The organism is Streptomyces sp. NPDC050448 (assembly GCF_040655295.1).
Taxonomy (GTDB): Bacteria; Actinomycetota; Actinomycetes; order Streptomycetales; family Streptomycetaceae; genus Streptomyces.
Genome location: NZ_JBFAJR010000014.1, coordinates 55993 through 171335, shown reverse-complemented (window position 1 = coordinate 171335; position 115343 = coordinate 55993). Strand labels below are relative to the sequence as shown.

At 72.0% G+C, this 115343-nt stretch carries 95 protein-coding genes and 7 pseudogenes (2 of these 102 only partly in view); 50 read left to right on the top strand and 52 right to left on the bottom strand.

Translation table 11 applies throughout. The annotated features are described in order from the left end of the window. The 4 genes from AB0I68_RS19190 to AB0I68_RS19175 all read right to left on the bottom strand — a co-directional run. Positions 1-214, bottom strand: partial view of a serine/threonine-protein kinase gene (locus AB0I68_RS19190; protein ID WP_363178504.1) — the 5' end (the start) only. Its footprint begins 1373 nt before the window's first position; only the first 214 of its 1587 coding nucleotides appear in the window; its start codon is at positions 212-214; its stop codon lies off the left edge, out of view. Positions 215-334: 120 nt separating this feature from the next. Then, positions 335-1591, bottom strand: a complete 1257-nt coding sequence (locus AB0I68_RS19185) for a Tm-1-like ATP-binding domain-containing protein (protein WP_363178503.1) — start codon at positions 1589-1591, stop codon at positions 335-337. Positions 1592-1639: 48 nt separating this feature from the next. Further along, positions 1640-2128 carry an NUDIX domain-containing protein gene (locus AB0I68_RS19180; RefSeq protein ID WP_363178502.1) on the bottom strand — a complete coding sequence of 163 codons (489 nt, stop codon included), beginning with the start codon at positions 2126-2128 and terminating at the stop codon, positions 1640-1642. A gap of 78 nt (positions 2129-2206) precedes the next feature. Then, on the bottom strand, positions 2207-3151 hold the full coding sequence (locus AB0I68_RS19175) for a cation diffusion facilitator family transporter (RefSeq protein ID WP_363178501.1): 945 nt from the start codon (positions 3149-3151) through the stop codon (positions 2207-2209). Between the two features lie 3 nt (positions 3152-3154). On the opposite strand from AB0I68_RS19175, the gene AB0I68_RS19170 reads away from it, so the two are divergent. The 3 genes from AB0I68_RS19170 to AB0I68_RS19160 all read left to right on the top strand — a co-directional run bounded on the left by AB0I68_RS19170 (position 3155) and on the right by AB0I68_RS19160 (position 6464). Beyond that, positions 3155-3304: a hypothetical protein gene (locus tag AB0I68_RS19170; RefSeq protein ID WP_363178500.1), complete on the top strand. Its 150-nt coding sequence runs from the start codon at positions 3155-3157 to the stop codon at positions 3302-3304. A 118-nt stretch (positions 3305-3422) separates the two neighbouring features. Beyond that, entirely contained in the window at positions 3423-5783 is a 2361-nt protein-coding gene (locus tag AB0I68_RS19165; protein WP_363178498.1) for an FHA domain-containing protein, read from the top strand. A 6-nt stretch (positions 5784-5789) separates the two neighbouring features. Next, positions 5790-6464, top strand: coding sequence for a hypothetical protein (locus AB0I68_RS19160; RefSeq protein ID WP_363178497.1), 675 nt, complete (start codon positions 5790-5792; stop codon positions 6462-6464). A 174-nt stretch (positions 6465-6638) separates the two neighbouring features. Here the strand turns inward: AB0I68_RS19160 and AB0I68_RS19155 are convergent, their stop codons facing one another. Then, complete coding sequence (locus AB0I68_RS19155) at positions 6639-6908, bottom strand: hypothetical protein (protein ID WP_363178496.1); 270 nt, start codon at positions 6906-6908, stop codon at positions 6639-6641. Beyond that, positions 6905-8212 carry a streptophobe family protein gene (locus AB0I68_RS19150; protein WP_363178495.1) on the bottom strand — a complete coding sequence of 436 codons (1308 nt, stop codon included), beginning with the start codon at positions 8210-8212 and terminating at the stop codon, positions 6905-6907. The genes AB0I68_RS19155 and AB0I68_RS19150 overlap by 4 nt, the downstream gene beginning before the upstream one ends. Positions 8213-8408: 196 nt before the next feature. Between AB0I68_RS19150 and AB0I68_RS19145 the strand changes: the two are divergent. Both AB0I68_RS19145 and AB0I68_RS19140 read left to right on the top strand, forming a co-directional pair. Continuing rightward, a pseudogene (locus tag AB0I68_RS19145) lies at positions 8409-9431 on the top strand (DUF6777 domain-containing protein); the annotation flags it as partial. A gap of 555 nt (positions 9432-9986) precedes the next feature. After that, positions 9987-12053: a SpoIIE family protein phosphatase gene (locus tag AB0I68_RS19140; RefSeq protein WP_363178494.1), complete on the top strand. Its 2067-nt coding sequence runs from the start codon at positions 9987-9989 to the stop codon at positions 12051-12053. Between the two features lie 15 nt (positions 12054-12068). On the opposite strand, the gene AB0I68_RS19135 is transcribed toward AB0I68_RS19140, so the two are convergent. Beyond that, entirely contained in the window at positions 12069-13052 is a 984-nt protein-coding gene (locus tag AB0I68_RS19135; protein ID WP_363178493.1) for a DUF4328 domain-containing protein, read from the bottom strand. Between the two features lie 220 nt (positions 13053-13272). Here AB0I68_RS19135 and AB0I68_RS19130 point away from each other — a divergent pair, with 220 nt between their 5' ends. After that, positions 13273-16068, top strand: a complete 2796-nt coding sequence (locus AB0I68_RS19130) for a phosphodiester glycosidase family protein (RefSeq protein WP_363178492.1) — start codon at positions 13273-13275, stop codon at positions 16066-16068. Here AB0I68_RS19130 and AB0I68_RS19125 read toward each other — a convergent pair. The 3 genes from AB0I68_RS19125 to AB0I68_RS19115 form a co-directional block, all read right to left on the bottom strand. Next, a complete protein-coding gene (locus tag AB0I68_RS19125) occupies positions 16065-18062 on the bottom strand; it encodes an ABC transporter permease (RefSeq protein ID WP_363178491.1) in 1998 nt (665 codons plus the stop codon). The two genes, AB0I68_RS19130 and AB0I68_RS19125, sit on opposite strands and share 4 nt — an antisense overlap. 142 nt (positions 18063-18204) lie before the next feature. Then, the gene (gene modA, locus AB0I68_RS19120; protein WP_363178490.1) at positions 18205-19026 is read right to left on the bottom strand and encodes a molybdate ABC transporter substrate-binding protein; all 822 of its coding nucleotides are present in this window, start codon (positions 19024-19026) and stop codon (positions 18205-18207) included. A gap of 112 nt (positions 19027-19138) precedes the next feature. Continuing rightward, the gene (locus AB0I68_RS19115; protein WP_363178489.1) at positions 19139-19534 is read right to left on the bottom strand and encodes a helix-turn-helix transcriptional regulator; all 396 of its coding nucleotides are present in this window, start codon (positions 19532-19534) and stop codon (positions 19139-19141) included. 134 nt (positions 19535-19668) lie between these two features. Between AB0I68_RS19115 and AB0I68_RS19110 the strand changes: the two genes are divergently transcribed. Further along, positions 19669-20064: an RNA-binding S4 domain-containing protein gene (locus tag AB0I68_RS19110; protein WP_363178488.1), complete on the top strand. Its 396-nt coding sequence runs from the start codon at positions 19669-19671 to the stop codon at positions 20062-20064. Between the two features lie 163 nt (positions 20065-20227). Here the strand turns inward: AB0I68_RS19110 and AB0I68_RS19105 are convergent, their stop codons facing one another. The 6 genes from AB0I68_RS19105 to AB0I68_RS19080 form a co-directional block, all read right to left on the bottom strand. Beyond that, a complete protein-coding gene (locus AB0I68_RS19105) occupies positions 20228-20632 on the bottom strand; it encodes a PTS fructose transporter subunit IIA (protein WP_363178487.1) in 405 nt (134 codons plus the stop codon). Beyond that, on the bottom strand, positions 20629-21267 hold the full coding sequence (gene dhaL / locus AB0I68_RS19100) for a dihydroxyacetone kinase subunit DhaL (protein WP_363178486.1): 639 nt from the start codon (positions 21265-21267) through the stop codon (positions 20629-20631). Before dhaL ends, AB0I68_RS19105 begins: the two co-directional genes overlap by 4 nt. Before the next feature lie 72 nt (positions 21268-21339). Beyond that, positions 21340-22344, bottom strand: a complete 1005-nt coding sequence (dhaK, locus tag AB0I68_RS19095; RefSeq protein ID WP_363178485.1) for a dihydroxyacetone kinase subunit DhaK — start codon at positions 22342-22344, stop codon at positions 21340-21342. Between the two features lie 101 nt (positions 22345-22445). Beyond that, positions 22446-24263, bottom strand: a complete 1818-nt coding sequence (locus tag AB0I68_RS19090; protein WP_363178484.1) for a glycoside hydrolase family 15 protein — start codon at positions 24261-24263, stop codon at positions 22446-22448. A 47-nt stretch (positions 24264-24310) separates the two neighbouring features. Next, positions 24311-25891 carry a GMC family oxidoreductase gene (locus AB0I68_RS19085; protein ID WP_363178483.1) on the bottom strand — a complete coding sequence of 527 codons (1581 nt, stop codon included), beginning with the start codon at positions 25889-25891 and terminating at the stop codon, positions 24311-24313. A 130-nt stretch (positions 25892-26021) separates the two neighbouring features. Continuing rightward, complete coding sequence (locus tag AB0I68_RS19080; protein ID WP_363178482.1) at positions 26022-26954, bottom strand: cyclase family protein; 933 nt, start codon at positions 26952-26954, stop codon at positions 26022-26024. Positions 26955-27109: 155 nt separating this feature from the next. Between AB0I68_RS19080 and AB0I68_RS19075 the strand changes: the two genes are divergently transcribed. Continuing rightward, complete coding sequence (locus AB0I68_RS19075; RefSeq protein WP_363178481.1) at positions 27110-28063, top strand: DUF389 domain-containing protein; 954 nt, start codon at positions 27110-27112, stop codon at positions 28061-28063. 14 nt (positions 28064-28077) lie between these two features. After that, the gene (locus tag AB0I68_RS19070; protein WP_363178521.1) at positions 28078-29823 is read left to right on the top strand and encodes a cation:proton antiporter; all 1746 of its coding nucleotides are present in this window, start codon (positions 28078-28080) and stop codon (positions 29821-29823) included. A gap of 3 nt (positions 29824-29826) precedes the next feature. Here AB0I68_RS19070 and AB0I68_RS19065 read toward each other — a convergent pair whose 3' ends face one another. The 4 genes from AB0I68_RS19065 to AB0I68_RS19050 form a co-directional block, all read right to left on the bottom strand. After that, a complete protein-coding gene (locus AB0I68_RS19065) occupies positions 29827-30267 on the bottom strand; it encodes a gluconokinase, GntK/IdnK-type (protein ID WP_363178480.1) in 441 nt (146 codons plus the stop codon). Between the two features lie 154 nt (positions 30268-30421). Then, on the bottom strand, positions 30422-31480 hold the full coding sequence (locus AB0I68_RS19060) for a cytochrome d ubiquinol oxidase subunit II (RefSeq protein ID WP_363178479.1): 1059 nt from the start codon (positions 31478-31480) through the stop codon (positions 30422-30424). Then, the gene (locus AB0I68_RS19055; RefSeq protein WP_363178478.1) at positions 31477-32949 is read right to left on the bottom strand and encodes a cytochrome ubiquinol oxidase subunit I; all 1473 of its coding nucleotides are present in this window, start codon (positions 32947-32949) and stop codon (positions 31477-31479) included. The genes AB0I68_RS19060 and AB0I68_RS19055 overlap by 4 nt, the downstream gene beginning before the upstream one ends. Before the next feature lie 45 nt (positions 32950-32994). Next, entirely contained in the window at positions 32995-33834 is an 840-nt protein-coding gene (locus AB0I68_RS19050; protein ID WP_363178477.1) for an SDR family oxidoreductase, read from the bottom strand. A gap of 237 nt (positions 33835-34071) precedes the next feature. Between AB0I68_RS19050 and AB0I68_RS19045 the strand changes: the two genes are divergently transcribed. Then, the gene (locus tag AB0I68_RS19045) at positions 34072-34989 is read left to right on the top strand and encodes an aldose 1-epimerase family protein (protein ID WP_363178476.1); all 918 of its coding nucleotides are present in this window, start codon (positions 34072-34074) and stop codon (positions 34987-34989) included. Between the two features lie 47 nt (positions 34990-35036). Here the strand turns inward: AB0I68_RS19045 and AB0I68_RS19040 are convergent, their stop codons facing one another. Next, a complete protein-coding gene (locus tag AB0I68_RS19040) occupies positions 35037-37001 on the bottom strand; it encodes an amino acid transporter (RefSeq protein ID WP_363178475.1) in 1965 nt (654 codons plus the stop codon). 309 nt (positions 37002-37310) lie between these two features. Here AB0I68_RS19040 and AB0I68_RS19035 point away from each other — a divergent pair, with 309 nt between their 5' ends. Further along, positions 37311-37946, top strand: coding sequence for an alpha-ketoglutarate-dependent dioxygenase AlkB (locus tag AB0I68_RS19035; RefSeq protein ID WP_363178474.1), 636 nt, complete (start codon positions 37311-37313; stop codon positions 37944-37946). A gap of 49 nt (positions 37947-37995) precedes the next feature. On the opposite strand, the gene AB0I68_RS19030 is transcribed toward AB0I68_RS19035, so the two are convergent. From AB0I68_RS19030 to AB0I68_RS19015, 4 genes are read right to left on the bottom strand one after another with little or no spacing between them, the layout of a single operon-like run. Continuing rightward, positions 37996-39273, bottom strand: a complete 1278-nt coding sequence (locus AB0I68_RS19030; RefSeq protein WP_363178473.1) for an SUKH-4 family immunity protein — start codon at positions 39271-39273, stop codon at positions 37996-37998. A 37-nt stretch (positions 39274-39310) separates the two neighbouring features. Beyond that, positions 39311-39862: a GNAT family N-acetyltransferase gene (locus tag AB0I68_RS19025; protein WP_363178471.1), complete on the bottom strand. Its 552-nt coding sequence runs from the start codon at positions 39860-39862 to the stop codon at positions 39311-39313. Positions 39863-39915: 53 nt separating this feature from the next. Continuing rightward, a complete protein-coding gene (locus AB0I68_RS19020) occupies positions 39916-40221 on the bottom strand; it encodes a DUF1232 domain-containing protein (RefSeq protein ID WP_363178469.1) in 306 nt (101 codons plus the stop codon). 27 nt (positions 40222-40248) lie between these two features. Further along, positions 40249-40713 (bottom strand): MarR family transcriptional regulator, encoded by a 465-nt coding sequence (locus AB0I68_RS19015; protein ID WP_363178468.1) that lies wholly within the window; start codon positions 40711-40713, stop codon positions 40249-40251. Between the two features lie 108 nt (positions 40714-40821). On the opposite strand from AB0I68_RS19015, the gene AB0I68_RS19010 reads away from it, so the two are divergent. Further along, the gene (locus AB0I68_RS19010; protein ID WP_363178466.1) at positions 40822-41376 is read left to right on the top strand and encodes a DoxX family membrane protein; all 555 of its coding nucleotides are present in this window, start codon (positions 40822-40824) and stop codon (positions 41374-41376) included. Positions 41377-41445: 69 nt separating this feature from the next. After that, complete coding sequence (locus AB0I68_RS19005) at positions 41446-43245, top strand: glycoside hydrolase family 15 protein (protein WP_363178465.1); 1800 nt, start codon at positions 41446-41448, stop codon at positions 43243-43245. A 92-nt stretch (positions 43246-43337) separates the two neighbouring features. On the opposite strand, the gene AB0I68_RS19000 is transcribed toward AB0I68_RS19005, so the two are convergent. Next, positions 43338-44132 (bottom strand): helix-turn-helix domain-containing protein, encoded by a 795-nt coding sequence (locus AB0I68_RS19000; protein ID WP_363178464.1) that lies wholly within the window; start codon positions 44130-44132, stop codon positions 43338-43340. Positions 44133-44252: 120 nt separating this feature from the next. Here AB0I68_RS19000 and AB0I68_RS18995 point away from each other — a divergent pair, with 120 nt between their 5' ends. Continuing rightward, a complete protein-coding gene (locus AB0I68_RS18995; RefSeq protein WP_363178463.1) occupies positions 44253-45293 on the top strand; it encodes an NAD(P)-dependent alcohol dehydrogenase in 1041 nt (346 codons plus the stop codon). Between the two features lie 37 nt (positions 45294-45330). Here the strand turns inward: AB0I68_RS18995 and AB0I68_RS18990 are convergent, their stop codons facing one another. Continuing rightward, on the bottom strand, positions 45331-46737 hold the full coding sequence (locus AB0I68_RS18990) for an APC family permease (RefSeq protein WP_363178462.1): 1407 nt from the start codon (positions 46735-46737) through the stop codon (positions 45331-45333). A gap of 348 nt (positions 46738-47085) precedes the next feature. After that, positions 47086-49275, bottom strand: coding sequence for a SpoIIE family protein phosphatase (locus AB0I68_RS18985; RefSeq protein WP_363178520.1), 2190 nt, complete (start codon positions 49273-49275; stop codon positions 47086-47088). Between AB0I68_RS18985 and AB0I68_RS18980 the strand changes: the two genes are divergently transcribed. Beyond that, positions 49249-49425, top strand: a complete 177-nt coding sequence (locus tag AB0I68_RS18980) for a hypothetical protein (protein ID WP_363178524.1) — start codon at positions 49249-49251, stop codon at positions 49423-49425. The two genes, AB0I68_RS18985 and AB0I68_RS18980, sit on opposite strands and share 27 nt — an antisense overlap. 106 nt (positions 49426-49531) lie before the next feature. Beyond that, entirely contained in the window at positions 49532-50518 is a 987-nt protein-coding gene (locus AB0I68_RS18975; RefSeq protein ID WP_363178461.1) for a class I SAM-dependent methyltransferase, read from the top strand. Positions 50519-50593: 75 nt separating this feature from the next. Here the strand turns inward: AB0I68_RS18975 and AB0I68_RS18970 are convergent, their stop codons facing one another. After that, on the bottom strand, positions 50594-51502 hold the full coding sequence (locus tag AB0I68_RS18970; RefSeq protein ID WP_363178460.1) for an alpha/beta hydrolase: 909 nt from the start codon (positions 51500-51502) through the stop codon (positions 50594-50596). A 215-nt stretch (positions 51503-51717) separates the two neighbouring features. On the opposite strand from AB0I68_RS18970, the gene tdh reads away from it, so the two are divergent. The 3 genes from tdh (at position 51718) to AB0I68_RS18955 (ending at position 55184) form a co-directional block, all read left to right on the top strand. Continuing rightward, on the top strand, positions 51718-52746 hold the full coding sequence (gene tdh, locus AB0I68_RS18965) for an L-threonine 3-dehydrogenase (RefSeq protein ID WP_363178459.1): 1029 nt from the start codon (positions 51718-51720) through the stop codon (positions 52744-52746). 221 nt (positions 52747-52967) lie between these two features. Next, positions 52968-54176, top strand: a complete 1209-nt coding sequence (locus AB0I68_RS18960) for a glycine C-acetyltransferase (RefSeq protein ID WP_363178458.1) — start codon at positions 52968-52970, stop codon at positions 54174-54176. Between the two features lie 93 nt (positions 54177-54269). Beyond that, positions 54270-55184 carry a LysR substrate-binding domain-containing protein gene (locus tag AB0I68_RS18955; RefSeq protein WP_363178457.1) on the top strand — a complete coding sequence of 305 codons (915 nt, stop codon included), beginning with the start codon at positions 54270-54272 and terminating at the stop codon, positions 55182-55184. A 934-nt stretch (positions 55185-56118) separates the two neighbouring features. Here the strand turns inward: AB0I68_RS18955 and AB0I68_RS18950 are convergent. Continuing rightward, entirely contained in the window at positions 56119-56898 is a 780-nt protein-coding gene (locus AB0I68_RS18950; protein ID WP_363178456.1) for a DeoR/GlpR family DNA-binding transcription regulator, read from the bottom strand. 190 nt (positions 56899-57088) lie between these two features. Between AB0I68_RS18950 and AB0I68_RS18945 the strand changes: the two genes are divergently transcribed. The 3 genes from AB0I68_RS18945 (at position 57089) to AB0I68_RS18935 (ending at position 59327) form a co-directional block, all read left to right on the top strand. Next, positions 57089-57991 carry an SIS domain-containing protein gene (locus AB0I68_RS18945; protein WP_363178455.1) on the top strand — a complete coding sequence of 301 codons (903 nt, stop codon included), beginning with the start codon at positions 57089-57091 and terminating at the stop codon, positions 57989-57991. Further along, a complete protein-coding gene (locus AB0I68_RS18940; protein ID WP_363178454.1) occupies positions 57988-58824 on the top strand; it encodes a class II fructose-bisphosphate aldolase in 837 nt (278 codons plus the stop codon). The genes AB0I68_RS18945 and AB0I68_RS18940 overlap by 4 nt, the downstream gene beginning before the upstream one ends. 152 nt (positions 58825-58976) lie before the next feature. After that, a complete protein-coding gene (locus AB0I68_RS18935; protein WP_363178453.1) occupies positions 58977-59327 on the top strand; it encodes a hypothetical protein in 351 nt (116 codons plus the stop codon). A gap of 15 nt (positions 59328-59342) precedes the next feature. Here the strand turns inward: AB0I68_RS18935 and AB0I68_RS18930 are convergent, their stop codons facing one another. Continuing rightward, entirely contained in the window at positions 59343-59732 is a 390-nt protein-coding gene (locus AB0I68_RS18930) for a hypothetical protein (protein WP_363178452.1), read from the bottom strand. A 216-nt stretch (positions 59733-59948) separates the two neighbouring features. Here AB0I68_RS18930 and AB0I68_RS18925 point away from each other — a divergent pair, with 216 nt between their 5' ends. The 6 genes from AB0I68_RS18925 (at position 59949) to AB0I68_RS18900 (ending at position 67995) form a co-directional block, all read left to right on the top strand. Beyond that, positions 59949-61139, top strand: coding sequence for an acyl-CoA dehydrogenase family protein (locus AB0I68_RS18925; RefSeq protein ID WP_363178451.1), 1191 nt, complete (start codon positions 59949-59951; stop codon positions 61137-61139). Positions 61140-62025: 886 nt separating this feature from the next. After that, positions 62026-62703 carry a pyridoxamine 5'-phosphate oxidase family protein gene (locus AB0I68_RS18920; RefSeq protein ID WP_363178450.1) on the top strand — a complete coding sequence of 226 codons (678 nt, stop codon included), beginning with the start codon at positions 62026-62028 and terminating at the stop codon, positions 62701-62703. Next, positions 62700-63452 (top strand): HAD-IA family hydrolase, encoded by a 753-nt coding sequence (locus AB0I68_RS18915; RefSeq protein ID WP_363178449.1) that lies wholly within the window; start codon positions 62700-62702, stop codon positions 63450-63452. Before AB0I68_RS18920 ends, AB0I68_RS18915 begins: the two co-directional genes overlap by 4 nt. Positions 63453-63457: 5 nt before the next feature. Beyond that, positions 63458-65857, top strand: coding sequence for a glycosyl hydrolase family 65 protein (locus tag AB0I68_RS18910; protein WP_363178518.1), 2400 nt, complete (start codon positions 63458-63460; stop codon positions 65855-65857). A 275-nt stretch (positions 65858-66132) separates the two neighbouring features. Next, a complete protein-coding gene (locus AB0I68_RS18905; protein ID WP_363178448.1) occupies positions 66133-66720 on the top strand; it encodes a hypothetical protein in 588 nt (195 codons plus the stop codon). A gap of 240 nt (positions 66721-66960) precedes the next feature. Continuing rightward, positions 66961-67995: an endonuclease/exonuclease/phosphatase family protein gene (locus tag AB0I68_RS18900; RefSeq protein WP_363178447.1), complete on the top strand. Its 1035-nt coding sequence runs from the start codon at positions 66961-66963 to the stop codon at positions 67993-67995. A 174-nt stretch (positions 67996-68169) separates the two neighbouring features. Here AB0I68_RS18900 and AB0I68_RS18895 read toward each other — a convergent pair whose 3' ends face one another. The 4 genes and pseudogenes from AB0I68_RS18895 to AB0I68_RS18880 all read right to left on the bottom strand — a co-directional run bounded on the left by AB0I68_RS18895 (position 68170) and on the right by AB0I68_RS18880 (position 71162). After that, a complete protein-coding gene (locus AB0I68_RS18895; protein ID WP_363178446.1) occupies positions 68170-69159 on the bottom strand; it encodes a nitroreductase in 990 nt (329 codons plus the stop codon). Positions 69160-69295: 136 nt separating this feature from the next. Continuing rightward, positions 69296-69448, bottom strand: a pseudogene (locus AB0I68_RS18890) (universal stress protein); the annotation flags it as partial. A 168-nt stretch (positions 69449-69616) separates the two neighbouring features. After that, a complete protein-coding gene (locus tag AB0I68_RS18885) occupies positions 69617-70504 on the bottom strand; it encodes a universal stress protein (RefSeq protein WP_363178445.1) in 888 nt (295 codons plus the stop codon). Between the two features lie 34 nt (positions 70505-70538). After that, entirely contained in the window at positions 70539-71162 is a 624-nt protein-coding gene (locus AB0I68_RS18880; RefSeq protein WP_363178444.1) for a CBS domain-containing protein, read from the bottom strand. 263 nt (positions 71163-71425) lie between these two features. Here AB0I68_RS18880 and AB0I68_RS18875 point away from each other — a divergent pair, with 263 nt between their 5' ends. The 3 genes from AB0I68_RS18875 to AB0I68_RS18865 all read left to right on the top strand — a co-directional run bounded on the left by AB0I68_RS18875 (position 71426) and on the right by AB0I68_RS18865 (position 75077). Continuing rightward, positions 71426-72328 carry a universal stress protein gene (locus AB0I68_RS18875; protein ID WP_363178443.1) on the top strand — a complete coding sequence of 301 codons (903 nt, stop codon included), beginning with the start codon at positions 71426-71428 and terminating at the stop codon, positions 72326-72328. Then, entirely contained in the window at positions 72325-73185 is an 861-nt protein-coding gene (locus AB0I68_RS18870; protein WP_363178442.1) for a universal stress protein, read from the top strand. Before AB0I68_RS18875 ends, AB0I68_RS18870 begins: the two co-directional genes overlap by 4 nt. Positions 73186-73343: 158 nt before the next feature. After that, a complete protein-coding gene (locus AB0I68_RS18865) occupies positions 73344-75077 on the top strand; it encodes a GAF domain-containing protein (RefSeq protein ID WP_363178441.1) in 1734 nt (577 codons plus the stop codon). A 40-nt stretch (positions 75078-75117) separates the two neighbouring features. Here AB0I68_RS18865 and AB0I68_RS18860 read toward each other — a convergent pair whose 3' ends face one another. The 4 genes from AB0I68_RS18860 to AB0I68_RS18845 all read right to left on the bottom strand — a co-directional run bounded on the left by AB0I68_RS18860 (position 75118) and on the right by AB0I68_RS18845 (position 79700). Continuing rightward, positions 75118-75810, bottom strand: coding sequence for a response regulator transcription factor (locus AB0I68_RS18860; protein WP_363178440.1), 693 nt, complete (start codon positions 75808-75810; stop codon positions 75118-75120). Between the two features lie 120 nt (positions 75811-75930). Continuing rightward, positions 75931-76161 carry a BON domain-containing protein gene (locus AB0I68_RS18855; protein WP_363178439.1) on the bottom strand — a complete coding sequence of 77 codons (231 nt, stop codon included), beginning with the start codon at positions 76159-76161 and terminating at the stop codon, positions 75931-75933. Positions 76162-76280: 119 nt separating this feature from the next. Continuing rightward, on the bottom strand, positions 76281-78635 hold the full coding sequence (locus AB0I68_RS18850) for a phosphoketolase family protein (protein ID WP_363178438.1): 2355 nt from the start codon (positions 78633-78635) through the stop codon (positions 76281-76283). 327 nt (positions 78636-78962) lie between these two features. Next, positions 78963-79700, bottom strand: a complete 738-nt coding sequence (locus tag AB0I68_RS18845) for a response regulator transcription factor (RefSeq protein WP_363178437.1) — start codon at positions 79698-79700, stop codon at positions 78963-78965. Between the two features lie 278 nt (positions 79701-79978). On the opposite strand from AB0I68_RS18845, the gene AB0I68_RS18840 reads away from it, so the two are divergent. Continuing rightward, positions 79979-80305: an STAS domain-containing protein gene (locus AB0I68_RS18840; protein ID WP_363178436.1), complete on the top strand. Its 327-nt coding sequence runs from the start codon at positions 79979-79981 to the stop codon at positions 80303-80305. 122 nt (positions 80306-80427) lie between these two features. Then, a complete protein-coding gene (locus tag AB0I68_RS18835; protein ID WP_363178435.1) occupies positions 80428-80907 on the top strand; it encodes a pyridoxamine 5'-phosphate oxidase family protein in 480 nt (159 codons plus the stop codon). On the opposite strand, the gene AB0I68_RS18830 is transcribed toward AB0I68_RS18835, so the two are convergent. Next, positions 80818-82599 carry a GAF domain-containing protein gene (locus AB0I68_RS18830; protein ID WP_363178434.1) on the bottom strand — a complete coding sequence of 594 codons (1782 nt, stop codon included), beginning with the start codon at positions 82597-82599 and terminating at the stop codon, positions 80818-80820. The genes AB0I68_RS18835 and AB0I68_RS18830 overlap by 90 nt on opposite strands. A 446-nt stretch (positions 82600-83045) precedes the next feature. Beyond that, positions 83046-83213: a hypothetical protein gene (locus AB0I68_RS18825; RefSeq protein WP_363178433.1), complete on the bottom strand. Its 168-nt coding sequence runs from the start codon at positions 83211-83213 to the stop codon at positions 83046-83048. A gap of 20 nt (positions 83214-83233) precedes the next feature. Here AB0I68_RS18825 and AB0I68_RS18820 point away from each other — a divergent pair. The 4 genes and pseudogenes from AB0I68_RS18820 to AB0I68_RS18805 all read left to right on the top strand — a co-directional run. Next, positions 83234-83659 (top strand): annotated as a pseudogene (locus tag AB0I68_RS18820) (agmatine deiminase family protein); the annotation flags it as partial. 193 nt (positions 83660-83852) lie between these two features. Then, positions 83853-84764 carry an oxygenase MpaB family protein gene (locus AB0I68_RS18815; protein ID WP_363178432.1) on the top strand — a complete coding sequence of 304 codons (912 nt, stop codon included), beginning with the start codon at positions 83853-83855 and terminating at the stop codon, positions 84762-84764. A 33-nt stretch (positions 84765-84797) separates the two neighbouring features. Next, on the top strand, positions 84798-86873 hold the full coding sequence (locus tag AB0I68_RS18810; RefSeq protein ID WP_363178431.1) for a serine/threonine-protein kinase: 2076 nt from the start codon (positions 84798-84800) through the stop codon (positions 86871-86873). Continuing rightward, the gene (locus tag AB0I68_RS18805; protein WP_363178430.1) at positions 86870-88468 is read left to right on the top strand and encodes an NAD(P)/FAD-dependent oxidoreductase; all 1599 of its coding nucleotides are present in this window, start codon (positions 86870-86872) and stop codon (positions 88466-88468) included. The genes AB0I68_RS18810 and AB0I68_RS18805 overlap by 4 nt, the downstream gene beginning before the upstream one ends. A gap of 7 nt (positions 88469-88475) precedes the next feature. Here the strand turns inward: AB0I68_RS18805 and AB0I68_RS18800 are convergent, their stop codons facing one another. The 3 genes from AB0I68_RS18800 to AB0I68_RS18790 all read right to left on the bottom strand — a co-directional run bounded on the left by AB0I68_RS18800 (position 88476) and on the right by AB0I68_RS18790 (position 91522). Next, entirely contained in the window at positions 88476-88934 is a 459-nt protein-coding gene (locus AB0I68_RS18800) for a nitroreductase family deazaflavin-dependent oxidoreductase (protein WP_363178429.1), read from the bottom strand. A gap of 107 nt (positions 88935-89041) precedes the next feature. Next, on the bottom strand, positions 89042-89167 hold the full coding sequence (locus tag AB0I68_RS18795; RefSeq protein ID WP_363178428.1) for a hypothetical protein: 126 nt from the start codon (positions 89165-89167) through the stop codon (positions 89042-89044). A gap of 534 nt (positions 89168-89701) precedes the next feature. Continuing rightward, on the bottom strand, positions 89702-91522 hold the full coding sequence (locus tag AB0I68_RS18790) for a serine hydrolase (protein WP_363178517.1): 1821 nt from the start codon (positions 91520-91522) through the stop codon (positions 89702-89704). Between the two features lie 671 nt (positions 91523-92193). Here AB0I68_RS18790 and AB0I68_RS18785 point away from each other — a divergent pair. The 4 genes from AB0I68_RS18785 (at position 92194) to AB0I68_RS18770 (ending at position 97256) form a co-directional block, all read left to right on the top strand. Next, positions 92194-93309, top strand: coding sequence for a nitronate monooxygenase family protein (locus AB0I68_RS18785; protein WP_363178427.1), 1116 nt, complete (start codon positions 92194-92196; stop codon positions 93307-93309). Positions 93310-93314: 5 nt separating this feature from the next. Beyond that, positions 93315-94868: an acyl-CoA synthetase gene (locus AB0I68_RS18780; protein ID WP_363178426.1), complete on the top strand. Its 1554-nt coding sequence runs from the start codon at positions 93315-93317 to the stop codon at positions 94866-94868. 173 nt (positions 94869-95041) lie between these two features. Then, positions 95042-95989, top strand: coding sequence for a hypothetical protein (locus AB0I68_RS18775; protein ID WP_363178425.1), 948 nt, complete (start codon positions 95042-95044; stop codon positions 95987-95989). A gap of 142 nt (positions 95990-96131) precedes the next feature. Next, positions 96132-97256, top strand: coding sequence for an ionic transporter y4hA (locus tag AB0I68_RS18770; protein WP_363178424.1), 1125 nt, complete (start codon positions 96132-96134; stop codon positions 97254-97256). Between the two features lie 55 nt (positions 97257-97311). Here AB0I68_RS18770 and AB0I68_RS18765 read toward each other — a convergent pair. After that, positions 97312-97542 (bottom strand): annotated as a pseudogene (locus AB0I68_RS18765) (penicillin acylase family protein); the annotation flags it as partial. A gap of 964 nt (positions 97543-98506) precedes the next feature. On the opposite strand from AB0I68_RS18765, the gene AB0I68_RS18760 reads away from it, so the two are divergent. Together AB0I68_RS18760 and AB0I68_RS18755 are read left to right on the top strand one after the other, a co-directional pair. Continuing rightward, positions 98507-101176 carry a glycosyl hydrolase gene (locus AB0I68_RS18760; RefSeq protein WP_363178423.1) on the top strand — a complete coding sequence of 890 codons (2670 nt, stop codon included), beginning with the start codon at positions 98507-98509 and terminating at the stop codon, positions 101174-101176. 477 nt (positions 101177-101653) lie between these two features. Continuing rightward, entirely contained in the window at positions 101654-102004 is a 351-nt protein-coding gene (locus AB0I68_RS18755; RefSeq protein ID WP_363178422.1) for a hypothetical protein, read from the top strand. 628 nt (positions 102005-102632) lie between these two features. Here the strand turns inward: AB0I68_RS18755 and AB0I68_RS18750 are convergent. Continuing rightward, the gene (locus tag AB0I68_RS18750; protein ID WP_363178421.1) at positions 102633-103319 is read right to left on the bottom strand and encodes a response regulator transcription factor; all 687 of its coding nucleotides are present in this window, start codon (positions 103317-103319) and stop codon (positions 102633-102635) included. Then, positions 103316-104515, bottom strand: coding sequence for a histidine kinase (locus AB0I68_RS18745; RefSeq protein WP_363178420.1), 1200 nt, complete (start codon positions 104513-104515; stop codon positions 103316-103318). The genes AB0I68_RS18750 and AB0I68_RS18745 overlap by 4 nt, the downstream gene beginning before the upstream one ends. 142 nt (positions 104516-104657) lie before the next feature. Here AB0I68_RS18745 and AB0I68_RS18740 point away from each other — a divergent pair, with 142 nt between their 5' ends. Next, positions 104658-105869, top strand: a complete 1212-nt coding sequence (locus AB0I68_RS18740; RefSeq protein ID WP_363178419.1) for an alpha/beta hydrolase — start codon at positions 104658-104660, stop codon at positions 105867-105869. 368 nt (positions 105870-106237) lie between these two features. Next, positions 106238-106453 (top strand): annotated as a pseudogene (locus AB0I68_RS18735) (IS256 family transposase); the annotation flags it as partial. Positions 106454-106839: 386 nt separating this feature from the next. Here the strand turns inward: AB0I68_RS18735 and AB0I68_RS18730 are convergent. The 3 genes and pseudogenes from AB0I68_RS18730 to AB0I68_RS18720 form a co-directional block, all read right to left on the bottom strand. Then, entirely contained in the window at positions 106840-107295 is a 456-nt protein-coding gene (locus AB0I68_RS18730) for a hypothetical protein (RefSeq protein WP_363178418.1), read from the bottom strand. Next, positions 107292-107570, bottom strand: a complete 279-nt coding sequence (locus tag AB0I68_RS18725) for a hypothetical protein (RefSeq protein ID WP_363178417.1) — start codon at positions 107568-107570, stop codon at positions 107292-107294. The genes AB0I68_RS18730 and AB0I68_RS18725 overlap by 4 nt, the downstream gene beginning before the upstream one ends. 138 nt (positions 107571-107708) lie before the next feature. Next, positions 107709-109206 (bottom strand): annotated as a pseudogene (locus tag AB0I68_RS18720) (ISL3 family transposase). Between the two features lie 329 nt (positions 109207-109535). On the opposite strand from AB0I68_RS18720, the gene AB0I68_RS18715 reads away from it, so the two are divergent. The 4 genes from AB0I68_RS18715 (at position 109536) to AB0I68_RS18700 (ending at position 113484) form a co-directional block, all read left to right on the top strand. Continuing rightward, positions 109536-110018 (top strand): hypothetical protein, encoded by a 483-nt coding sequence (locus AB0I68_RS18715; protein WP_363178415.1) that lies wholly within the window; start codon positions 109536-109538, stop codon positions 110016-110018. Continuing rightward, positions 110015-111469, top strand: coding sequence for a hypothetical protein (locus AB0I68_RS18710; RefSeq protein ID WP_363178414.1), 1455 nt, complete (start codon positions 110015-110017; stop codon positions 111467-111469). Before AB0I68_RS18715 ends, AB0I68_RS18710 begins: the two co-directional genes overlap by 4 nt. Positions 111470-111490: 21 nt before the next feature. Continuing rightward, positions 111491-112660: a type VII secretion-associated serine protease mycosin gene (mycP, locus tag AB0I68_RS18705; RefSeq protein WP_363178413.1), complete on the top strand. Its 1170-nt coding sequence runs from the start codon at positions 111491-111493 to the stop codon at positions 112658-112660. A gap of 422 nt (positions 112661-113082) precedes the next feature. Further along, the gene (locus tag AB0I68_RS18700; RefSeq protein WP_363178523.1) at positions 113083-113484 is read left to right on the top strand and encodes a hypothetical protein; all 402 of its coding nucleotides are present in this window, start codon (positions 113083-113085) and stop codon (positions 113482-113484) included. A 435-nt stretch (positions 113485-113919) separates the two neighbouring features. On the opposite strand, the pseudogene AB0I68_RS18695 reads toward AB0I68_RS18700, so the two are convergent. Together AB0I68_RS18695 and AB0I68_RS18690 are read right to left on the bottom strand one after the other, a co-directional pair. Continuing rightward, positions 113920-114561: pseudogene (locus AB0I68_RS18695) on the bottom strand (DUF6615 family protein); the annotation flags it as partial. A gap of 148 nt (positions 114562-114709) precedes the next feature. After that, entirely contained in the window at positions 114710-114934 is a 225-nt protein-coding gene (locus AB0I68_RS18690; protein ID WP_363178412.1) for a hypothetical protein, read from the bottom strand. Positions 114935-115083: 149 nt separating this feature from the next. Between AB0I68_RS18690 and AB0I68_RS18685 the strand changes: the two genes are divergently transcribed. After that, positions 115084-115343: the 5' end (the start) of a YcaO-like family protein gene (locus AB0I68_RS18685; RefSeq protein WP_363178516.1), read on the top strand. Its footprint extends 280 nt past the window's final position; the window shows 260 of its 540 coding nt (coding positions 1-260); it begins with the start codon at positions 115084-115086; the stop codon falls past the right edge of the window.

Sequence of the window (115343 nt, the reverse complement as noted above, 5' to 3'; positions counted from 1 at the left end):
GCACCACGTACGGCGTGTCCAGTCCGCCGAGCAGCCGGGCCTCGGCCCGGAACTCCCCGACGAACGCCGGGTCCTCGCGCAGCCGGTCGCTGAGGTACTTCACCGCGACCGGCGTGCCCGTTGCCTCGTGCACGGCGAGGACCACGCGGCCGCTGCCGCCCGAGCCGAGCTCCCGGACGTGTGCATAGCCGGGCACCGTCCACACGTTCTTCATCGTCTGCCCCCGTCGGCGGCGTCACCGAGACCCAGGCCCGGTCGTTCCGAGCGGCCACACCGAGGGACACGGTTTCCGCCACGGCTGGTTCCCAACCCTGCGGGGCGTCTCACACGATGCTCACGCCGCGGCCCGAGCCGCGCCGATCATGGCGTGCAGCCGGTCGGCCGTCGCCCTCCCGAAGCCCGGGTCGTTGATGTGGGTGTCGTAGTCGTAGAGCCGCGCGGAACTGCCCCGCAGCCCCTCGCGCAGCGCCGAGAACAGGGCCCGGTCCGCGCCGGGATCGTGGTAGGTGCCGCCCGGTGCACCGAGCGTGGACAGGCCGCGGAGCGGGATGCAGACGGCCGTGGGGCCGGTCGCCGCGCGGAGTTTGGCGGCGATCCGGCGGCCGAGCTCCGTGCACTCGGCGGGGGTCGTACGGATCACCGTGATGGACGGGTTGTGGACGTGGACCCGCCGGTAGCGGGCCCGTTCGGGCAGGGTCTCCAGCGGGCCGAACTTCACCATGTCCAGCGCTCCCAGGCTCACCACCTGCGGAATCCCGGCCCGCCCGGCCGCGCTGAGCCGGTCGGGGCCGGCGGTGAGGATGCCGCCGCACAGGTCGTCCGCGAGCTCGCTGAGCGTCAGGTCGAGCACGCCCGCGAAGATGCCCTGGCCGGCCAGGGTCTCCAGGGTGCGGCCGCCGGTGCCGCTGACGTGGAAGACGAGGACCTCGTAGCCGAGTTCGGTCAGCCGTTCGCGGGCGGCGTCCACGCCGGCGGTGGTGACGCCCGCCATGCTCGCCGCGATCAACGGGCGGGAGCCGGCGCCGAGCCGGGCCGGGCGGTGCAGCTCCATCGAGGCCCGTTCGAAGGCCTTGGCCATCCCTGCGGCCGCTTCGACCGCGTTCGCCATGACCGGCGCGGAGATGCTGTTGATCCCCGCGATGTCCACCACGCTGTACATCATCGCGATGTCCGAGGATCCGACGTACGGAGCCACGTCCCCGGACGCCATGGACGAGACCATCAGCTTCGGCACGCCCAGCGGCAGCGCGCGCATCGCCCGGGTGGCGATGGAGGTGCCGACGCTGCCGCCTATGGCGAGCACCGCGTGCAGCCGGCCCTCGGCGTGCAGGCGCAGCAGCGTCGCCTCGGCGCCTCTGGCCATCGTGGCCACGGCCGCACCCCGGTCGTCAGCCGTGCGTAGTTCCGACAGTTCCGTTCCCGCTGCCCGGGCCACCGCTTCGCGCGGTATGTCCGCGGGCACCCGGGGGTCACCCATGATTCCTGTGTCGACCATGATCACTTCGACGCCGGTGCGCAGCAGCCCCTCGCGCAGCCAGCCGTACTCGACACCCTTGGTGTCCAGGGTTCCCACCAGCACGACGTTCGTCATATGTGCAATGTCCACGGAGGCGGGGTTTGTTGGCAAGTCAAGGTCAGGTCAACCCTCCAGGAGTCCCAACAGCCTCTTCAGGAAGGGGATTTGAGAGGGAATCAGCTTGGTTTCGGCCGCGGGGGGAGAGAACCAGGCCACCTGGTCCAGTTCGGGGAACTCCTGCGTCCGGCCCGAGTGCGGGGGCCATTCCATCGTGAAGGTCCCGGGCACCATCAGCGCCGGATCGAGGTCCGCCCGTACGGCCCAGATCGTCACCAGCTTGCCGCCCGGGATCCGCAGCTCGCCCAGCGGGAGGTACGGGCCCTCCGGCGGCGGCAGGCCGATCTCCTCGGTGAACTCCCGGCGGGCCGCGTCGATCGGGGTCTCGTCCGGTTCGTACTCGCCCTTCGGGATGGCCCAGGCCCCGTCGTCCTTGTGCTCCCAGAAGGGGCCGCCCATATGGCCGAGCAGTACCTCGACGGCGTCGTGCGCCGAGGTGGTGGGCTCGGCGGCCGTGCGGAACAGGAGCAGTCCGGCGCTGCGCTTCTGGGTCATGCGTGCATGTATGCCCCGCGGGCGGGCGGGTCAGTGGGTCAGCGGGTCCGGCGGCGACCGGCGACCGCCGGTCGGCCGTCAGTGGTCGTGCGGGCCCTGCCGGTGCACCGGGCCGTGCGCGTCCGCGCAGTGCGGGTCGGCCGGGTCCTCGCCCGGGCGGCCGACGGTGAGCAGGGCCTCCTGCGCGTGGTCCACCTGGAGGGTGGTGTGCGTGATCCCGTACTCCTTGTCCAGCAGCCGCTCCAGGTCGCGGCGTACGGCGTGGCAGTCGCCGGCCGGTTCGACGAGCACGTGCGCCGACAGCGCCGCCTGCCCGGAGGTGATCGTCCAGATGTGCAGGTCGTGCACCTCGGTGACGGGCGGGTGCCCGACGAGCCGGTCGCCCACCGCGTCCGGGTCCATGTGCGCCGGGGCGGCCTCCAGGAAGATCCGGCCGGACTCACGGACCAGTCCGTAGCCCGCCTTGACCATCAGCACCACGACCACGAGAGTGGCGATCGCGTCGGCCTGGACGAATCCCGTCGTGAGCACGATCAGACCGGCGACGGCGGTGCCGATGAAGGCGAACAGGTCGTTCAGGATGTGCTGGTAGGCGCCCTCGACGGCGAGCGAGGAGCGGTTCGCCCTGGAGATGCACCACGCGGCGGCCACGTTCACGACGATGCCCGCGAGCGCCGTCACGAGGACCAGCCCGCCCGCCACCTGCGGCGGGTCGATCAGCCGCCGGACCGCCTCGTACGCCAGCCAGACCGCGAGCATGAGCAGGGTGAGCCCGTTGGCCTGGGCGGAGAGTATCTCCGCACGCTTGAGGCCGTACGTGAATCCGCCGCGCGCCGGGCGGGCCGCGAGCCGCATCGCGATCAGCGCGAGGACGATCGAGACGGCGTCGGTGAGCATGTGGGCGGCGTCGGAGATCAGGGCCAGGGACTGGGCCACGATGCCGATGACCACCTCGACCGCCATGAACGCGCCGATCAGGCCGAGTGCGATGGCCAGCCAGCGCCGGTCGGCATCCGCGGACACGCCGTGACCGTGGCCGGCGTGGCCGCCGGGGCCATGGCTGTGATCGCCGTGGTCGTGTCCGCCGTGGTCGTGGCCGGCGGCGTGGCCGTGGTCGTCGTGCGCGTGGTCGTGCCCACTCATGGCGTCCCCCGTGTGTTCGGTTCCGACGCGTGAAGTGAAGCGCACCGTGACGCAATGGGCAAAGGCGGCAACGGGGACCGTTGTCATTACCCATAAGAGGCCGCTGACCTGCGGTCATGCCGGGCCGGTCGGATCGTGGGAAAATCTGCTCATGGTCCAGCGCCCCGGTGTGCCGACCGCGCCCGAGCTCGTCCTCGAAACCGACACGGGCTCCACCGCGATGAGCCCGGGCCGGACGTACCACGTCGGCCGCGACCCCCATTGCGAGATCTGCCTCGCGGACGCCCGCGTCTCCTGGCACCACGCGATCCTGCGCCCCGAAGGCGACCACTGGACCGTGGAGGACGAGAACAGCACCAACGGCACCTGGGCCGACGGCCACCGCGTCCACGAGTGGAGCGTCGGCGTCGGCAGCGAACTCCGCTTCGGCAGCGCCTTCGACGGCCCGCGCGCCCGGTTCGTCGGCCCGGTCCCGAGAGGCGGGGCCGCCGGCTCCCGGCCGTCCTCGGTGTCCACCCCGTCCCTGACCGGTACCTTCCGCCGCCCCACCACCGTGCGCCCGCTGCCCACCCGGACCGCCGTGCGCATCGGCCGCGCCCCCGAGAACGACCTCGTCATCGACGACCTCGTCGTCTCCCGCCAGCACGCCGAACTGCACGCACTCGCTGACGGCACGTACGAGATCACCGACCTCGGCAGCCACAACGGCACCTTCCTCAACGGCGCCCGCATCGAACGCGCCCGCGTCACCGAGGGCGACATCGTCGGCATCGGCCACACCGCCCTCTGCCTCGTCGGCGACCAGCTCCAGGAGTACCTCGACACCGGCGAGGTCTCCCTCGACGTCCAGGACCTCGCCGTCTCCGTCGACCATGGCCGCAAGACCCTCCTCGACCACGTCTCCTTCCCCGTCGGCGCCAAATGCCTGCTCGCCGTCGTCGGCCCCAGCGGAGCCGGCAAGTCCACCCTCCTCGGCGCCCTCACCGGCCTGCGCCCCGCCGACCACGGCACCGTCCTGTACGACGGACGCGACCTGTACCACGACTACGCCGAACTGCGCAGCCGCATCGGCCTCGTCCCCCAGGACGACATCCTGCACGCGCAGCTCACCGTCCGCCGCGCCCTCACCTACGCCGCAGAACTGCGCTTCCCGCAGGACACCGCCCCGGCCGAACGCCAGGCCCGGGTCGACGAGGTGATCGGCGAACTCGGCCTCGAGCAGCGCGCCGACCAGCCCATCCACAGCCTCTCCGGCGGCCAGCGCAAACGCGTATCCGTCGCCCTGGAACTGCTGACCAAGCCCTCCCTGCTCTTCCTGGACGAGCCCACCTCCGGCCTCGACCCGGGCATGGACCGCTCCGTGATGCACATGCTGCGCGGCCTCGCCGACGACGGCCGCACCGTCATCGTCGTCACCCACAGCGTGCTCAGCCTCGACGTCTGCGACCGGCTGCTGGTCCTCGCCCCCGGCGGGCGCATCGCCTGGTTCGGGCCGCCGGACGACACCCTCGGCTTCTTCGGGTTCGCCCAGTGGCCCGAGGCCTTCGAAGCCTTCGAGAACCAGCAGGGCCGGGACTGGGCGGGGGAGTACCGCAGTTCCCCGCAACACCGCACGTACGTACAGAACGCCGCGCGGCAGCCCCGGCGGGACGGGGACCGGACCGGGGAGGCAGACTTCGCCGCTCCGCCGCCCAAGGCCCAGAGCTGGGGCTCCCAGCTGTCCACACTGATCCGCCGCTACGCCGCCGCGCTCAGCGCCGACCGCACCTTCCTCGTCATCATGATCGCGCTGCCGTTCGTCATGGGCGCCATGACCCGGGCCCTGGCCGGCAGCACCCTCACGCGGGAGACGGCGATCAACGCCCTGCTCATCCTGTGCGTCGGCGGCGTGCTGACCGGCGCGGCCAACGGCGTACGGGAACTGGTCAAGGAGCGTGTCATCTACCAGCGCGAACGGGCCGTCGGCCTGTCCAGATCCGCGTACCTGATGTCCAAGGTGGTGGTGCTCGGCGCCATCACCGTGGCCCAGGCCGTCGTGATGACGCTCGTCGGCCTGTACGGAGTGAAGACCAACGCCCCCGGCGGCAAAGGGGTCTTCCTGCCGCCCCTCGTCGAAATCACCCTCGCCGTCGCCCTGCTGTCCTTCACCGCGATGATGCTCGGCCTGCTGGTCTCCGCCCTGGTCAAGAAGGAGGAGGTCACCATGCCGCTGCTGGTCCTCCTCGCCATCGTCCAGGTGGTCTTCTGCGGAGCCCTGTTGCAGCTGAGCGGCGTGCCGGTGATCGAGCAGCTGGCCTGGCTGGTGCCGTCCCGGTGGGCGCTCGGCGCCATGGCCGGCACCATCGGCCTCGGCGCGATCGTGCCCGGGAAGCTCACCGCCGACCCGCTCTTCGCGCACAGCGCCGGGGTGTGGCTGCTCGATGTCGGGATGCTCGTGGGACTGTCCGTCCTGTTCGGGGTGCTGGTCCTGCGGCTGCTGCGTCGCCACGAGCCCGCGATCATGCGAAAGTAGGCGTCGATGGCCAACCTGACCGGGCCCGGCGACTTCCAGCCCACGCACGTGGTCCCCCGGGAGGGGCTGCCCGCCTGGGAGGAGCCCGACGTCTCCCGGCCCACCGTGCCCCTGGACCCCTTCCTGCCCGTGCAACTGCTGTCCCGGCGCGGGGAGTGGGGGGAGATCCTGTGCGCCAACGGGTGGTCCGCCTGGGTGGACGGACGGCTCCTGGTCGCCGTGCCCGAGCCGCCGCCGACCGGCGGGCGCCCGCTCACGCGAACGGAGGAGGACCCGCTGCCGCTGCTCGCACAGGCCGCCGAGGCCCTGCAGCGCTACCGGAAGGCCGCCGAGGAACTGGCTTCCGGGCGCGCGAACGCCGAGGCCTTCCGGGAGGCGACCCGGGGGCTCCGGGTCGGGATCGTGGTCGACGGGGAGTCCGCCTGGCTGTACGAAGAGGCCACCGGGCGCTGGATGTACGGCGACGGGACCCGCCTCGCGACGTACGCGGTCGGCACGGGACCGGGGGAGCCGGCCGAGCCGGAGCCGCCGGCCGCGGAGGAACGCAGGGCGGGAGCCGCCGCGCGGGCGGACACGGCCACGGCGGCCGGGCGGGAGCGCGGGCGTGAGCCTGGGCGGGAACGCGGCCGGGAACCCGGGCGCGAACCGACGCAGGTCGTGACGCCGCCGGAGAACGGGTGACCCCACGGTGCCCGATCCGCCGGCAGCAGTCGACGAGGTGCCGGTGAAAGGCGCCGGCCGCATCGCCGCAGGACCGGTGGAGCAGCTGCCCGGAGCTCGCCGGGGCGCTGCGCCGGGCCGGAGCGGAAGCGGGCCCCGCGGCCACCACCCGCCCGGACCGGCCGCAGCCGAGTCCTACAGGCCGCGGATGGCCGTGGCGAGGTCCGGGCCGTACGAGGACCAGCAGGTCAGCGTGCCGTCGGGGGCGAGCTCGCCCATGTACCAGTCCTCGTCGTCGCGGGCCCGCACCAGGCACAGGCCGTGGAACGAGAGGATGAGCTCGGGTTCGAGCGCTGTGTCCTCGAGCAGCACGCGGCGATCCGGGGGAACAACAGCGGCGGTGGCGTCGCCGGACAGTGCGCGGATCCGGTCGATGCTCCAGCCGGCGGGCAGGGGTGAGATCACCCGTCGATGATCTCAGGCGGCTTCTCGACGAGACCGCGGCGGTGGACCGGACGGGCCAGCAGGGCCCCGAGGAAGCCCGCGAGCGCGCCCCAGACCAGGGCGAGCCCCACGTTGCGCCACAGCACCGGGCGCAGCACCACCGTCGCGTCGAGCCAGCCCACGTCGCCGATGCCCAGCAGGGACAGGCCGAACCGGGCCTGGAGGGAGACCAGCAGGCACACCGTCAGGGTGGCGAGGGCGAGAGCCACGCTCAGGTGGAGCGCGTGCTGCCAGGCCCGGACGTGCGCCGGGGAGCGTACGGCCGCCAGGAAGCCCGCGCCGAGCAGCAGCACGGCGGCCACGGCCACCAGCCACCAGGCCCGGGGGTCCCGTTGTGCGAGCGAGGCCACGTCGACCCGGGTCAGGTGGGGCCCGCGCAGCACCTCGTCCAGCAATTGCGGCATCGGCAGCCCGAACGGCCCAGCGGCCCTGCCGTCCCAGGCTCCGCCGAGGCCCAGGGTGAGCGCGAACCAGACGAGGTTCGGCAGGCCGAGCAGGATCACGGCGAAGGTCCGGTCCGCATGGCCGCGCGTGGCGGCCACCACCAGGCCGACTCCGAGGCCGAGCACGACGTACGCGAGGAGCAACGCCACGGTGGCGAAGGCGGCGGGCCGCACCGCCGTGTGGAAGCGGACCAGCCGGACCGGGAGCGGCGCCCGGCGCGAGATCAGCAGGGCGACCAGCACCAGGCCCAGGATCCACAGCAGTCCGAAGACGAGGGTCGAGGGCAGGGCGGCCCTGAAGCCGACCTTCGGGGAGGAGTCGAGGAGTTCGCCGAGGTCTGCGACCAGGGAGTCGCCGGTGGTGACGCCGAAGGTCTGGCGGGCGAGGAGCGCGACGCCGCTGAGGGCGAGCAGCCACAGCAGGACCAACGGGACGACACGGGCCATGAGTTCGCCCGGCCGGGCCACCGCCCGGTTGTGCAGCGGGCGCAGGAAGAGCGAGCCGGCCGTGAGGGCCCCGGCGAGGCTCACCGAGAGCGGGAGTACGGACAGGCTCGCGTGGGCGTCGGCCAGGAAGCCGGCCACGCCGGTCACCTCGACCGATCCGCCGGCCGCCAGCACGACGACCGCCGCGACCACCCGGGGGAACGCGCCGCCGGGCAGACCGGTCGCCCCCGCGAAGGCCAGGCCCGCCGCGGCGACGGCGGCCATCGCCGCGAAGCCCGCCACGACGGCGACGAGGGCGTCCCGCCAAGCCCTTGCGGAGCCCCCGGGTGCCGAATTCGGCGATGACGGACTGCTCACGGATGACGGACTGCTCACGCTGCAACCGTAAACACGCTCGGCTTGCGGCCACCACCCGAGAGGCGCACACAATGGTCCGCAAGAGTGCAACAAATCCCGATGTCTCCGGGTCCGAACCGGAGCGTCCGCAGGGGGCCGGAGCTCCTCCGCCCGGGAAGAAGGGCACGTGAGTACGCAACCCTCCGGCCGGGAGCCACAGCAGCCGACACAGTCCATGCAGCCGCCCGCAGAGCGTCCCGCGGGTCCTCCTTCAGGGCCCCTCTCGGGCGGGCAGCAGGGCCCGCCGCCACCCCCGCCGCCCGCTCCGCCCGGTGGCACACCTCCGGGCGGCGGTGGCCCCGGCGGCACGTCACCGGGGCCACCGGCCGGCGGACCCTGGTGGCGGTCCGCGCCCCGGTTGGCCACCGCGCTCGTCGCGGTGGCCGCCGCCGTGGCCCTCGCCGTGGTGCTGACCAGGCCGGGCGGCACCCCTTCCGCCGGGGGCGAGGTGTTCCTGCAGCCCGCCGCCGTGTCCGGCCCGGACCCGTTCACGGAGTCCACCGCGGCGAAGGGGGCCACTCCTCCGCCGCAGACCGCCACGCCGCCTTCGCCGCAGAGCGCGGTGCCCACCACCGGCACCATCGTCACGCGCAGTGTCAGCGGCGCGTCGCCGGGCCTGTACGGCGGTACGAAGGCCGTGGCGAGCTGCGACGTCGAGAAGCAGATCCGGGTGCTGTCCGCCGAGCCCGCCAAGAACAGCGCCTTCGCCTCGGCGCTCGGCATCCAGCCGGCGGCCGTACCCGGCTACCTGCGCTCGCTCACCCCGGTGCAGTTGGGCATGGACACCCGGGTCACCAACCACGGCTACCGCGACGGCAAGGCCACCAGCTACCAGGCGGTGCTCCAGGCCGGGACGGCGGTGCTGGTCGACGCCCGCGGGGTGCCGCGGGTGCGGTGCGCGTGCGGCAACCCCCTGGGGTTTCCGGTCGCGCTGAAGGCCGAACCGAAGCGGTCCGGGCAGCCGTGGAACTCGTACCAGCCCAAGGACGTGGTCGTCATCGCCCCGTCGACGACCGTCGTCCACAAGTTCGTCATCTACGACCGCCACGAACAGCACTGGTTCGAGCGCGACCGCGGCGACCACCGGGCCAAGCACGACAAGCGCGTGCCGCCGCCGGTGATCCCGAAGCCGCCGGTCACGCCGACGCATCCGACTCCGCCGGTCACGACCACCTCGCCGCCCCCGTCGGGACCGCCGGTGAAGCCCACGCGCCCGGGCGGGCTACCGTCCCGGCGCCCTTCCGGGACCCCCTCCAAGTCCCCGGCCGAGACCCCGTCCGGGATACCGTCCAAGCCCGGCATACCGGTCAAGCCCGAGCCCGCGAAACCGTCCGAGCCCGAGTCCGCGACACCGTCCGAGCCCGAGCCCGCGAAACCGTCCAAGCCCGAGCCCGCGAAACCGTCCAAGCAGTCCGCGAAACCGTCCGTGTCCCAGCCCAGGACACCGTCCGCGCCCGGCACGCCGTCCGCCTCGGAAACCGCGTCCGCGCCCTCGAAGGCGCCGGTGACCGCCTCCTCGCCCTCCGCGACGCCGCCCCCGCCGAGCTTGTCGGAACCACCGCCTCCGGCGCCGCCGTCCTCGGCGGCGCCGGAGACGAGGGTGCAGTCGACGGAGCCCGGATCTGAGCCGACCGCGGCGCCCCGGGCCGGTACCCCGGAACAGCCGCCTGCCGCCGAGCGGGCCGACGTCCCCGGCGATGCCGGGACCTGACACGAGCGGGCATACGTCCGTGAAGGGTGAGACCCTGGCTGCATGGCCGAAAGGGGAGCGAGCCCCGAGGTCGACTGGCCTGCGCAGCCGGACATGAGCCTCGCGCTCAACCGTATGGGCACCTTCGACTGGGACCTCGACAGTGGGCAGATGCATTTGGATCCCACCGCCCTCGAGGTCCTCGAGCTGCGCCCCGAGGAGTTCAGCGGCACCCCCGAGGGGCTGCGGGCGCGGGTGTCGCCCGGCGAGGAGGTCCGGCTCGACGCCCGGGTCGCGCAGGCGCTCAAGGACGGCCGGAGCCATTACGGGGCGTACGTCCGGACCCGCCGGCGGGACGGCACCCCGGCCTGGACCCACATCCAGGGCCACATCCTGCGCGATGCCAACGGCCGCCCGTACCGGATCATCGGGATCCTGCGCGACGCCGCCCAAGATCCCGGCGAACCCGGCGCCGGCGGGGAGCAGGCGGAGGGGCGGCGCCGGATGACCGGTGTCGTCGAGCGGACCAGCGCGATCCTGGCCCACGCCCGCACCGTCAACGACGTGACCGACGTCCTCAAGGACCCCGAGGCCCTCGGCCACCTCGGCGCGGTCAGCGTGATGCTCGGGATCGTCGACGGCGGCCGGATCCACCTCGTCGCGGAGGGGCAGCTCGGCTCGTACGTCCCGGAGATCGAGTACACCCGCATCGACGCGCAGTTCCCGATGAGCGAGGCCGTACGGAACTTGCAGCCGGTCTTCATCGCCTCGCGCGAGGAGTTCCAGCAGTGCTACCCGATCCTCTGGCCGTACATCGAGCCGCTGTCCGTGCGCAGCGGCGTCTACCTGCCGCTGATCGCCCAGGGCCGGGCCATCGGCGCCCTCGGGCTGCTGTACCAGCGGGACGGAGACTTCACCGCCGAGGAGCGGAACCTGCTCGTCGCGCTCGGCAGTGGCATCGCGCAGAGCCTCCAGCGCGCCATCCTCTTCGAGCAGGAGCACGACCTCGCGGAGGGCCTGCAGCGGGCGATGCTGCCGCGCCGGATCCCGGAGGTGCCGGGCGCGCGGATCGCCGTACGGTACCGGGCGGCCCGGATGGGGCGGGACATCGGCGGTGACTGGTACGACGTGATCCCGCTCGGCGACGGCCGCGTCGGGGTGATGATCGGCGATGTGGAAGGGCACGACACGGACGCGGCGGCCGTCATGGGCCAGCTGAGGATCGTCCTGCGGGCCTACATCGCCGAGGGACACCCGCCCGGCACGGCCATGGCCCGGGCGTCGACCTTCCTGCGGGAACTCGAGACGGAACGTTTCGCCACCTGTACCTACGCCGAGGTGGACCTGAACACCGGCATGCTCCAGATGGTCCGTGCCGGCCACCTCGACCCCGTGGTGCGGCGCGGCGACGGCACCTGCCACCGGGTCCAGGTGGCCGGCGGACTCCCGCTCGGGCTGCCGCCGCGCGAGAAGTCGGGAACGGGCTCCGGCTACCCCGTCACCAGCTTCGAACTGCACCCCGGCGACACCCTGGTGCTGTGCACGGACGGCCTGCTCGAACGGCCGGACCGCGCCCCCGAGGCAGGCATGCGGGAGCTCATGGAAGCGGTCCACACGGGGCCGGTCGACGTCGAGGAGCTCGCCGACGTCCTGTGCAACCTGGTCGGCGACGCGGGCGCCGGGGACGACATGGCCCTGCTCCTGCTGCGCCGCCGCGGCACCCCCTCCCCGCGCGGCGGCGGCCCGCTGCGCCTGCGGCTCACCCCGGGCGACCCCGAGGGCCCGGCGACGGCCCGGCACCTGATCCGGGCGGCGGTGGCCGCGTGGGGCGCCAGGGAGCGGGCCGACGAGATCGAACTGGCGGCGGACGAGCTGATGACCAACGCCCTCGTGCACACCGACGGCGGCGGCCGGGTCAACGTGCGGCTGACCGCGGAGAGCCGGATCCGGGTCGAGGTCGAGGACTCCAGCAGCGCCCTGCCGCACCGGCGCGAGGCGGGCGACTGGGCGGTGTCCGGGCGCGGCCTGCTGCTGGTGGACCGGCTGGCGGAGGAATGGGGCGTGGAGCCCCGGGGCAGCGGGAAGTGCGTGTGGTGCGAGTTCGTCGTCCCGGGGCATGCGGCGCCCTGAGACGCCCGGCCGGGGTCAGACCGCCGCGTACGGGCCTTGCGTCGCCTTGGTGGTCTGCAGGGCCGTCAGCCTGCGGACGAAGACGATGGCGAGGACGGCGGCGGCGACCGCGAACAGGTCGGTGACGATCCCCAGGGCGGACGCGTCGCGCAGGGCCTGTGGGGTCTCGGCCCGCTTGTACAGCTGGCCGAAGACGCGGTCGAGCACCAGCGAGGTGACCCAGACCGCCCACCAGGCGTTCAGGGGCGCGGCGGATACCTCACGGTAGGTGCCGTCGGGCCCGAACTGGGTGCTGGCCACCCAGATCTGCTTCGCGATCCGGAACGGCAGGAAGAGGTTGCCGAACGGGATGAACCAGCTGCCGATGGCCCAGCCGCGGCTCTGGGAGAAGCCGTCGGGGCGGAAGATCTCGCCGTTCACGCGCACGCGGTGGAACCAGACGATGAAGACGACCGCCGTCACCAGCACCATCAGGTACTGGAGGACACCGGCGACGCCGGTCAGGACGTCCCCCCGCTCGAGCGTCCAGTCGCCGACGCTCGCCGCGTCCGCGGTCAGGCTCTGCATGAGCGAGAAGACGTACATGCTGATGCCCGCCGAGAACAGGTTGACCGCGGCCGCGACCGACAGCAGGGCGGTGAGTGCGACCGCCAGGCCGCGCGGCGAGCGCAACACGTCCGCGGTGGGCCACTGTCCCGGGTACGGCAGGCCCGGATAAGGCCCGGCGGGGTACCCGGGCCCGGGCTGCGCGGGGTAGGGCTGCGGGCCCGGGTACGCCGGAGCCGGGTACGCCTGGGCCGGGTGGGCCGGAGCCGGGTACGGCGGATGCGGGGCCGGCTGCGGCTGCGGCTGCGCGGCGTGCGGCGGCTGCTCCGGTGCCGGTGCCGGTGCCGGGGTCGAGGCCGGGGTCGATGCCGGTGACGGGGCCTGGGTCGGTGCCGGGGTCGGAGCCTGCGACGGGGGCGGAGTCGGCGGGCCCGGCGGCTCGTTGAAGGACATGCGGTGTGTACCCCCCACGGGAACATGTGCCAGAGAAGCGGATGCCCGCTGACCTGCGGCGGGCACGCTCGAACCATGCCAGCCCGGCATCCGGCGGCCAAATCCTTTGTCGGGCCCCGCACCCGCATCCGGCCCCGCGTGATGGGGCGAATGGCTGAAACCACGGGGCACGAGCGGCTGAGGCGACTCGGGGCGAGGCCGAGTGACCGATCCTGCCTGCGTGCTGAGCCTCCGTCCGCTGCTGCCCGCCCTGCTCGCCGTCGCCCTCGCCGGCCCCGCCGGCGCCACCGTCCCCGCCGTCCCCGCCGGCGCCACCGTCCCCGTTCCCGCTCCGGTCCCTGCCCCCGCTGCGGCTGCACCGGCCGCCGACGCCGCCTCCGACGGCATCGAGACCGCCCGTACCGGCCGGCGGATCGCCCCGGGGATCCGCCTGGAGTCGTACGACCGGCTGGAGGCCGACCGCTGGCTGCGGATCGACGAGCTCGTCGTCGACCTCGGCGCGAGCGGCGGAGTGCGCGCCGAATATCTGGGCGGCCACGGACCGGCCACCGTCGCCGAGTCCGCCGCCCGCCACCCCGCGGGGCCGGGGCGGCGCGTGGTCGCCGCCGTGAACGGCGACTTCTTCGACATCCGCGGTACGGGCGCACCGCTCGGCCCCGGCCTGGGCGGCGGCCGGCTGCTGCACTCCGCGACCCCCGGGCCCGGCGCGGCCCCGGCCGTCGGGTTCGGCGCCGACGGCATCGGGCGGGTCCTGCGCATCGGACTCGGCGGGAGCGTCACCCTGCCCGGCGGCACGGTGCGCCCGCTGGCCGGATACAACGCGGCCCGGCCGCCCGCCGGGGGCCTCTCCGCGTACACCGCCGACTGGCCGGGGACGGAGCTGCCCGCCCTGGGCACCGCCGTGGCGGTCCGGGACGGCCGGGTCACGGCAGCCGCCTCGCCGGTTGGCGGCCCCGCCCGCCGCGAACGCCCCGAACCCGGCACCACCGTGCTGGCTGCCGCAGCCGACGGTGCGGCCGCTGCCGAACTCGCCGCCCTGCGCCCCGGGGACGCCGTGGCCGTCGCCGCCCGGGCCGTCGCGGAGGCCGGGGCGGTCCCGACGGCGGCCGTCGGCGGGCGGGAGGCCCTCGTCGTCGCCGGCGTCCCGCAGAACCACGACGGCGAATCGAACAACGCCGCCGCCCCGCGCACGGCCGTCGGGTTCTCGCGCGACGGGCGGCAGCTGCGGATCCTCACCGTGGACGGCCGCCAGCGGGACAGCGGCGGCCTCACCCTGACCGCGCTGGGCCGGCTGATGCACCGGCTCGGTGCGTACGAGGCCCTGAACCTCGACGGCGGCGGCTCCTCGACCCTGCTCGCCGGGCAGAGCGGGGCGGCGGCCCTGGCGCTAGAGAACTCCCCGTCGGACGGCCGGCCGCGGCCCGTCCCCAACGGGCTCGTCCTCACGGCCCCGGCAGGCTCCGGCCGGACCGCCGGCTACCGGGTCGAACCCGCAGGCGGCACGACCGAGGACCTGACCCGGATCTTCCCCCGGCTCACCCGCACCCTCACGGCCACCGGGTACGACGCGCTGTTGGGCCCGGCCCCGGGCGCGCCGGCGTGGTCGGCCGACGGGGCCGGCACGATCGACTCCGCCGGAGTGTTCCACGCGGTGCGCCCCGGCCGTGCGACGGCGCACGCCCGGCGCACGACGGCGCACGGCGCGCTCCCGCTCGAGGTCCTCGGCCCGCTGACCCGGATCCGGCCCACACAGGCCCGGATCGGGCTCGCGAACCAGGGCGAGAGCGCGGGATTCCGGCTGACCGGGTACGACGCACAGGGGGCGGCCGCGGTGGTGGAACCCCGGGACGTGGCCTTGGAGTTCGACCGGTCGCGGTGGCGCGTCACCGATGACGGACGAGGGGGCTTCACCGTCACCGCGCTCGTCCCGCAGGCCACCGGCCGGCTGCGCGCCACCGTCCGGGCCACCGGCGCGGCCGGAGCCCCAGAGGCCTCAGGAGCGGCCGGAGGCGTCGCCCCCGGCATCACCGCCGAACTCGCCCTCGGCGTCGGGCTGGTGACCCTCCCCCTCGCCGATCTGGCCGACGCCGCCGACTGGACCGGCCCCGGCGCCTCCCCGGCCGAGGGGCACCCCGGCCCGGGGCTCACCCTGGAGCTGCCCGGGGCAGCGGCCCGGGGGAGCGCCGCCCCGCCCCGGCCCCTCCCCGTCCCGGAGCTCGCCCGTTCGCTCACGCTCTGGGTCGACGGCGACGGCTCCGGGGCCCGGCCCGCCGTGGAACTGGCCGACGCCGACGGCGCCGCCGTCACGGTGCGCGGGCCCGCCGTGGACTGGACCGGCTGGCGGGAGCTCACCCTTGCGCTCCCGGCCACCGCACAGCCGCCGCTCACCGTGACCCGGCTTTCGGCGGTCGCGGGGACGGGCCCCGGACGGCTGGCCCTCGACACGCTCGGCGCCCGGACGCCGCCCACCGGACCCGCCACCGTGCCGGTGGCCCGGGATCCGGTCGTGGCCACCGAGGCCGGGGTCCGGGCGCGGCCCTGGCGGTTCGCCGTCGAGCCGGCCGGGGGGAGCGGTGCGCGGACCGGGGACGCCGGTGCCGACTTCGTGCTGACCGGCGCCGACCGCCCGGAGTTCGTCCACCGCGGCGTACGGTTTCTGCCGCTCGACACCACCCGGCGCACCTTGGGCGGTGGCGGTCTGCACCGGATGCGGGCCCTGCGCAAGGCTCTGGAGGCCGCCGCCCGGGAGCCGGACACGGGTGCGCTGGCCGTCGTACAGGCGTATGCGCCAAACACCGTGGACCGCAAGGAGACGGCCTTGACGGCGCACCTGCTCGCCGAGTTCCGGCGCACCACCGGCAAACGGGCCGCCGTGATCACCCTCGGCGCCCCGGGCTTCGCGGCCGGACGCTCCGAGGGCGTGCTCTCCGTCGCGGCTCCGCGCACCGGACGGACCGTGGTGGGCGTGGACGCCTTCGCCCCGGGGGACTGGCTCGCCGTCCGGCACACCCCCTAGAGCTGTACGAGCGTGACCTCGGTCGCCTTCACGCTCGTCCATACCTTCGAGCCGTCGACCAGGCCCAGCTCGGCCGCCGCCTCCGGGGTGATCTCCGCGACCAGGTCGGGGGCCTCGGCCGAGCCGACCAGCACGCGCAGCCGGCTGCCGACCGCGGTGATCTCCCGTACGGAGCCCTGCCAGACGTTGCGGGGGCTGCCGGCCGGGCGGTCGCGGTGCACGGACACCGCCTCCGGGCCGATGATCGCCAGCGCGCGGGACCCCTCGGGCAGCGCCTCCGCCACCACCAGCCGGCCTCCGGCGGCGAGTACGAGGCCGTCGGCCGACGCGGTGCCGGGCCAGGCGTTGCGGCCGAGCATCCGGGCGACCCAGGGGGAGCGCGGGTGGCGGGTGACCTCGGAAGGCGGGGCGTCCTGGAGGGTGCGTCCGGCGGCGAGTACGAGGACCCGGTCGGCCAGGGACACCGCTTCGACGGGGTCGTGGGTGACGATGAGGCAGACCCCGCCGAAGCCGGCCAGGTGGGTGCGCAGGGTGTGGCGGACGCGGGCCCGGGTGGTCTGGTCGAGGGCGGCGAGCGGCTCGTCGAGGAGCAGCAGGCGGGGCCGGGCGGCCAGGGCGCGGGCCAGGGCGACGCGCTGGGCCTGGCCCCCGGACAGCTGGCCGGGCTTGCGGGCGGCGAGGTGGCCGACGCCGAGCCGGTCCAGCCACAGCTGCGCCTCGCGGCGGGCGGCGGCGCGCGGCACCCAGCGGGCGCGCAGCCCGTACGCGGTGTTGGCCAGTGCGTTCAGGTGCGGGAAGAGGGCGCCATCCTGCGGGACCCACGCCACCTGGCGCTTGTGCGGGGGCAGCGCGGTGACGTCGGTGTCGCCCAGTTTCAGCTCCGCGTGGGCGCGCGGGGTGAGGCCGAGGAGGGCGCGCAGCAAGGTGGTCTTGCCGGCGCCGTTCTCGCCGACGACGGCGATGGTGGTGCCGGGATCGGCGGCGAGGGTGAGCTCGTTGAAGCCGGTGACGGCGGCGTGCAGCGGCCAGCGGCCGCCGTCGTGGGGGGCGGAGGGCACATCGGAGGCCAGGCCGGCCGGCACCGGGGCCGTCGGCGTCCGCTCATCTTCGGGGGCCGTGGCCGTGGCCGTGGCCGTGGCGGCAGCCGCAGCCGCCGTCTCGTCCGGCATCTGCGGTGCCTCGTCGGGCGTACGGGCGACCGGGGTACCGGTCCAGCGGCCGCGCAGGGCGATCAGTACGGCCATGGCGATCACGAGCAGCAGCAGGGAGACGGAGGTGGCGGCTTCCGGCTGGTCCTGGAGCAGCAGGTAGACCTGGAGCGGCAGGGTCTGGGTGGCGCCGGGCAGATTGCCGGCGAAGGTGATCGTCGCGCCGAACTCGCCGAGCGCGCGGGCCCAGGTGAGCGCGGCGCCGGCGATCAGGCCGGGCGCCACCATGGGCAGGGTCACGGTGAAGAACACCCGGACCGGCGAGGCGCCGAGGGAGGCGGCGGTCTCCTCGTAGCTCTGCTTGAGGCCGCCGAGCGCACCCTCCAGGCTGATGACGAGGAACGGCATGGCGACAAAGGTGGCCGCGACGACGGCACCTGACGTGTGGAAGGGCAGCGTGATGCCGAACGTCCCCTCGAGCCAGGGCCCGAGCACCCCGCGCCGGCCGAAGCCCAGCAGCAGCGCCACACCGCCGACGGTCGGCGGCAGCACCATCGGGAGCAGCACCAGGGAACGCACGAAGGCCTTGCCCTTGAACGGGACGCGGGCCAGCAGCCAGGCGAGCGGCACGCCGAGGAGCAGCGAGAGGCCGAGTGCCCACGAGGACACGAACAGCGAGAGGCGCAGGGCCTCGACGACACCGGGGCTGGTGAGGTGCGCGCCGAGTTCGCCCCACTGGGTGCGGGTGAGGATGCCGATGAGCGGCAGCAGCAGGAAGGCGATGGCGAGCAGCGCGGGGATCGCCAGGGTCAAGGGGGGCCGGCTGCGGGTGCGGTGTCTGCTCATGTGGATCCCTGGCTGAGGCGTATGGGCGGGGGCGTATGGGGGGCGTATGGGGGACGGGGACTCGGCGGGGGACACGCCGAAAGGGACTGCCTGTCCCCCCGGACCAGGCAGTCCCTTTCGATCCTTCCGGCTGCGGTGCCGGTTACGCCTTCTGGAAGCCCGCGTCCTGGAGGATCTTCTGCGCCTCGGGGGTGCTCAGCCAGGCCACGAACGCGGCTGCGGCCTCGGCGTTCTTGGACTGCTTGAGCGTGGCGGCCGGGTAGGAGGCCACGGCGTTCTGCCCGTCCGGGATGTCCACGGTGACGACCTTGTCACCGGACTTGGCGGAGTCGGTCTTGTAGACGAGTCCGGCGTCGGCCTCACCCAGCTCGACCTTGCTCAGCACGGCGCGCACGTTGGGTTCCTGGGAGACCGGCTTCACCTCGATCTTCTGGGCGTCGAGGATCTGCTTGCTGTAGCGGCCGACCGGGACCTCGGGCGCGGCGAGCACGACCTTGATCTTGCTGTCGGCCAGGTCCTTCAGCTCGGCGACCTTGAACGGGTTGCCCTTGCCGGTCGCGATGACCAGGCGGTTCTTGGCGATGATCGACGCGTCGTTGGTCTCGGTCTTCAGGCCGTCCATCGTCTTGGTGTCGGCGGTGACCAGTGCGTCGGCCGGGGCGCCCTGCTTCACCTGGGCGGCGAGCTCCTGGGAGCCGGCGAAGGAGAAGGTGATCTTCGTGCCGGGATGCGCCTTCTCGTACGCGGCACCCGCGGTCTTGAAGACGTCGGTGAGGGAGGAGGCGGCGAGGACGGTGAGGTTCGCGGCCTTGGTCTCGGCGGAGGCGGAGGACGGGGCGGAAGCCGAAGCCCCGGTGTCGGCGGCCTTCTTGTCGCTGCTGCCGCAGGCGGACAGCGCGGGCACGAGGAGGGCGGCCGTCAGTGCGGCGGCCACGGCACTGCGGCGGTTCAGGATCGGGGACATGAGCTGGTGCTCCTCGGTCGGGTCGGCGGCCGGCCGCGTGCCGGTTCTGCGCAGTGGTGACCCGCGCCGGTGACGGGCGGAGCGGGTGGGGACGCGTGCTGGTGCTGGACGGTCAGGTGCGGTCGATGTGCACACTGGTGGACTTCACGCGGGCGGTGGCCTGCATGCCGACCTCCAGTCCGAGCTCCTCGACGGCCTCACGGGTGAGGAGGGAGACCAGGCGGTGGGGACCTGCCTGGATCTCGACCTGGGCGGCCACGTCTCCGAGCTTCACTGCGGTGACGATGCCGGGGAAGGCGTTGCGGGCCGAGGTGTACGGCTCGTCGTCCTCGGCGTGGGCGCCCTGTCCCACCTCTACGGAGAAGGCGGCCAGGTCGCGGCCGTCGATCAGTCGCCGGCCGGCCTCGTCGCGATGGGTCGCGACCCGGCCGGCGTCGGCCCAGCGGCGGGCGGTGTCCGGGCTGACGCCCAGCAGGCGCGCCGCCTGTCCGATGGTGTAGGACTGCATGTGCGACAAGGTAGGGGCACGCATCCCGCATTTGCAATTCCATTGGGATGATGTACATGGCAGATGCCATGCCTTTTGGTGAATCTGCCAAAATGCATAACGGTTCGGCCGGGCCGGCTCGCTAAAGTCGTGGCATGGCTGATGAAGCAACGGGAACGGGTGCGGTAACGGGATCGGCTCGGGTGGACGCCTGGATCTGGTCGGTCCGCCTGACGAAGACCCGCTCGGTCGCGGCGACCGCCTGCCGGGCGGGCCACGTGAAGGTCAACGGAGAGCGCGCGAAGCCGGCGCAGGTGGTGCGGGCGGGGGACGAGGTACGGCTGTTCCACGCGGGGCGCGAGCGCATTGTCGTGGTCAAGCGGCCCGTCACGAAGCGGGTGGGTGCGCCGGTGGCCGCGGAATGCTTCGTCGACAACAGTCCGCCCGCGCCGACGCGCATCGAGGCCGAGGTGGTCGGCGTCCGCGACCGGGGGACGGGCCGCCCGACGAAGCGCGACCGCCGCGAGATCGAATCCCTCCGCGGCCACTGACCGCCCCGGCCGGGCGTGACCCGGCGAGCGTGACCGGGCCGGGCTGGGCGTGGCCGAGGCTGGCCGTGCCGGGCGCCGGGCACGAGCAGGCCGGGCGTGACCGAGCGTGAGCGTGCCGGGCGTGAGCGGGCGTGGCGTGACCGGGCCGGGCCGGGCCGGTGGGTCAGGCCTTGCGGTAGGTGTAGGCCTCCTCGGCCGCCGCCGCCACCGCGTCCAGAGGGGCGCCCGCGGAGGCCGCCACCACCGCGGCCACCGCGCCCTCCAGGAACGGCGCGTCCAGCAGCCGGGCCCCCGGCGGGAGCTCGTCCTCCACCAGCAGCGCCTTCACCGTCAGCACCGAGCTGCCCAGATCCGCCAGCAGTGCGATCCCCGCCCCCCGGTCCACTTCGTGCGCGGCCGCCAGGACGCGCTCCGCGCTCGTGCCCAGGCCGCCGTCCGCGGTGCCGCCCGCCGCCGCCACCGGGACGACGGGGCCGCCCGCCGCCAGGCCCCGCGCCAGATCCGCAACGGACTCCGCGACCACGGCGCTGTGCGACACCAGCACGATCCCGACCACCGGCGCGCTCATCCGGCGTCCGCCGAGTCCGCCGCATCCGCCGAGTCCGCCGCATCCGCCACGTCCGCGAGAGCCGTCAGCAGCAGGGCCGCCGAGGTCGCCCCGGGGTCCTGGTGCCCGATGCTCCGCGCGCCCAGGTAGCTGGCCCGCCCCTTGCGGGCCAGCATCGGCACCGTCGCCCGCGCGCCGTTCTCCGCAGCGTCCGCCGCCGCCCGGTACGAGGTGCTCAGTGCCGTCACCCCCGCCACCAGCGCGTCCAGCATCGTCTTGTCGCCCGGCGCCGCCCCGCCGAGCTGCGCCACCGCGCCCACCCCCGCGTACAGGGCCTTGCGCAGCTCGTCGTCGGAAATCTCGCCGGCCTCCCCGAGGTCCTTGCCGGTGCGCCGCAGCAGCGTCCCGTACAGCGGGCCCGACGCTCCGCCGACCGTCGAGATCAGCGTCCGCCCCGCCAGCTGCAGCACCGTCCCCGGCGTCGCGGCGGGGTCCGCCTCCAGGGCCGCTCGTACCGCCCTGAAGCCGCGCAGCAGATTGCTCCCGTGGTCGGCGTCCCCGATGGGGGAGTCGAGCTCGGTCAGCCGGTCCGCCTCGCGCTCCACCGAGGCCCCGGCGGCCGTCATCCAGCGCCGGAAGAAGTCTGCGTCACGCAATTCCGTCTCCTCGCATCGCCTCGCCGCACGTCGCCGTCGGCCGGACAGCCCTACGACACCTTCACCTTAGGGTCAGCGGCCCCAGCGCAGGGCCGCCGTCTGGACAGGCGCGTCCCACAGCCGCAGCAGCTCCTCGTCCGCCCGGCACAACGTCACCGAACACCCCGCCATGTCCAGGGAGGTGACGTAGTTTCCGACCAGCGTCCGCGCCACCGGCACCCCGCGCTCCGCCAGCACCCGGGCCACCTCCGCGTGGAACCCGTACAGCTCCAGCAGCGGCGTCGCCCCCATGCCGTTGACCAGTGCCAGCACCGGCCCGTCCACCGGACCCACCTCCGCCAGCTCCTCCAGTACGGCGCCCACCGTGATCTCCGCGATCTCCCGCGCCGGCATCATGGCCCGCCGCTCGCGGCCCGGCTCGCCGTGGATGCCGATCCCCAATTCCAGGTCCCCGTCGGGCAGGTCGAACGTCGGACTGCCCTTCGCCGGTGTCGTGCACGCGCTGAGTGCCACCCCGAAACTGCGGGAGGACGCGTTGACCCGCCGGGCGAGCGCCGCGACCCGTTCCAGCGGGGCGCCCTCCTCTGCGGCCGCACCGGCGATCTTCTCGACGAACAGCGTCGCCCCGGTGCCGCGCCGGCCCGCCGTGTACAGGCTGTCGGTGACGGCGACGTCGTCGTCGACAAGTGCGCGCTCCACCCGCAGGCCGTCCTCCTCGGCGAGTTCGGCGGCCATCTCGAAGTTCAGCACGTCCCCGGTGTAGTTCTTGACGATGAACAGCACCCCCTGCCCGGAATCCACGGCCGCGGCCGCCCGCAGCATCTGGTCGGGCACCGGCGAGGTGAACACCTCCCCGGGGCACGCGGCCGACAGCATCCCGTACCCCACGAACCCGGCGTGCAGCGGCTCGTGCCCGGACCCGCCCCCGGACACCACCCCGACCCGGCGCCCGTCCCGTGCGTCCCGCCGTACGACGACCCGTCGCTCGACGTCGACGTCCAGCTCGGGATGGGCGGCCGCCACCCCCCGCAGGGCGTCGGCGACGACGGTCTCGGGACTGTTGATCAGCATCCGCATGGGTATCTCCTGGTGAGGTCGACCAGTGAGCCTCTGGGCAGTGGGCTTGACGGCGACGGTAGGGCAGGCTGCTGCCCGGGACCAGGGGGACGGCTGCGGGCTCAGCGCTGGAGGGCGTCGAGCGCGTCGTTCAGAGTCGTCGCGGCCATGATGAGCGACAGGTGGGTGAAGGCCTGGGGAAAGTTGCCGAGTTGTTCGCCACTGGGGCCGATCTCCTCCGCGAACAGACCGACATGGTTGGCGTAGGTGAGCATCTTCTCGAAGGTGTAACGGGCCTGCGGCAGCCGTCCGGCACGGGCGAGCGCATCGACGTAGAGGAACGTGCAGAGACTGAACGTCCCCTCCGAGCCGCGGAGTCCGTCGGGGGAGGCCTTGGGGTCGTAGCGGTAGACGAGGCTGTCGGAGACCAGGACGCGGTCCATGGCGTCGAGCGTGGACAGCCAGCTCATACTCCTCGGCGCGAGGAATCCGACCCGGGGAATCAGCAGCAGCGAGGCGTCCAGGACGCGGCTGCCGTAATGCTGGACCAAGGATTGGTCCTCCTTGCTCCAGCCGCGTTCCATGACCTGTTCGAGGATGTCGTCGCGGGCCTTGGTCCACAAGACGGTGTCGGCAGGCCGGCTGAATTCGGCGGCGATCTTGAGGCCGCGGTCGAAGGCGGCCCAGCACATCACGCGGCTGTAGGTGAAGTCCTGGCGGCCGCCCCGGGTCTCCCAGATGCCCTCGTCGGGCCGGTCCCAGGAGTCGGCGAGCCAGTCCAGGGTCCGGGCGAGGGTCTTCCAGCCGTGGTAGCTGGACTGTACGGCGACCGCGCGGCCCTCGGACACGGCGTACAGGGCCTCGCCGTAGATGTCGAGTTGCAACTGGTCCATTGCCGCGTTTCCGGCCCGCACGGGGTACGACCCCCGGTAGCCCTCGAAGTGCCCGAGGATCTCCTCGGTCAGGTGAGGGTCGCCGTCGACCCGGTACATGATCTGGAGGGGCTCCCCGTCCGGTCCCTCATGGGCGTACAGGCGGTCGGCGAGCCAGCGGGTGAACCGGGTCGCCTCCTCCACGAAGCCGAGGTCGAGCAGGGCCCGCACCGACAGGGATCCGTCCCGCACCCAGGTGTAGCGGTAGTCCCAGTTGCGCTCGCCGCCGACCTGCTCGGGAAGACCCATGGTGGCGGCGGCGACCGGCGCGCCCGAGGGCGCATAGGTGAGGAGCTTGAGCGTGATGGCCGAGCGGTACACCGTCTCCGCCCAGCGGCCGTGGTAGCGCGAGGTGCGCACCCACTCCTGCCAGTAGTCGATCTGGTCCCAGACTTCCTCGGTGATCCGGTCGGCGTTCGGCGGCGGCGGCGCCGCGCTGTCCTCCCCGCCGGTGGTGAACACCGCTGCCGCCACTTCACCCGCCTCGAGCGTGATCGAGGCCCGGACGTCCTGGCCGTCCCGTTCGATGGGAAAGGTGGTCTGCAGGAACGCGGTCGCCCCGGGTGCCCGGAAGGTCGCCTCGTTCTCTGCCAGGTCGAGCTGGTGGGGTGCTCGGGCGTAATCGAACCGGGGGCGGCATTCGAGCGCGAAGCGCACCGTGCCGCGCACCGTGCGGATCACACGTACCAGGGTGTGCCGGTCGGACGGCGTGAGGCCCCGGTGGACCGGCATGTAGTCGATGGTCTCGCCGACCCCGTCGGGGGACATGAAGCGGGTCACCACGACCGCGGTGTCCGGATAGTAGAGCTGTCGCCACGTCCCCTCGTCATGTTCCGGCGCGAACAGGAAGTGTCCGCCCCCGTCGTGGTCGAGCAGCGCCGCGAAGATGCTGGGGGAGTCGAACCGTGGCGCCGCGAACCAGTCGACCACTCCCTTGGACGACACCAGAGCTGCGGTCTGCAGGTCCCCCACGAGTCCGTGGTCGGCGATGGGCGGGTAGCGGTCCATGGTTCTCCTCCTCAGGACGCCTCAGCGCTGCTCCGCCCCGGTGCCGGTCATTGCAGCCGCTCCGCGAGGTGGTCTCCGACGCGCAGGGCATTGGCGATGGCCGTCAGCGAGGGGTTGACCGCGCCGATGCTCGGGAAGAAGCTCGTGTCGACGACGTAGAGGTTGTCGAGGTCGTGAGCCTTGCAGTTGACGTCGAGGGCGGAACTCTGCGGGTCGCGGCCGAAGCGGACGGTGCCGGCCTGATGCGCCGTGGCCCCTATGGGCATGCCCTTGTGCAGGTAGATGCTGTGCGACAGCAGATGGTGCTCGTGCATGCCCAGGTGGCCGAGCATGTCCTGCAGTTTGTGCCGAAGCCGCTTCAGTCCGGCGATGTTGTTCTTCTCGTCGAGGGCGAGATGGATCCCGCCGTCCCCGTCGAGGGTGACCCGGTTGTCCGGGTCGGGCAGGTCCTCACCGCACAGCCAGAAGTCGACCGCGTGATGGGCGAGCACCTCGAAGGGCATGTCCGGGGTGACGGCGCCGGCCCAGCGGGGTGCCTCGCCGTGGATCTGCTCGGAGTCGGACTTGCCGAGCATCTGGATGCCGCCGAGCGGGTAGTCCCAGTCGTCGGAGCCCAGGTACCAGTCGTGCAGCGCCAGGGTCTTCTGGAATTTGGTGTCGTTCGGCTCGTGGGACACCGCCATCAGGGCCAGATTGTTGTGCCGCATGTAGTGCCGGCCGACCACGTCCGAGCTGTTGGCCAGGCCCCGAGGGTGCCTGTCGTCGGCCGAACGCAGCAGGAGAACCGCGGAGTTGACGGCCCCGCAGGCCACCACCACGATGTCGGCGGCGAACCGGACGGTCGAGCCGTCGCCCAGTTCCGTGACGACCGAGGTGACACTCCGCCCGGTGGCGTCCGTCTCGAGCCGGCGCACGTCGGCATGGGTGACCAGTTCGACGTTGGCGTGTTCCAGGGCCGGGTCCACACAGATGACCTGGGCGTCCGACTTCGCTCCGACCAGGCAGGGGAAGCCGTCGACGCGATCGCAGCGGATGCAGGCGCTCCCGTGCGCTGCCCGCCCCTGGTCGTCCTGGACGAGGTTCACCCCGATAGGAAGATGGAAGGGGTGCAGGCCCCGTTTCTCCAGATCATCGCTCAACTGCTGGATGTGCGGCTCGTGTTGCACGGGCGGATAGGCGTACTGGGCACTGGCCGGCCCCTCGGTGGGGTCCTCGCCGTGCCGGCCGTGGACCAGGTAGAGATGCTCGGCCTGCGTGTAGTACGGCTCAAGGTCGCCGTAGTTCAGCGGCCAGGCGGGAGAGACGCCGTCATGGTGGCGGAGTTCGCCGAAGTCCTCGGGGCGCAAGCGGAAGAGCGCGGCGCCGTAGAACTTGGTGTTCCCGCCGACGTAGTAGTTCACCTCGGGCGGGAACCGGTCTCCGTGCTTGTCGTACCAGAACTCCGGTGCGCGGTACTTCCCTTTGACGAAGACCTCGGTCGAGTCCCAGTTGTCCCGCTCGCGTGGCAGGTAGTCACCGCGTTCGAGAAGGAGGATCCGTTTGCCCGTGGGCGCCAGGCGGTGGGCGAGTGTGCCGCCGCCGGCACCTGTGCCGATGATGATGACGTCGTACTGCCGAGCCTCGGTCATGCCGGCCACCGTCCCCGGAGCACGATCTGCTCCTGTCAGGTGAGTTGGGGTCCGTTCAGCATTTACAACGTAGCTCCGGAGGGGATGCCCGGCGAATCGGGCCGGCCGGCGCGCCGGGACGCCCGGGCGGTCACAGGACCGCCAGGGGATTGACGGGAGAACCGGTCGCGGCGGGCAGCCGCAGCGGCGCGATCATGCAGAGGAACGACCAGCGCCCCTCCCCTGCGCAGAGGGGGGCCAGATCCTCGAACTGCAGGTAGTCGAGCAGGTGCAGTCCCATCGCATGGACGGCGAGGACGTGCACCGGGAACGCGACGCCCTGCACGGCACTGGGAGCCGTGTCGTTGTTGCCGTCACTGCCGAGCACGGCCACCTGGCGGTCGGCCAGGAAGCGCAGGGCGGTCGGGTGGAGTCCGGCGCGCGCGCCGGCCGCGTCCCAGGCGCCGAGCTCCTCACGCCGCCGCCGGTGCCCGACGCGTACGAGCAGGATGTCGCCCCTGCCGACCCGCAGCCCCTGCCGTGCTTCGGCGGCGGCCAGGTCCTCGGCGCTCACGTGTGATCCCGGTTCGAGCCAGGGCACGCCGTGCAGGCGGGGGATGTCCAGGAGCACTCCCCGGCCCACGATGCCGTCGCGGGCCAGGTCGATGGACAGGGCCCCGGCTCCGTCCGGGGAGAGGACGTCCGCCGCGGGCACGCCGCCGTGCAGGGTGCCCTCGTAGATGACGTGGCAGAGCGCGTCGATGTGGCTGTCGACGTCGCCGTGGATGTTCATGGCGATGCGGTCCCGGGCGAACTGCAGGCCGCCCGGGTCCGGGACGCCGCCGACGGGCGCGGTGAGCCGGTGCTCCGCAGGTTCGGCGTTGTCCGGTCCCTTGCGGGTGTTCACCGGCGCGGCGAGCGAGACCGTGCGGCCGGAGCGGACTTCGCGGACGGCTGCCAGAGTCTGTGCGGGGGTGAGGGTGCCCAGAGCTCCCAGGGGTGCGGCACCGCCGGGTGCCGTACTGCGCAGATCACGATGGAGCGACCGGAAGTCGGCGTCGCTCATCCCGTCGGGCGTACCCATGTCCCCACCATCCGGCACACCCGCTGCCCGCGCGCGCCGAACGGTGATCCGGCCGCATCCGACTTGCCGAGCCCCGGGGCCGCCGCGTTAATGGACGAGCGGCCTGTCCGGGCCCGGCGCACCCGTGCGCCTCCCTCTCACACGCGGAGATTCGCTTGGACATGCTGCACGTCCGGGCCGTGAGCCCGCCGGACCTCACAGGTCGTGTCATGACCCTGCTGAGCGCCCAGCCGTGTGTCCTGAACCTCTCCCTGCAGCCCGACAGCGTACGAAACCCCGACGGCGACGCCATCGTGTGCGACGTCCTCACCGGAGTCGCCAACGAGGTACTGCGCGGGCTGCGGGACCTCGGACTCGAACGCCGGGGGTCCATCGTTCTCGACCCGGTCGACACGGCCTTCTCCGATCACGCGGCCAGAGCCGGGGCCGAGGTGCTCGGGTCCCGGCTGCGCGTGCCGGTATGGGAGCGGGTGGAGGCCCGGATCCGGGCCGAGGGGCGGTACCCCCCGAGCTTCTACCTCTTCATGGTCATAGCCGGCGTCATCGGTGCGGTCGGCATCATCACCAACTCGCAGATCCTCATCGTCGCGGCCATGGTGGTCGGTCCGGAGTACGCAGCCGTCACCAGCGTCGCCCTGGGCATCGACCACCGTTCCCGGCCGCCCGTCCGGCAGGGCCTTGCGGCCCTGCTCGTGGGCTTCCTGCTGGCCGTGGCCGCCACCTTCCTGTTCAGCCTGCTCGTCCGCGGCTTCGGCCTCCAGTCGAAGGCCTTCGACCTCGGGATCAGGCCGGTGTCGAATCTGATCAACACACCCAATTTCTTCTCGGCCGTGGTGGCCGTGCTCGCCGGGATCGTCGGCATCGTCTCGCTGACCGAAGCCCGCACCAGCGCACTGCTCGGCGTCTTCATCTCGGTGACCACCATTCCGGCGGCAGCCGACATCGGGGTCTCGTGCGCGTACGCCAGCTGGGGCGAGGCCCTGGGATCCCTGCTCCAACTGCTGCTCAACATCGTCGTACTGATCCTGGTCGGAACCGGGACGCTCAAATGCCAGCGCGCGATGTGGCGGCGCGTCAGCGCGCACCGGAAGCGGCGGACCGGGCCGTGAACGCAGCCGCCGCCCTGTCGGCCGACCAGGTGTTCACGGGCCTCGGCCTGATCGTGGTCCTGGCCGTGGGCTCCCAGCTGCTGGCAAGCCGGCTGCGCATCCCCGCGCTGATCGTCCTCCTGCCGGCCGGATTCACCGCCGGCGTCCTGACCGATGACGTGAACCCCGAGAAGCTGCTCGGGGTCGCCTTCTCCCCGATGGTCTCGCTGGCTGTCGCGTTGATCCTCTACGACGCAGGGCTCGGCCTCGACCTGAAGCGGTTCAGGGCGCACACCCGCCGGGTCGTGGTGCGGCTGATCTGGCTCGGCGGGCTGCTCACCGCCGTGTCGGCGGCGCTGCTCGCCGGCGTTCTGCTGGGGATGTCGGGCGGTGCGGCCGTGATGCTCGGGACCATCCTGATCGTGTCCGGACCCACGGTCGTCGGACCGCTGCTCCACTTCGTGCGTCCCACGGAACGGCTCCAGCACATCCTCATCTGGGAGGGCACGCTCATCGACCCGGTGGGAGGCATCCTGGGGGCCCTCGTCTTCCACGGTGTGGTGGCCGGGAACAGCACGGGCTTCGGCAGCAAGCTGCTGGCGTTCACCACCAGTGTCGCCGTGGGCGTGGCCGGGGGCATCGTGGGGACCGTGGTGCTCGTGCTGGTGCGCAGGCTCCGGCCGGGGGAGGTGCTGGCCACGACGGTCCAGCTGGCCGCGGTGATCGGTGTGGCGGCGGCCTGCAATGTGATCCGGGACGACACGGGCCTGATCGCCGCCGTCCTGATGGGGCTGGCGGTCGCGAACCTGCCCGGCTCCGACACGGGAGCCCGCAATCCCTTCTTCGAGACCCTGGTGCATCTGGTCATCGGCCTCCTGTTCATCTCCATCTCGGCCACCGTCAGCCCCCATTCGCTGCGCCATGTGGTGCTGCCGACGCTCGGCCTCGTCGCGGTCCTGGTCCTGGTGACCCGGCCGCTCGTGGCCGCCCTCGCGTCGCTCCGTACGGATCTGACCCGCGGGGAGCGGGGGTTCCTCGGATGGATGGCACCGCGCGGCATCGTGGCCGCGTCCACCGCCTCGACGTTCTCGGCCACGCTGGCCGACGACGGCGTGGGCGGCGCCTCGAAGATCCTTCCCGCCACGTTCGTGGTCATCGTGGCGACCGTCACCCTGTACGGGCTCACCGCCGTGCCGGTCGCGAAACGGCTGGGCGTCGTACGCCCGTCGCGCTCCCGGCCGCTGCTCGTGGGCGGTGATCCCTGGGTGGTCGACCTGGGACTCGCCCTGCGGTCGGCCGGGCTGGAGGTCGTCATGTGGGCGGGGCACGACGCGGAGCGGGACCGGATCAGGGCGGCCGGGCTCGAACTCGCCCCCGGGGAGCTGTTCGCCGCGGCCACCGGCTCGGGCGCCGAGCTGGAGGGCCTCACCGGCGTCCTGCTCCTCACCGACGAGAGCGACTTCAACGCCCTGGCCTCGATGAACCTCCAGGGCAGCGTGGAGGGCCCGGTGTACCGCCTCGGGCCGGCCACCGACACCCAGGGCGTCGTCGCCCCGTACACCGGCGGCCATGTGCTCTTCGATCCCGCGCTGACCGGAGCCGAGCTGTCCCGCCGCTACGACCAGGGCGCCCGCGTCGTCACGCGTCGCCTCGACGGTCCCGTCCCGGCAGGACACCATCTGCTGTTCCTGGTGCGTGCGGACGGCACGCTGCTGCCCGTCACCCGGACCGGCGGTCCGGTGCCGCGATCCGGGGACACCGCCGTACTCCTGGGCGGCTGAATCTCAGCGGGCCGGCCCCCTGCCGAAGCCCGCGACGGCGTGACGTGCCCGGGCCACGGTGACCTCGGGGTCGGCGGTGGCGTCGACGGTCGCGCCCGGCTCGTCAGGTTCCAGCGGTTCCAGCGTCTCGAACTGCGAGTCGACCAGCCGGACGGGCATGAAGTGGCCCGTCCGCCGGGAGACCCGGGCCCGGGCGGTGTCGCGGTCCAGCGCCAGGTACACGCACCAGACGCCCGGGGCGGCCCCGCGGAGTTCGTCGCGGTACGCGCGCTTGAGGGCCGAGCAGGCGACGACCAGCCGCCGGCCGGCCCGGGAGGACTGCCGGATCCGGTCCGTGAGCGTACGCAGCCACGGGACGCGGTCGGTGTCGTCCAGGGAGCGCCCGGCGGCCATCTTGGCGATGTTCGCGGCGGAATGGAGGTCGTCGCCCTCCAGGAACGGCACTCCGAGTCCTCGGCCAAGGCCTTGCCGACGGTGCTCTTCCCGGCACCCGACACGCCCAGCACCACAACGATCACCGGTTCGTGCCCGGGCCCCGTCATGCATCACCCCCTTTCCCGCATCGGTCCTGACGACCCCATCCGTCCGCCGGGACCGGTCAGGACGGCGGGGTGCCACCCGGATTCCGGTTGGCGGCGCTCCGCCGCAGGTCGTTCTCGGCGAGCGGCTGGAGGGCGCCCTTGGTGTCCAGCCGGTAGAGCAGGACCAGGGGCGGTCCCACGAGCACCACCGCGATGACCGTCACCAGGACCAGCCAGCGCAGTGTCGTCGACGCTCCGGCCGCCTGGTCCACGGTCAGCGACGTGGGGATGAGGTACGGGCTCTGGGCCACCCCCCAGGCGACCACGACGAGGGCGACGCTGCCGGCCGCCGTGATCCTCGCCCAGCCCGTGGCCGTGCGGTACAGCAGTACGGCGGTGGCCACGGCGCTGACGACGGCCATCAGGACGAGGGCCAGGCCGAGACCGCTGGTGAGCCCGTCGTAGACGTAGCGCGCGTCGTGGTGGGTGACGGCGAGGCCGACGACGGCCAGGACGGCGATGACCCCGAGGCTGCACCAGGCCCGCAGCCGGAAGTAGCGGACGAGGCCGGGGGCGTCGAAGCGGCGGGCGTCGGCCGTGAGGAACACCGCGCCCAGGAATGCGGTCGCGGCGACGGTGAGCAGCCCGGCGAGCACGGAGGTCCCGTTGGACCAGGCGTCGGCGGACGCCTCCGTCCCCGGAGCGACCCGGCCCGTGGCCAGGCCGCCGACCACCGCTCCGAGGAAGAAGGGTGTCAGGAGTGAGGACACGGCGAAGGCGGCGCCGTAGATCCTGCGCCGCGCGAGGCGTGTCATGGGCTTGCGCAGGGCGAAGCCCGCACCGCGCAGGACGAGCCCGACGGCCGCGAGCGCCAAGGGCAGCCACATGGCCGAGAAGACCGTCTGGAACAGGACCGGGAAGCCCGTCCACATGATCACCAGGATGAAGATGAGCCAGACGTTGTTCGTCTCCCAAACCGGCTCCATGGCGTGGTCGATCAGCCACCGGGGCCGCTTGCCCCGTTCGGGGCCGCCCGCGAACAGATCCCAGAAGCCGGCGCCGTAGTCGGTCCCGCCGGCACACGCGTAGGCGGCCACCGCGGCGAGCAGCGCCCAGGCCACGACGTCCTGGATCATTGCTCTCCTCCGTCACCGTGTGCAGTGCCGTGATCCGGTCCGGCCGCGGCGGTCGTCCGGCGGGGCCCGTAGGGGGTGTCGCCTTCCGGAGGGCCGGCGGCGTGGGCGTCGACCAGCTGTTCGTCGGCGGCCCGCCAACGGGTGCGCATCGTGAGCAGGACGGCCAGGAAGCTGCCAAAGACCAGTGTGTAGACCACGCCGACGATGGCGAACATCGTCCACAGCGACGCGGCCCGGGTGTCCGTGACGGCTTCGGACACCCGCATGTTCTGGTAGACGATCCAGGGCTGGCGACCCACTTCGGTGGTGATCCAGCCGCATTCCACCGTCACCAGGCAGGCCGCCCCGGCCACGGCGGCGCACCGGAAGAACCAGGGCGAGCGCGGCAGGTCGCGGCGGCGCAGCCAGCACCAGCCGTACCAGAGCGCGAGCAGGACGAGCAGGCTTCCGATCGTCACCATGATGTCGAACGCCCAGTGGGCGATGGTGGCCTGGGTCGCCGTCGGGCGGTCGCTCGCGGGGACCGACGACAGGCCTGTCACCTGGGTGTCGGGGCTGAATCCGGCGAGGATCGAGTCCAGTTGGGGGATCTTGATCCCGCCGGAGATCGACCCGTCGGGATGCAGGCGTCCGAACATGTACTCCGGTACGTGGGTATCGGTCTTCCAGACGATCTCGGTGGCGGCGAATTTCACCGGCTGCTTGTGGAAGACCGAGCGCGCGATGGAGTCCCCGATCATGAACTGCACGGGGGTGAGGATCGCGGCGACGGTGAACGGCACGGTGAAGCCGAGCCGGTGGTAGTGCTCACGCCGGCCGCGCAGCCAGCCGACCGCATACACCCCGGCCACGACATAGCCCGCCGTGAGGACGACACCTACCACGAAGTGCCAGTACTCGGGGCCGAACATCGGCGTGAAGATCGCCTTGCGGACGTCGACGTCCACGGGGTTGCCGTCCGCGTCGAGCGAGAAGCCGCGCGGCGTGTTCATCCAGGAGTTCGCGGCGATGATTCCGAACGCCCCCAGCAGCGCCGTCAGCGGCAGCGGCACAGCCAGCCAGAAGTGCGTCCACGGCTTCAGCCTTCGCCAGCCATAGAGGTAGATGGCGATGAGGATCGCCTCGAGGAAGAACGCCCACGCCTCGACCGAGAATCCGAGGCCGAAGACATCGCCCCACCGGCCCATCATTTGCGGCCACAGCAGGCCGAACTCGAAGGAGAGCACGGTACCGGTGACGACGCCGATGGCGAACTGCACGGCCATCACCGCCGACCAGCGGCGCGCGAGCAGCAAGGCGACCGCGTCGCCCTTGCGCAGCCCGCGGTAGTGCATCAGCAGGGTGATGGCGGGCAGGGCCACGCCGAAGGGCACGAGCAGGATGTGGGAGGCCAGGGTGAAGGCCATGAGCTCGCGGGCAGGGAGCAGCTGCGGAGGGGTGTCCGCCATCATCGCGATCGCGCTGTTCATGTGAGCCTTAGCGGTTCGTGCCGGACGGCTGAAGGTCTGCGGGCTTCAGCCACCGGTGGCGAACCCGGGGAACAGGGTCATGCCTCCGTCCACGTAGATCGTCGTCCCCACGACGTAGTCGAGCAGGTCGGAGGCGAGGACGGTCACCGCGTTCGCGATGTCCTCGGGGTCGCCGACGCGGCGGTACGGGATGAGCCGCAGCAGGTCGGCCTCGGCCTCGGGGGTGTCCCAGGCGCTGCGGTTGATGGGTGTGCGGATCGCACCCGGAGCGACGGCGTTGACCCGGATCCGCTGCGGGGCGAGCTCCTGCGCGAGCGTGGTCATGAGCATCTGTACGCCGCCTTTGGAGGAGGCGTAGTTCACGTGCCCGGCCCAGGGGATGATCTGGTGTACCGAGCTCATGCAAATGATCTTCCCGGCGGAGCGGGACACCTCCGGGACGACGCCGCGGCGCAGGAATTCCTTGGTCGCCTCGCGGGCGCACAGGAACTGACCGGTGAGGTTGACGTCCAGCACCTTGCGCCACTGGTCCATGGTCATGTCGGTGACCGCGGCGTCCCGCTGGAGACCGGCGTTCGCCACCATGACGTCGATGGTCCCGAACTCCTCGACCATCCGGGCGACCATGTCGACGACCTGGTCCTCCTGCGACACGTCACCCTCGTGCGCGTAGGCGCGGACCCCGAAGCCCTCGATCTCCCGCACCACCTCTTCCGCGGCGTCCTTCCCGGCGACGTAGTTCACGACCACGTCGGCGCCCGCGCGTCCGAGGCCGATCGCGGTGGCCTTGCCGATGCCGGAGTTCGCCCCCGTCACCAGGGCCTTCTGCCCCTTGAGGACCTGAGGAACAAGGAGCGTTCGACGGTCGTTGCCGCTGGCTTCCACTGAAACTCTCCCTGGGTGCTGACGGGGACACGAAATCCGCGCCACCACGAGAGCATCGCGGCGCGGCCACGGCCTGGTGGCACGACTGCCGATGACCCGTGTGGAGTGCCCTCCCGAGCCGAACGGCTCAACGCCCCGCCGAGGTGCGGTGCAATCCGTACGGTGATGGAATGGGACCACCCGGTGTGCGGGAACCCGCACCCCGAACCCCGAGCGCCACCGGCGAGGATGGCGAACATGCATCGGACGGGTGCCCAGTTCCGGCTGACCTGCGGTCCACAGACCGCCGTCGCCGTGGAGCTGGGCGGCGCCCTGCGCCACTACGCGGTCGCCGAGCGCCTGGTCGTCGACGGTTTCGACGCCGACGACCCGATCGAGGGCGGACGCGGACAGCTCCTCCTGCCGTGGCCCAACCGGATAGGAAACGGCCGGTACCGGTGGCAGGGGCGGGAACTCCAACTGCCCGTCAACGAGATCGAACACGCCAATGCCATCCACGGTCTGCTGCGCTGGACGTCATGGCAGGCGGTGGAGCAGGCGGACAGCCGCGTGGCGCTGGCGACCACGCTCTGGCCGCAACCCGGCTACCCCTTCCACCTGGTGGCCCGTGCGGAGTACGCACTCGACCGCCAAGGCCTGACGGTCACGCTGACCGCACGGAACGTCGGCGACACCCCCGCACCGTACGGGGTCGGTCAGCACCCGTATCTCGCCGTGGGACCCGGCACGGTGGACGACACGCTGCTGACCGTCCCCGCTCTGACCTGGCTGCAAACCGACGACCGCGGCCTGCCCGTCGCGACCGAGCCGGTCTCGGGGACGTCCCACGACTTCGGCGCGCCGCGGCCCATCGGCCCACAGTGGCTGGACACGGCCTTCACGGACCTGCGACGGGCCGCTGACGGGCGCGCCGTCGTACGACTTGCCGAGCCGTCCGGCGCGTACGGCACCGATCTGTGGCTCGGTGAGGGTGTGGACTTCGTCCAGGTGTTCACCGGGGACACCCTGCCCGAGCCGCACCGGCGCCGGAGCGTCGCCGTGGAGCCGATGAGCTGTGGCCCGGACGCCTTCCGCTGCGACACGGCTCGGGTGCGTCTCGAACCGGGGGCCCAGCACACGCTGCAGTGGGGGCTCGCGCCCTGGCGAGGTCAGTGACCGACCCGGCCGGCCGGGTCTCTGACGGTTCCTGATGACCCCCGACGTCAGCCGGCGTGGACGTGGGGGCGGCGGCTGCGGTCGGGTTCGGCCTCGCGGATGACCTCGCGGGTGACGGGGGCTACCTCGCCCTGTCCGAAGAGGAAGAAGCGGAAGAAGTTGGCCATCGGGTTGCCCTCGGTCCACTCGAAGTAGATGTGCGGCCGCTGCCCGGTCTCGTCCCGTACGCGCAGCAGCAGGGCGGCGAGGGCGTTGGGGATGCTGGAGCTCTCGAGGGTCAGGACGCGGTAGCGGTCGTGGAGGACTTCGCCGCGTACCCGCATCCCGGATTCGAATTCGGATGCGTCCAGGACCGTGACCTCGACGAACATGACGTCGTCCTCGGAGGGGATGTCGTTGTCGGCGCGGATCTGCTGCTTCTTCTGCCGGTACTCCTCGAGGTCGCGGCTGTCGGGTTCGTTGGCGATGAAGCGGATGGTGCGGTTGGCGGTGTCGCGGATGAACCGCTGGGCCATGTCGTCGAATTCCACGTGGGTGACGCGCAGCTCGAAGACGCGGGCGAGGCGGGACAGGAGCGAGAGGGCCATGATGCCGGCGATGAAGCAGGCACCGATCTTCACGCCGTCGGGGCGCTCGGCGACGTTGACGGCGGTGGTGTAGACGAAGACGGCGGAGATGACGCCGAAGCCGATGGCCCAGCCGCGCTCCCCGGCCCGGCGGGCGGCGATGGTCACGGCGACGGCCGCCGAGGTGATCAGGACGAGGACACCGGTGGCGTACGCGCCGCCCTGCGCGTCGACGTCGGCGTCGAAGAGCCAGGTCACCAGGAACGCGATCAGGGTGAAGACGATGACCATGGGGCGCAGGGCGCGGGCCCAGTGGGGGGCCATGCCGTAGCGGGGCAGGTAGCGCGGCATCAGGTTGAGCAGGCCGGCCATGGCCGAGGAGCCCGCGAACCACAGGATGAGGATGGTCGAGACGTCGTAGACCGTGCCGAAGGCGGAGCCGAGGTACTCGTGGGCCAGGTACGCGAGGGCGCGGCCGTTGGCCTCGCCGCCCGGCTGGAACGCCGCGGGCGGGATCAGCAGGGTGGTGACGAAGCTGCTGGTGATCAGGAAGACGCTCATGATCACGGCGGCGGTGGTCAGCAGCTTCTTCGTGCCCCGGATCCGGCCCGCGGGCTTCTCGTCCGAGTCGTCCGGGGAGCCCTGGACGTGCGGCATGACCGCGACACCGGTCTCGAACCCGGACAGGCCGAGCGCCAGCTTGGGGAAGACCACCAGCGCGATGGCGATCATCATGAACACGTTGCCGTGCTCGGTGATCAGCGCGTCCTTCCAGTCGCCGATGAGCTGCGGCTCACTGACGACCTGCCACAGGCCGACCCCGATGACGACGACGTTCAGCGCGAGATACGAGAAGACCAGGGCCACGGCCACCCCGATGGCCTCGCTGAACCCCTTGAGGAACACGCCGCCGAGCAGGGCGATCAGGATCAGGGTGATCAGGACCTGGTGGCCGTTGAGCGTGCTGGTCAGATGCGGGTTCTCCACCATGTGCGCGGTCGCGTCCGCCGCCGACAGGGTGATCGTGATCAGGAAGTCGGTCGCAGCGAAGCCCAGCAGGGTCAGGACGAACAGCTTGCCCTTCCAGAACGACAGCAGCCGCTCCAGCATCGCGATGGAGCCCTCGCCGTGCGGGCTCTCCTCCGCCACCCGCCGGTAGACCGGCAGCGCCCCGAAGAGGGTGAGGATCACGAGCACGATGGTGGCCAGCGGCGAGAGCAGGCCGGCCGCGAGCGCCGCGATGCCCGGCTGGTAGCCGAGGGTCGAGAAGTAGTCGAGGCCCGTCAGGCACATCACCCGCCACCACGGCCGCCCGTGGTCGTCGGGCGCGGACGGTCCGGCCTCGCCCGACTCTTCCGGCCGAGGGCCCGCCCGGTGCTTCATCTGGTCGGTCAGGCCTTCCAGGAGCCATGCCCTCAGGCGGCTCGGCTGGGTGGGGGTGGCCATCGCGGGTGCTCCTTCGTACGGCTTGGATCCGGCCATCGGTGCGGCGGCTGGGCAAGCGTACGGAACCTGATCATTCGTGCACGCGCGCGTTCTTATCCTGACGGGCTTCCGGCGGCGTCGCGCGGGAGGTTGCTCCGGTTGGCCGGAGGGGCGTACTCCGGCGCGAACCCGCCTCCCACCTGCGCAGACACTCTGCATCGCACCACGCTGCCCGAAGGCGTCGGCGTGCGCGGTCGCGACGGTCTTACGGAGGGTCCGCACAGTCCATCAAATCGAGCGAATGTTCGAGCAGGGCGCTACGATGGACCCGTGCGTACGATCCCCGGCCTCCAGGGCTCCCTCTTCGACCAGGGCGACGAGATCCGCCTCGGCCCGCTCCCGGACCTGCGCCGCACCCCGCTCGGCCCCGGCGCCTGGGTCGACCACCTCCCCGGCTGGCTCTCCGGCGCCGACACGCTGTTCGAGCGGCTGGCCGAGGACGTGCCGTGGCGGGCCGAGCGCCGCCGGATGTACGAGCGCGAGGTCGACGTACCGCGCCTGCTCGCCTTCTACGACGAGGGGGAGCCCCTGCCGCATCCGGCGCTCGCCGAGGCCCGCGACACACTGACCCGGCACTACGCCGCCGAGCTCGGGGAACCCTTCGCCACCGCCGGGCTCTGCCTCTACCGCGACGGCCGGGACAGCGTCGCCTGGCACGGGGACCGGATCGGCCGGTCCGCCACCGAGGACACCATGGTCGCGATCGTCTCGGTCGGCGACCCCCGCGATCTCGTCTTCCGCCCCCGCGACGGCGGCCCCACCCTGCTGCGCCTGCCCCTCGGGCACGGCGACCTCGTCGTGATGGGCGGTTCCTGCCAGCGGACCATGGAGCACGCGGTGCCCAAATCCGGCCGCGCGGTCGGCCCGCGCATCAGCATCCAGTACCGCCCGCGCGGCGTCCGCTGACCCGTGGGCCGGGCCGGCGGCCACGCCCGCGGCCACGCCCGCGGCCCGGTCAGTAGCCGTAGACGCTCAGTTCGGTGATGGATGCGAACAGGTGCTCCCAGACCTCGGCGCCCGGCTCGGCGGGATCGCCTGACTCCAGGACGTCCGGCTCCAGGTCCGCCACCTCGGCGAGGAAGGAACCGCGGCCGTACTCACCGGGGTAAGGGTCCCAGCAGGCCCCCATGAACCGGCGCACCGCCTCCAGGAGCCGCACGAACGTCTCCGTGTCCCGGGCGAACGGGAACGGCCCCTCGCCGTCGCGGATCAGCGACACCGCGCCCGTCTCCGGGTGGAGCAGCACCCGGCCCTCGTCGGCGTAGCCCAGTTCGAACGTCCCCAGGTGCAGCAGGCCGTCGGGGCCGGGCTCCGCGTCCCCGGGCCCTGCCTCGGTCCAGGCGAGCCGGAACGAGGTCACACCCGCCGCCCACTGGCGCGGCAGGCCCACCGTGGTGACGAGATCCCGCGTCGGGCGGTGGGTCAGGGCCGCGGGCAGTTGCGCATCCGGTACGCGGACCATCCGGTCGGCGCCGAACACCGCATCCACGCGGGCCGCGTCCAGCGGCGACTCGCCCGGCTCCGGGCCCGCGAACCACGGCTCGCCCGCGCCCTCGTCCCACGAGGTGCTGTCGGCGCCACCGGTGGGCCAGCCGGCCGCCGCCGCCGTCTCGCCCCGCTCCACCACCAGGACCCCGCGCGCCTCGACGAGCAGGAAGCGGCCCGCGCCGAGGGCCACGGGCTCCTCCCAGGTGCCGGGGCAGTGCAGGGCCCAGGCGTCCTCGTCCGGGTCGAAGAGGAACGGCTCGTCCTCCTCGGCCTCCTGCTTGCGCTCGGTGAACTCCCCGTCGGCGGGCGCCGGGCACGGCGAGCCGGTGGCCAGGTCGAACCAGCGCTCGTCGGTCCAGAGCGACCAGACCTTCAGCAGGCTCCGGCCGTCCGGCCCGTCGAAGACGTCGGCGGAGGCGTCCCCGCTGAGGTTCGGCTCGGCCCGGAAGGCCCCGACCGGCCGCCACCAGGCCCATATGGTCCGCCACGGCATGCCGGGCTCGGCCGCGGCGACCTGTTCCGCGTACGCGTCGTGCCCCAGCACCTTCGCCGCGAAGTGCAGCCACGAGCCGAACTCCGCCCGCGACACTTCTGCGTGCCCGAACACGGCCTCCGCCTGGGCGAAGACCTCACGGCCGACCCCGCCGCCGGCCTCCGAGCCGGGCCACTCCCGCACGCGGGCCGGTCCGGCCTCCAACAGGGCGGCGGGGGAGGAGAACAGGGCGTCAAGATCTTCACGAGGCATGCGGACATGGTGCCACCGGCCTCTGACAGCCCCGGAGCTAGGGGGTGTTGACGCCGACTGTGTTCAGGAAGATCCAGTTGTCCTGCGGCACGGTCCCGGCCGCCGGCTCCGGCACCGGGCGCTTCTCCTCGTGCCAGGCATCGGGACCCACTGCCTCCGTGGCGACTTCGCGCCAGAAGCGGGCCGCGCCCGTGTTGGGCTCCTGGAAGGCGATGGCCCACCGGCCCGGCTGCGAACGCAGCAGTTCCAGGGCCGCCTGCCGGCCGACGCCCCGCCTGCGCAGGGCCCTTACGACGAAGAACGCCGAGATCGAGGTCGCCCCCTCGTCGGTCTCCCGGGTCAGCACGAACCCCGCCGGTGTGGCCCCGTACTGGATCAGCAGGGCCTGACGCCCCGGCCCGCCGAAGAACAGCGGCAGCCTGCCGAAGCCGAACGTCCCGTCCGCCGCGGGCAGATGGCCGAGGAACTCCGACATGTCGTGGCGGTACAGCTGGGCCAGCCGCTCGACGACCGGCCGGAGTTCGGCGGTCACGGCCCGGAGGGTCAGCGGCGGTACGCGGTCGGTGGTATCGGTGGTGTGCGAGTTCATCGACCGATTCTCGCAGCGCGGCCATGCGGCCGTGCGGCTATGCGGCCGTGCGGCTATGCGGCGCCCGGCTCCTTGGCGGCGGCTGCCCCGGGCCGCACCGCGCCCGCCGCCGCGTGCAGGGTGTGCAGTGCCAGCAGCAGCACACCGATGTCGTCGAGGTACACCGGGTCCGGGATCAGGTCCACGGGCGAGATGGTGTAGATCACCGCGACCCAGAAGAGCGCCTTGTCGCGCAGCGGGATCCCCGCGTCGAGCAGCAGGCGCCGCGCCGCGAAGACCCTTACGAGCAGCACGGCGGCCGCGATCGCCAGCCCCAGGGCGACGAACGCCGCGACCGTCAGCCAGACCGTTCCGTCCATGTCACCCCTATACCCCGTTCAGACCCGTTATGCGCCATTCTCCCGCAGTCGGCGGCTGACCTCGCCCAGCCCCTCCGCGAGCGCCTCGAGCTGCTCGGGGGTGAGGACGTCGATCAGCGCCTCCCGGACCGTCGCCACATGCCCGGGAGCGGCCTCCTCCAGGCGGGCGCTGCCGGCGTCCGTGAGGACGGCGAAGACCCCGCGCACGTCGGAGGGGCAGCTGCGGCGGCGGACCAGGCCCGCCTTCTCCAGCTGGGTGACCTGGTAGGTCAGCCCGCTCTTCGAATTGATCAGGCCATTGGCCAGTTCCGTCATCCGCAGCTCGCGGTCCGGGGCCGCGGCGAGCCGCACGAGGATCTCGTACTGCGGGTGCGACAGTCCGGAGTCGTCCTTGAGCTGCTGGTCGAGACGGCGGTTCACCAGGGCGGATGCGGCCAGGAAGCCGCTCCAGGCGCGCATCTCGCGCTCGTCCAGCCATCTCGCTTCAGCCATGCGCCCAGGGTACACGGGTTGTTCCAATTTGAATCACTGGTTAAGGTCGGACTGGCGGTTCGAATTTGAACTACTCCGTCCCGGACCGCCCGACCGGAAGGATCCCCCATGACCAGCCCCTCCGTCACCGCGACGAAGCCGCAGGCCGCCGTCCCGGCCGTCCCGCTCGCCCTCTCCACCCCCGCGCACGACGCCGGCCTGCTCCTCCTGCGCGTCGTCCTCGGACTCACCATGGCCGGCCACGGCACCCAGAAGCTCCTCGGCTGGTTCGGCGGCGGCGGCATCAGCGGCACCGGCCAGTTCTTCACCGCCAGCGGCTACCCCGCGGGCGACGCCATGGCCGTCCTCGCCGGCCTGACCGAGGTCCTCGGCGGCCTCGGCCTCGTCCTCGGGCTGCTCACCCCGCTCGCCGGCGCCGCGGTCGTCGGCACCATGATCAATGCGATCGCCGTCCACGGCGCGGGATCGTTCTTCGCCCCGAAGGGCATCGAGTACGAACTGCTCCTGACCGTGGCCGCCGCCGCCCTCGCCCTCACCGGCCCCGGGCGGTACGCCGCCGACCGCTTCCTGCCCGTCCTGCGCAGCCACCGTCTGGCCCACGGCGCCCTCGCCGTCGCCGTCGGCGTGATCACCGCCGGCGTGCTGCTCCTCGTACGCAACTGACCGGCGCGCGCAAGAGGGTGCCCGGGGCCAGGCTGATTGGACCCGGGCATTCGGGGGAACAGCGCACAAATGACACAACCCATCGAAGACTACGCACTCATCGGCGACCTCATGACCAGCGGGCTCGTCGGCCGCGACGGGTCCATCGACTGGCTGTGCCTGCCGCGCTTCGACTCGTCCGCCTGCTTCGCGGCGCTCCTCGGCGGCAAGGAGAACGGCCACTGGCGCATCGCCCCGGCCGGGGCCGCCGCAGGCGAGCGGTGCACCCGCCGCGCCTACATCGACGGCTCGCTGGTCCTGGAGTCCTACTGGGAGACCCCGGACGGCGGCTCGTTCAAGGTCACCGATTTCATGCCGCAACGCGACAAGGCACCCGACGTGATGCGCATCGTCGAAGGCCTTTCTGGTGAGGTCGCCGTGCGCAGCGTCCTGCGGCTGCGGTTCGACTACGGGCACGTCGTCCCCTGGGTCCGGCGCTGCGACGGCGAGCGGGTCGCCGTCGCCGGGCCCGACTCCGTGTGGTTCCGCAGCGAACCGGCCGTCCACACCTGGGGCGAGGCCAACAGCACCCGCTCCGAATTCACCGTCGCCGCCGGTCAGCGGGTCGCCTTCGTCCTCACCTGGCACCCCTCGCACGAACCGCGCCCCGCGGCCGTGGAACCGTACGCGGCGCTCGAGCAGAACCTCGCCGACTGGCGGGACTGGACCGCCAAGTGCACCTACGACGGCCCCTACCGGGAGGCGGTGACCCGCTCCCTGATCACCCTCAAGGCCCTCACGTACGCCCCGACCGGCGGAATCGCGGCCGCCGCAACGACCTCCCTCCCCGAGGAGCTCGGCGGTGTCCGCAACTGGGACTACCGCTACTGCTGGCTGCGCGACTCCACCCTCACCCTCGGCTCCCTCCTCGCGACCGGCTTCCTGGAGGAGGCCCGCGCCTGGCGCGAATGGCTGCTGCGCGCGGTCGCCGGCGATCCCGCCGACCTGCAGATCATGTACGGGATCGGCGGCGAGCGGCGGATCCCGGAGAACGACCTGCCGTGGCTGCGCGGCTACGCCTCCTCCGCCCCGGTCCGGGTCGGCAACGCGGCCGTGGACCAGCTCCAGCTCGACGTGTACGGGGAGGTCCTCGACTCCCTCTACCTGGCCCGGTCGAACGGACTGCCCGCGGAGAGGCACTCGTGGCGGATCCAGCTCGCGCTCCTCGACTTCCTTGAGCGCAACTGGCGTCGGCCGGACGAGGGCCTGTGGGAGGTGCGCGGGCCGCGCCGGCACTTCGTGCACTCCAAGGTGATGGCGTGGGTCGCCGCCGACCGGGCCGTGTGCACGCTGGAGAGCGACCCCTCTCTGCACGGCGACGTGGAGCGGTGGCGGACCATGCGGGAGGAGGTGCACCGGGATGTGATCGAGAACGGCTTCGACCCCGTGCGGGGCACCTTCACGCAGTACTACGGCTCCCGCGAGCTGGACGCGGCCACCCTGCTCATCCCGCGGGTCGGGTTCCTGCCACCGGACGACCCGCGGGTGATCGGCACGGTCGACGCGGTCCGGGCGGAGCTCGGCAGCAGCGGCCTGGTCCGCCGCTACAGCACCGAGGGCCCGTCGGTGGACGGGCTGCCGGGTGACGAAGGGGCCTTCCTGGCCTGCTCGTTCTGGCTGGCCGACGCCCTGCACATGACCGGACGGGAGAAGGAGGCGCGGGAGCTGTTCGAGCGGCTGCTGGCCGTACGCAACGACGTGGGGCTGCTCGCGGAGGAGTACGACCCGGTGATGGGACGCCAACTCGGCAACTTCCCACAGGCGTTCAGCCACGTAGGCCTGGTGAACACGGCCCTCACCCTGGGCCGGACCCTCACCCCGTTCCCGTAGGGCTGACCCCCCGCGGCCGGTCCCGAAACTCCCCCGGCCACCGCCAGGGGAGAGGGGGAGGGTTCGGGCGGGAGCGGGGTCGCGGAGCGGGGTCAGGCGGGGGTGGCGGCCGCGCGTCGGTGCAGGAGGCCGGCGGTCGCGGCGTCGGCCGGGAGGAAGGCCTCCAGGTGCAGCTCGGCCAGCGTGACATCCACCGCCGTGGCGAACGACGTCAGCGTCGTCAGCAGCCGCAGTTCGCCCCCGCCCGTACGCAGCCGCAGCGGCACCGCGAAGCCCAGGTGGTCCGGCCCCGGCGGTGCGATCGCGGGCAGGTACCCGGTCAACTCCTCGATCAGCGCGTCGAGTTCCGCGTCCGGATGGGCGGTGGCCCGGGCCCGCAGGCTCTCCGTGATGTGCCGCCCCCACGCCGCCAGGTTCACCACGCGCGGCGCCATCCCCTCGGGATGCAGCGCGAGCCGCAGCACGTTCACCGGCGGCGCGAGCAGGTGCGCGGCCGCGCCCTCGCTCAGCACGCCGAACGCGCTGTTCGCCAGGACGAGTTCGCCGCGCGGACCGGCGACCACCGCCGGGTACGGCAGATGCCCGGTCAGGATGGACCGCAGGGCCTCCATGGCCGGCTCGATGGCGGCGTCCTCGCGCGGCGACTCGGCGTACGCCGGCGCATAACCGGCGCTCAGCAGCATGGAGTTGCGCTCCCGCAGCGTCAGCCCGAGGGACTCGGAGAGCCGCACCACCATCGCCCGGCCCGGCATCGAGCGGCCGCTCTCGATGAAACTGAGATGCCGCTGGGTGGTCCCGGCCTGGGTGGCCAGTTCGAGCTGGCTCATCCGGCGCAGTGCGCGCCGCCGGCGGACCTCACGGGCGAACGGAGTGGGTGCAGTGGCCATGTGCCCTTTCTAGCCCCCGCCCGGCGGACCCGGCGATTCCCCGGAGGGAATTGCCGGGCGTGTCCCCGGCCCCGGAACCTGAGCTGCGACGGAACAGCACCGACAGCCCCGGAGGATGGGATGCGCTCGTACCACCTGGAAGCATTCGGCGGCATCGACGGAATCGTGCTCCGCGACTCCGGCGGACCCCGGCCCGAGCCGGCCGGGCCCACCGGCATCGTGGTCGCCGTGCGGGCCGCCTCCCTCAACAAGCGGGACCTGCTCATCCTCGACCAGCGCTACCCGCTGCCCGCCGCACCCGGCGTGGTCCCGCTCAGCGACGGCGCCGGGGAGGTGGTCGCCGTCGGGGAGGCGGTGACCCGGTTCACGGTCGGCGACCGCGTGTCCTGCGCGTACTTCCCGCGCTGGCGCACCGGCCGGATCACCCCGGACGCCTTCGACCAGCCCGGCTGCACCCTCGACGGCATGCTCACGGAGTACGCCGTACTCGACGAGCAGTGGGCGGTCCGCGTCCCGGACCACCTGACCTGGGAGGAGGCGGCCACCCTGCCCTGCGCGGGGGTCACCGCCTGGCACGCGCTGACCGGCGGCGAACCACTGCGTCCCGGCCAGACCGTACTGACCCTCGGGACCGGCCCGGTCTCCCTCTTCGCCGTGCAGTTCGCGAAGCTGCTGGGCTGCCGGGTGGTGTCGACCACCTCCAGCGCCGACAAGGCGGACCGGCTCAAGGCACTCGGCGCCGACGAGGTCGTCGACTACCGGCGCAACCCCGACTGGGGCCAGGCCGTACGGGAGCTCACAGGCGGCATCGGCGCCGACCTGGTGGTCGAGACGGGCGGCCCCGAGACCATCGAGCAGTCGGTACGGGCGAGTGCCCTGTACGGGCAGATCGCCCTGCTGATCACCGCCAGCGCCGGCAAGGCCGGGATCGAGATCTCGCACGCGGCGTACGCGTCGAGCCTCGCCACGATCCGCCGGGTGTTCGTCGGCAGCCGCACCCAGTTCGAGGACATGAACCGGGCGGTCGCCGCCCACGGGCTGCGCCCGGTCATCGACCGCGTGCACCCCTTCGAGGAGGCCCGGACGGCCTACCGCGAGTACGCGACGGCCTCCCCCTTCGGCAAGGTCGTCATCAGCATCGACGGGGCCGACGGGAAGTGACCCCGTCGACCCCGTCAGCCCCCGTCGATGAGCGGGGTCAGGCAGCGGCGGACTCGCCGTCCTCGGGGATGCTGACCAGCCAGCGGGTGTCCTGCCGCGGCCGCAGGTACAGCGCCCAGTAGAGCGTGGCCACGGCGGTGATCCCGCCGGTCCACAGCAGGTACTGGGTCTCCTGCTGGGTCAGGATGTACGCGAGTACGGCGATCAGCACGATCGGCACCGCCGGCCACAGCGGCATCCGCCAGGCACCCACCTCGCGGTGCGCGCCGCGCCGGGCGAACAGCGCGGCCACCGCGACCAGCAGGTACATGCCGGTCACCGAGACGCCCGTGACCCCGTACAGGGTGTCGAGGTTGACGAAGCACAGCGCCGCACCCGGGACGCCGACGAGGAGCGTGGCCACCCACGGGGAACCGAAGCGGCCGAGCTTGGACAGCGCGTGGTTGACCGGCTCGGGCCACGCCTTGTCACGGGCGGAGGCGAACAGCACCCGGGAGTTCTGGATCACCATGACGATGCCCGCGTTGATGATGGCGAGGGCGACGCAGAGGCTGACGAAGGTGCCGACGGCCGAGTTGGACCAGGCGGTGACCATGCCGCCGAGGTCGCCCTCGGTCAGCGCGGAGAGGTCGGGGGCGCCGACGGTGATGGCGATGACCGGGATCAGGATGACGGCCGTGGAGATGGCGAGGGTGGCGAGCACCGTGCGGGCGACGTTGCGCCGCGGGTTCTCGAGTTCCTCCGACAGGTAGACGGCGGTCGAGAAGCCCTGGGTGATGAACAGGGCGATGGCGAGCCCGGAGACGACCATCATCGCGGTCACCGTGGACGTACCGCCGCCCTCGGCCGCGACCGTGCCGTGCACGAGCGCACCGGTGCCCCGCTCGCTGTGCGCGAAGCCGAGTACGGCGACCAGCGCGGCGGCGACGACCTCCAGCACCAGGAAGATGCCGGTGATCCAGGCGTTGGCCCGCAGGTCGAGAAGGCCGGCGAGGGTGGCGAGTAGCATCACGCCGCCGCCCGCGACCGGGGCCGGTATGTGCACGATCGGCGCCAGGTAGTCGGCCGTACCCATGGCGATCACGGGCGGCACGATCATCACGACCAGGAGCGAGAGTACGAACACCAGCCACCCGGCCAGCCGGCCCGCCAGTGTCGACACCATCGCGTACTCGCCGCCGGCGCTGGGGATCAGGGTGCCGAGCTCCGAGTAGCAGAACGCGACGCCGATGCAGAGCAGCGAGCCGATGGCGATCGTGAGGGCCGTCCACGTGCCGAGGCTGGCGAACAGGTCGGGCACGACGACGAACAGGGTCGATGCGGGCGTCACGCACGAGAGCGTCAGCAGTGTGCCGCCGACGACGCCGATGGAACGCTTGAGCTTCTGGGGGACGGGCCCGGTGGCGGGCGCGAGGGCCTGAGGGGCGCTGATCGTTTCAGACATCGGTGCGGGGTTCCGATCGGCAGGTGCGGTGAGCTGAGGTGCGGGAGCGGTATCGCCTCCGAGGCGGTGGTGAGCAGAGTGGTTCAGTGGCTCCCGGGCCGATATCGAATCCCTGCGAGATCCGCAGGTCAATAGCAGCTCTCCTGCGGATTCCATCGTTCCGCCCCGCTGCGGCAGGCCTACGACGGTGTTAAGACCGCGTAAATGCTGCACAGAGTCCGGGTGCGGGAACCGCAGCGGAGCGCGGGCGAATTTTCTTCCGCTTTGCCGACATGTACCCGCGCCGACACCACCTGCCCAAGGAGTGGGCACCCGCAAAGCCTTCCGGGTCAGGCGTTCGCGGAAGGCTCAGGCGCTCGCGGAAGGCCGGCCGGCCGTACGCAGGGCCAGCAGCAGGGCGATGTCGTCCGGCCGGTCTGCGGAATTCCCCGCCTCGGTGACCAGCCGGTCGGCCGTCTCCGTCAGCGGCGACGGCCGGGCCGCGGCCAGCGCCGCCCGCAGCCGCTCCACGCCGAGGTCGATGTCCGCTCCCGCCTCCTCGACCAGCCCGTCCGTGTACAGGGCGAGCATCGCGCCCTTCGCCAGCCGCAGCTCCGTCACCGGGTACGTGGCACCCATGTCGATGCCGAGCACCACCCCGCCCGGCAGGTCCAGCACCTCGGCCCGCCCGTCCGCGTGGCGCAGCAGCGGCTGCGGATGCCCGGCCCGGACGGCCCGTGCCCGGCCCGTCACCGGGTCGAGCAGCACGTAGCAGCAACTGGCGAACTGGCCGGGGTCCAGGCCGATCAGCAGCCGGTTGGTGCCCGCCATCACCTCGTCCGGCGAACTGCCGGCGAGGGTGAAGGCCCGTACGGCGCTGCGCAGTTGCCCCATGGTCGCGGCCGCCGCCACCCCGTGCCCCTGGACGTCCCCGATGACCAGCGCCAGCAGGCCGTCTCTCGTCTCGATCACGTCGTACCAGTCGCCGCCCACGTCCATGCCGACCGTGCCGGGCAGATACCGGGCCACCGTGTCCACGGTGCGGCTCACCGGCAGCCGGTGCGGCAGCAGCGCCGCCTGCAGTCCGCGGGCCATCGCCGCCTCGGAGTCGTAGCGCTGCGCCCGCTCCAGGGCCTGCGCGATCAGCCCGGCCAGCGCGGTCAGCACCGTACGCTCCTCGGGGCTGAAATCGCGGGGCACGTCGAAACCGAGGATGCACGAGCCCACGGGCGTCCCCGAGGCGATCAGCGGCAGGAACGCGCGGGCCCCGACATGGGCGTCCAGCGGGATTCCCGGGTAGGCGGCCGCCAGGTGCTCCATCGACTCGAAGAACATCGGTCGGCCCGAGGTCAGGGTCTCCACGCCCGGCAGGCGGACATCGAGCCCCACTCCGTCGAAGCGGTCCAGGAAGCCCTGCGGGAAGCCGGTCTCCCACGCCAGGTGCAGATGCCGCTCGTTGAGCAGGTAGATCGCCAGCTGTCGGCCGCCGAAGGCGGGCAGCAGCTCCTGGGTGACCACCGCCGACACCTGGCGGGCCGTGACCGCCTCCGTCAGCGCGATCGCGAGGGCCACCGGCCGGTACAGGGCCGAAGCACGGTCGGCCGGCGAACCCGGGCCCGCGTCCGGCCGGACCACCGACCCGGGTGCACCGGGTGTGTAGGCGGGCTGTTCGGCGGAGCCGATCGTGACCGTCACCCCGTCGGGGCTCGGGTACAGGCCGACCGCCAGCCAGTCCCCGGGCTGCTGGCGGCCGCGCTGGGCCGGGAAGCGCACCGGCTCGCCGGACATGAAGACCGCCCGGAAGTTGTCCTCGTACGCCGGATGGCCGAGCCAGGGCAGGGCCTCCCACAGCACCCGCCCGCGCAGCTCCGCCGCGCCGAGGCCGAGCAGGGTGGCGGCAGCGGTGTTGATGTAGCGGATCCTGCCCTCGCGGTCCACGGACAGCACCGCCTGTGTGAGCCGCTCCACGGCCTCGCGGGCACCTTGGGCCCGGGCGGGCGACGGTACGCCGATCGGATCGCCGCTCCAGAGCACCGGGTCCCCGGCCGCGGTGAGCGCGGTGAGCTCCCGGGCCAGCTCGTCGGCGGCGGCGCGCAGCCCTTCCCGGTCGGCGGCGTCGACCCGGACCCCTGGGGTTGAGGGGCGCAGGACGAAGAGCACCCCGAACCGCTCCGGCCCGGCGATGACCGGCTCGTACAGGGAGCCGAACGGAAACGGCAACCCGGCCGCCATCTGCGGGAACCGCTGCATGGTCGCCTCCGCGTCGGGCAGGTGCACCGGCTGTCCGGAGCGGTAGGCCTCGGCGACCGGGTACGGGCGGTTCACGTGTATCCGCCACCACGGGCGGAACAGCCGTCCCGGCAGCCCCGTGACCACGGACAGCAGCAGCGGTCCCTCGGCGCCGGAGCGCAGGTAGACCCCGCCCGCAAACCCGCCGACGGCCTGCACCGCATCGACGGAGGCCCGTGCGAGCACCCGGGCCGTGGCGTCTTTGGCGGGGCCGCTGTCCGCTCTCGCCGTCACACAGTCAGCATGCGCTCCCCACGCCGAACGGTGCATCCCGGAGTCCGCAGCCCGCGCCACGCCGTCGGCCCGGCCCACGCCGTCGGCCCGGCCCACGCCGTCGGCCCGGCCCACGCCGGGCTGCGCGGCTGCGCCCGCGAACTGCTCCCGGCGGGCGCCGGACACCCCGTACGCCGTACGCACTGACCCGAACGCCTCCCCCATCGGGGGGACGGGCCGCCGCACGCGCCCTCGCCGGCCGCGCTCCGGGGCACGATACGCACGCGTCCCACCCCGCCACGGAAGGCAGAGCATGCGGTTCCAGTACGACAGCATCGGCGAGCGCATCGTGGAGTCGAAGACCACGGCGGCCTTCTCCGCGGCCGACACCCACACCCTGCTCGGTGCGCTCGACGCGCTCGGCGGGGTGCGGGGGCTCGACACCCTCGACCTGGCCTGCGGATACGGCTACAACACGCGGCTGCTGGCCCGCGGCGGGGCCCGCCGGACGGTCGGCGTGGACAGCTCCGAGGAGATGATCCGCCTGGCCCGGGCGCACGGCGTACTCGACGCGGACAGTGCGTCCGGTGTGCACGGGGTGGACGGGGTGGACGGCGGGGTACGTGTCGCCGGAGCCGGCAGAGCACCGTCCATCGGGGCCGCGCGCATCGAGGCCACGCCCATGGAAGCCGCGCCGGCCGGGGCAGCGTCCGCCGGGGCACCGTCCGCGCACGCCGCGCAGATCGAAGCCGCGACCATCAAAGCCGCGCAGAGCGAGGCCGCGCGCATCGAGGCCGCGCAGATCGAGGCCGCGCCCATGGAAGCCGCGCCTATCGAATACGTGGTCGCCGACGCCGTCAAGCTGCCGCAGATGGGCCCCTTCGACCTGGCCACCGCCGTGTACCTGTTCAACTACGCCACCGACCGGTCCGCCCTGCACGCCATGTTCCGGTCCATCCGGGCCAACCTGCGCGACGGCGGCCGGCTGCTGGCCATCGTGCCCAACGCCGGCGCGTACCCGAACGTCGACTGGTCGCCGTACGGGCTCCGGATCGTCGACCGCGTCCACGAAGGCGACGCGCCGCTGCTGAAGGCGCAGTTCCTGACCCAGCCCTCGGTGGACTTCGAGTTCCGCGAATGGGCGCACGCCGACTTCGCCGAGGCCGCGGTCGAGGCGGGCTTCTCCACGGTCGGCTGGCAGCCGAACCGGACCCCGCCCGCCGACGGCGCCCGGGACGAGGCGTACTGGACCGCCTACCGTGCCTGGCCGATCAGCTCGCTGATGACCTGCACGGCGTGACGGCCCACCGCACGGCCCGCCCCAAGGCCCGGCTCACGGACCGGCCCACGGACCGTCGGCCGGCCCGGCCGGCCGTCACTCGTCGGCGGCCGACCTGATCAGCTCCACGATCCGGTCCCGGGCAGCCCGCCCCTCCGGCACCGGCAGCAGCGGGTACCCGTGCGGCAGCCCCGGCTCCTCGTGGAACTCCACCTCGATCCCGTCCGCACGGGCCCGGCGCAGCAGCTCCCGGCTGTCGGTGGTCAGCACGTCCCGGGTGCCGGTGAACACCGTCAGCGGAGCCAGCCCCGCGAAGGAGCCGTGCAGGGGGCTGACCTGCGGGTCGTCGGTGGCCAGGGTGCCCGCGTACAGCCGGCCGGCCTCCAGCAGCCCCGGACGGGCCTGCACCGGGTCGGCCGCCTCGATGGCCGCCTGGTCCGGGTGGCTCATGGTCAGGTCCAGCCAGGGCGAGATCAGCACGATCCGCGACGGCTGCGCCCCCGTACGGTCGCGCAGCCGCTGGGCGGCGGCCAGCGCCATCCCGGCTCCCGCGGCGTCCCCGATGAGCACGGTCCCGCCCGCCTCGCCGCTCGCGATCAGGCCGCTCAGCAGGTCCGCGGCCACCGGAACCGTCCGGTCGGCGGTGCCGCGCGGGGCCAATATGTACGCCGGTACGACGACGCGGGCCTGCGCCTCCGTGACCAGGGTCCGGATCATCGCCCAGTGCGGCCGGACCAGCTCGTTGATGTACCCGCCGCCGTGCACGTACAGCACCTGGGCCGCAGGCTCGACCCCGCGCGGCGAGGCGTCGTACACCGGCCAGGCACCGACGAAGGTGCGGGAGACCTCGGCGACCCGGCCCAGCGAGCGCGGCGGCAGGTGCGACGCCGGCCGGCGGGCCGACTCGGCCACCCGCGCGCGTACCGCCTCGGCACTCGCGAACCGTCTTCGCCGTCCCGCCGCGATCAGCGCGACCGAAAGCGCTCTGCTGCGCAGACTCGGCACGCCCCTCACCTCCCCATTCCCTGCCCCGGCCGCAGGCCCCTGCCCAGGCCACAGCCCTTCACGTGAGGAGCATAGGCGTGAAGCTGGGCTGTCGACCCGCTTAAGAAATCCTCGATGGACTGATCACCTCCGCGCTCGGCAGATTGGTCCCTGTCGATACGTCGCACCCGCCCCGGTGGTTGCAACGTCCCCTCCGCATGCCTGGAGCCACCCCCATGAAGGCACTCGTCAAGCACAAGGCCGAGCCCGGGCTGTGGCTCATGGACGTTCCCGAGCCCGAGTACGGCCCCGGCGACGTGCTGATCAAGGTGCTGCGGACCGGTATCTGCGGTACCGACCTGCACATCCGCTCGTGGGACGGCTGGGCGCAGGGCGCGGTCAAGACCCCGCTCGTGCTCGGCCACGAGTTCGTGGGCGAGGTCGCCGCCCTCGGCGCTGACGTCCAGGACATCGAGATCGGCGCGCTGGTCAGCGGCGAGGGCCACCTGGTGTGCGGCAAGTGCCGCAACTGCCTGGCCGGGCGCCGCCACCTGTGCCGCAGCACGGTCGGCCTCGGCGTCGGGCGCGACGGCGCCTTCGCGGAGTACGTCGTTCTGCCCGCGCAGAACGTGTGGGTGCACCGGACCGCGGTGGACCTGGACGTGGCGGCGATCTTCGACCCGTTCGGCAATGCGGTCCACACGGCGCTGTCGTTCCCGCTGGTCGGCGAGGACGTGCTGATCACCGGCGCGGGCCCGATCGGGATCATGGCGGCGGCCGTCGCCAAGCACGCCGGTGCGCGCAACGTCGTGATCACCGACGTCAGCCCCGAGCGCCTCGAGATCGCCCGCAAGGCCGGCGCCACGCTCGCGCTCGACGTCTCGAAGGCGACGATCGCCGACGCGCAGGCGCGGCTGGGCCTGCGCGAGGGCTTCGACATCGGCCTGGAGATGTCCGGCCGCGCCGAGGCCATGCGCGACATGATCGACAACATGACGCACGGCGGCCGGATCGCCATGCTGGGCCTGCCCGCGCAGGAGTTCCCGGTGGACTGGGCGAAGGTCGTCACCTCGATGATCACGATCAAGGGCATCTACGGCCGCGAGATGTTCGAGACCTGGTACGCGATGACGGTGCTGCTCGAAGGCGGGCTCGACCTCAGCCCGGTCATCACCGGCCGCTACTCGCACCGCGACTTCGAGGCCGCGTTCGACGAGGCGGCCACCGCCCGCAGCGGCAAGATCATCCTGGACTGGACGGCGTAGACGGCCCGGCCGTCTCCTTTCGCTCCGTCTTTCACCCCGCTTTCACCTCGTCTTTCACCGCCTTTTTCACGGCGTCCCGCCCTGTCTCACGGCGTCCCGCCCCGTCTCGCCCCGTAGACCATTTCCCTCCGGCCGGGCCCCGCCCACCCTCCCCCCTCCGCGGGGCCCGGCCCCCTCCTTCCTCTGCCACCGCCGCACCAGGAGAAAGCGAGCACCGCACCATGTTCGAGACCGTCCGCGAGGACCTCCGCACCACCCTCGACGAGATCCGCGCCGCGGGCCTGCACAAGCCCGAGCGCGTCATCGGCACCCCGCAGAGCGCGGCCGTCGCGGTGACCGCCGGCGGCGCCCCCGGTGAGGTCCTCAACTTCTGCGCCAACAACTACCTGGGCCTGGCCGACCACCCCGAGGTGGTCGCGGCCGCCAAGGACGCGCTGGACCGGTGGGGCTACGGCATGGCCTCGGTCCGCTTCATCTGCGGTACGCAGGAGGTGCACAAGGAGCTCGAGGCACGCCTGTCCTCGTTCCTCGGCCAGGAGGACACGATCCTCTACTCCTCCTGCTTCGACGCCAACGGCGGCGTCTTCGAGACCCTGCTCGGCGCCGAGGACGCGGTGATCTCCGACGCCCTCAACCACGCATCGATCATCGACGGCATCCGCCTGTCCAAGGCCCGCCGCTTCCGGTACGCCAACCGCGACATGGCGGAGCTCGAAGCCCGCCTGAAGGAGGCCACCGAGGGCGGCGCCCGCCGGAAGCTGATCGTCACCGACGGCGTCTTCTCCATGGACGGCTACGTCGCCCCGCTCGCCGAGATCTGCGACCTGGCCGAGCGCTACGACGCCATGGTCATGGTCGACGACTCGCACGCCGTCGGCTTCGTCGGCCCCGGCGGTCGCGGCACGCCGGAGCTGCACGGGGTCATGGACCGCGTCGACATCATCACCGGCACCCTCGGCAAGGCCCTCGGCGGCGCGTCCGGCGGCTACGTCGCGGCCCGCACCGAGATCGTCGAGCTGCTGCGCCAGCGCTCGCGCCCGTACCTCTTCTCCAACTCCCTCGCCCCGGTCATCGCCGCCGCCTCCCTGAAGGTGCTGGACCTGCTGGAGTCGGCCGGTGACCTGCGCGAGCAGCTCGCCGCCAACACCTCGCTCTTCCGTACGAAGATGACCGAGGCCGGCTTCGAGATCCTCCCCGGCGACCACGCCATCGCCCCGGTGATGATCGGCGACGCGGCCGAGGCCAGCAGGATGGCCGAACTGCTGCTGGAGCGCGGCGTGTACGTGATCGGCTTCTCCTACCCGGTGGTTCCCATGGGCGCGGCGCGGATCCGCGTCCAGCTCTCGGCGGCCCACTCCACGGCCGACGTGGAGCGCGCGGTCGCCGCCTTCGTCGACGCCCGGGCGGCGCTGGCGGCTTCCGGGGCCTGACCGGTGCGGGCGGCCTGGGCGGCCTGACCGGCCTGACCGGCCTGGGCGGCCTGGGCGGCCTGCTCCACCTGCTCCACCTGCGAGAATGGTGGGGTGATCGACCCCCGCCGGCTGCGCATTCTGCGGGCCGTGGCGGACCACCGTACGGTGACCGCCGCGGCCGCAGCCCTGTACCTCACCCCCTCCGCCGTCTCGCAGCAGCTCGCGGCGCTGGAGCAGGAGACCGGGCACGTGCTGCTGACCCGCAGCGGCCGGGGAGTACGGCTGACCGCGGCGGGCGAAATCCTGCTCGGGCACGCCCACGAGGTCCTCGCCCAGCTGGAGCGCGCCGAAGCCGAGCTCGCGGCCTACGCGGGAGGCGCGGCGGGCGAGGTCACGGTGGCCGCCTTCGCGACCGGTATCGCCGAGGTCCTCGCCCCGGCCATCGCCCGCCTCGCCCGGGAGCACCCGGGCATCCGCCTGCGCGTCCGGGACGCGGAGGGCGACCAGAGTCTGCCGCTGCTGCTGGACGGCGAGGCCGACCTCGCGCTGGCGGTCGAGTACCGCGGCGCCCCGGGCGCCGACGACGGCCGCCTCTCGGTCCTCCCGCTGTACGCGGAGCCCTTCGACGCCGTGCTCCCCTCGGGACACCCCCTGGCCGTGCTCCCCGAGGTACCGCTGGCGGACCTCTCCGACTCGGACTGGGTGGGTCAGTATCCCGGGAACCCGTGCCATGACGTGACCCTGCTCGCCTGTGAATTCGCGGGCTTCCAGCCCCGGTTCGTGCACTCCTCGGACGATTTCCGCGCCGTGACGGCACTGGTGGGCGCCGGGGCGGGCGTGGCCCTGGTACCGCGCTCGGCGCTGCGGGGGATGGACCTCAAGGAGGTCCAGGTCCGCCCGGTATCGGGCTCGGCGCCCACCCGCAGGGTCTTCGCGGCAACCCGCCGCGGCGCGGAATCCCACCCCCTGATCGCCCCGGTCCTGGCGGCCCTGGGCCACGAAGCGGGCCGGCTGCCGCCGCACTGAGGGGACGAGGCCGCGGGGGCGGGTGTTGGCGGGACCGACACGGCCGCCCACCCCCGGCCGACCGGGGGCGGGGGCGGGACCGGCACGGTCGGTGTCGGCCAGCCGGTGGAGTGTCCGGGGGCGTCCCGTCAGTCCACTGTCCTTCCGGTGCGGTCCGGGCCGTCAAGGGCGCTCCTTCGTCGCGTCGCTTCGCGATGTCGCTGCGCTCCACCCTTGACTGCCCGGCCCACCCCGGAAAGACGAAGACTGCCGGGAAGCCCCCGAAGGATGGCCGGGAGGTTCGGATCCAGGGACGGGCCCGTCAGAGATGCCGCCCGGCGGCTCCCCGTCGTCCGGAGCCGGCCCACCAGGACCACCGTCCCGGACCGGTGCCGGGGGCGCGGGGAGGGGAAGGCTCCCTCAAGGGCCCATACGTCAGACGTTCCGGGTCCGGGCGGGGTCGAGCCGCACCAGGCAGCGATGAGATGACCATGTAGTGCGCGGTGGGCCCGTGGACGCGTCAGATCGCTACGTGCTTCGCCCGGTTTGGCGTCCGGCGGCCGTCTGTGGCCGCTCATAAGCCGCCCACGATCGCTACAGACGTCCCCCACGACGCGAGTGCGGGTTGTTTGTTCCGTTTTGGTAGCCGGTTGGGGGGTGAATGATCACCTCTCGGAGTGTGAGGCCGAGAAATCCGTCATCCGACTCCATCTGGACCCCTCCTGGCCTCAGATCGCCCGCAGGTGCCCGTCGGCGACCCTGCGCGACCCCCATGCGGCCCCGCAGGGGCCAAAACCCGTCGGGCCTTCCGGTGCCGAGGCGGCAGGGCGCCACTCGGCCCATCCCCGCCGCGCAGGCCGTTTCGCGGAGCGCGCCTCCGGGCGCCCCGCCGCCCCGGTCCTGTTCCGTGTGCCACCCCCGCCCTGCCGGCCCAGACCCCGAAACCCCCGCGCCCCTAAACCCTTCGTACCTCCACCCCCGCCGCCTCGAATTCCGCTGCCACCGCGTCCGGGAGGCCCGTGTCCGTGACCAGGACGTCCACCGACTGCGTCGGGCAGATGCGGGCGAAGGCGCGGACCGCCAGTTTGCTGGAGTCCGCCGCGATGACCACCCGGCGGGCCCGTTCGCACAGCAGGCGGTTCATCGCGGCCTCGTCCTCGTGGCGGGTCGCCGCGCCGTCGGTCGGGTCGAACGCGTCCACGCCGACGACCGCCGTGTCCATCGTCAGCTGGCCCAGGACCTGCTGCGCCAGCGGGCCGGTCAGCTCGTACGACTGGGGGCGGGCGACCCCGCCCGTCAGGACGATCTTGAACTGCGGCCTGATGACGAGCTCGCCCGCGATGTTGAGCGCGTTGGTCACCACCGTCAGCGCCGGCGAGCCCGACGCGAGGTCCGGGCGGCCGGCCAGGGCGCGGGCGACCTCCGTGGTCGTCGTGCCGCCGGTCAAGCCGATCACCTCGCCCGGGGTGATCAGCTCCGCCACCGCCTTGCTGATGCGCTGCTTCTCGGCGGCGCGGCGGGACGTCCGGTAGCGCAGGGGGAGTTCGTACGAGACGCCGTGCACCACCGCCCCGCCGCGCGTGCGGACCAGCAGCTGCTGCTCGGCGAGCTGGTCGAGGTCGCGGCGGATGGTCGCGGCGGACACGCCGAGGGTCTGCGCGGCCGGCTCGACCTCCAGCTCGCCCCGCTCCACCAGCAGATCCAGCAGCGTCTGCCAGCGCTCCTTGCGGGTCATGGACCCCACGGTGATCGACCCCCTCGCGTGTGCTCCGACGGGTCTCCGCCGGGTGCTCCATTGGCCTACGCGTCGACATTAACTCAGCAGATCAACCCCGAGATGCTTGAAGTTGCGCGAAACGGCCCGCTACCTTGCAGGAAAACGCACAGATGCACAGACAATGCACCCACCGGGCCAGGGAGCCGCCATGAGCCACGTCGCGTACGAGTTGGGCACGCAGCCCGAGTGCTGGGAGCGGGCCGCCGAACTGGCCCCGGCCCAGCGGGCGGTGCTGCCGCAGCCGGGGGAGCGTACCGCGATCGTCGGGTGCGGGACCTCGTACTACATGGCCCAGGCCGCCGCCGCCCTGCGCGAGGAGGCGGGTCAGGGGGAGACCGATGCCTTCCCCGCCTCGGAGTTCCCCCGGCACCGCCGCTACGACCGGGTCGTCGCGCTCACCCGGTCCGGCACCACCACCGAGGTGCTGGACCTGCTGGCCGGGCTGCGGGACGCCGGAGTGCGCACGACCGCGGTCATCGGGGATCCGGCGACCCCGGTGATGACCCTCGCCGACGAGCTCGTCGTCCTCGACTTCGCCGACGAGCAGTCCGTCGTGCAGACCCGCTTCGCGACCACCGCCCTGACCCTGCTGCGCGCCCACGTCGGCCGGCACACCGCCGCCGCTGTAGCCGACGCCCGCACCGCCCTCGCCGAGCCGCTGCCCGAACAGGCGGCGAGCCGCGGGCAGTTCACCTTCCTCGGCCGCGGCTGGAGCGTGGGCCTCGCCAACGAGGCCGCGCTGAAGATGCGCGAGGCCTCCCTGTCCTGGTCCGAGTCGTATCCCGCGATGGAGTACCGGCACGGGCCGATCAGCGTCACCGGGCCCGGCACCCTCACCTGGTCGCTCGGCGAAGCCCCCGAAGGGCTCGCCGAGCAGGTGCGGGCCACCGGCGGCCAGTGGGTGGCCGGGCGGCTCGACCCGCTCGCCGAGCTGGTACGGGTCCACCGGCTGGCGATCGCCGTCGCGGCCCACCAGGACCTGGATCCGGACCAGCCGCGGAATCTGACCCGCTCGGTGATCCTCACCGCCGGTGAGGAGGCGGTCCGATGAGCCTCGTGCCTGCCGGGACGCTCGTCCTGGATGCGGCCGCCGCGGGCCGCGCCGTCGCCGCGTTCAACATCATCACCCTCGAGCACGCCGAGGCCGTCGTCGCAGGGGCGGAACGGGCGGGCCTTCCGGTCATCCTGCAACTGAGCGAGAACGCCGTGAAGTTCCGAGGCGGGCAGCTGCTGCCCATCTCGCGCGCCGCTGCCGCGTGTGCGGAGGCCGCCGGGATCCCGGTCGGCCTGCACCTGGACCACGTCAAGAGCCCCGACTTGCTCCGGCAGGCCGCGGACGCCGGGTTCAGCTCGGTGATGTACGACGCCGCGCAGCTCCCGTACGCGGAGAACCTGGAGGCCACCCGCTCCGCGGCCGACTGGGCGCACGCCAACGGGCTGTGGGTCGAGGCCGAGCTGGGCGAGGTGGGCGGGAAGAACGGCGCCGCCCCCCTCGACCCGCACGCGCCCGGTGCCCGGACGGATCCGGACGAGGCCCGCCGGTTCGTGGCCGACTCCGGTGTCGACGCGCTGGCCGTCGCGATCGGCAGCAGTCACGCGATGACCAGCCGCACCGCCGCGCTGGACCACTCGCTGCTGGCGCGGCTGGCCAAGAACGTGGACGTGCCGCTCGTGCTGCACGGCTCCTCGGGCCTGCCGGACGCGGAGCTCGCGGCCGCGGTGGCGGGCGGCATCCGCAAGGTCAACATCGGTACCGCGCTGAACCTGGCCATGACCGAGGCCATCCGCACCCACCTGACCCCGGCGGACCCGCGCCCGTACCTGACGGCCGCCCGGACGGCGATGGCGGCGACGGCCGCGGCGATGATCACCGCGCTGAACTGACCGTGGGGCACGCCAAGGGGTGTAAATGCCCTGGACAACAGGGAAGCAAAACCACCCTTTCCGGTGGCGCGGAAGAACCGTTTGATCATGCTCGGCGACCCCTAGCGTGATCACCGTCGCCTTCCGCGTCGCCGTCCGAAAGGGATCACCCCATGCGTCTCCGCACCGCCGTGGTCGCTGCCGCCAGCGCCCTCACCCTCCTCATCGCCGTCCCCGGCTCGGCCAGTGCCGCCACGGGCGAGTTCGAGTACTCCTACGTCGGTCTGGACGGGCAGCCGCGGCAGGAGCGGCTCTTCGACCCGGAGAGCGACGAGTGCGTCGTCATCCCCGAGGCCGCGGACCCGAACTCCTCCGAGCCGGCCTTCTCCCCGCGCAACCGGACCAACGCCGTCGCCCGGGTATTCACCGAGGCCGACTGCACGGGCGACCACTTCGACCTGCGCGCGTTCACCGGCCGCGGCTCGGAGCGGCTGAAGCTGCGCTCGGTGGTCTTCCTTCCCTGACCGGGCCCGCGAGGGTCAGCGGGGGGTGAGCCGGGCCTGGTGGCAGGTGAGGGAGTGCCACCGGGCCCGGTCCGGTGTCGCGCCCCGGTCCAGGGTGCGGCGGGCCTCGATCGCGGTGACATGGCGGTCGGTGGACAGGCACAGGAGGACGAACAGGCCGGTGTGCGCGGCCTCGACGCTCTCCTCGTAGTACCACTCGGCCGTGACGGTCCGCCGGCCGGCCAGGAAGGGGCGCTGCAGGAAGTCCTGTACGTCGAGGGGGAAGTGCCCGAGCACCCCCTGATCCTCGGGCGGGTCCAGGACCAGCTGCTCCACCGGTGCGCCGGGCCGGCCGGGCAAGGCCGAGCCGCCCGCCTGCGGCGGCCGTCCGCCGAACGAACGGCTCCGCAGCGACCCCGGATCCACCCGGACCCGCTCTCCCCGGTGCTCCTCCGGCCTGCCGTGCGGCCGGCAGCGCTTTGGCGAAACGGGTCAGGGCCTCGGGGTCGGCCGGTGAGATCTCGCTGATCCACCGGGGACTGCGGGACAGCCCTCAGCCCGGCGACCCTTCCGGATTCTTGGAACAGGTTCTACTCTGCCCTGCGCCAGCGACGGACGGACCGCAAGACACCCGGAGGGGCCGTGCACCTCGAATACACGCCAGAGCAGCAGCAGTTGCGCACCGAGCTGCGCGCCTACTTCGCCGAGTTGGTTCCTGAGGACGGCTACGCCCGCTACGAGGACCCGGCCGCCCAGAAGCGCTTCTACCGGGAGACCATCCGCCGGCTCGGGGCCGACGGCTGGCTCGGGGTCGGCTGGCCCAAGGAGTACGGCGGCCGCGGGATGACTCCGATGGACCAGTTCATCTTCTTCGACGAGGCCGCGCAGGCCGTCGTACCGCTGCCGCTGATGGCGCTCAACACCGTCGGGCCGACCATCATGCAGTTCGGCACCGACGAGCAGAAGGCGTACTTCCTGCCGAAGATCCTGGCCGGCGAGATCGACTTCGCCATCGGCTACAGCGAGCCGGACGCCGGCACCGACCTCGCGGCACTCAAGTGCAAGGCCGTCCGCGAGGGCGACGAGGAGACCGGCACGTACGTGGTCAACGGGCAGAAGATCTGGACCACCAACGGCGACACCGCCGACTGGGTGTGGCTCGCCGTCCGCACCGACCCGCAGGCCCCGGCGCACAAGGGCATCACCATGCTCCTCGTGCCGACCTCCGACCGCGGCTACTCCTGCACCCTGATCAACACCCTCGCCTCGCACGACACCACCGCCAGCTACTACGAGAACATCCGGGTCCCCGCGAGCCGCCGCGTCGGGCAGGAGAACAAGGGCTGGCGTCTGATCACCAACCAGCTCAACCACGAGCGCGTCACCCTGGCCGCCCACGGCACCATGGCCATCCGGGCCCTGCACGACGTGCAGCGCTGGGCCGCCGGGACCAAGCTCGCGGACGGCCGCCGGGTCATCGACCTCTCCTGGGTCCGCGGCCGCCTGGCCCGCACCCACGCCCGGCTCGACGCGATGAAACTGCTCAACTGGCAGATGGTGGGTGCCGTCCAGGACGGCACCCTGACCCCGCAGGACGCCTCCGCCGTCAAGGTGTACGGCTCCGAGGCCCGCAGGGACGCGTACGCCTGGCTGATGGAGGTGGTCGGCGCCGCCGGCTCTCTCAAAGACGGCTCCGCCGGCGCGGTCCTGCACGGCGAGCTGGAACGCGGCTACCGCAGCGCGGTCATCTTCACCTTCGGCGGCGGCAACAACGAGATCCAGCGCGAGATCATCTCCTGGATCGGCCTGGGCATGCCCCGCGTCCGCCGCTGAGCGAGTGCGACCAGGAGTTGTGGCCGGCGCGAGGGATGGACAGGTGGTTTCGGTGGCGGCCGTCGGATTTACGACGGCGGCGTCGCGGTGGCCCTGAGGTCGCAGTGCACGCTGACGACGCCTTCGACCGCTCGGGCCAGGCGGGTGGCGAGGGGTGATGAGGGTCGCCTCGCGGACCTCGCCGGCAAGGGCGACGACCCCGCCGGTGACGGTGACCCTGATGCCTTGGTGCGATACGGGGAAGAGTCGTTCGACGACCTCGCGGCGCACCTCGGGCGGCGAGTTCGTCGTCGGGGCGCAGGAATACCTTGAGGCTCCCCCTGTCCCAGGGGCTCCGGGAGGGCCGCGCGGTGCATACCGCCGGGTCCATCCGGCCCGGGTCGGCGGACCGGGACGCCCTCCCCGACCGGGGCACCGCGGCCGTCCGGCCCGGCTTGCGGTCGATCCGGTCACGGAGGGTTTCGGACGCTGACTCCTCGCCGCTGACTCCTCGCCGTGGACGAGGCACCGGTGCCAGGAGCCGCAGTGGTCCGGTGGGCGTGGGTGACGACCACGGCGTGGATGCCGGACGCGTCGCAGGGCAGCTTCCCCCGGTTGCGCCGTCGCTGGTCCGCGAAACCCTGGAAGAGCCCGCAGACGACGAGGATCCGGGCGTGGTCGCTCCCGACCTTCACCCTCCACGCGGGATCCCGCCGCCGGGAGGGGCCCGACGGGCCCCGGCTGGGGGCCGTCGGGCCCATGCGCACCACGCCCGCCGGGCGAGCCTGACGGTGACCCGTACTGGACGAGATCAGGAAGAGGAGGGCGACGTCATGAACCTCAAGGTGGCGCTCGGCGGCCCCCAGCACAACACCGTGACCGTGCAGACCCCGGGGAAGTGACCATCATGCCCAGAACCGCTCGCAAGTCGTCCGCCGCCCAGGAAGCCGGACATACGGACCTGGGGCGGCGGATCGCCGCCCGGCGCACAGAGCTCGGCCTCTCCCGCGAACAGGTGGGCAGCCGCTGCGGGGCGGACGCCTCGTACGTCGCCTACCTGGAGGAGAAGGCCGCGAACCCGGGCGCCGGTTCGCTCGTACGCCTCGCCGACGCGCTCGAAACCACCGTCGCCGAACTGACCGGCGCCACCACCGAACAGCCGCCCGGCCGGGGAACCGCCTGGCTGGACTCCGAACTCGTCGCGCTCGGCGAGGCCGAGTGCCGTCGGCTGCTGTCCACACACGGCATCGGCCGCGTCGCGATCTTCACCCCGGAAGGCCCCGGCATCTTCCCGGTCAACTACGTCGTCGCCGGGAACGAAATCGCCTTCCGGACCTCCGGGGAAGCGCTGCTCGCCCGCGCGGCCGGCACCGAGGTCGCCTTCGAGGTCGATCACATCGACGACGCGATGAAGCAGGGCTGGAGCGTCCTGGCCGTCGGTGAAGTAGTCGGCGTCACCGACGGCGAGGCCATACAGAGGCTTGACGCCGTCGCGCGCTCCCTGCCCTGGGCGGGCGGACCGCGCACGCACTGGATGTCGGTCACTCCCGTTCGGATCACCGGTCGCCGTGTGGCGCATCAGTGAAGCCGGTCCGGGCCGTCGTCTTCGACACCGACGGAGTGCTGCTCGACTCGGCCGTGCTGCACGCGGCCGCGTGGAAGACTGCTTTTGACGGCTGCCAGGAGACGTGGGCCTGCGGCGGAGAGCGGCAGCGGCCCTTCGACGCGGACCAGGAGTACCGGGAACTGGTCGACGGCAAGTCCCGCTACGACGGGGCCCGGGCCTTCCTGACCGCCCGGGGCATGGACCTGCCCTCGGGTACACCCGCTGATGAGCCGGGCTGCGCAACGGTGTGGGCGGTCGCCGCCCGCAAGGAGAGGGCCTTCACGGAGATCCTGCGGACCCGGGGCGCCCAGCCGTTCGCCGACGTGGAGCCCGCACTCGGCGCTCTGGCCTCGGCGGGCGTGCGATGCGCTGCCGTCTCGGCTTCCCGGCACGCCCGTTCCTTGCTGGAGGCGGCCGGGCTCCTCGGGCTGTTCGAGCTCGTGGTGGACGGAACCGATGCCGCCCGTCTCGCCTTGCCGGGCAAGCCCGACCCCGCCGTGTTCCTGGAAGCCGCCCGGGGCCTGGGGGCCGAGCCCGCCCGTACGGCCGTGGTGGAGGATGCTCTCGCCGGCGTGGACGCAGGCCGACGCGGCCACTTCGGCCTGGTCGTGGGCATCGACCGCACGGGGAAGCCCGGCGGAGGTCCGGCCTTGCTCGAGCACGGCGCCGATGTGGTGGCCGCCGATCTGAGCACCTTGCCCGGGCTGATGTCACGAGCCCGGCCATGACCGCCATGCCCTCCACCTGGACCTGGGAGCACGACGCGTACGACCCGAGGACGGAACGGGTGGTGGAGGCCCTGTGCACGCTCGGCAACGGCAGGTTCGCCACCCGGGGCGCCGCTCCGGAAGCATCCGCCGACGCGGTCCACTATCCGGGCACGTACGCGGCCGGATGCTACGACCGCCTCGTCTCCGAGGTGGCAGGGAAACAAGCCGACAACGAGGACATGGTCAACCTGCCCAACTGGCTGCGGCTGCGCTACCGCTGTCTCCCCGACGGCGCCCCACCAGGGGACTGGCTGACCCCGGACGCACGAGGGCTGCGCCACTACCGGGTCGTCCTCGACCTGCGCACGGGGATACTCAACCGGCGCATGGAGTTCAGGGACGGGAGCGGACGCCGGCTCGGCGTCACGCACACCCGGATCGTCCACATGGGCGACGCGCACCTGGCCGCGCAGCGGACCACATTCCACGCGTACGGGTGGAGCGGGCAGATCGAGGTGGAGGCGATCCTCGACGGCGACGTGGCCAATGCAGGCGTCGCGCGGTACCGGGATCTCGACGGACGCCACCTCACCGGTCACCGCTGCGGAGTCGGGCCGGACGGCGTGGCGTGGCTGTCCTGCCGGACCTCCTCGTCGCAGATCGGCATCGGACTGGCGGTCAGGACCACGACGCAGCCGCTCGTCCGCGGCCGGAACAGCTGCACGGCCACCGCAACGGTCCAGACGTACCGGCTGCCACTCACTCGCGACCGCCCCACCACGGTCGTGAAGACGGCGGCCCTTTACACCTCCCTGGACCGGCCGTCCGGCGACCCGCCCTCCCTCGCGGTCGCCGACGTCGCAGGGGCACCCGCGTTCCCCGCCCTCCTCGCCACCCACCGGGCCGCATGGGAACGACTGTGGAGCCAGGGCGAGTTGCGCGTCCCGGGCGAAGCGGGCCGGATTCTGCGACTGCACCTCTTCCACGTCTTGCAGACGCTCTCCCCGCACACCGCCGAACTCGATGCGGGCGTGCCCGCGCGGGGCTTGCACGGGGAGGCGTACCGCGGCCACGTCTTCTGGGACGAGCTCTTCGTCATGCCCTACATCACCCTGCACTTCCCGGAGGTGGCCCGGGCCCTGCTCATGTACCGCCACCGGCGCCTGCCGGCCGCCCGGGCCGCTGCCCGCCGTGCCGGTGCCCGGGGCGCGATGTTCCCCTGGCAGAGCGGAAGTTCGGGACAGGAGGAGACACAGTCCCTGCACCTCAACCCCCGTTCGGGCCGCTGGCTTCCCGACCACTCGCATCTCCAGCGGCACGTCGGATCGGCCGTCGCCCTGAACGTCTGGCGGTACGGGTACACCACCGGGGACACCGGCTTCATGCACGGACCCGGTGCGGAGCTGCTGCTGGAGATCGCCCGCTACTGGGAGGGCGCCGCCTCGTACGACGACGCGTACGGGCGATACCGGATCCGAGGCGTCCTGGGCCCGGACGAGTACCACGACGCCTACCCCGGCGCAGCCCTCCCCGGTATCGACGACAACGCCTACACCAACGCGACCGCCGCGTGGGTCCTGGCGCGCGGCCTCGAACTGATCGACGGCCTTCCGGCCTCCCGCCGGGAGGAACTCCTCGGCAGCCTGGACCTCAACGGAGAGGCACTCGACCGGTGGGAGGACATCTCCCGTCACCTGTACGTACCCTTCCACTCCGGTGTCATCAGCCAGTTCGAGGGCTACGGCGAACTGGCCGAGCTGGAATGGGAGGCGTACCGCGCCCGCTACGGCGACATCCGCCGGCTCGACCGGATCCTGGAGGCCGAGGGCGACACCGTCAACCGCTACCAGGCGTCCAAGCAGGCCGACGCGCTCATGCTCGGCTACCTCTTCCGGCCGGCCGAGCTCCACGAGCTCTTCGCCCGCCTCGGCTACCGTCTGGACGACGCGGGGTGGCGGGCGACCGTCGCCTACTACCTCCGCCGGACCAGCCACGGATCGACGCTCAGCAGCCTGGTCCACGGCTGGGTCCTCGCCCGCCAGGGCGGGGCGGATGCCTGGCGGTACTGCCAGGAGGCGCTGCTCAGCGACGTGACCGACATCCAGGGCGGGACGACCGGCGAGGGGATCCACCTCGGGGCGATGGCCGGCACCCTCGACCTCGTCGAACGAGGCCTCACGGGCCTGGAAGCCGGGGCCGAAGGACTCCGCATCGACCCGGTACCGCTCCGGGAGATCCCGCGCCTGTCGTTCACGTTCTGCTACCGGGGTCACCACGGCATCCGCATCCGGCTCCTCGCAGGGCGCCTGGGCGTGACGGTTCCCGACGGGCCTCATGGCCCGATCCCGCTGATCCTGCCCGGCGACCGCCACGTCACCGTGGCTCCCGGCGAGCAGCACTGGTTCCGCTCGGCCCCCGGCTGACCCTCCCGGTGGGCCCCCACCTCGGTGCGTCCGGGCGTCCGGGCGTCCCGGCGTCCGGTGCGTACGGAGAGTTTCCGGGTGGACGCGGACCGCGCGGCAGGGCCGATGGCCGGCTCGACCGCGTATGCGAAGAGGGCCGAATGGCCCCGGCAGGGCCCCGATGGCCCATGCGGCAGGGCCGCCCTGTGGCGGACAGTGGAACCGACCCGGTCACCGGGGAATCACCGCCACCGGCTGACCGTTTCGTTCGCGTTTATCCGGTGCGGAGGTATGCCATGTTCCACACCAGCTCGCCCAACCCACTGCGCCGAGCTGCCGATCGCATACGTACCGGCTGGCACGCGGCTCTCATCCTCTCGCTGCTCGTCGCGATCGCCTGTGGCGCGACGGCCGGCCTGGCCACCTGGCACGCGGACAGCCGCGCCGCGCAGGAGCAGGCCGTACACCGGCACCGGATCACCGCCACGACGCTCACCGATGCCGAACGCAGACCGGGCGGTCGTGTGTCCGGTGTTCCCGGAGCCACGGCGCAGGCCGCTTGGCGGTTCCCCGCAGCCACCCGCCACACCGCGATGCTCGCGGTGCCCGTGGGTACCGCCTCCGGTAAGCCGGTGCGGGTCTGGGTGGACGATGCGGGCCGGGAAGCCCCGGCCCCGCGCGCCGGCAGCGACATCGCTCTGTCGGCCGTTGCCGCCGGGATCTGGACCGGAGGTCTGATCGCCGTCTGCGCCGTGGGTGTGGTCCACCTCGGGCTGCGCAGGCTCGATGCCCGCGCCCTCGACGCATGGGAACGCGAATGGGAACGGGTCGAGCCCCGTTGGTCCGGACGGACGCGCAGCGGACCGGGAGCCGACGACGACTGAATCGGCCACCCGCACCACCCGGTCGGATTGCGGTCTGTCTTTCGGCCCCCGCCATTGCGTCAGCCGTCCGGGGATCTGGAAGGGCGATGCCGGCGCTTCGGTGCCGTTGGGCGTGACCCCGCCGAACGGCCCTGATCGATCGAGAAGGAGCGATCCCGGCTTGTGTCGTCGCTTCGCCAGGCCTATGGGCTGATATCTGGTAAGTCGTCCAGATTTCTGGATCGGCATCAGGAGAAGCTCATGGCACGAAGATTCACGGCGTTGCTCGTCGCCGCCGGACTGCTCGCCGCCGCGCTGGGCATGGCCGCCCCGGCCCAGGCCGGTACCCGCCACCGGCAGCTCGACGTCGCGACGTACAACGTCTATCAAGGCGCCGACCTCACCCCTCTCTTCACGGCACCCACCCTGCAGGAGCTCGTCCGGCGAGCCGGAACCGCCTACGGCCAGGTGGTCGCCACCGACTTCCCGGCCCGTGCCCGGGCGATCTCCCGCCTGATCAAGAAGGAGCGGCCCGAGGCCATCGGCCTGCAGGAGGTCGCCCTGTGGAAGACGGGCCCGCTGGGCGGCCCGCTCACCACCACCTACGACTTCCTGGACACCATGCTCAGCGCGCTGCGCGAGGTGGGGCTCAACTACCGGGCGGCCGCCGTCGACACCACGTTCAGCGGCGCGCTGCCGATCAGCGCCACCACGCAGGCGAGTTTCACGGACCGGGACGTGATCCTCGTACGCGACGGAGTCCGGGTCACCAACCCCCAGTCGCACCTCTACACGGCGAAGCTCGTCGTCCCGACCCCGTCCGGTATCACCTTCACCATCCCGCGCGGCTGGTCCGCGGTGGACGTGAAGCTCGAGGGCAAGCCGGTACGGGTGGCGAACACGCACTTGGAGCCCGTGGTGCCCGCCATCCGCAACGCCCAGGGGCAGGAGCTGCACGCCGCGCTGGCGCAGTCGCCGTACCCCGTCGCCGCGGTCGGTGACTTCAACTCCCTGCCGGTGGACACGACCGGCCCGTACGGCACGTTCACAGGCGGCGGCTACAAGGACGCCTGGCACACGGTCCACCCCGCGCAAGACGGATTCACCGCAGCCCAGGACCCCGCCCTCACCAACGTGCCGTCCCGGCTGGACCACCGCATCGACTACGTCTTCTACCAGCCCGGCCGGCTGTCGGCGGTGGTCGCCCGCGTGATCGGGGACAGACTGCGCGACCGCACACCGACAGGACTGTGGCCGTCCGATCACGCCGGTCTGGTGGTACGCCTGCGTCTCTGACCGCCGGTAGGAACTCGGGGCCGGCCAACGCGACGAGAAAGCCGAGGCCGGAGGCCGGTACCGACCGGCTCGGCCTGCCACGCCGGCCTCGGCCGAGAGCTCGGCATGCCGGATGACGACAGCCCGCCACGACGCCGGCATCGAACGGCGCGCCCCGTACGAGCCGGCTCGCAGTCAGACGACGGTGAGCACGTCCTGCGCCGGGCGCCGTGGGGTTGCCGGGCCCTCGGGGCCGTAGCCGAGGCGGATGACCATGTGGACGTGGCCCATCGCGCCGCTCGGGTCGCGGACCGCCCAGCGCAGTTCGGGCCACTCCAGCGGCTGCGAGGTCATGGAGGTGACGAGGCCGTCGAGCGTGGCCTGGAGCAGGACGCGCTGGAGCGCCTGGCCGGCCTGCATCCAGTCCGTCGGGGTGTCGCCCGAGGTGCCGAGCAGGGCGATGTGCGGGTGCTTCTCGAAGGAGGCCGACTCGCGGTCCGGATCCGGGCGCCACGCGCCGAAGTCCCGTACGGGCGCGCTCATGCCGGACTGCCGCGGGCCGAAGGCGTACGCGGGGATCCCCTCCGTGGCGGGCCCTTCGCCGGGCGCGCCGGTGCGGGTCCACGTGGCGGTCTCGTCGCGCAGCCCGGAGTTCGCCGCCTCTCCGTACTCGGAGTCGTGCACGAGATCGAGTACGGCCTCGGTGTGCCAGGCGTCCGGCAGGATCAGCTTGCAGCCTTCGAGGAGGGCGGCGGCGCGCAGCCCGTCCTGGACGGCGGCCGGGATCTCCTCGTCGGTGAAGGGGAAGCGGCTGGTGTGCCGGCGGCGCAGGGCGGGGTGGAAGGCCGCGAGGTCACGCTCCGGCGCAGCCGGTTCCCGGAGGTGTACTTCGGCCAGGAACCAGGGGTCGTCCGCAACGGGCAGGATCCGGACGGCCGGCTCCCATCCCGCCTGTACGGCGGCCACCCTGAGGTTGAACAGGGCGGCGGCGCAGCCCAGATGGAGCGCCCGGTGGTTCGGATCGGCGTGCGGCATCGTGCGTGAGGAGTCGCCGTGCAGTTCGATCGTGCCGCTGCCCTGCCGGAAGATGAACTTCCAGGGCTGGGCGTTGTGCATGGAGGGTGCGGTGGCGGCGTCCTCGATCAGCGATATGACGGCCGAGGCGTCGAGGGGCTGTGCGGACATGATCGGGTCCTGTCTGTGCGGGCTTCAGTCGTGGGCGATCGCGCCGATGTGGGTGCCGAAGGCCTTCGCGCATGCGTCGGCCGACGACGACGAAGGCCGCGTCGGAGGCGGCATCGAGTATCCGGATCACGGCGGTACTCGCGACCGCCAGCGGTGGGTGTTCCAGCCACTCCTCCGCGTGCACGAGGTGCAGCGCAAGGCCCCTGAGCTCCGCCTCGCGGGCGGCCCATCGGGCGGCGGTGGCACTCTCGTGGGAGCCGTCCAGGCCGACGGTCACGTGGTTCGTCATCACGCTCATCTCCGTGGGCCGGGTGCGGGGATCTCAGCGTCACCCGGTGACGTGCGGCGGGGGGAGGGGCCAGGAGGGTCTCTTGTGGGGCCGACCGGCCCTGCCGGTGCCCAGGCCGTCCGGGGCCGGTTCCGCCCTTTCGCGTGCGGACATCGACGGCATCTGCGATCAGTCGTGGGCGACTACGGCGACCGGCGCGGCCGCGTGGTGCAGGACGGCGTGCGCCACCGGCCCCAGGTGGGCGCCCAGCGGCGAGCGGCGGACGTGCCGCCCCACGACCACGAGGTCGGCGCCGGCCGTGGCCTGGACGAGTTCCCGGCCCGCGGACCCGATGGACGTCTTCTCCTCGACGCGCACGCCGGGGAACTTGTGCCGCCAGGGCAGCAGCATGTCGGCGAGCATCCGGGCCGCGCTGCGTTCGGCTTCGCGTGGGGCGTCCGGGTCGAGGACGGGCACGTAGCCCATCACCGACGGGAGCTTGCGGCCGTGGACCGCGCGCAGCGTGCAGTCGCGGCGGGCCGCTTCTTCGAAGGCGAAGGCGAGGACCCGGTCGCACGCCTGGCGGACGTCGACGCCGACGACGATCTCGCCGTACGCGGGGCGGGCTTCGGCCACGACCGGGTCGTCCGTCGCCGGGTCGCCCGCCGTCCGTACGAGGACGACGGGAGTCTCGGTGGCGGCGAGCGTGGACAGGCTCACGGAGCCGATGATGAAGCCCACGAGACGGCCCAGACTGCGGGAGCCGAGGACCAGCAGAGCGGCGTCCGCGGCCTCGGCTGCGAGGGCGGCCGAGGGGCGTCCGGACAGGCAGCGGGTGACGATGTCCAGCTGACGGTGGCGACGGCGCAGTTCCTCGGCGGCCCCGGTGAGGACCTCGTCCGTCCAGCGTTCCCTGACCTCGGGATCCCCACTGGGGGCGAGCGGAGGCAGGAGCAGGTCCTCGGCGTGAACCAGTCGCAGCGGCACACGGCGCAGCAGCGCTTCGCGGGCTGCCCAACGGGCGGCGGCCCGGCTTTCGGGCGAGCCGTCGACGCCGACGGTGACGTGGTGTTCCATGAGGCTGGACCTCCTCGGGAAGGGCGCGGCCCGCTTACCAGAGGATGGGGTGCGGTCCGCGTTCCGGCGGGACGAGCCGTGCGTCGTCGTACTGGGCGGTCAGTTGATCGACCACCGCCACGACTCCGCCGAGCTGTTCGGTGAGCCGGATCAGGACGGGGATCTGACTGGACCGCTCCAGCCGGCCTTCGAGGGTCACCACGCCGGCGAGGACGTGCGGGTCCACAGAGCCGGGGGGCAGGCGCATCGTGTCCGTCAGCACGTCTTCGATGACGTGGCGGCGGATCTCCGGATCGGGGCGGAGGTAGACACGCAGCAGGTCCCGGCGGGTCACGATGCCGACGAGACGTTCCTCCTCGTCGACGACCGGGAGTCGCTCCACGCTGCGCTGCGTCATGATCCGGGCCGCCTCCGCGACGGTCTGCTGCGCGTGGACCGTGACCGCCGGAGCCGACATGAGGTCTTCGGCCGTCTGCGCTTTGCCTGCCAGCAAGTCACTCTCGGAGACGATGCCGAGCACCCGGTCGTCCTCGTCCAGGACCGGCATGCCGGTGATGTCGTGTGCGGCGAGCAGCTTGGCCACGTCCTTGAAGGGAGTGGACGGGACCACGGAAATGACGTCGTCCGTCATCAGGCTGCCGACTCTGGTGTGGTTCATGAGGAGCTCCCGTCGACCGGTTCTCGTGCACGCGCCTGTACGGCGCCCTCACGAGCCACCATCCGCCTCGCCGGCCTGCCCTTCGAGGGCCGAACGGTCCGCTCCCGGGGCCGACCGGACCCGCCTGCCCGCCTGGGAAGGGGCGGTGGCCCCCCCAACAGGGACCTTTGGTCCCCGGAGTGCCCCCTGCGGCCCACTCCGGGCCGAGGCCCCTGGTGCCAACGTGAGAACCGATCCCCGACGGGTCTCGGTGAGGAGGAGTCATGGAAGCCAACGCCACTGGTCCGGAACTGGGCTCGATCATCGTCGGGATCGACGGGTCGAAGCCCGCGGAGAAGGCCGCCCTCTGGGCCGCGGACGAAGCGGTACGCCGGGGCACCGCCCTGCATCTCGTCCACGGGGCCGACACGGACGGCCGCGCGCTGTACGTCTCGGCAGACACGATCGAGCGCATCCGCCGAGCGGGCCGTGAACTGCTCGACGACACGGCACGGGCCGTGACCGAACAGCACCCGGGCCTGCGCGTGACCACGGAGTTCAGCCGCAGCGCGGCGGCCCCCAGCCTGCACAGGGCCGCCGCCCTCCACGGCACCGTCGTGGTCGGCAACCGCGGCCTGGGCGGCTTCAGCTCCCTCATGCTCGGCTCCGTCGGCCTCAAGGTGGCCGCCGGCGCCAGGACGCCCGTGATCGTGGTCCGGGGCGCCGACGACGCGGCCGAGACCGGCGTGGTGCTCGTCGGCGTCCGCGACGGACACGACCTCGGCTGCGCCCAGTACGCCGCACGTGAAGCCGAGCTGCGCAAGGCGTCGCTGCGGCTGCTCCACGTGTGGAACGTGCTGGAGTCGGTCGGCGACGTCGTGACGATGCTCGACGACATCGAAGACATCGCCGACGAGCACGAGCGGAGCCTGACCGGCGTTGCCGGGCAGGTCCGCGACGAGTTCCCGTCGCTGACCGTGGAGGCGGACGCGGCGAAGAGCATGTCCGTGTCCGCGGCGCTGGTGGAGGCCTCGCTCCATGCGGACCTGCTGGTCATGGGCGGGCGGCGCTCGCCCGGCTCCATGGGCCGCACCCTCGGATGGGCCACGCACAGTCTCCTGCACCATGCGAACTGCCCCGTGCTGCTCATTCCGCGGCACGACGACGAGCACGGGAGCGAGTCATGACCTTCACCGCCGCAGGCCGCGAGATCCTGGTCGGCATCGACCCGGCCCGGGACTGGCACCTGCCGCTGGCCTGGGCGGCCGACGAAAGCCACCGCCGCAGGCTCGGACTCCGGCTCGTCGTGGCCGTGCCCGCACAGCATGACACCCAGCACGTCGATGCCACCCCGCACACCGTCGCGCAGCACCGAGCGGGGGCGGAGGCCCTGGAAGCGGCTGCCGCATGGGTGCGCGGGCGGCATCCGGAGGTCGAAGTGGCGACCAGCCTGCTCGACGGCCCTCCCGTCCCGGTCCTGACCCGCCTGTCGGGCCAGGCACGGATGATCGTCCTGGGATCCCGGCACCTGAGCCGGACGGAGGAGTTCCTCAGCGCAGGATCCCTCGTGGCTCCGGTGTCGGCCCAGGCTCGATGCCCGGTCGTCGTCGTGGGCGACGCCGAGCACGTGACGCAGAAGCCCGTGTACCTCGTCGTGGGCGTAGACGGCAGCGAGTGCTCCAAGGCGGCCTTGGCGCTGGCCTTCGACGAGGCCGAGGTGCGCGGTGTCGCGCTGCGCGCCCTCTGGGTGTGGCAGCCGCCCGCCGTCTCCTTCAAGGACGGGACGACGCGCGTGCAGACCCACCGGAGCCTGCTGGCCGAAACCATGGCCGGCTGGTCGCAGAAGTACCCGGACGTCCCCCTCACGCACGAGGTGCCGATCGGGCACCCGGTCGAGGAGCTCGCCCGGGCCGCCGAGCACGCCCTGGCCGTGATCGTGGGCCGGAGGGGCAGAGGCGGCTACACGGGGATGCGGCTGGGATCGGTCGTGCACGGTCTGCTGCACCGGGCACACTGCCCGGTCATCACCGTTCCGGTCAGGTGAACCTCCGCCGTGGCCACCGCCGCCGATCAGCCACCCGCGCAGGAGATCCGGGCCGACGGCGCCGTCGCCGCCCTCCGACGGGTACGGGTCGGGGCCGACGGCTACCGTGGAGTGTGCGGGGCTGCGCTCCGAATCCTGCTCGGCAGCCGGAGGTACTCATGGGCGGGGATGGCCCGGAAGCCGCAGGCCCACGGGTTCCGCGACTGCGGCTGGACGAGCTGCTCGACGAGCTCCAGGTCCGGATCGACGAGGTGCGCGGCACCAGGGACCGGCTGAACGGGCTCCTCGAAGCGGTGATGTCGGTGGGCCGGGAACTCGACCTGCCGCAGGTGCTGCGCGGCATCGTCGAGGCCGCCGTGGTTCTCGTGGACGCCGAGTACGGAGCCCTCGGCGTGATCGGCGACGACAAGAAACTCGCCGAGTTCCTCACCGTCGGCATCAGCGACCAGCTGCGCGCGCAGATCGGAGCCCTGCCCTCGGGGCACGGCATCCTGGGCGAGCTGATCCGCCACCCCGAGCCGCTGCGGCTGTCGGAGCTGTCCGAGCACCCCGCCTCGTACGGGTTCCCGGACAACCATCCCCCGATGCACTCCTTCCTGGGTGTGCCCATCCGGGTCCGCGACGACGTGTTCGGCAACCTCTACATGACGGAGAAGAGGGGCGGGTCGGACTTCGATGCGGAGGACGAGGCCGTGCTGTCGACGCTGGCCGTCGCGGCCGGCATCGCCATCGAGAACGCCCGTCTCTTCGAGGAGGTCAGGCTGAGGGAGCGCTGGCTGGCCGCCATCTCGGACTTCACCAGCGCTCTGCTCTCCGGCTCCGCCGAGGCCCAGGTGCTCGAAGGAATGCTGGAGCGGTCCCGTGACATCACCCGGGCCGACCTCGGCGTCTTCTACCTGGTCGGCCAGAACGGCGAACTCCGGGGCTCCTTGGCCCTGGGCGATGGAGCCGAGGCACACCGCGGCATCGTGCTGCCCGGCAGCGAGGGCACCCTCGCCGCCGTGGCGCTGTCCGAGGACGGCCTGGCCATGATCCAGGACGTCGAGGCCGATGAGCGGGTCACCGTGCAGCCGGAGCGCTGGACGGGCTTCGGGCCCGCCGTCGCCGTCACGGTCGGTACGAAGGAGAAGATGAGCGGCGTCCTGATGCTGGCCCGGCGCCGGGGCCGTCCGCCGTTCGCGGCCGCGGCGGTCGCCGCGCTACCGGGCTTCGCCGGCCAGGCGGCACTCGCACTGGAACTGGCCGACCGACGGCGGGGCGCGGAGCAGATGAGCCTGCTCGAAGACCACGACCGGATCGCCCGTGACCTCCACGATCTGGCGATCCAGCGGCTCTTCGCCACCGGCATGACGCTGCAGAGCGCCCAGCGCTTCGTCGAACACCCGCAAGCGGCCGAGCGGCTGGCCCGGGCGATCGACGACCTGGACGCCACGATCAAGATCATCAGGTCGACGATCTTCGGCCTGCGCGAGCGCGATGTGCCGGGGGTGGCGCCGAAACTGAGGCTCCGGGCCGTTCAGGCCATGGACGAGGCGGCCGCAGCGCTCGGCTTCGCGCCGGCCCTGCGTATGGAAGGCCTCATCGACACGCGCGTGTCGCCCGCCATGGCCGACGAGGTGCTCGCGGTGATCGGGGAGGCCCTGGCCAACGTGGCCCGCCACGCCGGCGCCACATCGGCCGAGGTGGCCATCACCGCCTCGGACGGCGTGCTGACCGTGTCGGTGAGCGATGACGGGGTCGGCATGCCGGAGGGCGGCCGGCGCAGCGGTCTCCGCAACCTGTCCGAACGCGCCGAGCGGCTGGGCGGCGAGCTGTCGGTCTCCACACGGGGTCAGGCTGCCCGGGGGACCAGGCTGGAGTGGCGGGTTCCGCTCACCGGGGTCACAGGCTGAGCGGGCGGCTGCCCGGCGCCTCGGTGTTCCGCCCTTCGCCTCAGTGTTCGCCCTTGTCGTGTTCGCGTACCTCCGCTGCGATGACGGCCGCCTGGACGCGCCGCTCCACGCCCAGCTTGCCGAGCAGCCGGGAGATGTGGTTCTTGACCGTCTTCTCCGACAGGTAGAGCTCTTTGGCGATCTGCCGGTTCGTGAGCCCGTCGCCGATGAGTTCCAGGACCGAGCGCTCCCGTTCGGTGAGCCCCTCCAGCCGCGCGTCCTCCGGCGGTTTCACCACCTGCGGATCCCGCAGCGAGTGGATCAGCCTGGCCGTGGTCGCCGGGTCGAGCATGGACTGGCCCGACGCGACCGTCCGTACGGCCGACACCAGGTCGGACCCCTTGATCTGCTTGAGGACGTACCCGGCCGCACCCGCCATGATCGCGTCGAGCAGCGCTTCCTCGTCGTCGAACGACGTCAGCATCAGGCAGGCCAGCTCCGGCATGCGCGAGCGCAGCTCCCGGCAGACGCTGATGCCGTCGCCGTCGGGCAGCCGGACGTCGAGCACCGCGACACGGGGTCGGAGCGCGGGACCACGGGCCAGCGCCTGCCCGGCGGTGGACGCCTCTCCGACCACCTCGATGTCGGGCTCGGCGGCCAGGAGATCGCGCAGTCCCCGGCGGACGACTTCGTGGTCGTCCAGAAGGAAGACCCGGATGGGCGCCTCGGTGGAGGTGCTCGCAGCGTCGGACATGTGCGCCCCTGTGGTCGGCCCCCTCTTGCGGTATTTCATATGAATTGTCTCAAGAGGCAGGCGAAAACACCCTGCGGCCGTCGTGATCACGACGCCGGAGGACTGCACCACCTCCACGGCTCAAGCTGCCGTGCCGACCGCTCCCTCCAGCTCCCTGCGCACGTCCACCACACCCTCGACCGCCCGGATCCCGCGGGCCGGCAACGGCGCCAGAGCGCGGTCCCGGAGCGGACCCCGGAGGGTGACGACACCGTCCAGCACCGCGAACTCGACATGGGCGGGCAGCGGCAGCTCGCCGAGGACGACCTGGCGGATCTCTTCCTCGATCTCCGCGTCGGGACGCAGGAACACCTTGGCCTCCCTGCGTGTCCGTTTCCCGTCTGTTGCGCGATCCGTCGCACGGGGAGGGCCGACCGGACCAGGGCGCTGACCCGCCCGGCCCGTCCCGAACGCAGCGCGGGCCGTCGCCGTCAGTACGGCCAGGACCAGTCCGTGACCTCCGGGAGGTCGCTCCCGTGCGCGCGGATCCAGTCGTGGTGGCGGATCCGCTGGTCGGCCATGGTCTGGCGCAGGGCTCCGGCGCGGTCGGCCAGGCCGGGAACGCGGTCGACGACGTCCATGACGAGGCGGTACCGGTCGAGGTCGTTGCGCACCACCATGTCGAAGGGCGTGGTGGTGGTGCCCGACTCCTTGTAGCCGCGGACGTGCAGGTGGGGGTGGCCGGTACGGCGGTAGGCGAGCCGGTGGATCAGCCACGGATAGCCGTGATAAGCGAAGATCACCGGCGTGTCGCGGGTGAACAGGGCGTCGTACTCCACGTCCGTCATCCCGTGCGGGTGTTCCTCCCGGGGCATCAGCCGCGCGATGTCGACGACGTTGACGACCCGGACGGCCAGCGACGGCAGATGCTCGCGGAGGAGGGCCGCCGCGGCGAGCACCTCCAGGGTCGGAACGTCCCCCGCGCAGGCCAGCACGACGTCGGGCTCACGTGTGCCGTCGTCCGTCCCCGCCCAGTCCCAGATGCCGGCGCCGCGGGCGCAGTGGGTCCGGGCCTCGTCCATCGGCAGCCAGTCGAAGCACGGCTGCTTGCCCGCGACGATCACGTTCACCTGGTCCCGGCTGCGCAGGACGTGGTCGGCCACCGCGAGCAGCGTGTTCGCATCGGGCGGGAAGTAGGCCCGTACGACCTCCGGGCTCTTGCTCAGCACGTGGTCGACGAAGCCGGGGTCCTGGTGGGAGAAGCCGTTGTGGTCCTGGCGCCAGACGTGCGAGGTGAGCAGGTAGTTGAGGGAGGCGACAGGGGCACGCCACGGCAGTGCGCGGGCCGTCTTCAGCCACTTGATGTGCTGGGCGACCATCGAGTCGACGATGTGCGCGAAGGCCTCGTACGTGGAGAAGAGCCCGTGGCGGCCGGTGAGCAGGTACCCCTCCAGCCAGCCCTGGCAGACGTGCTCGGAGAGGATCTCCATCACCCGGCCGCCTCGCGCCAGATGCAGGTCGGTGGGCTCGGTCAGCTCCTCCCACGCCTTGCCCGTGACGTCGAACAGCTCGTCGAGCCGGTTGGAGGCGGTCTCGTCCGGGCCGACGACGCGGAAGTCCCGCCTCTCCTCGGTCGCCCTCATCACGTCGGCGAGGAGGGAACCCAGTACCCGGGTGGGCTCGTGGAGCGAGCTGCCGGGCTTGTCCACCGGCACCGCGTGGGCTCCCGGCCCCGGCAACGGCAGCGGACGCAGCAGCCGGCCGCCGTTGGCGTGCTCGCCGGCGCCGAGCCGCAGGTCACCGGTCGGAACGCAGGCCAGAACCTGCGCCGTGGGACGCCCCTCGGGGTCGAAGAGCTCCTGCGGGCGGTACGAGCGCAGCCACTGCTCGAGCATCTTCAGGTGCTCGGGGTCCTCCCGTACGGCGGCCAGGGGGACCTGGTGGGCCCGCCAGGTGCCCTCGACGGGGTCGCCGTCCACCCGGGCCGGACCGGTCCAGCCCTTGGGGGTCCGCAGGACGATCACGGGCCACGGGCGGCGGGCGGAGTCGCCTTCGGCGGCCCGGGCCTCGCGCCGGATCTCGGTGATGCGGTCCACGGCCTTGTCCATTGCGTCGGCCATGGCCCGGTGGACGCTGCGGGGGTCGTTGCCGGTGACGTAGAGCGGCTCGTGGCCGTAGCCGCGCAGGAGGGCGTCCAGCTCCGCTTCGGGGATGCGGGACAGGACGGTGGGGTTGGCGATCTTGTAGCCGTTGAGGTGGAGGATCGGCAGGACCGAGCCGTCGCGGACCGGGTCGAGGAACTTGTTCGAGTGCCAGGAGGCGGCGAGCGGTCCCGTCTCGGCCTCGCCGTCGCCGATGACGCACGCGACGAGCAGGCCGGGGTTGTCGAAGGCGGCGCCGTAGGCGTGCGCGAGCGAGTAGCCGAGTTCGCCGCCTTCGTGGATCGATCCCGGGGTCTCGGGCGCCACATGACTCGGTACCCCGCCGGGGAACGAGAACTGCCGGAACAGCTTCCGCATCCCCTCGGCGTCCCGGCTGACGTCCGGGTACGTCTCGGTGTACGAGCCCTCCAGCCAGGAATTGGCCAGTACGGCGGGTCCGCCGTGGCCGGGGCCCCAGATGCACAGGGCTTCCTGGGCCCGCTCCTTCACCACCCGGTTCAGATGGGTGTGCACGAGGTTGAGGCCGGGGGAGGTGCCCCAGTGGCCCAGCAGCCGGGGCTTGATGTGCTCGGGCCGCAGGGGCTCGGTCAGCAGGGGGTTGTCCATCAGGTAGATCTGGCCCACGGCCAGGTAGTTCGCGGCGCGCCAGTGGGCGTCGAGCTCGGGGATCGGGTGGTTCGTCATCTCCGCTCCTTCGTGCGGCAGACCGGGGCGTTCGTCGACTGGGCCGATGAGTCGATGAAAGAGACTGTGCTCCCGTCCGCAGGCGGCCGGCAGGGGAGGGTGGGCCCTTGCCGAGGGACCATCGGCCCCTTCTGGCGACGTCCCGACGGGGACGATGCGGAAGGCCGCCGGCGTCAGGGCCCCGTTCCCGCCGCCGACGAAACCCCTTTTAATAGATCATTGCGGACACGGCATCATCCGATGCGGCGCCGGGTCGTCTCCACTGGACCTCGGGCCCGGACTGCCCCGGTCCGGGCGTCGTCGCGTCGTCGCGCCGTCCGGCACGGGTCAGTGGCGAGCAGGACCGTCCGCCGACTCCGGTGCCGCCGCAGGGCGTTGGGCCGGCGAGAGCATGGCGTGGCTGGCGATGACCGCCGCCTGGACGCGCCGCTCGACGCCCAGTTTGGTGAAGAGCCGCGAGACGATGTTCTTGATCGTCTTCTCGGCCAGGAAGAGCTGCTTGCCGATCTCCCGGTTGGTGAGTCCCTCGCTCACGAGGACCAGGATCTCGCGCTCTCGGTCGGTCAACGCCGAGAGCCCGGGGGGCTGTTCCACCTTCGGGGCGTCGCCCCTGATCCGGGCCATCAGGCGGGTGGTGGCGCCGGGGTCGAGCATGGACTGCCCCGAGGCGACCGTGCGTACGGCGGAGACGAGGTCGGTGCCGGTGATCTGCTTGAGGACGTACCCCGATGCGCCGGCCATCACCGCATCCAGCAGTGCTTCCTCGTCGTCGAAGGAGGTGAGCATCAGGCAGGCGAGTCCGGGCATCCGGGAACGAAGTTCACGGCACACGCTCACCCCGTCGCCGTCCGGCAGCCGGACGTCCAGAACGGCCACCTGCGGACGCAGCGCCGGGATACGGATCAGGGCCTGTTCGACCGTTCCCGCTTCACCGACCACGGTCAGGTCGGGCTCGGCGTCCAGCAGATCGTGGACACCCCGGCGTACCACCTCGTGGTCGTCCAGGAGGAACACGCTGATCGGCGCGGGCGGCTTCGAGGGTGAGGACGGGCCGCTCTCCGGCATGACGCAACTCCTCCAAGGGTGCCCACCCTCCGCGGGCGTGCGGGTGTCTGCATCCTGCCTTCGGGACGGGCCGATCGGACAGGGCCGATCGGCCCTTGTTCCGGTGCCTCCCGCACGTCCCTGCGACCGCGACCGTGGCGCCGAGAAAAAAGGGACCTTCGGCCCTTGGCAGGGGCCGACCGGTCCTTCCGCGCGTGGGAGCGGTCCGCTGAGCTGAGGGGAGCGCGAGGAACGGCGCGGTTGCGAGTACGGAGCCGCATGGAACGTGAAGAGGTGCCATGACCACCCAGCTGATCGCACTGACGTCCGCGGTACGAGAGGACTCCGAGGTGAGGGCATCTCTCGACGGTGAACTCGATTTCCACACGAGTGCGCAGATAGGCCCCAGGCTGATGCAGCTCGCGCAGTCGTGCGGTCCCGAACTCACGCTGGACCTTTCCGGCCTCACCTTCTGTGACAGTTCGGGCATTGATCTGCTCCTGCGGATCCACCAGCAGTCCGTTTCCTGCGGCACCCGGCTCAGACTTGCGCGGGTTCCCCACCTGGTGGCGGCGTCGATGCGGGTCCTCGGTGCCGACCGGGTGCTCCTGTTGTCGGGAAGGTGACCATCCGGCCTCGCATCGGGGGAGGGAAGGGACCGTTCGGCCCTGGTGCCGGCCGGTCCGCCGGGCGAGCCTGGTGATCAGGCCGTGGACCGGGCCGTCGGAGTCGAAGGGAGGTGCGGACCATGGACCGAGAGGCGTCACGCCTGGGGGAGGGGCCCTCGGCCCGGCGGATGGAGCCGCTGGATCGCGATGAAGCGCTGAGGCTGCTGAGCACGGTGTCGCTGGGACGCATCGTCTTCACCCAGCACGCCCTGCCGGCCGTCCGGCCCGTGAACCACCTCGTGGAGGGCGAGAACATCGTCGTACGGGTTCATGACGGCAGCGCCCTCGCCTCCCTGCTCGCTCCGTCCGGCATCCCGGGCGTCGTGGTCGCCTACGAGGCCGATGCCATCGACCCCGAGACCCACCTCGGCTGGAGCGTCGTGGTGACCGGTTACGCCACCCCTGTGGCGGACCCGGAAGAGGCGCAGGGCTACGCCAGGCGGCTGCGCCCCTGGGTGGCGCAGACGATGTCACGGGCGCTGCGCATCACGCCCGACCTGGTCACGGGGTTCCGGCTGGAGGCGGACCCTCCCGCGCCGGTGACCCTGTGCGGCTCCTGACCGGTCATCGGTCGCCGCGCCGGTGATCGGAGCACGCCAGACGAGTACGCTGCCGCCTTCGTCCGGTCTTTCCACGGCGAACGTGCCGCCCAGGCTCCGGGCGCGCTCGTCGAGATTGCGCAGCCCGCTCCGGCGGCCCTGGGCCGGGACACCCCTGCCGTTGTCGGTCACCGTGAGGACGATCTCCTCGCTGGTGGCCTTGAGGGAGACGCCCACCCGGGTGGCGTGCGCGTGGCGGGCGGCATTGCTCAGCAGCTCGGTCAGCGCGGCCATGGCATGGTCGGCGACCGGCGCGGACACGTCGGTGTCCAGCAGGCCCTCCATGCTGAGGCGTGGCGGGTGCCCGAGCGCCGCCGCCGCCTCGCCGACCGCCCGGGCGGCCCGCGCCCTCAGGCCAAGCCCCGTCTCGCGGTCCTTGGCGCGCAGCCCGAAGATCGTAGATCGGATGATCTTGATGGTCTCGTCCAGGTCGTCGACAGCCCGCCCCACCCGCTCCGCGGCGCCTTCGTGCTCCACCAGCCGGGCCGCGCTCTGCAGCGTCATCCCCGTCGCGAACAGCCGCTGAATGGCGAGGTCGTGCAGATCGCGGGCGATGCGGTCGCGCTCTTCCAGCAGCGCTATCTGTTCGGCGTCGCGCCTCCGCTCGGCCAGCTCGAGCGCCAGGGCGGCCTGGCCGGCGAAGGCCAGCAGCGGCTCCAGCTCACCCTCGGTGAACACGGGCTCGGAGGCCGCCCGGGCCAGCAGCAGCACGCCCCGTCCGTCCCCGGCGGCCGTGCCCAGCGGGACGGCCACCGCCGGCCCGAGCGCCGTCAGCTGCTGTGCGCCGCTGCCGTAGAGGGCGTCGGCGGCGAGGCTGACCGTGGTGACCGGGCTGCCACCCTTGTACGCGGCCCCGGACAGACTTCCTTCGACCGGTATGACCAGGCCGCGCCGCAGTTCGCTGCCGCGCCCGACGGAGAGCTCCACCATCAGGTCGTCGGCGCCGTCGAGCGGCATCGATATGTCCGCGAGCTCGGCGCCCGTGATCTCCTGGGCCCGGCGGGCGATGAGCTCCAGCACCGCGGGGCGAGGGCTGCCGGACAGCAGGCTGTTGGTGATCTCGGCGTTCGCCCGCAACCAGCGCTGCTGGCGCTGGGAGCCCTCGTACAGGCGGGCGTTGTCGATGGCCACCCCGGCGGCGACGGAGAGGGTGGAGATGACCGTCTCGTCCTCGGTGTCGAAGTCCTGCCCGCCGCGCTTGTCGGTCAGGTACAGGTTGCCGAACACCTCGTCGCGGACGCGGATCGGGACGCCGAGGAAGGTGCGCATCGGGGGATGATCGGCAGGGAAGCCGTGCGACGCGGTGTGGGCGCCGAGATCTGTCAGGCGCAGTGGCTCGGGATGCCGGATGACCTCGCCCAGCAGACCGTGGCCGGCGGGCAGGGCCCCGATCCGGGCGATCTGCTCGTCGGTGAGGCCCACGGTGAGGAACTGGGCGAGGGTCCGGCCATCGGGTCCGATCACGCCGAGTGCGCCGTAGTCGGCCTCGACGAGCAGGGCGGCGGCCTCCACGATGCGCCGCAGGACCTGGGAGAGGTCCAGCTCCCGGCCGACCGAGACGACCGCCTCCAGCAGGCTGTGCACGCGGTCCCTGGTACCGCGGACCGCATTGATCCGGGCCTGAAGCTCCTCCAGCAGCTCGTCCAGTTGCATCCGCGGTACCTGAGGCAACGGATCCGCCACACCCACCAACTCCTTCTGCGCCCACCATCTGGTCCGGCGTCAGCGTATCGAGACCGGGGGAAAGTCGGGGATCCAATGGCCGGACCGATCGGCCCGCGCGGCCGGATTGCTGCGTGGGGAACTGCCCCAGGGGTCACGAGGTCTGCGGCGGCGCGCAGCGGTCGGGCCGTTGTGGTGTCCCGACCGCTGCGCGCGCCCGTTGTCCAGATCTCGTACGCAGGGAGGCGCCGTCACCCGACCCTGTCATTGACTGAAAATTCAGCCAAGATGCGGAGTGTGCGGAAGCCCTGCTCCGAGAGGCCGGACGAACGGCCGGTCTCGCCGGAGGGTGCCGGACGCCCCCTAAGGGAGCCCGGCAGGGCTGCGGACGCCGGTGCGGCGGCCGCAGCAGTACCGGCACCGGTCCGGCCGGACCGCTACCGGCCCGGTTGTGCCAGGTGTCCGAGCTCGGCCGCGATGGCCGTGGTCATCAGCTCGCGCGCGTGCGTCAGCGGCAGGCTGCCGCTGAGCCGGCGCGAGCTCAGGCCCTCCACCAGGGCCGTCAGCCGTTCGGCGGCTCCGGCGAGCGCCGCGGCGCCCGCCATGGGCCGGACGCGGCCCAGCCGCGCACGTCGACAGCCTCGTCCGGTTCACCGCCCCGGGCGTCGTCCTCCTGGACCAGGCGTTTCCCGGCACCCCGCCCGACGTGTGGTCGCGCGCGGCCGACCAGGCGAGGACGGTGTTCAAGGAGGCGACGGACGCGCGCGGCAAACCCCTGGAGGTCGTCGACCTGCCCCAGCCCGAGCTCGACAAGACCACCGGCCGGGGTGATGCGTTCGTGTCCACCTACGCGAACTTCTACGTCGCCAACGGCGCTGTCTTCATGCCCCGGTTCGGGGATGCCCGGGCCGACGACAGGGCGAAGGGGATCCTCCGGGAACACTTCCCGAAGCGGGAGATCGTGCCCGTGAAGATCGACACCATCGCCTCCGGCGGTGGCGGCATCCACTGCTCGACCCACGACCAGCCCGGCAGGCCGGCGGCCGAATAGCCGTACAGCGGGGGCGCACGGGGGTACGGCGTGGCGGGAGTGCGCTTCCGTGCGCCCGGATCCGGCCCCCTGCCGCTGACCCGGCGCATACCCCTGCTGCGGTCCGCCGTGCCTCGGTAGGCTGGAGCGGGGGCGGCCGCGCGCCGCTCCGGTGGGCGGCGGGAGGAACACGGGACTCACGGGAGGTACGGGAATGGCCGCGACCCGAGGGAGCGTACCGGCCCCGCCCGAGGCCGATCCGGGGCTCTACGGGCCCGCGTCCGTCACCTGGCAGTGCCACGGCGACCCGGTCATGTGGATCGCCGGCGTCCGCGCGCTCTACCTCCAGGCCCTGCACCCGCGCGCCGTCCGCGGAGTCATGGAGAACAGCGACTTCCGCTCCGACGCCTGGGGCCGGCTGCTGCGTACCGCCGACTTCGTCGGCACCCTCACCTACGGGACCACCGAAGCCGCCGAGCGCGCCGGCGCCCGCGTCCGCAGGATCCACCGGACGCTGACCGCCACCGACCCCGCCACCGGCGAGCGGTTCCCCGTCGACGACCCCGAGCTGCTGCTCTGGGTGCACTGCGCGCAGATCGACAGCTTCCTGCACGTCCTGCGCCGCTCCGGCGTCCCCCTCACCGCCGCCCAGGCCGACCGCTACGTCGACGAGAACCGCGTCAACGCCCGCCTCGTCGGCCTCGACCCGGCCCACGTTCCGGCCGGCACCGCGGCCCTCGCCGCGTACTTCGAGAAGGTCCGCCCCGAGCTCGCCGCCGGACCCGACGCCCGCGCCGTGGACGCCTTCCTGCAGAGCCCGCCCGTCCATCCCCTCCTCGTCCCTGGCCGAAACCTGCTGTGGCGCCCGGTCGCGGCTCTGGCCTACGGTTCCCTCCCCGGCTATGCGCACCGGCTGTACGGGCGGGCCGCACCACCCCCGCTCGTCGTCACCCGTCGCCTGCGCCTCACCGGTACCCTGCTGCGCAGCATTCCCGCAGGTCTGCGGTGGCAGCTGCCGCCAGGTCACATCTTGAAAGCGATGCACCGCATGGGCCCCCGGAGCCGCCCCTCCGCGTACACACTGCGTACATCAGCGGCCATACTGGACCGGCCGGGGAGGGCATAGGACGTAGCACGACAACGGGGGCGGCTTTAAGACATGGCGGAGTCCAGACTGATCCAGGGCCGTTACCGGTCGCTCGATCTGATCGGGCGCGGCGGCATGGGCGAGGTGTGGCGCGCCCGGGACGAGTCGCTCGGCCGGCAGGTCGCCGTGAAGTGCCTCAAGCCGCTCGGACCCGAGCAGGACAACCACTTCACCCAGGTCCTGCGCGAACGCTTCCGCCGCGAGGCGCGCGTCGCCGCCTCCCTCCAGCACCGCGGGGTCACCGTCGTCCACGACTTCGGCGACGACAGCTCCACGGGCGGCCCGCTCTACCTCGTCATGGAACTCCTCGACGGCCGCAACCTGAGCCAGCTCCTGGAGGACAACGAGACGCGCCCGCTCCCCGTGGACGTGGTCGTCGACATCGCAGAACAGCTGGCCGCCGCCCTCGGATACACCCACGACCAAGGCGTCGTCCACCGCGACCTGAAACCCGCCAACATCATGCGGCTCACCGACGGCACGGTGAAGATCTGCGACTTCGGCATCGCCCGCCTCGCCCACGACATCGGCTTCACCGCCAAACTCACGGGCGGCGCCATGGCCATGGGCACCCCGCACTACATGTCGCCCGAGCAGATCGCGGGCGGCGAGGTCGACCACCGCAGCGACCTCTACTCCCTCGGCTGCGTCCTGTACGAGATCGCCACCGGCGCCCCGCCGTTCGACCTCGGCGACTCCTGGTCGGTGCTGGTCGGCCACCGCGACAACGCGCCCGTGCCGCTCCGCGAACACCGCCCCGAGCTGCCCGAATACTTCGAGCAGGTGGTCCTGGACCTGCTGGCCAAGCGCCCCGAGGACCGCCCCGGCGACGCCCGCCACCTGCACCGGCGGCTCGTCGAAGCCCGCGTCGGCCCCGGCGGTACGCCCGCCGCCCAGGCCCCGCTGCCCGCCTGGGCCCACGGGATGACCGCCGGCCGCAAGGCGGGCATCGACGCCCGCCCCGCGAGCGGCGAATGGGCCGTGCTCACCGGCTCCTGGACCGCCGGGCGCCCCGGCGGCGGGCACCGCATCCTGCGCCCCGCCGCCGCCGAGGACCCGCGGCTCACCCCGCCGTACGGGGTCCCGTACGCCTTCGGCTCCGACGGCACCGGCCTCGACGGGGCCGACCCCGCCGTGCTCGCCGCCGGCCACACCCGTGCCTTCGCCCTCAGCCGCGCGGGCCGGCCCGAGGAGGCCCTGGCCGCGTACGAAGCCGTCGCCGAGGGGCGCACCCGGGTGCTCGGCGCCGACCACCCCGACACCCTCGCGGCGCGCCAGGAGGCGGCGTACGAACTGGGCCGGCTCGGACGCCACCGCGAGGCCCACGACATCTACCGTGCGGTGCTCGTCGCCCGGGAGCGCAGCATGGGCCCGCTCCATCCCGACACGCTGCGCTGCCGCCACAACCTCGCCTGCGTCCTCGGGGCGCTGGGCCGGTTCGCGGACGCCCACCGCACCGCGGCCGAGGTCGCCGCCGACCGGGCGGCCGTGCTGGGCGCCGAGCACGCGGACACACTGCTGACCCGGTACGAGGTCGCGTACGCACTGGGCCGCCTCGACCGCTGGCAGGAGGCCCTGGACGGCTTCCGCCAGGTCGCCGCCGTACGCGAACAGGTGCTGGGCCGGGACCATCCCGACACCCTCGCCGCCCGCTACGAGGTCGGCATCGCGCTCGGCCGGACCGGGCACGCCGCCCAGGCCCTGGACCTGTTCCGGGGCCTGATCCGCGACCGCACCCGGGCGTACGGGGCCACGGACCCCGAGACGCTCCGCGCGCGACACGTCCTCGGCGTCAACCTGGGCCGGCTGGAGCGCTGGGAGGAGGCGGTGGCCGAAGCCCGGCAGGTCGCCGTGGCCCGGGCCGCGGCGCTCGGCGCCGAACACCCGGACACCCTCGTCAGCCGCCGCGAACTCGCCGTCGGGCTCGGTCGGCTGGGCCGCTGGGACGAGGCCCTGCCCGTCTACCGGGAGCTCTCCGGCATCCGCGAGCGCTCCCTCGGCGACGACCATCCCGACACGGCCCTGGCCCACGCCGACGAAGCGCACTGTCTGGAGCGGCTCGGCCAGGTGTGCTACCAAGAGCCATGACGAGCTTCGGGCACGATGTATACGACGACGTGATCGTGGGCGGCGGGCACAACGGGCTGGTCGCCGCCGCGTACCTGGCCCGGGCGGGCCGTTCGGTGCTGGTCCTGGAGCGGCTCGGGAACACCGGCGGCGCCGCGATCTCCACCCGTCCCTTCGTCGGCGTCGACGCCCGGCTCTCGCGGTACTCGTATCTGGTCTCCCTGCTCCCGGCGAAGATCGTGCGCGACTTGGGGCTGAATTTCGCCGTCCGCAAGCGCACGGTCTCCTCGTACACCCCCGTCGAGCGCGACGGCCGGCCCGGCGGGCTCCTCGTCGGCGGGGGAGAGTCCCGCACCCGGGAGTCCTTCGCGCGGCTGACCGGCTCGGAGCGGGAGTACGAGAGCTGGCGCGCCTTCTACGGGAGGACCGGGCGGCTCGCCGGGAAGGTGTTCCCGACGCTGACCGAGCCGCTGCCCACGCGGGCGGAGCTGCGGGCCCGGATCGACGACGAGACGGCCTGGCGGATGCTGTTCGAGGAGCCGCTCGGGCGGGCCGTCGAGGAGCACTTCGCCGACGACCTGGTCCGGGGCGTGGTGCTCACGGACGCCCTGATCGGCACCTTCGCGGACGCACACGACCTCTCGCTCGCGCAGAACCGCTGCTTCCTGTACCACGTCATCGGCGGCGGCACGGGGGACTGGGACGTCCCCGTCGGCGGCATGGGCGCGCTCACCGACGCGCTGGCGGCGGCGGCCCGTGCGGCCGGGGCCGAGATCGCGACCGGGCACGAGGTGCTCCGGATCGACACGGACGGGCGGGCGCCGGCCGAGGTGACCTTCCGTACGGCGACCGGCGAGGGACGGGTCGTCGGGCGGACGGTGCTGGTCAACGCCTCACCGCGGGCCCTGGCCGATCTGCTCGGCGAGGCGGAGCCAGCGCCCGCGGCCGAGGGGGCCCAGCTCAAGGTCAACATGCTGCTGCAGCGGCTGCCGCGGCTGCGGGACACCTCGGTGGACCCCCGCGAGGCCTTCGGCGGCACCTTCCACATCGCCGAGAGCTACACGGAACTGGCCCGGGCCTACGCCGAGGCCGCCACCGGGGAACTGCCGTCCGTACCGCCCTCGGAGATCTACTGCCACTCGCTGACCGACCCCTCGATCCTCGGGCCGGAGCTCGTGGAGCAGGGGTACCAGACGCTCACCCTCTTCGGTCTGCACACCCCGGCCCGGCTGTTCGGGAAGGACAACCAGGGGGCGCGCGAGGTGCTGCTGGCCGGCACCCTCGCGCAGCTGGACGCGCACCTGGCCGAGCCGATCACCGACTGCCTGGCCTTCGACGCGGACGGGCGGCCGTGCATCGAGGCAAAGACCCCGCTGGACCTGGAGCGGGAACTGCGGCTGCCCGGCGGGCACATCTTCCAGCGGGACCTGTCCTGGCCGTACGCGGACTCCGCCGGGGAGGGGGCCGGGGACGGGGACGGCCCGGGCGGGGGAGGCCGCTGGGGCGTGGGGACCCCGTACGCCAACGTCCTGCTGTGCGGCGCGGGCGCCGTGCGCGGAGGCGGCGTCAGCGGGGTCCCCGGCCACAATGCGGCGATGGCGGTGCTGGGGCACTGACCGCCGTTTACGAGGCGGGTTCGGCCGGCTCGATGACGACGATCGGGATCTCGCGGTCGGTCTTGGTCTGGTACTCGTCGTACGCGGGCCAGTGCTTCACCATCAGGGGCCAGTACGCGGCGCGCTCGTCGGCCGTCGCCGTGCGGGCCGTGGCCCGGAGCTTCTTCGGGCCGACCTGGATGCGGACCTCGGGGCGGGCCGTCAGGTTCTTGTACCAGAGCGGGTGCTCGGGGGCGCCGCCCTTGGAGGCGACGACGAAGTAACGGCCGTCGGCCTCGCCGTAGATGAGCGGCGTCCGCACCGCGTTGCCGGAGACCCGCCCCACAGTGGTGAGAAGCAGGGTCTGGGTGCCGTTCCAGTACTGCCCCTCGGCCCCGTTCGATGCGACGTACTGCCTGACGTGGTCGAGCTGCCAGCCCGGCTTGGGGTCCTTCGGGTGGTCCCAGTCGATGTTCGTGGTCGCCATGTGCCTGTACCTGCCTTCGCTGTTGAGCTGCGTGCGGTCGTGAACAGTCCGTGCGGGGTTGAACAGTCAACGAAACCCAACGAGCATCAACGGCGTCGGGCACGGTTTTATGCCGCCGTCCGTGGTGCCGGGGCGCTCGCAGCCGCGGGGAGCGTGAAGTCGAACGGGCCGTCCAGCGCGCGCAGGGTGACGCGGGCCGGGGTGGCGCGTACGACGAGGTCGCGGGCGGCCACTGCGAGGGGGCGGGAGAGCGCGCGGCGACGCGGCCCGCGTGGCGGGCCCGGACCCGGATGGCGTCGGTCCGGGCGCACCGGGCCGCGCTGCAGGCGGCCAGGGCGGCGGGTGCGCCGGCTCCGCCGCCGTCGAGGAGGTGCGCGAGGACGACGGCGTGCCGATGCCGATGCCGATGCCGGCGCCGACGGCTGGCGCGTCTGCGCGGACCCGGCGGGTGCACCCTTCTGCCTGGTCCGCGAAGGCCGACACCCCAGCCGCAGCGCCCGGGCCGCCGTGTCGGCGAAGGCGGCCGCGAGAGCCCCACGGCCCAGCGCACGGCCGGCGCCCCCGTCCGCGGGCACATCGCCGCCCGCGGCCCTCAGGACCGGCACGCCGGCCGGCCGGAACGACACCGAGGCGGGCCCGGACGGCTGCGGCGGTGTGCGCCGGGCCGATGTCCGACACCGGCTCCACCCAGCAGACCTTCCCGAGGCCCTCGCCGACTCCCCGCCCGCTCCCTAGGGGGTGTCCGGCCCTGATCCGCCGGACACCCCCTAGTCCGCCGAGCGGGTCCAGCCGACGGCCTCGATGCGCGACGCGTCGGCGGGGCGGTCCTCCGCGAAGAGGAGCCGAGCCGGTTCCGCCACCCGTACGACGTCCACGTACACCCCGCGCCCGACGTAGCGGCCGGTCGCGGCGTGCCGGAGGCGCAGGTGCACCGGACGTCCCGCCCACGCGGTGAGCGGCGCCTCGAGACGGTGCCAGATGCGGCCGGACCAGCCGCCGACGCTGCCCTGCGGCCACTGCTCGGGGGAACCGCCCGTGGACCGCAGCGTGCTGAACGGCAGCGGCTCCCAGGTCTCCCCGTCGGCCGAGGCCTCCACGTGGAGGGCGCCTTCGCCGGGCACGGTGTCCCACCACACGGCGCAGCGCAGCCGGGCGGCGGCCGTGGCCGGGGTCAGGGGAGGCAGGGTGAGCGTGCCGGAGCCGCCGGTCTCCATGCCGGAGTACCAGGCCGGGCCGCCGTGCTTCGTACGGACCGGGACGGCGCGGGCGAAGCGGTTGCCGACCGCGACCCGCGGGGCGCTGCCGGCCCGCCAGGTGCGTACGGGGTGGACGGAGTTGCCGAGCAGGATCACGAAGGAGTCGGTGGAGGGGTCCAGGACCAGGGAGGTGCCCGTGAAGCCGGTGTGGCCGGCGGAGTGCGGGGTGGCCATGGCCCCCATGTACCAGTGCTGGTAGAGCTCGAAGCCGAGGCCGTGGTCGTCGCCGGGGAAAGCGGTGTTGAAGTCGGTGAAGAGCAGCTCCACGGAGGCGGGGCGCAGGATGCGCTTGCCGGCATAGACGCCGCCGTCGAGGAGGGTGCGGGCGAGGACGGCCAGGTCCCAGGCCGTGCCGAAGACGCCGGCGTGGCCGGCGACGCCGCCGAGGGCGTAGGCGTTCTCGTCGTGGACCTCGCCCCAGACGAGTCCGCGGTCCAGGCCGGACCAGGGCGGCCGCTGCACCTCCGTGGCGGCGGTGACGCGGCGCCAGGAGAGCGGTGGGTTGTAACGAGTGCGGTGCATCCCGAGCGGAGCGGTGATCTCGTCGTGGAGCAGGAGGTCCAGAGTGTGACCGGTGATCCGTTCCAGGAGCAGTTGGAGCGCTATGAGGTTCAGGTCCGAGTACCGGTACACCGTCCCAGGGGCTTCCTGTGGGCGCACGGACCACAGCAGCCTCAGCTGCCCCTCGCGGGTGGACTGCTGGTAGAAGGGCGCCCAAGAGCGCAGCCCCGAGGTGTGCGTGAGCAACTGGCGGACCGTGATCAGCTCTTTGCCGCCGCCGGTGAACTCGGGCAGGTACCGGTCGACCGGGGCCTCCAGCTCCAGTTGCCCGCGCTCCATCTGCTGCACGGCCAGGAGCGAGGTGAACAGCTTGGTCAGCGACGCCAGGTCGAAGACGGTGTCCTCGGCCATCGGGATGCGCTGCGCCGCCGGGAACTCCCGGACCCGGTCGGTGTGGCCGTCGTAGTCCGCGTACCGGACGGCCTCGCCCATCGCGCGGTGCAGGGCGATCGTGCGGCCCCGGCCGGCGAGCACCACGACCCCGGCGTAGTAAGGGTGTTCGGGGGAGGGGCCGAGGAACCGCCGCGCCTCGTCCGCCACGCCCTCCAGGTGCCTCTCGAGTAGTCCGGCTTGCCGTGCGGACCCGTACCGCAGCCGTAGCCCCTGGAGCGCGCGCCGTTCGGCCGGGTTGCCCGCGGCCCCCGCGGCCCCGGGCAGCGCGGCGTGCAGGACGAGCACCCCGCCGAGCGCCAGCAACCGCGCCCCGAGCCGCCGCCGACTCACCCCGGCCGCACCGAGCTCCTCCGCCCCGGTCGCGTCGAACTTCTGCACCCCGGGCCCACCGAGCGGGTCCGCCGGGGCCGCGTCGAGCTCCTCCGCCCCGGGTCCACCGAGCGGTTCCGCCGGGGCCGCGTCGGGCTCCTGCGCCCCGGCTGTGCCGAACTTCTGCACCCCGGGCCCACCGAGCTGCTTCGCCCCGGCCGCGCCGAGCCGGTCCGCCCCGGTCGCGTCGGGCTCCTGCGCTCCGGCTGTGCCGAACTTCTGCACCCCGGGCCCACCGAGCCGCTCCGCCCTGGCTGTGCCGAGCCGGTCCGCCGGGGCCGCGTCGTGCCGCTGAGCCCTGGTTGCGCCCAGCCCATCCGCTCGGGTTGTGCTGGGTCCCTCCAGCCCGGCTGCGCCGGGTCCCGCTGTGCCGGCTGCGTCGCGGCACCCGGCGCCGGGGTCATCGTCGCCCGCGGACTGGGCCAGAGACTCGCCGCCGTCCACCTCGCCGTTCCCGTTCCCGTTCCCGTTCGCGCCGGCCGGGGCCACGGCCCTTTTCCCGGCGCCCCGCCCGTCCGCCCCCGTGTGCTCCTCCATGACGTCCTCCGTCCGCTGTCGCGCCTTCCCGAAGTATCTGCCCGCCGGCACGGCGGGCCCCGCACCGACCGGCCCGTAAAGAATCTGACGATGCATCAGAAAACCTCTTCCCTCGGCCGCCGCGCTGCGGCATGCTGCCGCCCATGGAGACGGAGCTGAGCAGGAAACTGGGAGTCGAGCACGCCATCTTCGGCTTCACGCCCTTCCCGGCGGTCGCCGCGGCCATCAGCCGCGCGGGCGGATTCGGCGTCCTCGGCGCCGTCCGCTACACCGCCCCCGACGACCTCAAACGCGACCTCGACTGGATGCAGGAGCACACCGGCGGCAAGCCCTACGGCCTCGACGTCGTCATGCCCGCCAAGAAGGCCGTCGACGGCATCAGCGAGGCCGACATCGAGGCGATGATCCCGGCCGGGCACCGTGCGTTCGTCCGCGACACCCTCGCCAAGCACCACGTCCCCGAGCTCGCCGAGGGCGAGGCCTCCGGATGGCGGATCACCGGCTGGATGGAGCAGGTCGCCCGGAGCCAGCTCGACGTCGCCTTCGACTACCCCATCAAACTCCTGGCGAACGCCCTCGGTTCCCCGCCCGCCGACGTCATCGCGCGCGCCCACGAGCACGGTGTCCTCGTCGCCGCCCTCGCCGGGAGCGCCAAGCACGCCCGCCGCCACGCCGAGGCCGGCATCGACATCGTCGTCGCCCAGGGCTACGAGGCCGGCGGCCACACCGGCGACATCGCCACGATGGTCCTGGTCCCCGAGATCGTCGAGGCGGTCGCCCCGCTCCCCGTCCTCGCCGCCGGCGGCATCGGCAGCGGCGAGCAGATCGCCGCCGGCCTCGCCCTCGGCGCCCAGGGCGCCTGGCTCGGCTCCCTCTGGCTCACCACCACCGAGGCCGATCTGCACTCCCGCGCCCTCACGGAGAAGCTCCTCGCCGCCGGCTCCGGTGACACCGTCCGCTCCCGTGCCCTCACCGGCAAGCCCGCCCGCCAGCTCCGCACCGAGTGGACGGACGCCTGGGACGACCCGGAGGGTCCCGGCGCGCTCCCGATGCCGCTGCAGGGCCTGCTGGTCGCCGAGGCCGTCTCGCGGATCCAGAAGTACGAGGTCCAGCCGCTGCTCGGCACGCCCGTCGGCCAGATCGTCGGCCGGATGAACTCCGAACGCAGCGTCCAGGCCGTCTTCGACGAGCTCACCAGCGGCTTCGAACGCGCCATCGACCGCATCAACCGCATCGCCGGCCGGGCCCGAGAGGTGTGATCAGCATGAGTGACCAGCCACCCAACGGTTTTTGGGCGCAGGCCGCCGCCGACCCCGAGCGCACCGTGCTCATCACCCCCGAGGGAGAGGAGTGGAGCGCCGGCCGGCTGCACGCCGACGTCAACCGCCTCGTCCACGGACTGCGCGCCGCCGGTCTGGAGCAGGGCGACGTCTTCGCCGTCGTCCTCCCCAACGGCGTCGAGTTCCTCACCGCCTACCTCGCCGCCTCCCAGGCCGGCTTCTACCTGGTCCCGGTCAACCACCACCTCGTCGGCCCCGAGATCGCCTGGATCGTCTCCGATTCGGGCGCCAAGGTCCTCATCGCCCACGAGCGCTTCGCCGACGCCGCCACCGCCGCAGCCGACGAGGCGGGCCTGCCCGCGAGCCACCGCTACGCGGTCGGAGCCGTCGCGGGCTTCCGCCCGTACGCCGAACTCCTCGGCGGACAGCCCGGGACACCGCCCGAGGGGCGCACCCTCGGCTGGGTCATGAACTACACCTCCGGCACCACCGGGCGCCCGCGCGGCATCCGGCGCCCGCTGCCCGGCAAGCTCCCGGAGGAGACGTACCTCGGCGGCTTCCTCGGGATCTTCGGCATCCGCCCGTTCGACGGCAACGTGCACCTGGTCTGCTCGCCGCTCTACCACACCGCCGTCCTCCAATTCGCGGGCGCCGCCCTGCACATCGGGCACCCGCTGGTCCTGATGGACCGCTGGACCCCGCAGGAGATGCTGCGGCTCATCGACGGCCACGCGTGCACGCACACCCACATGGTCCCGACGCAGTTCCACCGGCTCCTCGCGCTGCCGCCCGAGACGAAGGACGCGTACGACGTCTCCTCGATGCGGCACGCGATCCACGGGGCCGCGCCCTGCCCGGACCACGTCAAGCGGGCCATGATCGACTGGTGGGGCACGTGCGTGGAGGAGTACTACGCGGCCAGCGAGGGCGGCGGCGCGTTCGCCACCGCCGAGGACTGGCTGAAGAAGCCGGGAACGGTCGGCAGAGCCTGGCCGATCAGCGAACTCGCCATCTTCGACGACGACGGCAACCGGCTGCCGCCCGGCGAACTCGGCACCGTCTACCTGAAGATGAACACCGGCGGTTTCAGCTACCACAAGGACGAGGGCAAGACGAAGAAGAACCGCATCGGCGAGTTCTTCACGGTGGGCGACCTCGGGCTGATGGACGAGGAGGGGTACCTCTTCCTCCGCGACCGCAAGATCGACATGATCATCTCGGGCGGGGTGAACATCTACCCGGCCGAGATCGAGTCGGCCCTGCTCACCCACCCGGCGGTCGCCGACGCCGCCGCCTTCGGGATCCCGCACGCCGACTGGGGCGAGGAGGTGAAGGCGGTCATCGAACCGGCCGAGGGATTCGTCGCCGGGGAAGCCCTCGCCACGGAGATCCTGCACCACTGCGAGCGGCAGCTGGCCGGTTTCAAGCGGCCGAAGTCGGTCGACTTCATCGAGACGATGCCGCGTGACCCGAACGGCAAGCTCTACAAGCGGAGGCTGCGCGACCCGTACTGGGAGGGGCGCGAGCGCGCAGTGTGACCGTGTCGGCTGACCGGTGCAACATTGCGGGCCGGCCGGAGTAGCGGCGGTCGTGCCTGTGGCAGGGCGCACGAAAACGTCGCTGTGATGGGCAGTGGCGGACCCGACGAGGTCCGCCACTGCCACCTCATCGCACTCCTCCGGCCGTACGAGGCCGGGTAGGTAAGGAAGTCATGAACCCGAGTACCACCTCCCGCCGCTCCCGGCGCCGGGCCCTGGGCGTCGCGGCGCTCACCACGGCGGCCGTCACAGGCCAGCTGCTCGTCATGTCCCCGATGGCCCAGGCCGACGGCGACCACGAGAGTCGCGCGATCGCCTCCGCCATGAACCAGCTGGATCCGCCGCCGGGCCTCGACGAGCTGCTCGGGGGAGGAGACTCCCGGCACGAGGACGGCCCGCCGCCCGGTGGCGAGGAGCAGAAGCCGAAGCCGAAGCCGAAGCCGAAGCCGAAGCCGAAGACCCTGCACGGCCTGCGCGAGTTCACCGCGGACGGCACCTTCGTCCCGCCGAAGGGTGTCACCTCGGTGTTCGTCCAGGCCTGGGGCGCCGGCGGCGGCGGTGGCGGCGGCGGTGGCGGCGGCAGCGCCCCCCTCGGCGCTCACGGCGGTACGGGCGGTGGCGGCGGTGGCGGCGGCTTTGCCTGGTGCACCGTCCCCGTGAAGCCGTCGAAGAGCTACACGGTGGTCCTCGGCGACGGAGGCCTGCACGGCAATGGAGGCTCCGGCGGCGCCAACGGCGCCAACGGCACCAACGGCAACGACGGAGCCGCGGGTACGGCCACCACCCTGGCCGCGCCCGAGGGCGACGTCGTGGTCACCGCCACCGGGGGTGGCGGTGGCGGTGGCGGTGGCGGCAACTCCGGCCTGATTCCCGGCTATTCCGGCACCGCCGGAAAGGGAGGCACCGGAGGCACCTGCCGCACGGGCGGCGTGACCCGGCCCGGCGTGGACGCCTCGCTCGACGGCAAGGGCGGCCCTGCCGTGGACGGCGTCGTCGCTGTGCCGGACGCGGCCTCCGCCGGAGGCGACGGGGGCGCCGGCGGTTCGAACGGCGTGGTTTCGGGCCTGCCCGGCGATCCCGGAAAGGACGGCGGCGACGGGTACGTCGTCGTCTTCTGGTAGACCGGTCGGCATCGCGCCGGCCGCCGGGACCCCGCATGGGGACTGCGCGGCCGGCGCACCCGCCCATGACGCACCGTAAGGACGGAAAACGCCAAGTCGGGCCCATTCGCCCCTTGTGTACGGATCGTGGCAGCGTAGAGGCATGAGTACGGCAGCGCACAGGTCCCCCGTCACCGACTGGACCGTGGTGGTCCCGGTCATCTCGCTCCTCGCACTCGTCTTCAGCTGGGGACGCGAGCTGCCCGGATTCGTGGTGGCGCTGGTCGCCCTGTGTCTCGGGGGCGCGGTGCTGGCGGCCGTCCACCATGCCGAGGTGGTCGCCCTCCGGGTGGGCGAACCCTTCGGCTCGCTCGTCCTGGCCGTCGCCGTCACGGTCATCGAAGTGGCCCTGATCGTCACCCTGATGGCCGACGGCGGCGACAAGACCGCCTCCCTCGCCCGGGACACGGTCTTCGCCGCCGTGATGATCACCTGCAACGGCATCGTCGGCCTGTCCCTGCTCGTCGGCGCCCTGCGCAACCGGGTCGCCGTCTTCAACGCCGAGGGCTCCGGTGCGGCGTTGGCCACCGTGGCGACCCTGGCCGTCCTCACCCTGGTTCTGCCGACGTTCACCACCAGCAAGCCGGGGCCCGAATTCTCCACCGCCCAGCTGACCTTCGCCGCGGTCGCCTCGCTCGCCCTGTACGGGTTGTTCATCGCCGTCCAGACGGTCCGCCACCGGGACTACTTCCTGCCCGTGGCCACCGCCTGCGGCGCCACGGCAGACACGGGCGACACCGGCGGCGCCGCAGAGCATGCGGAGCCGCCCACCGCGCGCGCCGCCCTGTTCAGCCTCGGTCTGCTCCTGGTGGCGCTCGTCGCCGTCGTCGGCGACGCCAAGTCGGTCTCGCCCGCCATCGAGGCAGGCGTCGCCCGCGCGGGCCTGCCCAACGCCGTCGTCGGTGTGATCATCGCCCTGCTGGTGCTGGCCCCCGAGACCCTGGCCGCCGTCCATGCCGCCCGCCGCGACCGCGTCCAGACCAGCCTCAATCTGGGGTACGGCTCGGCCATCGCGAGCATCGGCCTGACCATTCCGGCCATCGCGCTGGCCTCGATCTGGCTCTCCGGCCCGCTGCTGCTGGGCCTCGGGCCGGTGCACATGGTGCTGCTCGCCCTGACCGTCGTGGTCAGCGCCCTCACCATCGCGCCCGGCCGGGCCACGCTGCTCCAGGGCGGCGTGCACCTCGTGGTGCTGGCGGCGTACCTGTTCCTCGCCGTCAGCCCCTGAACGCATGCGGCGGGGCCGGACGATCCGGCCCCGCCGCGTACCGCCCGGCTCCGGGTCAGCGGCGCTCGCGCGGCCAGACCACCTTGAGCTGCGGCGAGGTGAGGATGTCCCGCTCGCAGAACCGCGAGGTCACCCACCGCTCCCGGGAGAACAGCCGGGTCTGGTCGGCGTAGTACGGCGAGGCCGGGTTCGACGACTGGCCGTACGTCAGCAGTGTGCGGGCCACGGGGCAGCGGCCGCCGTCCCAGCCGACCGCCTGGATGTGGCTGGAGCCGTGCACGACCTCCGGCAGCCGCTGTCGTTGGAGTTCTCTGCAACGCGGGGCACAGTACCGCGTCGAAGCGAGGCAGTGATCAAACAGGTGAGCGACGGGCGGAACGGGTCGGCGGCGATGGCGACGTTGACGGACCGGAAGAAGGCGTCGTGCCGGTGAACCTGGGTGTGCCCGTGGCGGCGAGCGCATTCAGCACACGGCGCCGGTCGATCCAGTCCCTTCCCGCCTCCACGTCCGCGATCCAGGGCTCGGCAAGGCCGGTGAATGCTGCCAGGCGGGCCAGCTCAAGGCCCCGGCGTCCCCACTGCCGAGGCCCGGACCGGGGATCCGTCCGCCCCCGCTCCTGGTCTGTCGGCCTCCTCGGCTACGCCCAGCGGCCCCCCGCCCGTACCGACAGACAGCCCCTGCCGGGACGTCTGGCTCCGAGTCCGGGCATCCGCCGACTGCCTCAACCTCCGGACAGTCCCGCTTGTGCCTCAGTGGCACCGTCCATGTGTTCTGCCCCGGCGCGGCCAGCCCGTTGCGAAGCTCCTGCATCCACGTGGGCACCCAGGGCGAGGTCACTCTCCAGCCCCGTTCCCGCTACCTCTGGTCACCGGTCATCAGCTCCGACCCCGCCGCTGTCGCCGTGGTCGGCGACACCCTTGGTCCTGACGGCACCCGCGCTGCCACGGCCCGCGCCCAGACCTCAGGCGAAGCCGCCCTCAGCTCGGGCGACACCTACACCCCCGACCCGCACGGCCCGCCCCTCCCTTGCCTGGCAGGTTCAACTCCTCGTCGTTCCCTGACCGGGCACGGTAACCGGTCCGCTGATGGCCTCAAGTCGCCGTTCTGGAGCGGGGATTCGGCTGACGCTCAGATGGAACGGCAAACTCCGGGTCATTTTTGTCTCCGCCTCTATCCGGGCTGTCGCGATCACGTCAAGATCGTGCCCGCGTCGGACCGCATCCGGTGTCCGGCGCAGGGAGGAGGGCGCATGATGCCCCAACAGCGGCGGCGACGGTACATAACCTGCACCGTCGTGGCCGCCGCGTTCGGACTGGTAGGCACCCAGTCGTTCGCGGCATCCGGTGATGTCAGGCCCCGGCCGTGGAACGCCCGCCACCAGGCGGACATCGGCCGCCAGCACGTCAAGATGGTCAACAGCAGGCGCGGCGCCTCAGCCTTCGCCACATCGGAGGGGGACGGCGGCTCCGACGAGGCGGAAAACTCCGCTGAAGGAACCGCCCAGTACACCGAGGCCCGGACAGCCCCCGGCGTGGTGGCGCCCGGCGCGTACGGGGCGGCGTGGCAGCAGCTGCAGTCGATGCAGCACAGCCGCGGCGACTGGGACCACGTCACCAAGAAGGCGTACAACTCCGACGATCCGCGCTATCGAGATCTGAACTCCAACTCCAGTGGCGGTTCGGGGAATGTGACCGGCCGGATCACCGGAATCGCCGCTGACGACCAGGGCTATGTGTACGCGGGCGGCGCCAACGGCGGCGTGTTCCGCTCCAGGACCGGCGGCGGGCACTGGGAGCCGATCGCCGACAAGCTGCCGTCGTTGTCGACCGGCACTCTCGCGCTGGACGGCTCCAAGCGGCTCTGGTACGCCACCGGCGAGTCCAACACCGGTGCCACCTCATACGTGGGCACCGGAGTGTACGTCCTGGCCGATCCGCAGCACGGGCAGTTCCAGCCCGGCGGCCGGGTCGGCGGCGCCGAGCTGGAGAGCACCGTCATCCACGCGTTGCGCTTCGCCGGCACCACCGTGTGGGCAGCGACCAGCCGCGGCGTCTGGTCGCACTCCACGACCACCCTCTCCGGGCCGTGGCAGCTGGAATTCGCACCCAACCCCGACTATCTTCCCGGCGGTCCGAAGGCGTCCGACCCCAGCGCGCCGTACAAGAACATCGCCAACGACATCGCCATCGACCCGAAGGACCCCGGCAAGGTCCTCCTCGCGGTCGGCTGGCGTGGCGGTGACACGTACAACGGTCTGTACGCCAAGGAGAACGGCAGCTGGAAGCCTGCCGCCGGGCTCGGTGACCTGCCCACCAGCAGCGACGACATCGGCAATGTGACCTTCGGAGCGGCCTCGGACGGTTCGCGGCTTTACGCGATCGACCAGTCTCCGGCGCAGATGGCCGCCAATCCGGACAGCGGGCTCAAGGGCGTCTATGTCTCGAAGAACGGGTCGCCGTTCGGGCCGTGGACCCTGGTCGCCGACTACACCAAGCTGAAGGCGTCCGGCTCGGCGCTCCAGGGCGAGGGCTACATGCCCGGCATCCAGTCCTGGTACAACCAGTTCCTCCAGGTCGACCCCGCCAACGCCGACCATGTCTACCTCGGCCTGGAAGAGGTCTTCGAGACCAAGAACGGCGGTACGAGCTGGATCACCCCGGGCCCGTACTGGAACTTCCCCTTCCCCTGCTGGAGCATCGACCCGGCCAAGCAGACCGGCGACTGCTCACCGACCACCCACTCCGACCAGCACGCGGTCGCGATCGGCTCGTACCAGGGCAAGCCCTCGGTCTACGTCGGCAATGACGGCGGCATCTACCGCCGCCCGCTGAATGGCGCGGTCGATTCCGGCGGGCATGCCAAGGACTGGCAGTCCCTCAACGACGGCACCATCGACACCCTCCAGTACTACTCCGTCGGCATCGGCAAGGACCTCACCTACGGCGGGGTCTCGGTCACGGGCGGCCTCCAGGACAACGGCCAGTCGATCCTGCGCGGCCGCGACAAGGTGATGGGATCGAACTTCGGCGGTGACGGCGCCGACACGATCACCGATCCGTCGAATGGCTGCAACATCGCCGAGGAGTACGTCTACCTCGACATGTTCGTCACCCAGAACTGCGGTGTGAACAACGGTGACTGGACCACGGACCCGGCCAAGGCCACCGAGTACGAGGTCGCCCCGCCCGACAAGGACCTCGGCGGCGCGGGTGCCCGCTTCATCGCACCGATCACCTCCGACGCCAAGGACATCAACACCTGGGTGGCCGGTGGCCGGCACGTCTGGGTGCAGCACAAGGGCTTCGCGATCCGCTCCGGCACGGAGTGGACGAACGCCTTCGACCTGGGCGCGGGCCATGTGGCAACCGCCGTGGCGTCCTCGGGCGGCACGGTCTACGTCGGCTGGTGTGGCCCCTGCAACAACCAGGGCTTCACCCGCGGCATCGCGGTTGGCAACGCCGACGGCACCGGCTGGCACCAGCTCAGCCTCCCCGTCGACGGCACGATCCCGAACCGCTACATCTCGGGCTTCGAGGTGGACCCGGCCAACGCCCAGCACGTGTACGTCGCCGTCAACGGCTTCTCCCGCAAGTGGACCGAGGGCCCGGGCGCGGGCACCGGCCACATCTTCGAGTCGAAGAACGGCGGCACCGACTGGACGGACATCTCCGCCAACCTGCCCGACGTCCCCGCCGACACGGTGAAGCTCCTGCCCGGCGGCGGCCTCGCCCTCGGCACCGACCTGGCCGTCTTCTACCGCCCAGCCGGCGCGACCCAGTGGGAGGTCCTCGGCAAGAGCCTGCCCACCACCGCCGTCATGCAACTGCGCCTCGGTCCGGACGGCAAGCTGTACGCCGCCACCCACGGCCGCGGCATCTGGTCCTTCGACGTACGCCAGCTCAAGGGCCGTAACGACTGATCACGAGGCACTACCGCCACAGCGACGACGGCCGGCGCACCCCCACCCGAGGGGGATGCGCCGGCCGTTCGGCTTCGGACGGACGTCAGGGGACTTGGTACGCCCGACACGTCCAGGCGCAGCGTGAAGACAGGCGCTCCGCCCGTTTCCCACGTGATTGTTGCCGCTCCCGGCCGGGCCGCGCGAATCGTGACCCGTTCCGTGCCGTCCGGATCAGTCGACGTGCGGGTGATCGCGGCCAGCATCGGGCTTCTGCTGCGCGGCCCAGGCCAGGCCCCACCCCGACCGGGCGGCACAATGGCCGTAACGGTGGCGCTGACCCGCACGCACAATCGCTGGGTCGCGAACTCCCCAGGACGCAGGGTGACCGTGACCGCTCCCGCGACGCACCCGGGGCGGGCCGATGGGCTGTCACTGCCGGGTTGGGGCACCCCGGGAACGGATTCATCCGACGCGGCAGGGGGAGCGGAAGATGGAGTGCCGGACGAAGCGGCTGGCGTTCTGGACCAGCCGCCTTCGGTGGTAGGCGCGGTGGAAGCTGGGCCAGATCCACTTTGTGGCGGCGATCCCGCTTGCGAGGCACCGCTGTTCGTGCAGGCCACCGCTGTCCAGGCCAAGACGTTGTCGTTCTTGGACGTGCGCGTTCCGGTTGCCGGGCCGTTGCGGATCATGGTGGAGACGGTGACGCCGGACGACAGCGCGGCGACTGCGGTCTACGAACGCGGCACGGCGCGGCTCATCGCGCACGAAATCGATCACCTTGACGGTCTAAAGCGTGTTGCAGAAGGCTGGGTGGCGGGCATTTCCTGTATATGCATGGGGTGTTGATTCGCAATGAAGATCCACCATCTTGAAGTGGCTGGTCAGCGTGCTGGTGTGTCAGGGTTCGTGGGTATTCGTACTGGTCATGGGCGGGTGTCTGTGGTGTAGATCGTCCGTCAGGGCGGTTCGTGGTGGCTCCGGCCCCGACGCGCTCCCGCCGGACTACGAGCTCTTCGGCCGGTCACGGTCCGTCGGGTCGGCGAGATACTCGGCCTTCCTGTCGGCGTCCGGGGCAAGCTGGAGCCGATTCGCGCACAACCGACCAAGCTCGTCGACGGCCGGTTCACGATCGGGGTTGAGAGGATCGGACAGTGGAATAGCGCTGGACGGGCCGGAGTGCGTGGATCTTCACGAACCGCGCGGCGCGTTTCTCAGGTCGGTTCGTTGAGACAGCGCGCGAACACGCCAGTGAAGCAGCGATGAAGCACGTACATGGCGCTGACCTTGCTAAAGGTTCTTCCTCGGTCCGATCTTCCTCGACCCCGGAAGCGGGCTACCACGCTCTCGACACCCGCACCGGTCCGTGACTTCCTGAACAACCTCGGCCCGAATCCCGCCGCGGCCAGGTGGGTGAGCTCGCGCATCTGGCGAACGCGGCGAACTCGTGGTCGGCGATCGTTCTTCTCACCCTGCCCTACCGTCTACCCGGCGTGAGTCCGTTCTCGTAGGCGATGATCGTCAGGTGGACGCGGTCCCGGGCCTCGAGCTTGGCGAACAGACGCGCGACATGGGTCTTCGCCGTCGCCACGCTGATCATCAACCGCTCGGCTATCTCACCGTTCGACAGTCCCTGTCCGACCAGTGCCAGCACCTCGCGCTCCCGGTCGGTGATCCCCGCGATGAGACGTGAGTTTGCGGCGGGCTCGGTGTCCGGTGCGGGGGCCGCGGGGGTGGCGGAGGTTCCGGCGAAGTCGGCGATCAGCCGTCGGGTGACGCTCGGCGCGATCAACGCGTCGCCGGCCGCCACCACGCGGATCGCGTCCAGGATCGCGTCCAGGGCCATGCTCTTGAGCAGGAATCCGCTGGCGCCGGCGCGCAGTGCGCCGTAGACGTACTCGTCGTCGTCGAAGGTCGTCAGCACCAGCACCTTGGGCGGGTCCGGCTCGGCGGTCGCCTGCCGGGTCGCCTCGATCCCGTCCATGCCCGGCATCCGGATGTCCATCACCACGACGTCCGGCCGCAGCTCACGTACCAGGCGCACCGCCTCGCGGCCGTCGCCGGCCTCGCCGACCACCTCCAGGTCGGCGGTGTCGCCGATCAGGATCGCGAGCCCGAGCAGCATCAGCGGCTGGTCGTCGACCAGCAGCACCCGCACGCTCATGCCGGGAGCCTCGCAGCCACCCGGAATCCGCCCTCCGGACGCCGGCCCGCGCTGAACTGGCCGGACAGCAACGTCACCCGCTCGCGCATGCCGAGCAGGCCGAAGCCGCTCCCGCCGGCCGTTGCCGAGGGCCTCGGACGGCCGGGCCCGCCGGGACCGTCGTCCCCGTCGTCCACCACCTCGATCGTCACTCCTGTCGGCTCGTATCCGACCGCGACCCGGCACGTCCGCGCACCGGAATGCCGCACCACGTTCGTCACCGACTCCTGGACGATCCGGAACGCCGACAGCTCGATCTCCGGCGGCAGCGGACGCCGCTCGCCCCGCCAGGCCACGTGGACCCGCACCCCGGCGTCGGCCGTGCGTTCGGCGAGCCGCGGGATATCGGCCAGGCTGCCGGCCGGCGCCAGCGGAGCGGCCCCCGGCATGGCGTCGTCCGGCTCGGCGCGGCGTAGCGCTCCGAGCATGCGCTGCAGCTCGAGCAGCGTCTGGCGGCTGGTGGACTCGATGCCGGTCAGCGCCTGCCGCGTCTGCTCAGGCTTGGTGTCCACGACCCGCGCCGCCGCTCCCGACAGCACCGTGATGATCCCGATGCTGTGCGCGACGCTGTCGTGCAGTTCGCGGGCGATCCGCAGCCGCTCGGTGACGACGGCGCGGGCCGCCCTCTGCTCATGCAAGGCTCCGAGGTACTCACGGCGTTTGCGATACACCCCCCCGAAGACCCACGCGACCGCGAACCACAACGCGAACTGCCCGGCCCACTGGGCCGCGTCGCCGACGGTCTCCCCGGGGTAGACGTGGATGTTCTCGACGAACGCGGCCGCGACGGCCGCGACGGAGCCGACGGCGGCAGCCTTCGGCCGCCGGACGGCGAGGTGCCCGCCCAAGAAGACGAGCAGGACGAACACGATCAAGGGCCGCACGCCGAAGAGGTCGCCGAGGACCGATTCGCCCAGGATCGCCGCGAAGACCGCCGCCGGCAGACGGCGCATCAGCAGAACCGGAAGGGCGAGCACGACGCACAGACCTATCATCTGGAAGGGCCCGAGGCCGGGAAACCGGAACAGGCCGGGACCACGACGGATCGACCAGCAGAGCATCAGCGCGTAGAAGCAGGCGGTGGCCAGTACCACGGCCCGGTCCGTCAGCCAGGTCACGCGCTTCGATGTCGAGAGACGCTGGAGAAGCTCTTCCATACGGAGATCGTATTCAGCGGCGTCGGCTCCGCGCGTCGCCCCGGGGATGTACGCGGGGTACACCCCCGGGCCGACGGCCTGGGGAACGGTGACATCCACCGGCCGACGCGACGGAGGAGCTGCGGAACCTAGCGTCGATCCCATGAAACGCAATCGCCGTATCAGCGCTGTCGCGGCGCTGGCGCTCGCCGCCCTCGTCACCGGAACCGGCACCGGGTTCGCCGCCACGACCACACCGTCGGCCACACCGGTGGCCACGCACGCGTTCGACACCGCACCGGCCACGGCCACGGCCACCGCGCCCACACGGTCCTTCCAAGGCACCCTCCCCGCGCCGACCGGCCCCTACGCCGCCGGCAAGGAGGTTATCCACCTCACCGACGCGAACCGTCCCGACCCGTGGGTGCCGTCATCCGGCCCCCGCCAACTGACCGTCACGATGATCTACCCGGCCGTCCCCGGGACCGGGACTCCGGCCCCTTACATGACCCTCGGCGAGGCAGCCGGAATCCTCCAGCGCCAGAAGACGCCGGCGAGCTCCGGCGTCACCCCGCAGACCCTTTCCAGCGTCACCACCCACGCCTTCGACGGCGCGCGGCCGCAGAGGGGCAAGTATCCGCTGGTGGTCCTCTCAGCCGCGCACGAGAACCCGCGCATGACGCTCACCGCGCTCGCGACCGACCTGGCCAGCCACGGCTACGTCGTCGCGCTCGTCGGCCACACCAACGAGGACAGCGGCGAGACGCTGGCGAACGGCCAGACGTCGTCGTGCGTGATCTGCGACAACCCGGCGCTCAACCTCGACTCCGTCGTCGCCAGCCGCGCGACGGACGTGTCCTTCGTGATCGACCAGTTGACGCACGGCATTACCGCGTGGCGCCTGGCACACCTCATCGACAAGCATCAGATCGGCATGGCCGGGCACTCACTCGGCGGAGCGTCGGCCGCCGCCACGATGATCGCCGACCCGCGAGTACGGGCCGGAGTGAACATGGACGGCACCTTCCACCCGACCCCGATGCCCGGCCAGATCAACCGGCCGTTCCTCATGCTGGGCACGGCCGAAAACCACTCGGCCGGCGGCCACAACACCACGTGGGAGCAGGCATGGGCCGCCCTCGGCGGCTACAAGGAGTGGCTGACGGTCACCGACGCCGACCACTTCAACTTCAGCGACCTGGACCTGCTTAAGAAGCAGGCCGGGTTCCCGACGCAGGGCCTCTCCCCGGAACGCGGGCTGGTGATCACCCGCGAGTACGTGACGGCGTTCTTCGACCAGACGCTGAAGGGGATCCACAGTCCGCTGCTGGACGGCCCCTCGCCGAACAATCCGGAAGTACTCTTCCAGCACTAGTGCAGCGCCGCGTTGATCCTTCGGGGGTTCAAGCGGCTTTGAGTGGGCTGCCGTCGTAGGTCCAGCGGTAGGGCTTGGCGTCGAGTTCGTCGTAGGCCAAGACGAAAGTGTCGATGGCCGCGGCCAGTTCGTCGCGGGAGGCGAACTGGCCGCGGCGTAGTAGACGTCGGGTCAGGGTGGAGAAGAACAGCTCGTCGGGTAGCCCCAGCGCGTCTCCGTGCTGGGCCCCTCAGAACCGGCCGTGCCCGATTTCCAGGCAACCGGCTCAAACAAGCCCCGAGGGCTGTCGGGCAGGCAGAAGTGCTGGCCGGTGCTGCCGTCGCGGAGGCGGCGGTGGCAGTGGGCATGTATGAGACGGGTTGCGACGTGTCGATTCGACGTTCTCCACGGTCAAGCTGCGGACGAAGGTCACCCGCGGTGCCGGCAGCCCGGCCGCGGCCCTGGCGATGGTGTTCAAACTGGTCGAGTCCGCACAGGCCCGCTGGCGCGCGATCACCGGGGCGCACCTGGTGCCCCTGGTCCGTGCCGGCGCCCGCTTCGAGAACGGTCACCTCGTGGAGGGCGCCTCGGACCTGGTGGCGTGAGTCCTCGGGTCGTATGCGACGCTCCGGGCGTCACCACGACAGCGAGGAGAGAACATGCTGGTCACGGTGACTGGAGGTGCCGGGGCGGGAAAGACCACACTGGCTACCGCACTGGCGGCTACGACGCCCCGGGGGCCAGCGCGGGTACTCCGCCGTGACGGCTACTACTTCCTCACTGGGGTGTTCACAAGTGCCCGTTCGAACCGGCTGGCTGCGCCAGTTGCATCCCTACCGGCTGCTGGCGCTGCCGAATGCCTTCGGCCCGCCGCACCGCGATGCCCCGCACGTTGAACGCCCAGCTCGCACCACACCCGACGCCGACCAGCCAGGCCAGAAGGAAGACTCCGATGACGACGGCCCCTGCGTCCCGGCAGCAAGACTGCTCATCACGCGGCACTCCATACGGCTTCAAGGTCCTGGCAGTGAACAGTGATCGACGCATCGGTCAGCACAATTTCGTGGCTACAACCATCATGCCGCGGAAGGATCTCGTCGAGGAGCACCGTATCGGCCTGCATCCAGTTGATCGACTGGTCGTAGTCGATCGAGAAGTGCGAGACCCCAGAGTACCGAATTCGAAGACCGGATTCATGCTTCCACTGGTTGGCGGAAAATTCCAGGGTCAAGACCCCACGCTTGTCCGTCGGCACGGAGATTCTTGCCAGTTCGAGGTCTTTTACAGATCGGGCACTGCGCATGCTGTAGTGCTCGGCGTCGGAGGCGAAAGCCCAGGCTCCGGCAGGCAACGCGTCCCGCATCTGCGGAAGTTCGACGAGATAGGCGCTCGAGTCCAGGTTGAACCCGTGCATCTCTGAATCCCAGTCCGCCTTCACATATTTCATTTACAGCCTTCCGAGGCAAGACGGGGTCGCTGCCATTTATCTCCGGTGACGTCTTCGGTCCCCTTCGGGCCAATCCGTCCATGCCGCCGCATGGTGTCGATGGCTTTCCCCTTCAGCGCGTTCTCGACACTTGGCGGAACTTCAACATCTGCACCTATTGTTCGGTGCTTGTTGAACCAGCCGTCGCTGCCAAAGATACCCACCTCGCGGCCAGATTTGTCGTAGACGTGGATCTCAAAGTCTCTCCCCTTCATCCCTTCCTGCCAGGTGTCCAATCGCCCTCGATACCCCTGCCCAAGGTCAAGCGGATCCTTCGGCCCCCGTGCCGCAAGCCCCAGCGAGTCGGTCCAGCCCAACGCGTGGGACTGTAAAACGTTCGGCTCTGTTTCGTAGTCGGTGGTGACGCTGCGTCCTCATTGTGGGAGGAGGATGCGGTGGCGGAGGAGGGGGAACCCGGCTCGGCCGTGCATCTGTCTCGTGATCCGTTTGGTTTGTGTGTTGACGCCCTCGGTGCGGCCGTTGTGGTACGGGAGGGTGAGGCCGGCGTCGACGGCGGCGCGGTCGAGTTCGAGGCCGTTGGCGAAGGAATGCAGGTGAGGCAGGGCGGCGGCGCGAACTGACGTGATCCAGTCGGTGAGCTTGGTGTCGTTGCCTTTCGCTGGGGTCAGCAGCTTTGCGAACTCGCCGACGAGGCGGGTGAGTTCGGTCATCTCCGGGCAGGCTCTGGCGAGTTCGCGCAGGTGAGCGGTGTCCTTGTCGCGCAGGTTCTCCGGGCGGGTGAGGAGGAGGCGGGCGAAGCGCTGCGGCGTGGTGAGCGGCCGTTCGCCTTCGGCGCGGCCCTGGGTGATGTAGCGGACCAGGAGGTTCGCGCTGCCGGTGTAGCCCAGCTCCTTGATCTCGCGCAGGAGGTGGGTGACGGGCACCGCGGGGTCCTCGGCCCGGCGCCGACGCAGGTAGTCGCGGTAGGGTCGACGAGCGTGGGCTTGTAGCGGGGTGCGAGGCGCTCTGCGGTGGCTCCTTCATGCGGGCGTACCGCTTGACGGTGTTCAGGGCGACATCGAGGCGGCGGGCGCATTCGAGCAGGCCGACGCCCTGGCCGAGTAGACTGTGGACCTTGTGCCAGCGCTCACGGGTGGTCTGCTCGCGTAGGCCTCCGGGCCGGGCGGGGTTCACCGCGGTGGCCCGGCAGGCGGCGTGGGAGCGGATCTCGGCCAGGACCTTCCCGCACAGGTTGGACCAGAGGTGCCACCTGTCGCTGACCTGCACCGCTTCGGGCAGGGCCTGGCGGATCGCCTCGGCGTAGGTAGCCGAGCCGTCGCGGCAGACGTACTCGGCCCCGGGGTGCTCGCGCAGCCAGGCGGTCAGCGGGGGGGCGGTGCGGTCGGGCAGGACGTCGATGCGTTCGCTGGTCTCGGCGTTGATGATCACGGTCGTATAGCGGTGCCGACGCTTGAGGGCGAAGTCGTCGACCCCGATCACCCGTGGGATCCGCAAGGCCGGCGTGGGGATGTGCCTGAGCAGGCGCAGGGCGCTGGCGTAGGCGGCCGGCACGGCCCAGGGACCGGGCGAGGCGGGCGGCCGCCCGGCCGCATAACTCCTTGACTACCTGCGAGAGCTGCCTGGTCAGACGTGTCGTGCGGCGCTGTAGGCGCTCAAGCAGCCCGGGGATCTGCTCCCGGAACGTCTGCCGCGGACAGCCCCGGCCCGGGCAGACCAGTCGGCGCACACGGACTCGGACCACCACCCGGCGGCCGTCCACGGCACGTCCGCCACCGTCCGCCAGTGGTACCCGTGCACCTTCCCCGTCGGCACCCCGCACACCGGGCACGGAACCGGGACATCCCGGGTCCGGGCCGCGACCCGGACCACCTCGTCGCCGTCCACCACATCCTCGATGACCAGCGCCGACAGCCCCGAAACACCACATTCACAAGAGAGTTGGCATCATGCACAATCCATGATTGCAGCCAAGGACGCAGCGTCACCACCGACTACAGAACAGAGCCGTTGGTTTGACAGACCCCATTGCACGTGCAACCCCGAGCTTGGGACTGTCGGAACCGGTCGCTAGAGTGATCGGTAAGACGTAGTACGCGCACGTGCGAACGGCGCGAACGGGGACGGGGAGCGGCGGAAACGCTGCGCTCACGGGGATTTCGGGGAGTCGGGGAGGCCATCGTGGCAGATGAAACGGGGCGAGCCTGGTGGGAGCGAGCCTTGCCCTGGGGCTGCCGGGTCCGATGGGCGTGCTCGCGGGCGCGGCTTACGGGGCGACCGCTGCGGCGCTGCAGGTCCAGTACGACGATTTGAAGGACTATCAGAAGCTGGTGGACAGTCTCCTGGCGACGCTTCAGGAGTCTCCGGCTGATCACGGGAAGCTGGCCGACGGCACACTGTCGCAGGCAGCCCAGGGCAAGGGCTTCGCTCAGGCCGAGAAGCTCCACAAGGCGTACACCACCGTCCACACGGAGCTGCAGAAGCTGTCGAAGGGGCTGGCGGTGCAGATCGAGGCTCTCGGCATCGCCATCCAGTCCGCGGGCGGCGGCTACAGCGAGGTGGACGAGGAGACGAAGCGGCGCATGGGCCTCCTTGCCAAGCAGGCCCATGAGCAATACGTCCGGGAGCGGGATCCGTACGCGGACAAGTCGGCCGACGGCGGACAGCCGGCCACGCCGAATGCGCCGCAGCCGAACGGGACGAAGAAGGGTGCTGTCTTCGGATGAGCGAGTTCGAGGGCTACACTCACGCGCAGCTGTACGCCATGGTCACTGCGATCGACCCGGACAAGACCTTTACCTGCGCAACGCAGCTCACCAATGCCGCCAAGGCGATCGAAGAGATCGGAAAGAAGCTCAAGGACCACAAGGTCAAGGGCTGGGAGGGTGAAGCGGCCGAGGCCTTCCAGAACTGGGTGAACCAGACGGGTAGTGCCACGCTGGTGCTGGCCGAGTACAGCGCAGCCGGCGGCAAGTACATGGCGGAGACCACCCAAATCATGCGTGAGGTCAAGCCGACCGATTACGGCGCGGGCAACATGCCCAACTACAGCGCGTCTGCGGAGGCGACCCTCAGGGCGAACCTCGCGACGTCCCGTGAGTACCACAACGACCCGGATGCGGTGAAGCTGGGCCAGGAGGCCTGGTCGAAGCTGAGCGGAGACCACGCGCGGGCTGTGGACGCGATGACCAAGCTGGCCGGGTCGTACGAGAAGTCGGCGCAGCATATGGATGCTGCGAAGATTCCGACGTTCCCGCCGCCGCCGAATGTGCTGGTGCCGCCTGGCTACTACGGCAGTTCAGAGGAGATGGCGAGGCCCGGAGGAGGGTCTGGCGGAGGCGCCGGTTCGACAGGTTCCTCGTACACGACGCAGGGGTCGTCGCACGGTACGTCCTCGGGTGATCCCGGATCGGTGCCTGGGCGTTCGCCGCAGCCGGACATCACGGTCCCGTCAGTGCCCGTGCCGTCGATTCCGGACCGCGGGGTGGACGTGGACCTCGACAGCGTAGCGACGCTTCCGGACCGGACTGTGCCTCCGCTGACGACCACGCCCGGCCCGCTGCCCACAGGGCCTGTCAGCCCCACTCCCGGCCCTGTTCTCCCGCCCGTGAGCTTCCCGCCGGTCGGAGGCATGAAGCCGCCCGGCGGCACCGGCCCGGGTATCGGCCCCTACCCGGGACTGGGCGGTCCCGGCACCCCTCCTCCCGGCGGCAAGGTCCTCGGCACGCCGGGAATGTCCCCGCGTGACAGCAGCATCACGGGCGGCCGGCCTGTGAGGTCCACCGGACCCAGCTCGGGCATCCCGCGCGGCACCGTCATCGGCGAAGGTACCCAGGTCGGCCGTGGGCTGGGCGGTGGCATGGGTCCCGGCGGCGGTCACGGAGGCGGCCAGAACGGCTTCGCGGCAGGTCGTCGACTTGCCTCGGAGCCGGGAGGCATCGTCGGAGGTCGCCAGGCCGCTGCGGTCGCTCGCCCGATCGCGGGCGGCCAGCCGTTCACGCAGGGCGGCTCGGGTCTCGTACGCAACAGTGGCGGTGCCATGGGCCATGCGGGTGCGGGTACGCATGCTCGGGGCACGCGACGTGAGGACCAAGGCGGCGAACGCCCCGACTACCTGGTCGAGGACGAAGAGACCTGGCAGGGCAACCGTCGCGTTGCTCCGCCGGTGATCGACTGAGCAGAACGGACGTTGCACGGGATGCACATGCGCAAGGCGACCGCGGCCCTGGTGGGCCTGCTGCTGGCCGGGGTCGCCGCGACCCCGGCCCACGCGGAGACCATTCGATCGCAGCAATGGCATCTCGACGCCATGAAGGCGGACGAGATCTGGAAAGTCAGCACGGGGAAGGGCGTCACCGTCGCGGTAATCGACGATGGGGTCAGGGAAATTCCCGAGCTGGAAGGCCAGCTCGTCCCTGGCAAGCGATTCACGCCGCAAGGTGGCGACGGACCTACTGACCAGGGCAGTCACGGCACAGGCATGGCTGCCTTGATCGCCGGAACGGGAAAACATCCGAGTGGCGACGGCGCCTACGGCCTTGCCCCCGGCGTCAAGATTCTCCCAATCCTCGTTTCGAACACTGAAAAGGCAACGCCGACATGGGTTGCGGCAATTCGGTACGCGGCAGACTCCGATGCCAAAATCATTAACATGTCCCTGGGAATCGACGGTAAGCCGGAGGATGACCTGGAGCGGGCTAAAGCGGTGAAGTACGCGTTGTCCAAGGGCAAGCTGATTTTTGCCGCGGTTGGCAACTACGGCGATTCGACCAACGAGCTCACCTACCCCGCAGGGACCCCAGGAGTGGTGGGCGTCGGAGCAGTGGATGCCAGCGGCGAGCCGACCAAGGAGTCGCAGCATGGTCCCCAGGTGGACTTGGCCGCACCCGGCATGAACATCGTCTTGGCTTGCACTGCCAAGTCGGGACTGTGCAAGACCAACGGCACCAGTGACGCCTCCGCCCTCGCCTCCGCCTCCGCGGCTTTGCTCTGGTCCGCTCACCCCGACTGGACCAACAACCAGGTCCTGCGGGTCCTGTTGAACACCGCCGGCAAGCCCGTCGACGGTGCCCCGCGCAACGACTTCGTGGGCTACGGCATCGCGCGGCCGCGGGTCGCCCTGGAGACGCCCGGTGACCCCGGTCCGGCGGATGTCTTCCCGCTCCCCGACCTGGCGGCGGCGGACGGGAAGAACTCGCCTGCCCCGTCGGCTGACGGCAAGAAGCCCGAGTCCAATGCGCCCGCGCCCCAGGCAGAGGCCAAGAAGGACGGCGGTAGCAGCCTTCTCTGGATGGGGCTCGGGCTCGGTGCCTGCGTGCTCATCGGGGGAGCCGTCACCGCGGTCGTCGTCCGGCGGAGGAACGCCTGACGGCGCCCGATGCGCATGCTCGGAGACGACCTCGGCCTTGGCGGGTCTCCCGCCGGCCGGGGTCGTCGCGTCTCCGGCCGGCGGCGCCGAGACGGTTCGGCCCCGACAATGGCGCCTCGGTGCCATGAAGGCCGATGAAACCTCCGAGGGTCGATGACCGAGGCCAGCCGCTGCGCGGCGGACCCGCCCACTGCGTCGAGCCAACGACCCCGTCGGGGCTGCGCAGCCGCACGCCCCTGGCCCCGGGCCGACGCACACCGGCCCCGGGTCCGCACTCCCCGTACGGAATCCAGACGGACACCCGCAGACTCCTTCCCCGGGCCCTGCCCGGGATGGGATTCTGCTGCTCATTGCCGGAGCCGTAACCACAGGCGTAGTTCAACGTGTTAGACGCTCATGTGACACAAGGAGAAAAGCACGCGATGCCGTTCGACGAGGAATGGTCGGCGGCACGCGCCACGGCCGCCACCAACGTCTCCATGCGGCTCAACCACGTACCTGTCGAGCCCGGTGGCGGCGGCGGTGGCGACCTGGAGCTCAACCAGGACCACATCGGCGCCATCGGCACCGAGGCGTACAAGCTGCACTCGCGGCTCCAGACGGACGGCAAGCACGCCGCCACCGCCACCGGCGAGGCCGCCGGGGCGCTCACGAAGGAGAGCTTCACCATCCGCCACACCACCAGCGAGATCCGGCACCTGATGGACCAGCATGCACACACCCCCCGGCCCCCAGCAGCACACCTCAACACCCTGGCAGGACTCCTCGTCCACGCCACCGCACACGGCGCGACCCTCACGACGGAGACCAAACCAACGTGTTGATTCTTTACGGGCCCTTAGGTACCGACCGAGGGTGATCCGAACGACGAGTTCTATGCTCGGCAGCCCCGAGGCGTGCCAAGATCCACGACTACGGGCCCCGGCTACGCGCTCGTCAGTCGGCTCGGCTTCTCGGCCCTGGAGCATGGCTCGTACGCGGTCGGGCAAGGAAGACAGCGGTGTCTGGGCGAGTTCGTCCAAGCCGCGATAGACGGGTAGTCCTAGCACCGCCTCTTCCGCGTCAATGGGTTCCTGTCCGTTCGCGACTACAGGGGCATCGGGCATGGCTAGCCAACCCTCGATGGCGTCAGAACCGCTGTAACGAGCAAGGTTTCGTTCCCTGTAGTACTCATCCCGAGCGGCAGCGCGGAGAGCATCCCGCCCGCGCACGTGCAGATCCCGTACGGCGGTGTGCGCCGCTTCAAGGCTCGTCTGGCCTCTGCCCGGTGCGTCGCAGAGGATGCGATGCCACGGCATGCTGCGATCCCGGACATGTGCCGGCGAGGGCCTTGGACCGCGAAGTTCGGCCCGCACGGTGAGGGCTGAAACGATGGTGCAGCCCAGTTGGGTGGGTGTGCCAAGTCCGTGCCGGCAGTCGACTGCGCGTCCGGTGGCGGAGGTTGGAACCCAGTTGCGGTGGTTGTAGAGCACGTACGCGGGGACACATCCGGCGATCAGTGCGTCCTCCACCAGGAGCTCGCTCTGTCGGGCGCCGGTGCTACGAACGACGTGTTCGAGATCGTATCCTCCACCGCGCTTTGCCCGTTTCGCCTGAACGCGCATCCCGAAGCCGCTGCCCCCAGAGTGGAACCACCACTCCCAGTCGGCGCCGTTACGGGACTCTTCCGCCCTGTGGAACTCGCGGATCACGATTCGATTCGGGTGTCCTCGGCGCAAGTCTTGAAGGTTGAACTGCGTATACGCCTCTTCCCCTGGCACGTCTCGTTCGTAGTGGTCGGTGCTCAGCCACTCGAAGGTGCGAGTGGCGCATGCTCGCAGAGTGCGGCACAAAGAGCGGCCCGGCGATGCCGCCCAGCTCGTTGACGCGGCGGTTCCTTCGTCACGAGGTCTGGCACACATAGGGCAATAGCGGTACGAAGCCTGAAGCTCATGTCCACATGAACAGGCCGACACCACGACACCACTTCCCCCGTACGACGCGATGGCTACAACCTACGGGCCCGTGTCGACCGGCTTGGCGCGCTCCATGGGAGGAGGGCGGCATTGCTCAGCGACGCGTCCTCGCGATCAGCGGGATGGCAACGAGGTTGTCGAGGGACGCGGGCGACTGGTCGTCGGGCGCCGTCTGGCTGTCGAGCTGGTTGAGGCGGCGTTCGAGGGCCGCCACGTTGGCCGAGTGGTCGATCGTCGCGACTCCGTTGACGATCACACGCAGGGGCTCGGAGAGCAGGGCAGCGATTCGGTCGGTATCGGGACCTAGCTGCGAGATCAACCACCGCAGGGTGCCGGTGTCCATCGTGCTTCTCTTGCACGTGAAGGGGCGGGGAGGAGTGTGGACTCCTCCCCGCCGGGGACTATGCCGGCGTCTTGCACGCGGGCTTGGCCTTCGGCGCTGGTTCGTTTTCCCAGCACTTCGGGTTGGTGATCTGGTCGGCGATCGACATCGAGGTCAAGAACATCACCTCGGCCACCGGCATCCCCAGCTTCCAGGCTGTGGTGTCCGAGTTCGTGGCCGAGTCGTTCTCCCGCTCCCACCACGGTATCGGCACCCACCTGGACGCCGAGGTCGCGGTCACCCGTGCGATCAGTGAGGTTGCCCAGTCCCGCGTCGTGGACCTCCAGGCCATGCGGGAGGACATCACTGCTCCCGGTCAGCCCGTGGAAAAGGCCCTCTACCACGT

Coding starts and splice junctions, on each gene's coding strand:
- AB0I68_RS18815 (WP_363178432.1), top strand. CDS start 83,853: ATGGCCGCGACCCGAGGGAGCGTACCGGCCCCGCCCGAGGCCGATCCG.
- AB0I68_RS18870 (WP_363178442.1), top strand. CDS start 72,325: ATGACCTTCACCGCCGCAGGCCGCGAGATCCTGGTCGGCATCGACCCG.
- AB0I68_RS18985 (WP_363178520.1), bottom strand. CDS start 49,275: ATGCACCGTTCGGCGTGGGGAGCGCATGCTGACTGTGTGACGGCGAGA.
- AB0I68_RS19135 (WP_363178493.1), bottom strand. CDS start 13,052: ATGTCCTTCAACGAGCCGCCGGGCCCGCCGACTCCGCCCCCGTCGCAG.
- AB0I68_RS18715 (WP_363178415.1), top strand. CDS start 109,536: ATGGGCGTGCTCGCGGGCGCGGCTTACGGGGCGACCGCTGCGGCGCTG.
- AB0I68_RS19185 (WP_363178503.1), bottom strand. CDS start 1,591: ATGACGAACGTCGTGCTGGTGGGAACCCTGGACACCAAGGGTGTCGAG.
- AB0I68_RS18960 (WP_363178458.1), top strand. CDS start 52,968: ATGTTCGAGACCGTCCGCGAGGACCTCCGCACCACCCTCGACGAGATC.
- AB0I68_RS18950 (WP_363178456.1), bottom strand. CDS start 56,898: ATGACCCGCAAGGAGCGCTGGCAGACGCTGCTGGATCTGCTGGTGGAG.
- AB0I68_RS19045 (WP_363178476.1), top strand. CDS start 34,072: ATGCATCGGACGGGTGCCCAGTTCCGGCTGACCTGCGGTCCACAGACC.
- AB0I68_RS19015 (WP_363178468.1), bottom strand. CDS start 40,713: ATGGCTGAAGCGAGATGGCTGGACGAGCGCGAGATGCGCGCCTGGAGC.
- AB0I68_RS18700 (WP_363178523.1), top strand. CDS start 113,083: ATGCCGTTCGACGAGGAATGGTCGGCGGCACGCGCCACGGCCGCCACC.
- AB0I68_RS19010 (WP_363178466.1), top strand. CDS start 40,822: ATGACCAGCCCCTCCGTCACCGCGACGAAGCCGCAGGCCGCCGTCCCG.
- AB0I68_RS18875 (WP_363178443.1), top strand. CDS start 71,426: ATGGAAGCCAACGCCACTGGTCCGGAACTGGGCTCGATCATCGTCGGG.
- AB0I68_RS18940 (WP_363178454.1), top strand. CDS start 57,988: ATGAGCCTCGTGCCTGCCGGGACGCTCGTCCTGGATGCGGCCGCCGCG.
- AB0I68_RS18805 (WP_363178430.1), top strand. CDS start 86,870: ATGACGAGCTTCGGGCACGATGTATACGACGACGTGATCGTGGGCGGC.
- AB0I68_RS18745 (WP_363178420.1), bottom strand. CDS start 104,515: ATGGAAGAGCTTCTCCAGCGTCTCTCGACATCGAAGCGCGTGACCTGG.
- AB0I68_RS18850 (WP_363178438.1), bottom strand. CDS start 78,635: ATGACGAACCACCCGATCCCCGAGCTCGACGCCCACTGGCGCGCCGCG.
- AB0I68_RS18990 (WP_363178462.1), bottom strand. CDS start 46,737: ATGTCTGAAACGATCAGCGCCCCTCAGGCCCTCGCGCCCGCCACCGGG.
- AB0I68_RS18900 (WP_363178447.1), top strand. CDS start 66,961: ATGGCACGAAGATTCACGGCGTTGCTCGTCGCCGCCGGACTGCTCGCC.
- AB0I68_RS19115 (WP_363178489.1), bottom strand. CDS start 19,534: ATGCAGTCCTACACCATCGGACAGGCGGCGCGCCTGCTGGGCGTCAGC.
- AB0I68_RS19025 (WP_363178471.1), bottom strand. CDS start 39,862: ATGAACTCGCACACCACCGATACCACCGACCGCGTACCGCCGCTGACC.
- AB0I68_RS18895 (WP_363178446.1), bottom strand. CDS start 69,159: ATGTCCGCACAGCCCCTCGACGCCTCGGCCGTCATATCGCTGATCGAG.
- AB0I68_RS19085 (WP_363178483.1), bottom strand. CDS start 25,891: ATGACCGAGGCTCGGCAGTACGACGTCATCATCATCGGCACAGGTGCC.
- AB0I68_RS18995 (WP_363178463.1), top strand. CDS start 44,253: ATGCGCTCGTACCACCTGGAAGCATTCGGCGGCATCGACGGAATCGTG.
- mycP (WP_363178413.1), top strand. CDS start 111,491: ATGCACATGCGCAAGGCGACCGCGGCCCTGGTGGGCCTGCTGCTGGCC.
- AB0I68_RS19125 (WP_363178491.1), bottom strand. CDS start 18,062: ATGAGCAGACACCGCACCCGCAGCCGGCCCCCCTTGACCCTGGCGATC.
- AB0I68_RS19105 (WP_363178487.1), bottom strand. CDS start 20,632: ATGAGCGCGCCGGTGGTCGGGATCGTGCTGGTGTCGCACAGCGCCGTG.
- AB0I68_RS18770 (WP_363178424.1), top strand. CDS start 96,132: ATGAGTACGGCAGCGCACAGGTCCCCCGTCACCGACTGGACCGTGGTG.
- AB0I68_RS18810 (WP_363178431.1), top strand. CDS start 84,798: ATGGCGGAGTCCAGACTGATCCAGGGCCGTTACCGGTCGCTCGATCTG.
- AB0I68_RS18780 (WP_363178426.1), top strand. CDS start 93,315: ATGAGTGACCAGCCACCCAACGGTTTTTGGGCGCAGGCCGCCGCCGAC.
- AB0I68_RS18830 (WP_363178434.1), bottom strand. CDS start 82,599: ATGCAACTGGACGAGCTGCTGGAGGAGCTTCAGGCCCGGATCAATGCG.
- AB0I68_RS18800 (WP_363178429.1), bottom strand. CDS start 88,934: ATGGCGACCACGAACATCGACTGGGACCACCCGAAGGACCCCAAGCCG.
- AB0I68_RS19165 (WP_363178498.1), top strand. CDS start 3,423: ATGGTCCAGCGCCCCGGTGTGCCGACCGCGCCCGAGCTCGTCCTCGAA.
- AB0I68_RS18860 (WP_363178440.1), bottom strand. CDS start 75,810: ATGTCCGACGCTGCGAGCACCTCCACCGAGGCGCCCATCCGGGTCTTC.
- AB0I68_RS18710 (WP_363178414.1), top strand. CDS start 110,015: ATGAGCGAGTTCGAGGGCTACACTCACGCGCAGCTGTACGCCATGGTC.
- AB0I68_RS19040 (WP_363178475.1), bottom strand. CDS start 37,001: ATGGCCACCCCCACCCAGCCGAGCCGCCTGAGGGCATGGCTCCTGGAA.
- AB0I68_RS19020 (WP_363178469.1), bottom strand. CDS start 40,221: ATGGACGGAACGGTCTGGCTGACGGTCGCGGCGTTCGTCGCCCTGGGG.
- AB0I68_RS18945 (WP_363178455.1), top strand. CDS start 57,089: ATGAGCCACGTCGCGTACGAGTTGGGCACGCAGCCCGAGTGCTGGGAG.
- AB0I68_RS18785 (WP_363178427.1), top strand. CDS start 92,194: ATGGAGACGGAGCTGAGCAGGAAACTGGGAGTCGAGCACGCCATCTTC.
- AB0I68_RS18825 (WP_363178433.1), bottom strand. CDS start 83,213: ATGGCGGGCGCCGCGGCGCTCGCCGGAGCCGCCGAACGGCTGACGGCC.
- AB0I68_RS19005 (WP_363178465.1), top strand. CDS start 41,446: ATGACACAACCCATCGAAGACTACGCACTCATCGGCGACCTCATGACC.
- AB0I68_RS19055 (WP_363178478.1), bottom strand. CDS start 32,949: ATGAACAGCGCGATCGCGATGATGGCGGACACCCCTCCGCAGCTGCTC.
- AB0I68_RS19060 (WP_363178479.1), bottom strand. CDS start 31,480: ATGATCCAGGACGTCGTGGCCTGGGCGCTGCTCGCCGCGGTGGCCGCC.
- AB0I68_RS18845 (WP_363178437.1), bottom strand. CDS start 79,700: ATGCCGGAGAGCGGCCCGTCCTCACCCTCGAAGCCGCCCGCGCCGATC.
- AB0I68_RS19030 (WP_363178473.1), bottom strand. CDS start 39,273: ATGCCTCGTGAAGATCTTGACGCCCTGTTCTCCTCCCCCGCCGCCCTG.
- AB0I68_RS19180 (WP_363178502.1), bottom strand. CDS start 2,128: ATGACCCAGAAGCGCAGCGCCGGACTGCTCCTGTTCCGCACGGCCGCC.
- AB0I68_RS18910 (WP_363178518.1), top strand. CDS start 63,458: ATGCCCTCCACCTGGACCTGGGAGCACGACGCGTACGACCCGAGGACG.
- AB0I68_RS19160 (WP_363178497.1), top strand. CDS start 5,790: ATGGCCAACCTGACCGGGCCCGGCGACTTCCAGCCCACGCACGTGGTC.
- AB0I68_RS18880 (WP_363178444.1), bottom strand. CDS start 71,162: ATGAACCACACCAGAGTCGGCAGCCTGATGACGGACGACGTCATTTCC.
- AB0I68_RS18935 (WP_363178453.1), top strand. CDS start 58,977: ATGCGTCTCCGCACCGCCGTGGTCGCTGCCGCCAGCGCCCTCACCCTC.
- AB0I68_RS18885 (WP_363178445.1), bottom strand. CDS start 70,504: ATGGAACACCACGTCACCGTCGGCGTCGACGGCTCGCCCGAAAGCCGG.
- dhaK (WP_363178485.1), bottom strand. CDS start 22,344: ATGCGGATGCTGATCAACAGTCCCGAGACCGTCGTCGCCGACGCCCTG.
- AB0I68_RS19000 (WP_363178464.1), bottom strand. CDS start 44,132: ATGGCCACTGCACCCACTCCGTTCGCCCGTGAGGTCCGCCGGCGGCGC.
- AB0I68_RS18775 (WP_363178425.1), top strand. CDS start 95,042: ATGAACCCGAGTACCACCTCCCGCCGCTCCCGGCGCCGGGCCCTGGGC.
- AB0I68_RS18835 (WP_363178435.1), top strand. CDS start 80,428: ATGGACCGAGAGGCGTCACGCCTGGGGGAGGGGCCCTCGGCCCGGCGG.
- AB0I68_RS18750 (WP_363178421.1), bottom strand. CDS start 103,319: ATGAGCGTGCGGGTGCTGCTGGTCGACGACCAGCCGCTGATGCTGCTC.
- AB0I68_RS18975 (WP_363178461.1), top strand. CDS start 49,532: ATGCGGTTCCAGTACGACAGCATCGGCGAGCGCATCGTGGAGTCGAAG.
- AB0I68_RS18840 (WP_363178436.1), top strand. CDS start 79,979: ATGACCACCCAGCTGATCGCACTGACGTCCGCGGTACGAGAGGACTCC.
- AB0I68_RS18905 (WP_363178448.1), top strand. CDS start 66,133: ATGTTCCACACCAGCTCGCCCAACCCACTGCGCCGAGCTGCCGATCGC.
- AB0I68_RS19090 (WP_363178484.1), bottom strand. CDS start 24,263: ATGGACCGCTACCCGCCCATCGCCGACCACGGACTCGTGGGGGACCTG.
- AB0I68_RS18730 (WP_363178418.1), bottom strand. CDS start 107,295: ATGAAATATGTGAAGGCGGACTGGGATTCAGAGATGCACGGGTTCAAC.
- AB0I68_RS19080 (WP_363178482.1), bottom strand. CDS start 26,954: ATGGGTACGCCCGACGGGATGAGCGACGCCGACTTCCGGTCGCTCCAT.
- AB0I68_RS18865 (WP_363178441.1), top strand. CDS start 73,344: ATGGGCGGGGATGGCCCGGAAGCCGCAGGCCCACGGGTTCCGCGACTG.
- tdh (WP_363178459.1), top strand. CDS start 51,718: ATGAAGGCACTCGTCAAGCACAAGGCCGAGCCCGGGCTGTGGCTCATG.
- AB0I68_RS18980 (WP_363178524.1), top strand. CDS start 49,249: ATGCGCTCCCCACGCCGAACGGTGCATCCCGGAGTCCGCAGCCCGCGC.
- modA (WP_363178490.1), bottom strand. CDS start 19,026: ATGTCCCCGATCCTGAACCGCCGCAGTGCCGTGGCCGCCGCACTGACG.
- AB0I68_RS18740 (WP_363178419.1), top strand. CDS start 104,658: ATGAAACGCAATCGCCGTATCAGCGCTGTCGCGGCGCTGGCGCTCGCC.
- AB0I68_RS18920 (WP_363178450.1), top strand. CDS start 62,026: ATGCCCAGAACCGCTCGCAAGTCGTCCGCCGCCCAGGAAGCCGGACAT.
- AB0I68_RS19140 (WP_363178494.1), top strand. CDS start 9,987: ATGGCCGAAAGGGGAGCGAGCCCCGAGGTCGACTGGCCTGCGCAGCCG.
- AB0I68_RS18760 (WP_363178423.1), top strand. CDS start 98,507: ATGATGCCCCAACAGCGGCGGCGACGGTACATAACCTGCACCGTCGTG.
- AB0I68_RS19110 (WP_363178488.1), top strand. CDS start 19,669: ATGGCTGATGAAGCAACGGGAACGGGTGCGGTAACGGGATCGGCTCGG.